General features: G+C 67.9%; 119 protein-coding genes and 7 tRNA genes (2 of these 126 cut by a window edge). 51 read left to right on the top strand and 75 right to left on the bottom strand.

What is annotated here, in order from left to right; genetic code table 11:
- Window positions 1-17 carry the 3' portion of a hypothetical protein gene (locus BM310_RS10700; protein WP_089807547.1) on the top strand. The gene continues 265 nt to the left of window position 1, outside the view, so 17 of the gene's 282 nt are visible here — the last part of the coding sequence; its start codon lies beyond the left edge, outside the window; its stop codon occupies window positions 15-17.
- 128 nt (window positions 18-145) lie between these two features.
- Here BM310_RS10700 and BM310_RS10695 read toward each other — a convergent pair whose 3' ends face one another.
- From BM310_RS10695 to BM310_RS10660, 8 genes are all read right to left on the bottom strand, one after another.
- A complete protein-coding gene (locus BM310_RS10695; RefSeq protein ID WP_089807545.1) occupies window positions 146-412 on the bottom strand; it encodes an elongation factor 1-beta in 267 nt (88 codons plus the stop codon).
- A 3-nt stretch (window positions 413-415) separates the two neighbouring features.
- On the bottom strand, window positions 416-595 hold the full coding sequence (locus BM310_RS10690; RefSeq protein ID WP_089807544.1) for an HVO_2753 family zinc finger protein: 180 nt from the start codon (window positions 593-595) through the stop codon (window positions 416-418).
- A gap of 45 nt (window positions 596-640) precedes the next feature.
- Window positions 641-1,900 carry a tripartite tricarboxylate transporter permease gene (locus tag BM310_RS10685; RefSeq protein WP_089807542.1) on the bottom strand — a complete coding sequence of 420 codons (1,260 nt, stop codon included), beginning with the start codon at window positions 1,898-1,900 and terminating at the stop codon, window positions 641-643.
- A 189-nt stretch (window positions 1,901-2,089) separates the two neighbouring features.
- On the bottom strand, window positions 2,090-2,431 hold the full coding sequence (rpl12p, locus tag BM310_RS10680) for a 50S ribosomal protein P1 (protein WP_089807540.1): 342 nt from the start codon (window positions 2,429-2,431) through the stop codon (window positions 2,090-2,092).
- Window positions 2,432-2,449: 18 nt separating this feature from the next.
- Window positions 2,450-3,493 carry a 50S ribosomal protein L10 gene (locus BM310_RS10675; RefSeq protein ID WP_089807538.1) on the bottom strand — a complete coding sequence of 348 codons (1,044 nt, stop codon included), beginning with the start codon at window positions 3,491-3,493 and terminating at the stop codon, window positions 2,450-2,452.
- Window positions 3,490-4,128 carry a 50S ribosomal protein L1 gene (locus BM310_RS10670; protein WP_089807536.1) on the bottom strand — a complete coding sequence of 213 codons (639 nt, stop codon included), beginning with the start codon at window positions 4,126-4,128 and terminating at the stop codon, window positions 3,490-3,492. The genes BM310_RS10675 and BM310_RS10670 overlap by 4 nt, the downstream gene beginning before the upstream one ends.
- A gap of 352 nt (window positions 4,129-4,480) precedes the next feature.
- Window positions 4,481-4,957, bottom strand: a complete 477-nt coding sequence (locus BM310_RS10665) for a 50S ribosomal protein L11 (RefSeq protein ID WP_089807534.1) — start codon at window positions 4,955-4,957, stop codon at window positions 4,481-4,483.
- Between the two features lie 132 nt (window positions 4,958-5,089).
- Window positions 5,090-6,154 (bottom strand): M20/M25/M40 family metallo-hydrolase, encoded by a 1,065-nt coding sequence (locus tag BM310_RS10660; RefSeq protein WP_089807531.1) that lies wholly within the window; start codon window positions 6,152-6,154, stop codon window positions 5,090-5,092.
- 120 nt (window positions 6,155-6,274) lie between these two features.
- On the opposite strand from BM310_RS10660, the gene BM310_RS10655 reads away from it, so the two are divergent.
- The 3 genes from BM310_RS10655 to BM310_RS10645 all read left to right on the top strand — a co-directional run bounded on the left by BM310_RS10655 (window position 6,275) and on the right by BM310_RS10645 (window position 8,562).
- Complete coding sequence (locus tag BM310_RS10655) at window positions 6,275-6,667, top strand: hypothetical protein (protein ID WP_089807528.1); 393 nt, start codon at window positions 6,275-6,277, stop codon at window positions 6,665-6,667.
- A 102-nt stretch (window positions 6,668-6,769) separates the two neighbouring features.
- Window positions 6,770-7,786: a mevalonate kinase gene (gene mvk, locus BM310_RS10650; protein ID WP_089807526.1), complete on the top strand. Its 1,017-nt coding sequence runs from the start codon at window positions 6,770-6,772 to the stop codon at window positions 7,784-7,786.
- On the top strand, window positions 7,783-8,562 hold the full coding sequence (locus BM310_RS10645; RefSeq protein ID WP_089807524.1) for an isopentenyl phosphate kinase: 780 nt from the start codon (window positions 7,783-7,785) through the stop codon (window positions 8,560-8,562). Before mvk ends, BM310_RS10645 begins: the two co-directional genes overlap by 4 nt.
- A 9-nt stretch (window positions 8,563-8,571) precedes the next feature.
- On the opposite strand, the gene BM310_RS10640 is transcribed toward BM310_RS10645, so the two are convergent.
- Both BM310_RS10640 and BM310_RS10635 read right to left on the bottom strand, forming a co-directional pair.
- Window positions 8,572-9,156, bottom strand: coding sequence for a hypothetical protein (locus BM310_RS10640; protein ID WP_089807522.1), 585 nt, complete (start codon window positions 9,154-9,156; stop codon window positions 8,572-8,574).
- Between the two features lie 86 nt (window positions 9,157-9,242).
- Complete coding sequence (locus tag BM310_RS10635; RefSeq protein WP_089807520.1) at window positions 9,243-10,052, bottom strand: MBL fold metallo-hydrolase; 810 nt, start codon at window positions 10,050-10,052, stop codon at window positions 9,243-9,245.
- A gap of 169 nt (window positions 10,053-10,221) precedes the next feature.
- On the opposite strand from BM310_RS10635, the gene BM310_RS10630 reads away from it, so the two are divergent.
- Window positions 10,222-10,479: a HalOD1 output domain-containing protein gene (locus BM310_RS10630; protein ID WP_218156431.1), complete on the top strand. Its 258-nt coding sequence runs from the start codon at window positions 10,222-10,224 to the stop codon at window positions 10,477-10,479.
- A 98-nt stretch (window positions 10,480-10,577) separates the two neighbouring features.
- Window positions 10,578-13,343 carry an ATP-dependent helicase gene (locus BM310_RS10625; RefSeq protein ID WP_089807518.1) on the top strand — a complete coding sequence of 922 codons (2,766 nt, stop codon included), beginning with the start codon at window positions 10,578-10,580 and terminating at the stop codon, window positions 13,341-13,343.
- A 105-nt stretch (window positions 13,344-13,448) separates the two neighbouring features.
- On the opposite strand, the gene BM310_RS10620 is transcribed toward BM310_RS10625, so the two are convergent.
- The 3 genes from BM310_RS10620 to BM310_RS10610 all read right to left on the bottom strand — a co-directional run bounded on the left by BM310_RS10620 (window position 13,449) and on the right by BM310_RS10610 (window position 17,078).
- Window positions 13,449-13,634 carry a hypothetical protein gene (locus tag BM310_RS10620; protein ID WP_089807516.1) on the bottom strand — a complete coding sequence of 62 codons (186 nt, stop codon included), beginning with the start codon at window positions 13,632-13,634 and terminating at the stop codon, window positions 13,449-13,451.
- A gap of 157 nt (window positions 13,635-13,791) precedes the next feature.
- Complete coding sequence (locus tag BM310_RS10615) at window positions 13,792-14,340, bottom strand: DUF6789 family protein (protein WP_089807514.1); 549 nt, start codon at window positions 14,338-14,340, stop codon at window positions 13,792-13,794.
- Window positions 14,341-14,414: 74 nt separating this feature from the next.
- Complete coding sequence (locus BM310_RS10610; protein ID WP_089807512.1) at window positions 14,415-17,078, bottom strand: AAA domain-containing protein; 2,664 nt, start codon at window positions 17,076-17,078, stop codon at window positions 14,415-14,417.
- Between the two features lie 153 nt (window positions 17,079-17,231).
- Here BM310_RS10610 and BM310_RS10605 point away from each other — a divergent pair, with 153 nt between their 5' ends.
- Window positions 17,232-17,786 (top strand): hypothetical protein, encoded by a 555-nt coding sequence (locus tag BM310_RS10605; protein ID WP_089807510.1) that lies wholly within the window; start codon window positions 17,232-17,234, stop codon window positions 17,784-17,786.
- A gap of 66 nt (window positions 17,787-17,852) precedes the next feature.
- On the opposite strand, the gene BM310_RS10600 is transcribed toward BM310_RS10605, so the two are convergent.
- Window positions 17,853-18,248, bottom strand: coding sequence for a DoxX family protein (locus tag BM310_RS10600; RefSeq protein ID WP_089807508.1), 396 nt, complete (start codon window positions 18,246-18,248; stop codon window positions 17,853-17,855).
- Window positions 18,249-18,381: 133 nt separating this feature from the next.
- On the opposite strand from BM310_RS10600, the gene BM310_RS10595 reads away from it, so the two are divergent.
- Together BM310_RS10595 and BM310_RS10590 are read left to right on the top strand one after the other, a co-directional pair.
- On the top strand, window positions 18,382-18,798 hold the full coding sequence (locus BM310_RS10595) for a nuclear transport factor 2 family protein (protein WP_089807506.1): 417 nt from the start codon (window positions 18,382-18,384) through the stop codon (window positions 18,796-18,798).
- Complete coding sequence (locus BM310_RS10590; protein ID WP_089807504.1) at window positions 18,798-19,034, top strand: hypothetical protein; 237 nt, start codon at window positions 18,798-18,800, stop codon at window positions 19,032-19,034. The genes BM310_RS10595 and BM310_RS10590 overlap by 1 nt, the downstream gene beginning before the upstream one ends.
- 37 nt (window positions 19,035-19,071) lie before the next feature.
- Here the strand turns inward: BM310_RS10590 and BM310_RS10585 are convergent, their stop codons facing one another.
- Together BM310_RS10585 and BM310_RS10580 are read right to left on the bottom strand one after the other, a co-directional pair.
- Window positions 19,072-20,694 carry a sensor histidine kinase gene (locus BM310_RS10585; protein ID WP_089807503.1) on the bottom strand — a complete coding sequence of 541 codons (1,623 nt, stop codon included), beginning with the start codon at window positions 20,692-20,694 and terminating at the stop codon, window positions 19,072-19,074.
- A 142-nt stretch (window positions 20,695-20,836) separates the two neighbouring features.
- On the bottom strand, window positions 20,837-21,817 hold the full coding sequence (locus BM310_RS10580; RefSeq protein WP_089807501.1) for a zinc-dependent metalloprotease: 981 nt from the start codon (window positions 21,815-21,817) through the stop codon (window positions 20,837-20,839).
- A gap of 234 nt (window positions 21,818-22,051) precedes the next feature.
- Here BM310_RS10580 and BM310_RS10575 point away from each other — a divergent pair, with 234 nt between their 5' ends.
- Window positions 22,052-22,906: a VOC family protein gene (locus BM310_RS10575; protein WP_089807499.1), complete on the top strand. Its 855-nt coding sequence runs from the start codon at window positions 22,052-22,054 to the stop codon at window positions 22,904-22,906.
- 86 nt (window positions 22,907-22,992) lie between these two features.
- Here BM310_RS10575 and rpsB read toward each other — a convergent pair whose 3' ends face one another.
- The 13 genes from rpsB to BM310_RS10510 form a co-directional block, all read right to left on the bottom strand.
- Window positions 22,993-23,793, bottom strand: a complete 801-nt coding sequence (rpsB, locus tag BM310_RS10570; protein ID WP_089807497.1) for a 30S ribosomal protein S2 — start codon at window positions 23,791-23,793, stop codon at window positions 22,993-22,995.
- Window positions 23,790-24,995 carry a phosphopyruvate hydratase gene (gene eno / locus BM310_RS10565; protein WP_089807494.1) on the bottom strand — a complete coding sequence of 402 codons (1,206 nt, stop codon included), beginning with the start codon at window positions 24,993-24,995 and terminating at the stop codon, window positions 23,790-23,792. Before eno ends, rpsB begins: the two co-directional genes overlap by 4 nt.
- Window positions 24,992-25,174: a DNA-directed RNA polymerase subunit K gene (locus BM310_RS10560; RefSeq protein WP_177232646.1), complete on the bottom strand. Its 183-nt coding sequence runs from the start codon at window positions 25,172-25,174 to the stop codon at window positions 24,992-24,994. Before BM310_RS10560 ends, eno begins: the two co-directional genes overlap by 4 nt.
- The gene (locus BM310_RS10555) at window positions 25,171-25,365 is read right to left on the bottom strand and encodes a DNA-directed RNA polymerase subunit N (protein WP_089807490.1); all 195 of its coding nucleotides are present in this window, start codon (window positions 25,363-25,365) and stop codon (window positions 25,171-25,173) included. Before BM310_RS10555 ends, BM310_RS10560 begins: the two co-directional genes overlap by 4 nt.
- Window positions 25,366-25,377: 12 nt before the next feature.
- A complete protein-coding gene (locus BM310_RS10550; RefSeq protein ID WP_089807488.1) occupies window positions 25,378-25,776 on the bottom strand; it encodes a 30S ribosomal protein S9 in 399 nt (132 codons plus the stop codon).
- On the bottom strand, window positions 25,770-26,207 hold the full coding sequence (locus BM310_RS10545; RefSeq protein ID WP_089807486.1) for a 50S ribosomal protein L13: 438 nt from the start codon (window positions 26,205-26,207) through the stop codon (window positions 25,770-25,772). Before BM310_RS10545 ends, BM310_RS10550 begins: the two co-directional genes overlap by 7 nt.
- Entirely contained in the window at window positions 26,204-26,554 is a 351-nt protein-coding gene (locus BM310_RS10540) for a 50S ribosomal protein L18e (protein WP_089807485.1), read from the bottom strand. The genes BM310_RS10545 and BM310_RS10540 overlap by 4 nt, the downstream gene beginning before the upstream one ends.
- A 27-nt stretch (window positions 26,555-26,581) precedes the next feature.
- Window positions 26,582-26,666, bottom strand: a tRNA-Leu gene (locus tag BM310_RS10535).
- Window positions 26,667-26,890: 224 nt separating this feature from the next.
- Window positions 26,891-27,673 (bottom strand): DNA-directed RNA polymerase subunit D, encoded by a 783-nt coding sequence (locus BM310_RS10530; protein ID WP_089807483.1) that lies wholly within the window; start codon window positions 27,671-27,673, stop codon window positions 26,891-26,893.
- A 9-nt stretch (window positions 27,674-27,682) separates the two neighbouring features.
- Window positions 27,683-28,078 carry a 30S ribosomal protein S11 gene (locus BM310_RS10525; RefSeq protein ID WP_089807481.1) on the bottom strand — a complete coding sequence of 132 codons (396 nt, stop codon included), beginning with the start codon at window positions 28,076-28,078 and terminating at the stop codon, window positions 27,683-27,685.
- 3 nt (window positions 28,079-28,081) lie between these two features.
- A complete protein-coding gene (locus BM310_RS10520; RefSeq protein ID WP_089807479.1) occupies window positions 28,082-28,609 on the bottom strand; it encodes a 30S ribosomal protein S4 in 528 nt (175 codons plus the stop codon).
- Window positions 28,609-29,130 (bottom strand): 30S ribosomal protein S13, encoded by a 522-nt coding sequence (locus tag BM310_RS10515; RefSeq protein ID WP_089807477.1) that lies wholly within the window; start codon window positions 29,128-29,130, stop codon window positions 28,609-28,611. Before BM310_RS10515 ends, BM310_RS10520 begins: the two co-directional genes overlap by 1 nt.
- 19 nt (window positions 29,131-29,149) lie before the next feature.
- Window positions 29,150-29,234, bottom strand: a tRNA-Ser gene (locus tag BM310_RS10510).
- A gap of 331 nt (window positions 29,235-29,565) precedes the next feature.
- Here BM310_RS10510 and BM310_RS10505 point away from each other — a divergent pair.
- Entirely contained in the window at window positions 29,566-29,931 is a 366-nt protein-coding gene (locus tag BM310_RS10505) for a thioredoxin family protein (protein WP_089807475.1), read from the top strand.
- Window positions 29,932-29,993: 62 nt separating this feature from the next.
- Here BM310_RS10505 and BM310_RS10500 read toward each other — a convergent pair whose 3' ends face one another.
- Together BM310_RS10500 and moaA are read right to left on the bottom strand one after the other, a co-directional pair.
- Window positions 29,994-30,947, bottom strand: coding sequence for a universal stress protein (locus BM310_RS10500; RefSeq protein WP_089807473.1), 954 nt, complete (start codon window positions 30,945-30,947; stop codon window positions 29,994-29,996).
- Window positions 30,948-30,987: 40 nt separating this feature from the next.
- The gene (gene moaA, locus BM310_RS10495) at window positions 30,988-31,947 is read right to left on the bottom strand and encodes a GTP 3',8-cyclase MoaA (RefSeq protein ID WP_089807471.1); all 960 of its coding nucleotides are present in this window, start codon (window positions 31,945-31,947) and stop codon (window positions 30,988-30,990) included.
- 221 nt (window positions 31,948-32,168) lie between these two features.
- Between moaA and BM310_RS10490 the strand changes: the two genes are divergently transcribed.
- The 6 genes from BM310_RS10490 to BM310_RS10465 all read left to right on the top strand — a co-directional run bounded on the left by BM310_RS10490 (window position 32,169) and on the right by BM310_RS10465 (window position 37,620).
- Window positions 32,169-33,215, top strand: a complete 1,047-nt coding sequence (locus tag BM310_RS10490) for an Mrp/NBP35 family ATP-binding protein (protein ID WP_089807469.1) — start codon at window positions 32,169-32,171, stop codon at window positions 33,213-33,215.
- Window positions 33,212-33,532 carry a hypothetical protein gene (locus tag BM310_RS10485; RefSeq protein ID WP_089807467.1) on the top strand — a complete coding sequence of 107 codons (321 nt, stop codon included), beginning with the start codon at window positions 33,212-33,214 and terminating at the stop codon, window positions 33,530-33,532. The genes BM310_RS10490 and BM310_RS10485 overlap by 4 nt, the downstream gene beginning before the upstream one ends.
- 201 nt (window positions 33,533-33,733) lie before the next feature.
- Window positions 33,734-34,423, top strand: a complete 690-nt coding sequence (locus BM310_RS21390; RefSeq protein WP_089807465.1) for a P-loop NTPase family protein — start codon at window positions 33,734-33,736, stop codon at window positions 34,421-34,423.
- Window positions 34,423-34,737, top strand: a complete 315-nt coding sequence (locus tag BM310_RS10475) for a hypothetical protein (RefSeq protein ID WP_089807463.1) — start codon at window positions 34,423-34,425, stop codon at window positions 34,735-34,737. The genes BM310_RS21390 and BM310_RS10475 overlap by 1 nt, the downstream gene beginning before the upstream one ends.
- 6 nt (window positions 34,738-34,743) lie before the next feature.
- Window positions 34,744-36,906: a type B DNA-directed DNA polymerase gene (locus BM310_RS10470; RefSeq protein ID WP_089807461.1), complete on the top strand. Its 2,163-nt coding sequence runs from the start codon at window positions 34,744-34,746 to the stop codon at window positions 36,904-36,906.
- A gap of 78 nt (window positions 36,907-36,984) precedes the next feature.
- The gene (locus tag BM310_RS10465) at window positions 36,985-37,620 is read left to right on the top strand and encodes a uracil-DNA glycosylase (protein ID WP_394328058.1); all 636 of its coding nucleotides are present in this window, start codon (window positions 36,985-36,987) and stop codon (window positions 37,618-37,620) included.
- A gap of 5 nt (window positions 37,621-37,625) precedes the next feature.
- Here the strand turns inward: BM310_RS10465 and BM310_RS10460 are convergent, their stop codons facing one another.
- Window positions 37,626-37,859: a hypothetical protein gene (locus BM310_RS10460; protein ID WP_089807459.1), complete on the bottom strand. Its 234-nt coding sequence runs from the start codon at window positions 37,857-37,859 to the stop codon at window positions 37,626-37,628.
- Window positions 37,860-37,931: 72 nt separating this feature from the next.
- Here BM310_RS10460 and BM310_RS10455 point away from each other — a divergent pair, with 72 nt between their 5' ends.
- The 3 genes from BM310_RS10455 to BM310_RS10445 all read left to right on the top strand — a co-directional run bounded on the left by BM310_RS10455 (window position 37,932) and on the right by BM310_RS10445 (window position 39,382).
- Window positions 37,932-38,693, top strand: coding sequence for a DUF2064 domain-containing protein (locus BM310_RS10455; RefSeq protein ID WP_089807457.1), 762 nt, complete (start codon window positions 37,932-37,934; stop codon window positions 38,691-38,693).
- A 41-nt stretch (window positions 38,694-38,734) separates the two neighbouring features.
- Window positions 38,735-38,817: transfer RNA gene (locus tag BM310_RS10450), tRNA-Ser, on the top strand.
- 241 nt (window positions 38,818-39,058) lie between these two features.
- Window positions 39,059-39,382: a DUF5785 family protein gene (locus BM310_RS10445; protein ID WP_089807454.1), complete on the top strand. Its 324-nt coding sequence runs from the start codon at window positions 39,059-39,061 to the stop codon at window positions 39,380-39,382.
- A gap of 51 nt (window positions 39,383-39,433) precedes the next feature.
- Here the strand turns inward: BM310_RS10445 and udk are convergent, their stop codons facing one another.
- Entirely contained in the window at window positions 39,434-40,087 is a 654-nt protein-coding gene (gene udk / locus BM310_RS10440) for a uridine kinase (protein ID WP_089807452.1), read from the bottom strand.
- 219 nt (window positions 40,088-40,306) lie between these two features.
- Here udk and BM310_RS10435 point away from each other — a divergent pair, with 219 nt between their 5' ends.
- Both BM310_RS10435 and BM310_RS10430 read left to right on the top strand, forming a co-directional pair.
- Window positions 40,307-41,629, top strand: a complete 1,323-nt coding sequence (locus BM310_RS10435) for an ABC transporter substrate-binding protein (protein WP_089807450.1) — start codon at window positions 40,307-40,309, stop codon at window positions 41,627-41,629.
- A 117-nt stretch (window positions 41,630-41,746) separates the two neighbouring features.
- Window positions 41,747-42,616 carry a hypothetical protein gene (locus BM310_RS10430; RefSeq protein WP_245778474.1) on the top strand — a complete coding sequence of 290 codons (870 nt, stop codon included), beginning with the start codon at window positions 41,747-41,749 and terminating at the stop codon, window positions 42,614-42,616.
- A gap of 87 nt (window positions 42,617-42,703) precedes the next feature.
- Here BM310_RS10430 and BM310_RS10425 read toward each other — a convergent pair whose 3' ends face one another.
- The 4 genes from BM310_RS10425 to BM310_RS10410 are packed head-to-tail and all read right to left on the bottom strand — an operon-like array spanning window position 42,704 to window position 46,773.
- Window positions 42,704-43,459 carry an ABC transporter ATP-binding protein gene (locus BM310_RS10425; protein WP_089807445.1) on the bottom strand — a complete coding sequence of 252 codons (756 nt, stop codon included), beginning with the start codon at window positions 43,457-43,459 and terminating at the stop codon, window positions 42,704-42,706.
- The gene (locus BM310_RS10420) at window positions 43,456-44,310 is read right to left on the bottom strand and encodes an ABC transporter ATP-binding protein (RefSeq protein ID WP_089809155.1); all 855 of its coding nucleotides are present in this window, start codon (window positions 44,308-44,310) and stop codon (window positions 43,456-43,458) included. The genes BM310_RS10425 and BM310_RS10420 overlap by 4 nt, the downstream gene beginning before the upstream one ends.
- Entirely contained in the window at window positions 44,303-45,670 is a 1,368-nt protein-coding gene (locus BM310_RS10415) for a branched-chain amino acid ABC transporter permease (RefSeq protein WP_089807443.1), read from the bottom strand. The genes BM310_RS10420 and BM310_RS10415 overlap by 8 nt, the downstream gene beginning before the upstream one ends.
- Window positions 45,667-46,773 carry a branched-chain amino acid ABC transporter permease gene (locus BM310_RS10410; RefSeq protein WP_089807441.1) on the bottom strand — a complete coding sequence of 369 codons (1,107 nt, stop codon included), beginning with the start codon at window positions 46,771-46,773 and terminating at the stop codon, window positions 45,667-45,669. The genes BM310_RS10415 and BM310_RS10410 overlap by 4 nt, the downstream gene beginning before the upstream one ends.
- A gap of 192 nt (window positions 46,774-46,965) precedes the next feature.
- Between BM310_RS10410 and BM310_RS10405 the strand changes: the two genes are divergently transcribed.
- The 3 genes from BM310_RS10405 to BM310_RS10395 all read left to right on the top strand — a co-directional run bounded on the left by BM310_RS10405 (window position 46,966) and on the right by BM310_RS10395 (window position 47,927).
- Complete coding sequence (locus tag BM310_RS10405) at window positions 46,966-47,469, top strand: GNAT family N-acetyltransferase (RefSeq protein WP_089807439.1); 504 nt, start codon at window positions 46,966-46,968, stop codon at window positions 47,467-47,469.
- A 14-nt stretch (window positions 47,470-47,483) separates the two neighbouring features.
- Window positions 47,484-47,557: transfer RNA gene (locus tag BM310_RS10400), tRNA-Thr, on the top strand.
- Window positions 47,558-47,702: 145 nt separating this feature from the next.
- Entirely contained in the window at window positions 47,703-47,927 is a 225-nt protein-coding gene (locus BM310_RS10395) for a HalOD1 output domain-containing protein (RefSeq protein WP_089807437.1), read from the top strand.
- Between the two features lie 32 nt (window positions 47,928-47,959).
- Here BM310_RS10395 and BM310_RS10390 read toward each other — a convergent pair whose 3' ends face one another.
- Window positions 47,960-48,256, bottom strand: a complete 297-nt coding sequence (locus tag BM310_RS10390; RefSeq protein WP_089807435.1) for a helix-turn-helix domain-containing protein — start codon at window positions 48,254-48,256, stop codon at window positions 47,960-47,962.
- Window positions 48,257-48,441: 185 nt separating this feature from the next.
- Between BM310_RS10390 and BM310_RS10385 the strand changes: the two genes are divergently transcribed.
- Window positions 48,442-48,996, top strand: coding sequence for an AAA family ATPase (locus BM310_RS10385; RefSeq protein ID WP_089807433.1), 555 nt, complete (start codon window positions 48,442-48,444; stop codon window positions 48,994-48,996).
- Between the two features lie 267 nt (window positions 48,997-49,263).
- Here BM310_RS10385 and BM310_RS10380 read toward each other — a convergent pair whose 3' ends face one another.
- The 3 genes from BM310_RS10380 to BM310_RS10370 form a co-directional block, all read right to left on the bottom strand.
- On the bottom strand, window positions 49,264-49,686 hold the full coding sequence (locus tag BM310_RS10380; RefSeq protein ID WP_089807431.1) for a hypothetical protein: 423 nt from the start codon (window positions 49,684-49,686) through the stop codon (window positions 49,264-49,266).
- 91 nt (window positions 49,687-49,777) lie between these two features.
- Entirely contained in the window at window positions 49,778-51,124 is a 1,347-nt protein-coding gene (locus tag BM310_RS10375; protein ID WP_177232595.1) for a DUF7096 domain-containing protein, read from the bottom strand.
- Between the two features lie 146 nt (window positions 51,125-51,270).
- The gene (locus tag BM310_RS10370) at window positions 51,271-52,578 is read right to left on the bottom strand and encodes a helix-turn-helix transcriptional regulator (RefSeq protein ID WP_089807429.1); all 1,308 of its coding nucleotides are present in this window, start codon (window positions 52,576-52,578) and stop codon (window positions 51,271-51,273) included.
- 267 nt (window positions 52,579-52,845) lie between these two features.
- Between BM310_RS10370 and BM310_RS21985 the strand changes: the two genes are divergently transcribed.
- Entirely contained in the window at window positions 52,846-53,004 is a 159-nt protein-coding gene (locus tag BM310_RS21985; protein ID WP_013440542.1) for a DUF7563 family protein, read from the top strand.
- A gap of 18 nt (window positions 53,005-53,022) precedes the next feature.
- Here BM310_RS21985 and BM310_RS10365 read toward each other — a convergent pair whose 3' ends face one another.
- The 7 genes from BM310_RS10365 to BM310_RS10335 all read right to left on the bottom strand — a co-directional run bounded on the left by BM310_RS10365 (window position 53,023) and on the right by BM310_RS10335 (window position 58,486).
- Window positions 53,023-53,262 (bottom strand): TrmB family transcriptional regulator, encoded by a 240-nt coding sequence (locus BM310_RS10365; protein ID WP_089807427.1) that lies wholly within the window; start codon window positions 53,260-53,262, stop codon window positions 53,023-53,025.
- A gap of 198 nt (window positions 53,263-53,460) precedes the next feature.
- Window positions 53,461-53,561 (bottom strand) — tRNA-Thr (locus tag BM310_RS10360).
- Between the two features lie 165 nt (window positions 53,562-53,726).
- Window positions 53,727-55,568 carry an FAD-binding protein gene (locus tag BM310_RS10355; protein ID WP_089807425.1) on the bottom strand — a complete coding sequence of 614 codons (1,842 nt, stop codon included), beginning with the start codon at window positions 55,566-55,568 and terminating at the stop codon, window positions 53,727-53,729.
- 52 nt (window positions 55,569-55,620) lie between these two features.
- On the bottom strand, window positions 55,621-56,508 hold the full coding sequence (locus tag BM310_RS10350; protein WP_089807423.1) for a succinate dehydrogenase/fumarate reductase iron-sulfur subunit: 888 nt from the start codon (window positions 56,506-56,508) through the stop codon (window positions 55,621-55,623).
- Window position 56,509: 1 nt separating this feature from the next.
- Window positions 56,510-56,887: a succinate dehydrogenase gene (locus tag BM310_RS10345; RefSeq protein ID WP_089807421.1), complete on the bottom strand. Its 378-nt coding sequence runs from the start codon at window positions 56,885-56,887 to the stop codon at window positions 56,510-56,512.
- Window positions 56,888-56,889: 2 nt separating this feature from the next.
- On the bottom strand, window positions 56,890-57,282 hold the full coding sequence (gene sdhC / locus BM310_RS10340) for a succinate dehydrogenase, cytochrome b556 subunit (protein WP_089807419.1): 393 nt from the start codon (window positions 57,280-57,282) through the stop codon (window positions 56,890-56,892).
- Window positions 57,283-57,457: 175 nt separating this feature from the next.
- The gene (locus tag BM310_RS10335) at window positions 57,458-58,486 is read right to left on the bottom strand and encodes a succinylglutamate desuccinylase/aspartoacylase family protein (RefSeq protein ID WP_089807417.1); all 1,029 of its coding nucleotides are present in this window, start codon (window positions 58,484-58,486) and stop codon (window positions 57,458-57,460) included.
- Between the two features lie 120 nt (window positions 58,487-58,606).
- Here BM310_RS10335 and BM310_RS10330 point away from each other — a divergent pair, with 120 nt between their 5' ends.
- Entirely contained in the window at window positions 58,607-59,965 is a 1,359-nt protein-coding gene (locus tag BM310_RS10330; RefSeq protein ID WP_089807415.1) for a putative ATP-dependent zinc protease, read from the top strand.
- A gap of 62 nt (window positions 59,966-60,027) precedes the next feature.
- Complete coding sequence (locus tag BM310_RS10325; protein WP_089807413.1) at window positions 60,028-60,591, top strand: DNA-3-methyladenine glycosylase family protein; 564 nt, start codon at window positions 60,028-60,030, stop codon at window positions 60,589-60,591.
- Between the two features lie 29 nt (window positions 60,592-60,620).
- Here the strand turns inward: BM310_RS10325 and BM310_RS10320 are convergent, their stop codons facing one another.
- Window positions 60,621-61,175 carry a DNA-3-methyladenine glycosylase family protein gene (locus tag BM310_RS10320; protein WP_394328063.1) on the bottom strand — a complete coding sequence of 185 codons (555 nt, stop codon included), beginning with the start codon at window positions 61,173-61,175 and terminating at the stop codon, window positions 60,621-60,623.
- 190 nt (window positions 61,176-61,365) lie between these two features.
- Between BM310_RS10320 and BM310_RS10315 the strand changes: the two genes are divergently transcribed.
- The 4 genes from BM310_RS10315 (at window position 61,366) to BM310_RS10300 (ending at window position 64,854) form a co-directional block, all read left to right on the top strand.
- Complete coding sequence (locus BM310_RS10315) at window positions 61,366-63,345, top strand: 3-hydroxyacyl-CoA dehydrogenase/enoyl-CoA hydratase family protein (protein WP_089807409.1); 1,980 nt, start codon at window positions 61,366-61,368, stop codon at window positions 63,343-63,345.
- Window positions 63,346-63,414: 69 nt separating this feature from the next.
- Window positions 63,415-63,489, top strand: a tRNA-Glu gene (locus BM310_RS10310).
- Between the two features lie 332 nt (window positions 63,490-63,821).
- Window positions 63,822-64,355 (top strand): DUF7344 domain-containing protein, encoded by a 534-nt coding sequence (locus BM310_RS10305; protein WP_449271706.1) that lies wholly within the window; start codon window positions 63,822-63,824, stop codon window positions 64,353-64,355.
- 64 nt (window positions 64,356-64,419) lie between these two features.
- Window positions 64,420-64,854: a disulfide bond formation protein B gene (locus tag BM310_RS10300; RefSeq protein WP_089807404.1), complete on the top strand. Its 435-nt coding sequence runs from the start codon at window positions 64,420-64,422 to the stop codon at window positions 64,852-64,854.
- 10 nt (window positions 64,855-64,864) lie between these two features.
- Here the strand turns inward: BM310_RS10300 and BM310_RS10295 are convergent, their stop codons facing one another.
- The 6 genes from BM310_RS10295 to BM310_RS10270 all read right to left on the bottom strand — a co-directional run bounded on the left by BM310_RS10295 (window position 64,865) and on the right by BM310_RS10270 (window position 74,742).
- Window positions 64,865-66,316, bottom strand: a complete 1,452-nt coding sequence (locus BM310_RS10295) for a DASH family cryptochrome (protein WP_089807402.1) — start codon at window positions 66,314-66,316, stop codon at window positions 64,865-64,867.
- Window positions 66,317-66,367: 51 nt separating this feature from the next.
- Entirely contained in the window at window positions 66,368-66,973 is a 606-nt protein-coding gene (locus BM310_RS10290; RefSeq protein ID WP_177232594.1) for a DUF7344 domain-containing protein, read from the bottom strand.
- A gap of 89 nt (window positions 66,974-67,062) precedes the next feature.
- On the bottom strand, window positions 67,063-69,087 hold the full coding sequence (locus tag BM310_RS10285) for a SpoVR family protein (protein WP_089807398.1): 2,025 nt from the start codon (window positions 69,085-69,087) through the stop codon (window positions 67,063-67,065).
- Window positions 69,084-70,403, bottom strand: coding sequence for a YeaH/YhbH family protein (locus tag BM310_RS10280; protein WP_089807396.1), 1,320 nt, complete (start codon window positions 70,401-70,403; stop codon window positions 69,084-69,086). Before BM310_RS10280 ends, BM310_RS10285 begins: the two co-directional genes overlap by 4 nt.
- On the bottom strand, window positions 70,394-72,673 hold the full coding sequence (locus BM310_RS10275) for a PrkA family serine protein kinase (RefSeq protein ID WP_089807394.1): 2,280 nt from the start codon (window positions 72,671-72,673) through the stop codon (window positions 70,394-70,396). Before BM310_RS10275 ends, BM310_RS10280 begins: the two co-directional genes overlap by 10 nt.
- Window positions 72,670-74,742, bottom strand: coding sequence for a PrkA family serine protein kinase (locus BM310_RS10270; protein ID WP_089807392.1), 2,073 nt, complete (start codon window positions 74,740-74,742; stop codon window positions 72,670-72,672). Before BM310_RS10270 ends, BM310_RS10275 begins: the two co-directional genes overlap by 4 nt.
- Before the next feature lie 592 nt (window positions 74,743-75,334).
- Here BM310_RS10270 and BM310_RS10265 point away from each other — a divergent pair.
- Complete coding sequence (locus BM310_RS10265) at window positions 75,335-75,739, top strand: DUF5820 family protein (protein ID WP_089807390.1); 405 nt, start codon at window positions 75,335-75,337, stop codon at window positions 75,737-75,739.
- A gap of 33 nt (window positions 75,740-75,772) precedes the next feature.
- Window positions 75,773-76,222, top strand: coding sequence for a UPF0179 family protein (locus tag BM310_RS10260; RefSeq protein ID WP_089807387.1), 450 nt, complete (start codon window positions 75,773-75,775; stop codon window positions 76,220-76,222).
- A 32-nt stretch (window positions 76,223-76,254) separates the two neighbouring features.
- On the opposite strand, the gene BM310_RS10255 is transcribed toward BM310_RS10260, so the two are convergent.
- Window positions 76,255-77,070 (bottom strand): M14 family metallopeptidase, encoded by an 816-nt coding sequence (locus BM310_RS10255; protein ID WP_089807385.1) that lies wholly within the window; start codon window positions 77,068-77,070, stop codon window positions 76,255-76,257.
- A 54-nt stretch (window positions 77,071-77,124) separates the two neighbouring features.
- A complete protein-coding gene (locus BM310_RS10250; RefSeq protein ID WP_089807383.1) occupies window positions 77,125-77,610 on the bottom strand; it encodes a DUF309 domain-containing protein in 486 nt (161 codons plus the stop codon).
- 81 nt (window positions 77,611-77,691) lie between these two features.
- Between BM310_RS10250 and BM310_RS10245 the strand changes: the two genes are divergently transcribed.
- Entirely contained in the window at window positions 77,692-77,934 is a 243-nt protein-coding gene (locus BM310_RS10245; RefSeq protein ID WP_089807380.1) for a hypothetical protein, read from the top strand.
- 65 nt (window positions 77,935-77,999) lie between these two features.
- Here BM310_RS10245 and BM310_RS10240 read toward each other — a convergent pair whose 3' ends face one another.
- The 3 genes from BM310_RS10240 to BM310_RS10230 all read right to left on the bottom strand — a co-directional run bounded on the left by BM310_RS10240 (window position 78,000) and on the right by BM310_RS10230 (window position 79,508).
- Window positions 78,000-78,425 carry a response regulator gene (locus BM310_RS10240; protein WP_089807378.1) on the bottom strand — a complete coding sequence of 142 codons (426 nt, stop codon included), beginning with the start codon at window positions 78,423-78,425 and terminating at the stop codon, window positions 78,000-78,002.
- Complete coding sequence (locus BM310_RS10235) at window positions 78,422-78,787, bottom strand: HalOD1 output domain-containing protein (protein WP_089807376.1); 366 nt, start codon at window positions 78,785-78,787, stop codon at window positions 78,422-78,424. The genes BM310_RS10240 and BM310_RS10235 overlap by 4 nt, the downstream gene beginning before the upstream one ends.
- A gap of 64 nt (window positions 78,788-78,851) precedes the next feature.
- The gene (locus BM310_RS10230; RefSeq protein ID WP_089807374.1) at window positions 78,852-79,508 is read right to left on the bottom strand and encodes a helix-turn-helix domain-containing protein; all 657 of its coding nucleotides are present in this window, start codon (window positions 79,506-79,508) and stop codon (window positions 78,852-78,854) included.
- Between the two features lie 214 nt (window positions 79,509-79,722).
- Here BM310_RS10230 and BM310_RS10225 point away from each other — a divergent pair.
- Window positions 79,723-79,806: transfer RNA gene (locus BM310_RS10225), tRNA-Leu, on the top strand.
- Window positions 79,807-80,224: 418 nt separating this feature from the next.
- On the opposite strand, the gene BM310_RS10220 is transcribed toward BM310_RS10225, so the two are convergent.
- The 3 genes from BM310_RS10220 to BM310_RS10210 form a co-directional block, all read right to left on the bottom strand.
- Window positions 80,225-80,515: a hypothetical protein gene (locus BM310_RS10220; RefSeq protein ID WP_089807372.1), complete on the bottom strand. Its 291-nt coding sequence runs from the start codon at window positions 80,513-80,515 to the stop codon at window positions 80,225-80,227.
- 52 nt (window positions 80,516-80,567) lie between these two features.
- On the bottom strand, window positions 80,568-81,203 hold the full coding sequence (locus BM310_RS10215) for an RNA ligase partner protein (protein ID WP_089807370.1): 636 nt from the start codon (window positions 81,201-81,203) through the stop codon (window positions 80,568-80,570).
- 460 nt (window positions 81,204-81,663) lie between these two features.
- Window positions 81,664-81,927, bottom strand: a complete 264-nt coding sequence (locus BM310_RS10210; RefSeq protein WP_089807368.1) for a hypothetical protein — start codon at window positions 81,925-81,927, stop codon at window positions 81,664-81,666.
- Between the two features lie 125 nt (window positions 81,928-82,052).
- Between BM310_RS10210 and BM310_RS10205 the strand changes: the two genes are divergently transcribed.
- From BM310_RS10205 to BM310_RS21385, 4 genes are all read left to right on the top strand, one after another.
- The gene (locus BM310_RS10205; RefSeq protein WP_089807365.1) at window positions 82,053-82,850 is read left to right on the top strand and encodes an inositol monophosphatase family protein; all 798 of its coding nucleotides are present in this window, start codon (window positions 82,053-82,055) and stop codon (window positions 82,848-82,850) included.
- A 57-nt stretch (window positions 82,851-82,907) separates the two neighbouring features.
- Complete coding sequence (locus tag BM310_RS10200; RefSeq protein ID WP_089807363.1) at window positions 82,908-83,357, top strand: Lrp/AsnC family transcriptional regulator; 450 nt, start codon at window positions 82,908-82,910, stop codon at window positions 83,355-83,357.
- Window positions 83,358-83,521: 164 nt separating this feature from the next.
- Entirely contained in the window at window positions 83,522-84,661 is a 1,140-nt protein-coding gene (locus BM310_RS10195) for a DUF63 family protein (protein ID WP_089807361.1), read from the top strand.
- A gap of 245 nt (window positions 84,662-84,906) precedes the next feature.
- A complete protein-coding gene (locus tag BM310_RS21385) occupies window positions 84,907-85,056 on the top strand; it encodes a hypothetical protein (protein ID WP_177232593.1) in 150 nt (49 codons plus the stop codon).
- 155 nt (window positions 85,057-85,211) lie between these two features.
- Here the strand turns inward: BM310_RS21385 and BM310_RS10190 are convergent, their stop codons facing one another.
- The 3 genes from BM310_RS10190 to BM310_RS10180 all read right to left on the bottom strand — a co-directional run bounded on the left by BM310_RS10190 (window position 85,212) and on the right by BM310_RS10180 (window position 90,145).
- Entirely contained in the window at window positions 85,212-86,921 is a 1,710-nt protein-coding gene (locus tag BM310_RS10190; RefSeq protein ID WP_089807359.1) for a YcaO-like family protein, read from the bottom strand.
- 85 nt (window positions 86,922-87,006) lie between these two features.
- Window positions 87,007-87,831 carry a transcriptional regulator TbsP gene (tbsP, locus tag BM310_RS10185; protein ID WP_089807357.1) on the bottom strand — a complete coding sequence of 275 codons (825 nt, stop codon included), beginning with the start codon at window positions 87,829-87,831 and terminating at the stop codon, window positions 87,007-87,009.
- A gap of 202 nt (window positions 87,832-88,033) precedes the next feature.
- A complete protein-coding gene (locus tag BM310_RS10180) occupies window positions 88,034-90,145 on the bottom strand; it encodes a hypothetical protein (RefSeq protein WP_089807355.1) in 2,112 nt (703 codons plus the stop codon).
- Between the two features lie 196 nt (window positions 90,146-90,341).
- Between BM310_RS10180 and glyA the strand changes: the two genes are divergently transcribed.
- From glyA to BM310_RS10160, 4 genes are all read left to right on the top strand, one after another.
- Window positions 90,342-91,589 carry a serine hydroxymethyltransferase gene (gene glyA / locus BM310_RS10175; RefSeq protein WP_089807354.1) on the top strand — a complete coding sequence of 416 codons (1,248 nt, stop codon included), beginning with the start codon at window positions 90,342-90,344 and terminating at the stop codon, window positions 91,587-91,589.
- Between the two features lie 124 nt (window positions 91,590-91,713).
- Window positions 91,714-92,445, top strand: coding sequence for a hypothetical protein (locus BM310_RS10170; protein WP_089807352.1), 732 nt, complete (start codon window positions 91,714-91,716; stop codon window positions 92,443-92,445).
- A gap of 103 nt (window positions 92,446-92,548) precedes the next feature.
- Window positions 92,549-93,442, top strand: coding sequence for a bifunctional methylenetetrahydrofolate dehydrogenase/methenyltetrahydrofolate cyclohydrolase (locus BM310_RS10165; RefSeq protein ID WP_089807350.1), 894 nt, complete (start codon window positions 92,549-92,551; stop codon window positions 93,440-93,442).
- Between the two features lie 10 nt (window positions 93,443-93,452).
- Entirely contained in the window at window positions 93,453-93,944 is a 492-nt protein-coding gene (locus tag BM310_RS10160) for an NUDIX hydrolase (protein ID WP_245778472.1), read from the top strand.
- A gap of 43 nt (window positions 93,945-93,987) precedes the next feature.
- Here the strand turns inward: BM310_RS10160 and BM310_RS10155 are convergent, their stop codons facing one another.
- Together BM310_RS10155 and BM310_RS10150 are read right to left on the bottom strand one after the other, a co-directional pair.
- Window positions 93,988-94,221 carry a DUF7385 family protein gene (locus tag BM310_RS10155; RefSeq protein WP_089807348.1) on the bottom strand — a complete coding sequence of 78 codons (234 nt, stop codon included), beginning with the start codon at window positions 94,219-94,221 and terminating at the stop codon, window positions 93,988-93,990.
- Window positions 94,222-94,262: 41 nt separating this feature from the next.
- Window positions 94,263-94,973, bottom strand: coding sequence for a DUF7117 family protein (locus tag BM310_RS10150; RefSeq protein ID WP_089807346.1), 711 nt, complete (start codon window positions 94,971-94,973; stop codon window positions 94,263-94,265).
- Between the two features lie 91 nt (window positions 94,974-95,064).
- Here BM310_RS10150 and BM310_RS21380 point away from each other — a divergent pair, with 91 nt between their 5' ends.
- Window positions 95,065-95,211 (top strand): hypothetical protein, encoded by a 147-nt coding sequence (locus BM310_RS21380; RefSeq protein ID WP_177232592.1) that lies wholly within the window; start codon window positions 95,065-95,067, stop codon window positions 95,209-95,211.
- Between the two features lie 373 nt (window positions 95,212-95,584).
- Complete coding sequence (locus tag BM310_RS10145; RefSeq protein ID WP_089807344.1) at window positions 95,585-95,881, top strand: PadR family transcriptional regulator; 297 nt, start codon at window positions 95,585-95,587, stop codon at window positions 95,879-95,881.
- A gap of 33 nt (window positions 95,882-95,914) precedes the next feature.
- On the opposite strand, the gene BM310_RS10140 is transcribed toward BM310_RS10145, so the two are convergent.
- Window positions 95,915-97,156, bottom strand: coding sequence for an AI-2E family transporter (locus tag BM310_RS10140; protein ID WP_089807342.1), 1,242 nt, complete (start codon window positions 97,154-97,156; stop codon window positions 95,915-95,917).
- Window positions 97,157-97,260: 104 nt separating this feature from the next.
- On the opposite strand from BM310_RS10140, the gene BM310_RS10135 reads away from it, so the two are divergent.
- Window positions 97,261-98,565, top strand: coding sequence for an MgtC/SapB family protein (locus tag BM310_RS10135; RefSeq protein WP_089807340.1), 1,305 nt, complete (start codon window positions 97,261-97,263; stop codon window positions 98,563-98,565).
- Between the two features lie 159 nt (window positions 98,566-98,724).
- Window positions 98,725-100,077 (top strand): class-III pyridoxal-phosphate-dependent aminotransferase, encoded by a 1,353-nt coding sequence (locus BM310_RS10130; RefSeq protein ID WP_089807338.1) that lies wholly within the window; start codon window positions 98,725-98,727, stop codon window positions 100,075-100,077.
- 22 nt (window positions 100,078-100,099) lie between these two features.
- Here the strand turns inward: BM310_RS10130 and BM310_RS10125 are convergent, their stop codons facing one another.
- The 5 genes from BM310_RS10125 to BM310_RS10105 form a co-directional block, all read right to left on the bottom strand.
- Complete coding sequence (locus BM310_RS10125; RefSeq protein WP_089807336.1) at window positions 100,100-100,375, bottom strand: hypothetical protein; 276 nt, start codon at window positions 100,373-100,375, stop codon at window positions 100,100-100,102.
- Between the two features lie 52 nt (window positions 100,376-100,427).
- A complete protein-coding gene (locus BM310_RS10120) occupies window positions 100,428-101,759 on the bottom strand; it encodes a transcriptional initiation protein Tat (protein WP_089807334.1) in 1,332 nt (443 codons plus the stop codon).
- Between the two features lie 72 nt (window positions 101,760-101,831).
- A complete protein-coding gene (gene fen, locus BM310_RS10115; protein WP_089807332.1) occupies window positions 101,832-102,812 on the bottom strand; it encodes a flap endonuclease-1 in 981 nt (326 codons plus the stop codon).
- Window positions 102,813-102,929: 117 nt separating this feature from the next.
- Complete coding sequence (locus BM310_RS10110; RefSeq protein WP_089807330.1) at window positions 102,930-103,793, bottom strand: SDR family oxidoreductase; 864 nt, start codon at window positions 103,791-103,793, stop codon at window positions 102,930-102,932.
- Window positions 103,794-103,875: 82 nt separating this feature from the next.
- Complete coding sequence (locus BM310_RS10105) at window positions 103,876-104,535, bottom strand: NAD(P)-dependent oxidoreductase (protein ID WP_089807328.1); 660 nt, start codon at window positions 104,533-104,535, stop codon at window positions 103,876-103,878.
- A gap of 117 nt (window positions 104,536-104,652) precedes the next feature.
- On the opposite strand from BM310_RS10105, the gene BM310_RS10100 reads away from it, so the two are divergent.
- Window positions 104,653-105,060 carry a winged helix-turn-helix transcriptional regulator gene (locus tag BM310_RS10100; protein ID WP_089807326.1) on the top strand — a complete coding sequence of 136 codons (408 nt, stop codon included), beginning with the start codon at window positions 104,653-104,655 and terminating at the stop codon, window positions 105,058-105,060.
- Window positions 105,061-105,106: 46 nt separating this feature from the next.
- Here BM310_RS10100 and BM310_RS10095 read toward each other — a convergent pair whose 3' ends face one another.
- Entirely contained in the window at window positions 105,107-105,733 is a 627-nt protein-coding gene (locus tag BM310_RS10095; protein WP_089807324.1) for a GNAT family N-acetyltransferase, read from the bottom strand.
- A gap of 66 nt (window positions 105,734-105,799) precedes the next feature.
- Here BM310_RS10095 and BM310_RS10090 point away from each other — a divergent pair, with 66 nt between their 5' ends.
- On the top strand, window positions 105,800-106,282 hold the 5' portion of the coding sequence (locus BM310_RS10090) for a class I SAM-dependent methyltransferase (RefSeq protein ID WP_089807322.1). The gene runs 126 nt beyond the window's last position; only the first 483 of its 609 coding nucleotides appear in the window; its start codon is at window positions 105,800-105,802; its stop codon lies off the right edge, out of view.

Below are 106,282 nucleotides of genomic sequence, written 5' to 3'. Positions count from 1 at the left end.
TGGAACGCAGCGACTGACCGTCTCGTCTTCTCCACGCGGAACTGTCGGTCCGAACGGCGTCGTCACTCGCGGGTTTCGATAGCACGGCAGCGTCTGCGACGGCGGCAGACGCCGCGAGCGAGAACTGACTGCTACCGTCGTCCGCTCAGATGCGGCCGACGTTCTCGACGGCGACGCTCTCGACGCCCTCGACGTCCGAGAACGCTTCCTCGACGGCTTCCGTCCCGCCGGCGTCGTCGGGGACGATGACCGTCGGCAGGAGTGCGACGAGTCCGAACGCCACGTCGTCACGCTCGAACCCGTTTATCTTCGCACCCTCGGGCAGGGAGTCCTCCAGTCGTTCCTGGAGTTCGTCGAGGTCGATTTCGGGGCTGTTCGGCATGACTTTCATCTTGGCAGCTACTTTCCCCATTGTTTACGGACCCATGAAGCCGCAGTCGGGACACTCGTAGAGGTTGCTCTGCTTTCGGCACTTCGCACAGCGCGAAATCTCGGTGCCACACTCCGGGCAGTCGAACGTCGCCGCGCTCATGCCGGAGATGTTGATGCCGCAGGACACGCACTGTCTGGCGTGTCGCTGCTCGGACTGGCTCATACGGCTATCAACCCGTCCGCGACTTTTAACGGTTGTCTTTCCGGCTCACCCGAGCGCGACGGGGCCGATGAGCACGCCCATCAGGTGGACGCGCCGGACGCCCAGACGCGGCGGGACGAGGCCGACGAGTGCGGCGAGCGCGAAGACGCACAGCCCCGGCACGCCCGCGAAGACGCCCGCGAGTACCCACAGCAGGGCGAGAACCGCCACGGAGAGCGCGCGGTGCGGGAGTCGGCGCACGACGGCGAGGTAGCGGTCGCCGACAGTCGGCACCAGTACGCACCCGACGCCCGCGGCGAAGACGACGGTGGCCAGCGCCGTCACCGAGCCGAACGGGGACCCGCCGCCGCCGACGGCCGAGAGGGCGACGGCCACCCCGCTCCGTTCGTCGCCGACCACGACGAGCGCCGCGGCGGCGAAGACGGCCGTCGCCGTGTCGGCTCCGCTGGTCGCGACGACGTACAGGCGGTCTGTTCGGCCGCCGTCTCCGCTCGACCCGTCGGCGAGGCGGCTCTCGCCCCCCGCGCCGCCGAGTGCCAACACCGTCGCCACGCCCGCGGAGACGCCCGGGAGGTAGCCGACGAGCGCACCGCCGCCGACGCCCGACGCGGCCGCGCGGAGCGTCGCCACCGGCGAGAGCGCCGTCCGCGCCCCCTCCTGCGGCGGTATCGCTCCCCGCCCGCCGAGCGCATCGACGAGGACCGGCGCGCCGAACAGGCCGGCGAACAGCGGTGCCAGCATCGACGTCGCGGCCGACGGCGCGAGCGACCCGTCGGTGGGGACGCCGAGCGTCAGCAGTCCGAGTCCCGCCGCGAGTCCGAAGCAGACGACGCCGCCGAGTCGCCGCCGCCGGGTCGGCTCGGCGGCCACGAGGAGGACGACGACGAGGGCGAGAACGGCCGGGAGCGCGGCGTACAGTTCCGCGCGGCCGGCGGCGACGAGGTGCGAGAGCGGGAGCGCCAGCGGCACCGCGCCCGCGACGGCGACGCCGCTCCCGACGGCGGAGAGCCGGAGTGCCTCGCGGCCGCGCCCGGCGAGGACGAGTCGGTGGCCGGGCAGCGACCCCACCGCCGTCGCCGCGTCCGGGACGCCGAGGACGAGTGCGGGCACCACGTCGAGGAACGTGTGGACGACGCCCGCCGCGAGGACGGCGGCGCCGACTGCGGCGGGCGGGGCGGGCAGCGTCGGCGCGGCGGCGGCCAACAGGAGCGCGAGGGCGTTGACGTGCAGGCCGGGGACGAGTCCGCTCACCGTCCCGAGGCAGACGCCGGCGAGAGCGAACGTGAGTGTGGTCGTCGCGGCCATCGCGGCGGAGTGGTCCCGTCATCGCACTTGAACGCTCGGCTCGCGCGGTGGTCGAAGGCGCGGTAGTCGGACCAGCGGTGGCCGGGGGTGACGACGCGGAGCGGTCGCTCTCGGGACGGGGTCAGAAAAATGCGAGGTGTACTGACGATTCGAAGGGACGTCCGGATGGACGTGCGAACTGCGTCGGGCTCAGCCGAAGAGTTCGCCGAGGCCCTCGCCGGAGGACTCCTCTTCTTCGTCGTCGTCCTCTTCTTCGGCTGCGGCCTCTTCCTCGCCACCCTCGTCGTCGTCGTCGTCGCCGTCCGCGGCTTCGACGTCGCCGCCTGCGCTACCGCCCGCGGCGGGCGCGGGAGCGGCGGCGGCCGTCTCGACGGCCTCCTCGATGTCGACGTCCTCCAGCGCGGCGACGAGCGCCTTGACGCGGGATTCCTCGACGTCCACACCGGCGGCTTCGAGCACGTCGGTGACGTTGTCTTCGTTGATCTCTTCGCCCGACTCGTTCAGGATGAGAGCTGCGTAAACGTATTCCATTGTTGAGTTCCTCGTTGATTATCCGAACATCGCGCCGAGCCCGTCGGCACCGTCTCCGTCGTCTTCGTCGTCGTCGTCGGTGTCGTCGGCTTCGGCTTCAGTGTCTTCTTCGTCAGTCGATTCGTCTTCGTCCGCCTCGTCGGCGGGCTCGGCTGCGGGCGCCTCGACGCCGCGGAGTTCCTCCGGCAGGGCCTCCTCGTCGTCGATCTGCGCCGCCAGCGAGCGAAGCTGCGCGTCGGCCTTGGCGACGAGGTCCGGCATGAGCTCGGGGTCCTCGATGGCGGCGAACAGGCCGAGGGCCTTCGCCTCGCCGGCGGCCTTCGCGAGTATCGTGGGCGCGGTCTGCGCCGTGGGGTAGCCCGCGTTGATCGAGAGGTTGCGGGCGCCGGCCGCGGCGGACTGGATGTCCGCGCGGTACTCGTCCACGTCGATGGCGAGTTCCTCGGGCTCGAACAGGACGCCTTCGGAGTAGACGCCGCGGAGGTCGAGACCGACCTCCTTGGGTTCGATGCCGAGCTCGTTCAGGACGTTGGCGAGTTCCTCGGAGACGACTTCACCCTCGTCGAGGACTTGCGAGTCCTCGGTGACCTTGATGGAGCCCTCCATGATGCGGGCGGCCGCACCGACCTGCTGGAGTTCACCGACGAAGGGACCCGGGTCGACACCGGTGTCACCCTCGGGGATGACGATGTCGTTCGGGGCGACTTCGCCCGCGTTGATGGGTGCAGGCGTCTTCGACGCTTCGAGCTGTTTGTAGAGGCCGAACGGGTTGTCGTTCGTGCCCACGAGAGCGACCTGTCCGTAGACGAACTCGGTCAGCTGTTCGAGGCCGTCGTTCACGTCCTCCAGCGCGCGGGTGACGAGCGTGTTACGGCTCATCCGAAGTTCCGCGCTGCCGTGGAGGTCCCGCCGCATGCTCTGCAGCTGGCGGCTCGGGATTCCGGTGACGCTCACGACGCCGACGGACTGGTACTCTTCGAGGAAGTCGGTGAGTTCACCGACTTCGATGCGTTTCCACTCGGGGATGGTCTCTGTCTTGCGGACGGACTCGCTCTCGCTCATGCGCGTACCTCCACCGACGGACCCATCGTCGTCTTCACGTAGATCCCGTCGATGTTGAGGGGACCCTTCTCGAGAGTGGCCTCGAGACGACGAACGATGACGTCGATGTTCTCCGCGATTTCGTCGGCCGGCATGTCCTCTGCACCCACGCGGGTGTGGAACGTGCGGCGGTCACGACTGCGGAGTTGGACCGTGTTCTTCATCCGATTCACAACTTCGACCACGTCGTCGTCCGGTTGGAGCGGCGTCGGCATCTTCCCTCGGGGACCGAGAACGGTCCCGAGGTAACGGCCGATATCTTGCATCATATCGGCATCTGCCACGAAGAAGTCCGTCTCGTCCGCGAGGTCTTTGGCGGCGTCCGTATCGTCTCCAAGGTCTTCGAGGTCGTTACCGTCCATCACCTGGTCGGCAACCTCCTCGGCTTGGAGTGCGGTTTCGCCGGTCGCGAAGACGACGATCTTCGTCTCCTGTCCGGTGCCTTCGGGGAGCACGATGCTCTCGTCGACACGCTTCGACGGGTCGTTTAGGTCGAGGTCGCGCAGGTTGATAGCGAGGTCTACCGTTTCGCGGAAGTTCCGCTCGGGAGCCTCGTCAAGTGCGCGAGAGACTGCGTCAACTATCGTATCTGCCATTATTCACCTCCGTAGTACGCAGGATTGCTCCTACGGGTCAGTGAAACAGGCGTCTGCCTGCCTCGTCGGAGCAAATGGGAATGGCGGCCTTAAGTCCGTCGAAGCAATCGCCCGAGCGCCCGGGATACGGCGGCGTTACGCCTCGTCTCCGTGTGAAGCGAGGGCACACGCGGGGGGCGACGACGCCGCGGCGGCGGTGCCGCGGCCGGCGGCGTGGTCGCCACTCGCGCGTCGGTCCGCTGAAAAGGGTGTGCCGTCCCGCGGGAGCGGTCGAAGGCGGGTACCGTCGACTGCGACTGCGGACGGGGTCGGGACCCCGAACGCCGTCACGTGACGACGGCCGAGCGTCCGACTACGCGGCGAGCTGGTCGTCGTACTCGCCGTCGTCGATGCGCTTCTTGAACTCGCGGGGGTTGTTCCCCTCGATGGTGACGCCGAGAGAGGTGCAGGTTCCGACGACCTCCTTCGCGGCGTTCTTCGTGTCGTACGAGAGGAGGTCCGAGGACTTCTGCTCGGCGATCTTCTTCACCTGGTCGACGCTCAGGTCGGCGACGAAGTTCTCCTGCGGTTCGCCGGACCCGGTCTCGAACCCGGCCTCGTCCTTGATGAGTTCGGCCGTCGGCGGGACGCCGACCTCGATGGTGAACGAGCCGTCGTCGTCGTACTCGACCGTCACGGGCACTTCCATGCCGTCGAACGCGGCGGTCTGCTCGTTTATCTCCTGCACGACGTCCTGCACGTTCACGGGCGTCGGGCCGAGTTCCGGTCCGAGCGGCGGACCGGGGTTGGCCTCCCCGCCGGGAACGAGCACTTCGATAGTTCCAGCCATACCTCAAAGCACCCTTTGGCGACTTTTAACGGTTTTCTTTCGCGCTAACCGGCGTGCGTGAGAGGCGCACGCAGCGCGCCGTCACCGGTGGTTCCGGGCGACGAGGCAGGACTCGTGCCGCGCCCCCGCGTCTCAGAGGTCGACGCCGAACGGCGCGGCGTCGGCGGCGCGTTCGGCCATCGCCCCGAGGAGCGTCGCCACCCCGTCGAGGTCCCCGGTGTCGACCACTTCGACCGGCGTGTGCATGTACCGGTTCGGGATGCCGACGTTCAGCGACGGAACGCCGTTCCGGGAGGTGTAGAACGCGTCGGCGTCGGTGCCGGTGCGAATCCCCGCGGCCTGCAACTGCACGTCCAGGTCCGCGGCGTCGGCGGCGTCGCGCGCGAGTGCGACCACGTCCGGGTGGTTCGCGCTCCCGCGGGTGACGACGGGCCCCGCGCCGAGTTCGACCGGGCCCGTCCGCTTGCCCGCCACGTCGGGGTTGTCCGTCGCGTGCGTCACGTCGATGGCGACGGCGGCGTCCGGGTGGAGGTCGTAGCCGACCATCTTCGCGCCCTGTACGCCGAGTTCCTCCTGCACCGTGCTCACGGCGTACACCGTCGCGTCCGCGTCCGCCTCGACGGCGCGTCTGAGGGCTTCGGCGGCGGCCCACGTGCCGACGCGGTTGTCCATCCCGCGGGCGGCCATCCGCGACCCGTGCAGGTCCCGGACGCGCGTCTCGACGGTGATGGGGTCGCCGATCTCCACGAGTTCCGACGCCTCCGCGGCGCTCTCGGCGCCCACGTCCACGAACTGCTCCTCCAGGTCGTCGTACTCCTCCTCGCCCACGTCGCGCAGGTGGATGGCCGTCTGCCCGACGACGCCCGGCACGTCGCCGCCGTCGCCGTGAACCGTGACGTGTTGGCCCTTCGAGACGGTGCGGTCGGCGCCGCCGATGGGCGCGATGCGGAGGAAGCCGTCCTCGGTCACGTCGCGGACGATGTATCCTATCTCGTCTGCGTGGCCCGCGAAGGCGATTTCGGGGCCGTCGGCGCTCCCCTCGTGGACCGCCACGGCGTTGCCGTACGAGTCCACGCGCACGTCGTCGGCGAACGTCTCGACGTACGAGACCCACACCCGTTGGCCGTCGGCCTCGAACCCGGCGGGACTGGGCGTCGTCAACAGGTCGGTCAGGAACGTCAGTCGGTCGTCGTCCATGCTCTCGAACTGGAAGAATCGGCACCTCAAGGCACCGATACGCGTCGCCGCGAGCCGACCCGTGCGTCGACGACGAGACGGGCACAACGGTTATGCCATCTGTCGGCGTACTGACGGAGTATGGGAGAGAAATCGTTCACGTTCTTCGAGATTCATCTGCACGACGCCAAGTTCAACGCCCCCGAGAGCGGCCCTCGCTTCTTCCAGCGAGGCCCCGATGAGGACGAAGAATCGGAGGACGACGAGGGGTACAGCTCCATCGACGTCGACGACGAGGAGACGGACGAGTCCGTCGAGAGCGGCACCGACGCCGCGGCCGAGGACGCCGACGAGTCGAGTCGCGGCGTCGGCGGCGCGGCGGTCGTCGGCCTCCTCCTCCTCGTCGCCCTCGCCGTCGCGGTGAAGGTGTTGACCGGCGAGGACGACTTAGACGAACTCGACGACCTGTCGGACATCGCCGTCGAGTCCGACGAGGGCGACGAGGGCGAGTCGGCGGCCCTCTCCGAGGAGTAAGCCGCGCGCATCGCGGTCCGGTGTCGCTCTTTTTCGACCGTCGTCCGCCCGCGAGCGACCGCAGTCGGATACGCTTAAGCGGCGTCCGCGGAATCGTCGGATATGACCGTCTCCAGCGCTCCCGGGAAGGTCTACCTGTTCGGGGAGCACGCAGTCGTCTACGGCGAACCGGCGGTGCCCTGCGCCATCGAACGCCGGGCGACAGTCTCCGTCGAAGTGCGCGACGACTCGCGGGTCCGCGTCACCGCGCCCGACCTGAGCCTCGACGGCTTCACCGTCGAGTACGGCGGCGACGGCGACGGACGACCGGACGTGAACGTGGCGAAGGGACTCGTCGAGGCCGGCATCGCCTACGTCGACGCGGCCGTCGAACAGGCCCGCGACGCGGCCGACGCCCCGGACGCCGGGTTCGACGTCACCGTCGAGAGCGCCATCCCCCTCGGCGCCGGCCTCGGGTCGTCGGCGGCCGTCGTCGTCGCCGGCATCGACGCCGCGACGCGCGAACTCGGCCACCCGCTCTCCCCCGAGGAACTCGCCGAACGCGCCTACCGCGCGGAGTACGACGTGCAGGACGGACAGGCCTCCCGCGCGGACACGTTCTGCTGTGCGGTCGGCGGCGCGGTCCGCGTCGAGGGCGACGACTGTCGCCGCATCGACGCGCCGAACCTCCCGTTCGTCGTCGGCTTCGACGGCGGCGCTGGCGACACGGGAAAACTCGTCGCGGGCGTCCGCGAACTCCGCGAGGAGTACGGCTTCGCCGCCGACACCGTCGAGAGCATCGGCGACCTGGTCCGCCACGGCGAGTCCGTCCTCGCGGACGCCGACCCCGCGGCGGAACCGACCGACGAACTGCTCGCGGAACTCGGCCGCCTGATGGACTTCGACCACGGCCTCCTCGAAGCGCTCGGCGTCTCCTCGCGCACGCTGGACAACATGGTGTGGGCCGCCCGCGAGGCCGGCGCGCACGGCGCGAAACTCACCGGCGCGGGCGGCGGCGGTTGTATCGTCGCCCTGGACGAGACGCCGGAGACGGAGACGGCTCTGCGCTACACCGCCGAATGTCAGGACGTGTTCCGCGCGGAACTCGCCCCGGACGGCGTCCGGGTGGAGGAGGAATGACGACCGTCCTCAAACTGGGCGGCAGCGTCGTGACGGACAAGTCCACGCCGGAGACGGTGGACGAGGACCGACTCGACGCCGCCGTCGCGGCGATTGCGAACGCCGCCGCGGAGGGACGCGCCGCGGCCGGCGGGGCGCGGGCCGGCGGTGGCCCCAGTCTCGTCGTCGTCCACGGCGGCGGCAGTTTCGGCCACCACAACGCCGAGAAGCACGGCGTCAGCGACACCGCCGGCACGCGCGACGCCGGCGCAGTCTTCGAGATTCACGACGCGATGCGTCGCCTGAACGACGCCGTCGTGACCCGACTGCAGGACGCCGGCGTCCCCGCTCTCCCGGTCCATCCCCTCTCTGCGGCCGCCAGAGACGCCGACGACGGGCTCTCGTTGCCCCTCGACTCGACGGCGACGATGCTGTCGGAGGGGTTCGTCCCGGTCCTCCACGGCGACGTCGTCGTCCACGCCGACGCCGGCGCGACCATCGTCAGCGGCGACGAACTCGTCACGACGCTGGCGCGCGGACTCGACGCCGACCGGGTCGGCCTCTGTTCGACCGTCCCCGGCGTCCTCGACGCCGACGACGAGGTGATTCCGGAGATTACCGCGTTCGAGGACGTGGCCGCGGTGCTGGGCGGGAGCGAGACGACGGACGTGACCGGCGGGATGGCCGCGAAGGTGCGCGCCCTCCTCGAACTCGGCGCGCCCGCGCACGTGTTCGGTCCCGACGCTCTCGACGCCTTCCTCGCCGGCGACGACGCCGGCACCGTGATTCGGGGCTGAGCCGACCCCTCACTCGGCGTCGACCACGCGGAGTTTGAGAAACCACGCCGCTTCCCGCTCGTCCTCGCCCGTCCCGACGCGCACGGGGAGACGCCACCGATACCAGCCCGGTTCGTAGTACCCGTCCGTCCGTTCGTCGTCCCACACGCCGTACTCGTACGTCCGCGTCTCGCCGGCGGCCCACTCGCGCATCGCACACCCGTACGCCGGGTGGGTCCGGACGCCGTCGCCGCCGCGAGTCCACCGGTTTCGAGGCCGCTCGCCGGGTTCCGCTCCCGCTCGATACAGCCACAGCCCCCCGCCGTCGCTCCGGCCCCGAGAGCGATTGAACGGACTGCACTTGCCCGTCGCGACGCTCACCGGTCGCGCGTCCCCTCCGTTCGTCGCCGTGAGGACGAGCGTCGCGGGGTGGTCGTCGGTCACCGTCTCGGTGCGCACTTCGGCGTCGATTCGGAACTCGAACTCCTCCGGGAGGGGGTCCACCTGCGCGACGAAGACACGCTTCGGATGTGGGTTCGGAGCGAACGGCGACGCGCCGAGACAGCCCGTAGCGAAGCCGAGTGGGAGGGCGGCGAGGAACCGGCGGCGGTTCATAGGCGAGCGTCTTCGTCTTCGGACAAGTACGTTCCCTTCGACGACACGGTATCGAGAATTAGATGCCGAGAGTCAGATGCCGAGAGTCAGATGTCGACGCGGAGGCCGTCGCGGGCGAACCGCACGTCGCCGTCGTACCGGTTGCCCACCGACGCCAGCATCTCCTCGTGTTTCCCCTCGGTGTGCGGGTACAGGTGCGTGAGGTAGACGCGGCCCACGTCGTGTCCGGCGAGTGCCGCGCCCAACTGCGACGGAGTCGGGTGGTTCGACACGTCCACCTCGTCGGGGAACGAGCAGTCGTGCGCGAGGACGGCCGCGCCGTCGGCGAAGTTCGCGAGGCCCTCGAACGCCTCCGTGTCGCCCGAGAAGACGAAGTCGCGTCGCTCGGCGGCCGCGCGTTCCTCGCCGTCGGTGCCACCGTCGTCGTCTCCCGTCCCGTCGTCGCTCCCACCGTCGCCCGCGAACCGATAAGCGAGGCAGTCCGTGGAGTGTCTCGTCTCCCGCGCCTCGACTTCGAAGCCGGCGACTTCGAAGGACCCGGCGGTGACTTCGCGGACCTGCAGGTCCACGCGTCCCTGCAGGTAGTCGTGCACGTCGAGGAGGCCGTCGAGGAGTCGCTTGGTCCCGGTCGGACCGACGACTTCGAGGTGCGTCTCGCCGGCCAACCACCGCGCCTTCAGGAGGGCGAGGAGGTCGGAGACGTGGTCGAGGTGGTGGTGGGTGAGGAGGACGGTACCGACGCCTTCGTAGCCGACGTCGGTGTTCGCGAGGCGGTTGAGGACGCCGCTTCCGCAGTCGACGAGGAGTGACCGGTCGTCGGACTCGACGAGGAGTCCCGTCTGCATCCGGTCGGGAAGCGGCATCGCGCTTCCGGTGCCGAGAAACGTGACGCGCATGACGGCGAGTACGCCGACGGCGGTGGTATAAGTTGGTGGCTCGGGGTCGACTCCGTCGGCGGGCGGTGGTTCGAACCGGGAAGGAACGCCGATAATCACCCGTTAATGAACGTATCTAGACGAATGTCTGACGAGCATTGATATCCGGGGCTGGTGACCGACAGCCCGTATGGCAATGAGTGCGAGCACGTCGCAGTCTGCGGTCGAACCCGACGATTCGGTGAGTATGGCCGTCGTCCGAGCAGTCAGTTCCGCCGCCGACAGGCCGGTGCTGGAGTTACCGCCGTTGTACGAGGCGATAGACCCCGACGCCCTCGACGCACTGTTCGACGGCCACCGAACGGCCGGCCGCATCGAGTTCCGGTACGCGGGCTTCCGCGTGACCGTCCGCGCCGACCGGACGGTATCCGTCTCGCCCGTCGAGTGAGAGTCGCCGACTCGTTCTGCTGGACCGACGCCGTGAGCGACTGCACCGGCCGCCGTGCGGGCGCAACCGACTTACAGACGCAGTCCTGACTGCGGGTAATGAGTAGCCGTGGCAGGCGACTTCTCTGCGAGGCGGCCGAGCGGACGGACGACCCGTTCGACTTCGACCCCGAGACCGTTCCGCTCGCGGACGAGGACGTGCTCTCGCGACTCGAACCCTCCGTCCGAGAGTGGTGGGTCGGTCAGTTCGGGCGCTACGTCGGCGGCAACGGCGGGTTCTTCACGCCGCCGCAACGCGAGGCGGTCCCCCTCATCGACGACTCGGAGAACGCCCTCATCTGTGCCCCCACCGGGTCCGGGAAGACGCTGGCATCCTTCACCGCCATCATCAACGACCTCTTCCGCCGCGACAGGGAACTCGCGGACGGTCTGGACAACTCCGTCTACTGCCTGTACGTCTCGCCGCTGAAGTCGCTGGCAAACGACATCCACCGCAACCTCACCCAACCGCTGGAGGGAATCGCCGACCGGATGGACGAACGCGGCGAGGAGGTGACCATCCGTCACGCCATCCGCCACGGCGACACCTCCAGCGCCGACCGGCAGAAGATGCTGGAGACGACGCCGCACATCCTCAACACGACGCCCGAGACGCTGGCCATCCTGCTGAACTCCCCGAAGTTCAAGGAGAAGCTCCGGACCGTCGAGTACGTCGTCGTGGACGAGATTCACAGCCTCGCGGACAACAAGCGCGGCACGCACCTCTCGGTGTCGCTCGAACGACTGGAGAACCTCTGCGACGCCTCACCGACCCGAATCGGCTGTTCGGCGACGGTCGAACCGCTCACGACGATGGCGGAGTTCCTCGTCGGCAGGAACCCCGACGGCACCGCCCGCGATTACGAACTCGTGGACACGCGGTTCGTCCGCGACTTCGACCTGCAGTTGGAGTGTCCGACCGACGACCTCATCGACACACCGCGCGGCGTCGTGCAGGAACGGTTCTACGACAGACTGGACGAGTTGATTCGCTCGCACACGAACACCCTCGTCTTCACGAACACCCGGTCGGGGGCCGAACGCGTCCTGCACAACCTCAGAGAGAACTACGACGGCTACGACGAGACCAACTCGGGCTGTCACCACGGCAGTCTGTCGAAGGACCGCAGACAGGAGATAGAGCGGGAGTTGAAGGAGGGGAACCTCGACGTGGTGACCACCTCCACCAGCCTCGAACTCGGCATCGACATGCCGCACATCGACCTCGTGGTGCAGGTGGGGTCGCCGAAGTCCGTCGCCTCGTTGCTCCAGCGAGTCGGCCGCGCGGGCCACCGACTCGGACAGACCGTCGAGGGGCGGGTCGTCGCCCTCGACAGGGACGAGTTGGTCGAGTGCGCGGTGATGCTGAAGAAGGCCGAAGAGGGGTTCGTCGACCGGGTGTTCGTCCCCGAGAACGCTCAGGACGTCGCGGCCCAACACGTCTACGGCATGGCCATCAACGGCGTGCGGCGCGAGGCGGAGGTGCGGCAGACGCTCCGGCGCGCGTACCCCTACCGCGACTTCTCCGACGCCGAGTGGGAGCGACTGATGGCCTACCTCACGGCCGACTACGAGGGGCTAGAGGAGAAGAACGTCTACGCGAAGGTGTGGCGCGACACCAACGACCCACCGGACGGCGAACACCACTACGAGGAGTTCGACGTGGGCGAACGCCTCGTCGGCAAGCGCGGGCGGATGGCGCGCGTCATCTACATGACGAACATCGGCACCATCCCCGACTCGTTCACCTGCGACGTGGTCACCCGGTCGGGCGACGAGTGGGTCGGCCAGTTGGACGAGAACTACCTCGACACGCTGGACGCCGGCGACGTGTTCGTCCTCGGCGGCGACCACTTCGAGTACCGCTACCGGCGCGGGTCGAAGGTGTACGTCGACCGGACCAGCAAGCGCCCGACGGTGCCGTCGTGGTTCTCCGAGCGCCTCCCGCTGTCGTACGACCTCGGCCGCGAGATAACGGCGTTTCAGGGGGAACTGCTCGACAGACTGGCCGACGGCGGCCCGCCGGGCGTGCGGACGTGGCTCCGCGAGTTCCCCTTAGACGAGAACAGCGTCCGCGCCGTCACGCGGATGTTCGACGAGCAGGTGCGCTACGCCGGCCCCGAGAGCGTCGCCACGGATTCCCGCCTCGTGATAGAGGAGCAACTGGACAGAGAGGAGTACCAGCGCCGCTTCTACGTCCACTCGAACTACGGGCGGCAGTTCAACGACGGCCTCTCGCGCCTCCTCGCCCACCACTGCGCGCAACGGTCGAACGCGAACGTGCAGGTGGCCGTCGCCGACAACGGCTTCTCCATCTCGATGCCGCTGAACCGGAAGGTGGACCTCGAAGCTGTCCTGCGCGACGTCGACCCCGCGGCGGTGGGCGCGGACCTGCGCGCCGCCCTCGACGGGACCGACCTGCTGAAGCGGTACTTCCGCATCAACGCGACGCGTTCGCTGATGATTCTGAAGCGCTACAAGGGGTACGAGAAGTCCGCGGCCCAGCAGCAAGTCTCCTCGGAGATGCTCCTGTCGTTCGCGCAGGACCTCGACTCCTTCGCCGTGATGGCCGAGACGTACCGCGAGATTCTGGAGGACAAACTGAACGTCGCGGCCATCGCGGACGTGCTTCGCGCCGTCGAGTCGGGCGACGTCGACGTGGTGACGCACGACGTGGAGACGCCGACGCCGCGGGCGTTCGGGCTGGCGACGCTGATGGCCAGCGACGTGGTCCTCGCCGAGGACGAGAGCCGCGTCCTGCAGGAGTTCCACGCCCGCGTGATGGACGAAATCGGCGACGAGGAGACGGTGCCCGTGGACGACTGACGGCGCGCCCCGTCCGTCGCCGCGGACTCGCGCGGTACCCGTCGCGTCGCGTGGGGCGGGTCGAATTGGGTCGGTTCGGGTTGAGTCAGGTCGGGTCGGTTCGACTCACCCCGTCAACAGCCAGAGGGCGACGAACGTGACGATGCCGACGAAGATGGCGACGAGGAAGTCGCCGGCGGAAGTGCCCCCGAGGAGCGTGAGCATCACGCCGGCGAGTGCGCCCGAGATGGCGCCGAGGACGCCCCGCCGGAACGAGTCTGACTGTTCGAACCGGTTGCGAAGCGAGGTCATGAATCGGTGGGGATAGGTCGGCGTCCGTGAAGAACGCTCCGACGGTGGGCGGTCCGAGTCGGACGCGTCGGTATGCGTATGGATTTTTGTGCCCACACTCGTGACAGTCGGTCGATGGCCGCACCGTCGTCCGTCGATGTCCCCCGCGCCCGTCACCTCACACGTCGTACACCGGGATGCGCGCGTAGCGGGCGTAGACGGTGCCGAGTACGGCGCCGTAGGCGACGTGGGCCACCAGCGTGAGGACGAGGAACAGCGCCAGCGAAGTGCCGGCCTGCCCCGTCCAGAAGGCGACGGCGAACCCCGTCCAGACGATGGCACCGAAGACGGCACCCTTGACTATCACCGCGTCTCCGGGGAGGAAGAGGGCCAACGAGACGAACAGCAGGGGGAGCGTCGTCATCCCGCCGCCGACGAAGATTATCGTCCCGTAGAGGAAGCTCGGTCCGAGGGCGACGATGTCCGAGAGGCCGGCGACGGCCGACAGTTCGAACGCGCCGAGCACCCACGCGAGGGCGAGGAACGGCGCCATCGAGGCCATCCCCGCCAGTCCCGCGGCGGCGCCGAGGACCGCCTGCCGCACGCCGAGCAGTTGCGCGTCGCTCGCGTCCGCCTTCGGCCGAGACATCTGCGACCGCTGCGACGCCTGCGACTGTTGAGACACCTGTGAACCCTGGGACACCGGCGACTGTTCGTCGTTCGACATAGTGAACCACTAGCACGCCGCGAGCAAAAGCGTTCTCGCCCACTCGCGGTCGTCTCGGGGGGGTCGACCGACTGTCAGCGACGCGCCCAGTCGAGCATCCGGGCGTAGAACGGGTCCGAGGCGAGGGCGTCGGCGTCGCCGACGAGGACCAGCGACTTCTTCGCCCGCGTCAGCGCGACGTTGATGCGGCGGTAGTCCTCGAACAGGGGGCCGTCGAGCGTCCCGGTGGCGACGAACGAGACGAGGACGACTTCCTTCGAGGAGCCCTGGAACCGGTCCACCGTGTCCACGGTCACGTCCGTTCGCTTGCTTATCTCGGCCACCTGCGCGCGGAACGGCGCGATGACGCCGACGTCGTCGGGGTCGACGCCCGCCGCGACGAACGCCTCGACGAGTTCGGCCACGCGGTCGGCCTCGACGGGGTTGGTGTTGCCCACGCGCGACCCGTCGGGGTCCACGAAGGCCACCGGGTCCCGGAGGGCCGCGGGGAGGGCCGACTCGTCCACGCCGAGGTCCGAGAGTCGCTGTGCCGCGACGTCGCCGGTGGCGGGTCGGAGCGCGCCGTCGTAGAACTCCGTCGACGAGAACGCCTGAATCCGCTGGCTCATCCGGTACTGGCGGTCCAGCATCACGGACGCCTCGGGCGCGGCGTCGATGAGCCGTTCGAACAGCGACCGCTGGAGGTCGTTCTCGGCTCTGACCACGGGCGGCAACTGCTCGTGGTCGCCGACGAGGACGAAGCGGTCCGCGCGGTTGACGGCGGCGAGCGTCCCGGGTTCGGTCAACTGCGACGCCTCGTCCACGAGGGCCACGTCGAACGACTGCTCGCGCATCACGCGCGACCCGCAGGAGGAGGTGGTGGCGGCGACGACGGGCGCGTTCGTCAACTCCGCGGCGCGGCCGTTCGGGTCGCCCGTCGTCTTCAGGTGCAGGTCCAGCATGTCCTCGCGGATGCCGTTCTCCGTGCCGACGCGAATCGCCTCCTCGAAGCCCTGGTCCCGGAGCGCTTCGAGGGCGTTGTCCACCGCGCGGTTGGTGAACGCCGACAGGAGGACGCGGTTGCCGTCGGCGACGAGGGCCCGGACGATGCGGGCGATGGTGTACGTCTTGCCCGTCCCCGGCGGGCCGTGGACGAGGGCGAAGTCGTCGGCGTCCACCGCGAGTCGCACCGCCTCGTTCTGCGCCTCGTTGTTGTCGATGTACGTCTCGGCGCTCCGGTCGGCGAAAGCGGGCGCGCGACGGCCGAACAGCACGTCCTTTCTGTTCTCCCCGCCCTTCAGCAGTGCGTCGTGGACGGCGGTCAGCATCCGCGACACCGAAATCTCGGAGGGGTAGACGTCGAGTCGACGGAGTTCGACGGGTTCGTCCGCCGTGACGACGACGTCGTCGCCGAGTTCGCGGATGCGACAGAGTTCGGCGTGGCCGCCCACCGGGTCGCCGTCGCTGGCGAGGCAGACGTCGCCCTCGCGAAGTTTCGACACCGCGCCGTCGGGCTTCCGCGCGCGCAGTTCCCAGCGCTGCCCCTCGATTTCGCGGCGGTCGACGGGTTCGAGGTCTATCAGGGCCCGGTCGTCGGCCGCGCGTTCCGCCGCGGACTGCTCCCAGAGTTTGCGGTACTCCGCGTGCGTCTCCCGCCGTTCCTCCTCGATGGCGCGGTAGAGCCGGTCGAAGTACTCGCGTTCGTCGTCGGGGAGCGGGGTGCCTATCTGGCCGGCCTTCGACTCTTGGTCGAGGCGGCCGGAGACGACCATGCAGGTGTCCTGCTCGAAGCAGTACTCGCACTTGGCGTCCGCCTCGAACCCCGTCGGCACCGAGATGTCGAACTCCATCGCGGCTATCTCGTTGCGTTTGCGGACGACGAACTCCAGGAGGCCCTTGCCGATGGAGAACTCCTTGGCCGGCGAGAGGTCGCCCGTCTCCTCGTTTCGCTCCAGCGCCGTGTTCTTCGTGTAGAGGAGCGTCCCCGTGTCGGCGGGGACGCCGCGTTCGTCGAGGACGAGGGCGTAGGCGGCGGCCTGAATCTTGTCCTGGAACCGGGGGTCGCGCTTGAGATTCTTGCCCGTCTTCAGTTCGACGGGCATCCCTCGTCGGAGGGCGTCCGCGCGGCCCTTGATGCCGAACGTCGGCGAGATGAGCGTGTACTCCGAGCGCCAGCCGTCCTCTTCGGTCAGGGTGCCCTGCGCCAACCAGCCCTCGATGGCGGCGGCGTTCCTGCGCACCTCGTCCTCGACTTCGGTGGCGTCGCGGCCCAGCAAGCCGAGTTGCAGGCCCGCCTCGGCGACGCGTTCCGCGATGGACTCCTCTAACTCACGGCCGCGCAACAGGTCGCCGAACACCTCGTGGACGATAGTCCCCTTCACCACGGGGTAGTTCAGCGGGATGCCCGACAGTTTGTTCAGGTAGTACATCCGGGGGCACTGCACCCACGAGCGAACGTCGGTCACGTCGACGAGGAAGTCGGGTTCGAGGACGACGTACGACCCCTTGGCCGTCGAGTACGTCGTCTCGCCGCGGTACTCCGACTCCTCGGCTTCGGTGACGAGGAGGTCCATGCCGGGTTCGGCCAGGTCGGCGGTGTGGGTCCACTTCCCCCACAGCGTCACCCGGACGAGGGCGTCGCCCGCGTCGGCGTCCGTCCCGTCCGGTCGAATCGACACCTCGGCGAGCGACCGGGTCCCGTACTGCGTCTCCACTTCGCGTTCGTCGCCCACCTCGACGATGCGGCCGCGGAGGTTCACACCGACAGGTCCGCGCCGGGGCGAAAAACGCTGTCGGTCACGGCGGCCGGCGGGGCGGCGACGGCGAGACGCGGTCCGACGGGACGACAGCGTGCGACGACTCGGACCGCCGGAACCGCCACGCTCATTCGGGATGCCGCACTACGGGCGGGTATGCGCGCCAGGGATTGGAAAGACATTCTCGCGGACGTGACCGACTCCGGCGTGGACCCCGACGGCTGGCGCGCCGTCGCCGGCCACCGCGAGGACGGACTCGGCGAGGAACTGTTCTTGGGCCACCCCGACGCCGGCGTCTACGAACTGAAGACGTACGCGAAGAACCCCCTCGAAGTGCGCGGCGTCGGCTCCAGAGTCGCCCGGCGCATCGACGACGACATCGAACCCCTCCTGCCGCGTCGCGACGCCGACGGCGGCCGGTTCGCCGTCCAGTCGCCGCCGGAGGACGAGGACCACGCGGAGTCGATGGCCCGCCGTCTGGAGGAGACGGTGAAGGTCCACGCGGAGGCGCCGACGACGCCCGAGGACCTGTTCACCGACGTGATGGACGCCATCGACAGCCCCGCCTTCGGCCCGATGGAGTACGAGTTCGACGGCCGACCCGACCGGTTGGACGACCTGACCGCGGAGTTCGCCGACGCCGACGACCTGTTGACCGACGACTTGGAGGACCTCATCGACGAGGACGCGGTCGGCCGCGGCTTTCAGTGACGGGTCGACTCGCGGCGGTGAGCGTCCGTCCGGCGGGCGGAACGACGCGTCGCCGGGGGCGGCGCCTCAGCGGTACGCCTCGCGGAGGAACGCCAGCGCGGCGCCGAACATCGCGAGGTTACCGAAGAAGGCCAGACGCTCGCCGCTGGCGTCGCCCTCCTCGTTCCAGAAGTCGTGCATCGTCGGCGTCACCACCGCGAGGAACGTGACGACGGCACCCGTGGCGACTCGGGGGAACCGCCACAGGGCGACGCCGAGTCCCCCCGCGGCCATCATCCCGGAGCCGAACGGCACCGCCAAGTCGGGAAGCGGCACACCCGCGGACTCGGCGTACGATATCTGTCCGTCCATGTCGCGGAAGTCCTCGGACGCCTGGAGTGCGAGTCCGAGTCCGAACAACGAGCGACCGAGCCTCGACGGGGTCGTCGACGCACCGGTCGTCTCGTCGGTGTCGTTCGCCATACCGCAGCACCGTCCGGCGACCACATAAGCGTACGTGACGAGTAGACCGGGGGGCGACCGGCCGAGTCGCGCCGCGCGCGACTGCCCCCGCACAAACCGTGTTTTCAAATCCCTCCGCGCCGACGAGACAGCTATGAGCGCACGGGCGACCGTCGAGGACTACTACGAGGCGCTTCGCCGGGGAGAACCGCTTTACCCGTACTTCGCCGAGGAAGCCGACGTCGTGAAGTTCGGCGTCGGGGAGACGCTCGTCGGCTACGACGACGTGGCCGAGGGACTCCGCGAACAGACGCGGACGACGACGGACTGGACCGTCGAGAGCGACGCGCTACGCGTCGTCGAACGCGAGAAGCACGCCGCCTTCTCCGACGACGTGCGGATGGCGTGGACCGACACCGAGAGCGACGCCGACCACGACTTCGATACGCGGTGGAGCGGGACGCTCGAACGCCGGCCGACCGACGACGACCCGGACGCCGACCCCGAGACCGACGAGTGGGTGTTCCTCGGGATGCACGTCAGCGTCGCCCACGACGGGGAGCGGGACTGATGGTCGGACCGAGCATGTCCGACGAGGAGCGAACGGCCGCGAGCACGCGACTCAAAGTCGGGTTCGTCCTCCTCGTCGCCGCCTCGGGCGCACTCGTCGCCCTGCAGGCGGGCGGGACGCCGCTCTACATCGGGGCCGGGTTCGTCGGCGGACTCGTCCTCGGGGGCGCCCTCCTCTACTTCCTCGACCGCTGGTGGTCGGAGTTCCTGGCGACGACGAACCGCGGCCGTCGCTGAGTCGGGACCTCTCCGGCGCAGACCCGGCCGAGCGCCGTCAGTCGGCGGGCTCGACGCCCGACACCTCGAACCGGGCACCGCCGTCGGTGCCCGCCGTCGCGCGGACGTCCCAGCCGTGCGCGTCGGCTATCTCCTTCACGATTGCCAGCCCGAACCCGGTGCCGTCTCGGGCGGTCGAGTAGCCCGACTCGAACACCGCCTCGCAGTCGTCCGCCGGGATGCCGGGGCCGTCGTCCGCGACGTAGAACCCGATTCCCTCCTCGAGCGACCCCACGCGAATCGTCACGTCGGGGCCTGCGTGTTCGATGGCGTTGCGAAACAGGTTCTCCAGCAGTTGCTGGAGTCGGTCGGCGTCCGCCGCGAGCGAGCGGTCGCTCTCGACGTGCACCGCCGCCTCGCCCGTGTCGACGACCTCCCAGCAGTCGTCGACGACGGCCGAGAGCGCCACCGTCTCCGTCTCCGAAATCGCCCGCCCCTGCCGCGAGAGCGTCAGTATCTCCTCGATGAGCCGCTCCATCCGGTCGAGCGCGTTGCTCGCCGTGGCGAGGTGCTCGTCGTCGTGGGCTTCCCGGTGTAGCGCCAGCCGACCCTGCGCGACGTTGAGCGGGTTCCGCAGGTCGTGCGAGACGGTGCTGGCGAACCGTTCGAGACGCTCGTTCGTCCGCTCCAGTTCTCGCTCGTGCCGCCGTTTCTCGGTCACGTCGGTCAGCGTTATCGAACGGCCGATTCGCGACCGGTCGGCCGAGAACGGGTTCTCGGAGACGCTGTAGTACTCGGTTCGCCCGTTCCGCCCGACGGAGACGACGGCGTCCGGGGACGCGACGGCGGCGGCGACGTCGGGGAGGAGCGTCTCGAACGCCTCCCCGACCGACCCCGACAGCGCGGGGAACAGGTCCCGCGCGCTCTGGTTGAAGTCGTGGACGCGGTCCTCGTCGTCGAGGACGACGATGGGGTCGTCGACTTCGCCGGCCAACTGGACGGTCTGGAACTGGTCGAAGTGGAGGTAGAAGACGCCGAGGGCGAAGGCGGCGACGCCCAGCGCGGAGTAAGTGACGTCCGGTAGCGTCGTCCGCAACGGGGTGACGATGTCGAAGACGACGGGCAGGCCGGTGAGTGCGACGATGCCGAACAGCGGCTTCGTGTCGAAGTCCACCTGCGCGAACAGTTCGAAGAGCACGAACACGCCGACGAACGAGAGCGCGTACGCGAACGCCATCACGACCCAGTGGAGCGGTTCGTGGTGAATCGCCAGGTGAGAGAACGGTTCCGACACCACCTCCGCCGTGAAGTACCAGTTGTGGAGCGGGTTCGTCAGTTTCACCGCGACGACGACCAGGAAGGTGGCGACGGAGACGCGCCGTATCGTCGTGTTCCGGTGGTGCCTTCGACCCGTGTACGCAGAGCAGAAGTAGAGCCACGGGCCGACGGCCGCCAACCCGGCCACCAGCCCCGCCGTGAAGAAGGCGTACTGGAGTGTCGGGGACGGTGCCACGAGGTATCCCACGTGGACGGCCGCCCACGCACCGCTCAGCGCCAATAGGGCCGTCAGCCCCCGTCGCGTGTCCGGGTCCTCGATGCGCCTTCGGTGCCGCAGGCTGCCGAAGCAGATGACGGACACGGCGGCAAAGACCCCGACGTATCCCCAGAGTGAGAGGTTCATTCAGTTATCGCGTGGCGTTAGTTTATCGGGTCGGGAGATTAAACATTCCGTGTCAGTTCAATCGGTTGATGTCTCCTGGCCGCGCTCGTCGAACCCGACGGGACGAGTGCGGTCGGTTCGGCGCGACGGTCTGGTGACCGGATTACAGCCGTGACTCGGGATTCACGCGCGCGATCCACTTCCAGGGGTTCTGTATCTCCTCGTCGGTCGGGAGGTTCTCCGGTCGCTCCCACACCACGGACGCGGCGGCGACGCCGCGTTCGTCGGCGACCGTCTCGAAGAACTCCGCGCCGCGTTCGTACTGTCGGCGCTTGACGCCGAGGCCGAGGAGACGCCGGACGAGGCGGGCGACGGGGCCGCCACCGCTCCGACGGGCGTCCAGTTTCGCGCGGAGGTCGGCGTACTCCTCGTCGAACGCGCGGTCCATGAGCAGTTCCGCGTAGCCCTCGACGGCCGTCATCGCGGTGTCGAGGTCGGAGAACGCCTCGCGGTCGAACTCGCCGTCGGCGAGGGCGTCCAGTCCGTCCTGCATCCGGTGTTCGAGGTGTCCCGAGAGCCACGGCGCGGCGCCGAACTCGGCGGCGTGGGCGACTTCGTGGAAGGCGATCCACCGACGGAAGCGTGGGAAGTCCACGTCGAGGGAGTCGGCGGCCTCGACGATGTTCGGGTGGACGAAGTAGAGGCCGTGGTCGTCGTCGCTCTCGGCGAGGAGGAGGGGGTCGTACTGGCCGAGGACGTTCTTCCCGAGGAACGACAGCATGAACGCCATGGTGCCGGTGTTGACGACGCGCGTGACGCCCGGGAGTGGGACGCGCCCGCGCTTCTCGATGGGGCGCATGACACGTTCGAACGTCCGGATGTTCGCGTCGATCCAGTGGTGACGGTTCTGTACCTCGACGGCCTCGGGGAGGTCGAACTCCACGTCGCCTACCGACTTGAGGCGACGGCGGGCGTCGCGCACGTCCGTCGCGTACCCCTCGCGGTCCTCGGCGGAGAGGGTGAGGTCGCCGGGGTCGGTCACGTTCTTCGCGGCGTCGGCGACGGCGTCCCAGTCGATGGCGCCGGTGCCCTGACCGTCGCCCGAAGCGGTCGCGACCGCGTGGACGCTACGGAAGATATCCATACGTCGTGGTGGAGGCGCGCGGACAAAACCCTTGTTCCGGGATGCCGACCGGCCCCCGTTCCGGGATGTCGACCAGTCCCGCGGCGCGCGTCCGGTCGGCCGCAGTCGCTCGATTACGCCCGCGGCGGCGGCGCGAAGGGGAAGCCGACGTGACGGACGAGACGACGGGGACGACGACCGCACGCCGTCGAAAGGGCGGCGGTCGTTTATGTCGATCCGCGCCGACGTGTACGCATGCTCACCCTCGACCACGTCGCGTTCGGCGGCACCGACCTCGACCACCTGCGCGCGGCGGCGGCGGACGTCGGTCTCGCCTCCGAGTACGGCGGCCCCCACGGCACCGGGACGACGCACATGGCCGTCCTCGGTCTCCCGGACGGGTCCTACCTGGAGTTCGTCGCCCCGACGGCCGACGCCGACCCCGAAGACGCCGGGTTCTGGCCCGCGCACCTCGCCGCCGACGCCGGCCCGGCCGGGTGGTGCGTGGAGGTTCCGTCCGTCGCCGCGGCGGCGAAGACGGCCATCGACCGCGGGATTCGCGTCGACGGGCCGCACGAGGCGTCGCGGACCCGCCCCGACGGCACGCGCGTGGAGTGGGACATGTGCTTCGAGGGGCCCGCGGGCGACGAACGCCTCCCCTTCACCATCGCCGATCGGACGCCCCGGTCGTACCGGACGACGCCGAACGCCGACCTCGCGGACTCGCCGCTCGCCGGGACGGCGGCCGTCGTCCTCGCCGTCGCGGACGCCGACGAGTCCGCGTCGCTCCTGACCGACCGCCACCGCCTCCCGACGCCCGTCGACGCGACGGGACCGTTCGACCGGTTCGGCGTCTGCCCCGGCGCGCCCGTCGCCCTCGCGGAGGTGACCGAAGACGCCGACGGCGGACTGGCCGACAGAATCGAAACCGTCGGGGAGGGGCCGTGCGCGTTCCTCCTCGGCGTGGACGACTTCGAGGCGGCCGCGGGGCGGTTCGAACTCGCGGCGACCGAACCGTTCGGTCCCGACGGCGACCGGCGGACGGCGTGGTTCGACCACGACGCGTTCGACGGCCGCCTCGGCGTCGTCGAACTGCCGGCGACGACGTGACCGTCGCCGCCGGCGACCCCGTCGCTATCCGGACGCGCGGCTAGATGCGGAGAGAACGCAGAAAGGAAGTGAGCCCGGTCGAAACGTTAGACTTCGGCCTCGAAGTCTTCGAGTGCGTACACCTGGTCGGTGCCGCGGCGGTCGAGCGTCTCGTTGGCGAGGAGCCAGTAGACGACCGACAGTGCGCGACGACCCTTGTTGTTCGTCGGCACGACGAGGTCCACGTTCGAGAGCTGGTTGTTCGAGTCGCACATCGCGATAACCGGGATGCCGACCGTGATGGCCTCCTTGACGGCCTGGGAGTCGCCGATGGGGTCGGTGACGACCACGACGTCGGGTTCGATGTAGCCCGCGTAGTCGGGGTTCGTCAGCGTCCCGGGGATGAAGCGACCGGTCCGGGCGCGCGCGCCGACGGCGTCGGCGAACTTCTTCGCCGGGAACCGGCCGTACTGGCGCGAACTCGTGACCAGAATCTGTTCGGGGTCGTACCCCGACAGGAAGTCCGCGGCCGTGCGGATGCGCGAGTCCGTCTGGCTCACGTCGAGGACGTACAGACCGTCGTCACGGACGCGGTGGATGAACCGCTCCATGTCCTTGGTCTTCTGCTGGGTCCCGATGTGGACGCCAGCGGAGAGGTAGTCCTCGACCGGGATGAGGAGGTCGGCCTCCTCGTCCGGCATGACGTCCTCGTCGAACGTCGGTTCTGCGTCCTCTTCTTCGGCGTCGGCCTCGTCCGCGGCCGCCTCGTCGGCGGCGTCGGCGGTGGCCTCGGCGACTTCTTCTTCCGTCGTCTCGGCCGCCGTCGTCTCGGAGTCGTCGCCGGCCGCTTCGGCCTCTGCGACGTCGTCTTCGACGACTTCGACCGCTTCGTTATCGTTGTCTGTCATACTGCGTCGTCCGCGATGCGGATGAGTTCGTTGAGCTTGGCGGTTCGCTCGCCCTGGACCGTCCCCGTCTTGATGAAGGCGGCGTCGGTCGCGACGGCGAGGTGTGCGATGGTGGTGTCCTCCGTCTCGCCCGACCGGTGGGAGATGACGGCGTCGTACCCGTTCCGGACGGCGAGTTCGACCGCGTCGAACGCGTCCGAGAGCGAGCCGATCTGGTTCGGCTTGATGAGGATGGAGTTGCCGGCGCCGGCGTCGATGCCCTCCTGCAGGCGTTCGACGTTCGTGACGAACAGGTCGTCGCCGCAGATGAGCGTCTGCTCACCCACGCGGTCGGTCAACTCGGCGAAGCCCTCGTAGTCGTCCTCGTCGAGGGGGTCCTCGACGTAGACGAGGTCGTACTCCGCGACCATGTCGGCGACGTAGTCCACCTGTTCGGCGGTGGACTTCACGTCGTCGCCGTAGACGTAGCCGCCCTCGTCCTCGTCGTACAGTTCGGCGGCCGCCATGTCGAGGCCGAACCCGATTTCGAAGCCGAGTTCGTCGGACACGTCGGAGACGGCCTGGTCGACGACGTCGAACGCCTCGGCGTCCGAGATGGGCGGTGCCCACGCACCCTCGTCGCCCTTCGCGGCGGGGGTGCCGTTCTCGTCGAGAATCTCCGACACGCGCGCGTGGACCGCGGCGTTGGCGAAGACGGCCTCGGAGACGCTCGGCGCGCCGACGGGCGCGGCGAGGAACTCCTGGATGTGAGTGGCCTCCTTGGCGTGTTCGCCGCCGCCGACGACGTTGCCGAGCGGAACCGGGAAGTTCTCGCCGCGGAACGCGCCGCCGAGATGCTGGTACAGGGGTGCGCCGAGCACGTCTGCGCCGGCCTTGGCGGCCGCCATCGAGATGGCGACTGCGCTGTTGGCACCGATTTCGGAGAAGTTGTCCGTGCCGTCCGCGGCGCGGAGCGCCCCGTCCACTTCGCGCTGGTTCCCGGCGTGTACCTCGTCGACGAGGCGCGGGATGGCGTGGCGCCGGGCGGCCGCGATGGCCTCCGACGGCGGCAGTTCGATGGCTTCGTACTCGCCCGTGCTCGCCCCGCTGGGGGCGGCCGCGCGGCCGAACCCGCCGGACTGAGTGAGCACGTCCGCCTCGACGGTCGGGTTGCCCCGGGAGTCGAGGACGCGTCGAAGTCTAACGTCGGTGATGAGCGTCATTTTTTACCCTCTCGTTTGACCGTGAACGGCAGCACACCTGCGTCGTACTCCTCGGCCGCGATGAGGATGGGCTCGCTCTGGTCCGTGTCGAGCAGGACCGGCGCGCCGTACGACACCTGCAGCGCTCGCGCGCCGAGGATGCGTGCCTTCTCGTATCGGTTGTAGCGCTGGTGCATTATTGGTAGGGGGCGACGACGTCCACGAGGTCCTTGTGCGAGACCATCATGCGCCGGCAGCAGTGACGCTCGACGCCGAGCTCGTCGAGGACCTTCGCCGGGTCCTCGTCACCGTCGCGGGCGCGCGCTTTGAACTCGTCCCAGTGTTCACCGACGACGTTGCCGCACGTGAAACACCGGACGGGAATCATCATAGCTGAATCACCTCAGCGGTAGGACTTCTGGTAGCGTGCTCGGGCGCCCGGTCCGCCCCACTTCTTGGCCTCGGACTGACGAACGTCGTTGACGAGCAACGAGCGGTCGAAGTCCATGTAGGCGTCGCGGAGTTCGGCGTCGTTGAGATGCTGCACCAGCCCGCGCGCGATGGCGGTTCGCGTCGCGTCTGCCTGGCCGGCGAAGCCGCCACCGGAGACGCTGACGTCGATGTCGACCTGCGAACGGAGGTCCTCGCCGGCGATGCGGAACGGCTCCAGCATCTTCAGGCGGGCCATCTCCGGTTCGGTCAGTTCGACTGGCCGGGAGTTGATACGGACGCGACCCTCACCGTCGCGCACGGTGGCGCGAGCGATGGCGGTCTTCTTCTTCCCTGAGGTGTTCGTTACCATGTGACGTTAGCACCGAGGTTCTCGGAGACCTCTCCGAGCGAGATGAACTTGATGTTCGACAGGCGGTCCAGCGAGGTGTCGTCGAGGACGTCGCCGTCCTCGTCGAACGGGTTGCCGACGTAGACGCGGACGTTCGAGAGCGCCTCACGACCCTTGTCGGTCTTGTACGGGACCATCCCGCGCACGGCGCGCTTGAAGATGCGGTCCGGACGCTTGGGGTAGTACGGTCCCTGGTCCGAACCCACCTCGACGCGCTTGCGGTAGACGCTCATCACGTCGTCTTCGGAGCCGGTGACGACGGTGTCTTCTGCGTTGACGATGGCCACCTTCTCGCCGGCGAGCGCCTTCTGGGCGACTTCGCTGGCGACGCGGCCGAGGATGCAGTTCCGGGCGTCGACGACGACGTCCGCGTCGAACTCGGCGAGACTCATCGAATCACCCGTACGTTGGACCCGTCGGGGTTCTGTTCCGCTATCTGTTCGAGAGTCACTGTGTCTCCCACCTGTTCTATCTTCTTGCGAGCGGACGACGAGAAGTCGACCGCTGCGACGGTAACGTTCTTCTCCAGCACACCGCTGCCCAGCACCTTGCCGGGGACGATTACGGTTTCGTCTTCCTGGGCGTATCGTTCGATACGGCCGAGGTTGACTTCTGCGTGGGTGCGCCGGGGCTTTTCGAGACGGTCCGCGACGTCCTGCCACACGTTGGCGCCAGACTCACGAGAAACCGCCTTCAGCTCGGCGATGAGACTGTTGAGTCTCGGGTTAGTCTTACTCATTGTCTACCTCCTTCTGAGAAAACGGAGTGCAGGGAGCAGGATTTGAACCTGCGGACCCCTATGGGACAGCGCCCTGAACGCTGCGCCGTTGGCCAGACTTGGCTATCCCTGCTCGCACTCCGACGTACTGCACGCCCCTTCAAACCAGTTTCGATTCGGCACCCGACACGGTCGCCGTCGCTCGAACGCGAGACGCGCGCGGACGCGGCCGTCAGGGCGGCCGCGGGCGGCGTCGCCGTCGCCGGACGGAATCCGGCGGGGTGACGAGCGTTGCCCGTCACTGTCGCTTCGCGGACGGCGAACGGTCGTCGGGTGTGGGAAGGGGCAGTCATTCTGTTATATCGCTACTTTCTGTTCGAGTTCGGCCGCGCGGTCCGAGATGCTCTCGACGGCGCGGCGAACCAGTTCCTCGACGGTGAACGACCCGTCCGTCTCCACGTGGAAGACGAACGCGCCGGGCACGTCGTGTACCTCGACGTCCTTGCCGGGGTACCGCTTCGTGAGGTCGTTGTCGAACTCCGAAGTGGGGACGAGGTCGCCGTCTTCGGCGCTCTCGTCGGCGGCGTGTTCGGCCGCCTGCTCTTCGATGACCCCGCGGAGGACGTTCGGTTCCTGCTCTTCGAACTCGCCGGCGTCGCCGACGACCTCCACGCGGTGGAGGTGTCGGTAGCCGACGGCCACGCCGCCCTGGTGTTTGGCGTGGGCCTTCCCGCTCCCGAGGACGGCGTCGGCCTCCAGCTGAAGCCGCTGGCCCTCCTTCAGTTCGATGACGGGAACGTTCTGCTCGGCCGGCTTGACGAGTTCGTCGGACGTCTCGATGTCTCCGGAGTAGGCCGTCGCCGGACCCTCCACGTCGAGCGAGAGCGTCACGGTGTCGCCCTGCTCGAAGTCGTCGAGAGGCGTCGTGAGCGGAACGAGGCCGAGGCGGAGACCGATCATCTCGTCGAACATCACCGACGAGTTCTCGACGAACCGGACGGTGTCGATACTGAACGTCGGCACGTCCGCTATCATCGCGCGCCGGATGCCGTTGGCGACTGCCGGGGTCATCCCGCGGACGAGGAAGCGAGCCTTTCGGTCGTCACGTTCGATGAACTCGACCTCGAAATCTTCTGCCATGGGTCTGTGTTAGAGTCGGCTGTTTTTCGGCGCGCGAGTGCCGTCGTGCGGAATCGGCGTGACGTCCTCGATGCGACCGATTTCGAGACCGGCGCGGGCCAGCGCGCGAATCGTCGCCTGCGCGCCGGGGCCGGGGCTCTTGTTGAGGTTACCGCCGGGGCCGCGCACGCGAACGTGCAGGCCCTCGATGCCGGCCGCTTTGACTTCCTCTGCGACCTTCTCGGCCATCTGCATGGCCGCGTACGGCGACGCCTCGTCGCGGTTCTGCTTCACCACGGCACCACCGGACGACTTGGCGATGGTTTCGGCGCCAGTCTGGTCGGTGACGGTGATGAGCGTGTTGTTGAACGATGCGTGGACGTGGGCGATGCCCCACTTCGCGCCGGTGTTCTCGGATTCGCTCATTGGTTACTCCTGTCCCTCTGCTCGCTCGGGGTGCAGTTCGTCCGAGAGCGGACTCCCTTCGTCGAACTCGACGAGGCCCTCCTCGGAGACTTCGACCGTCTTCGACGGACGCGTGACGCGGGCACCGTCGACGACCACGTGGCCGTGGACGATGAACTGACGCGACTGGTCCGGCGTGTGGCCGAGCCCTTTGCGGTAGGCGACCGTCTGCAGACGACGCTCGAGGATGTCGGTCACGTCGAGACCGAGCACCTGACTGATGTCGTCGTCCTCGGAGAGGATGCCGTAGCGGCGGAGACGGTCGAGGAACTCCGCGCCGAACTGCTCGGCGAGTTCCATGTCGCCCTGCGCTTCGCCGATGAGGCGTCGGGCCTCGCGGCGGTAGCTGCGCAGTTCGGACTGGGCACGCCAGAGTTCCTCTTTGTTCTTCAGGCCGTAGCGCCCGAGGAGGTCGGCCTCCTGCGCGATGCGCTCGCCCTGGAACGGGTGGTTCGGCGTCTCGTAGAACTTGGTGTTCTTACCAGTCGCCATTACTCCTCACCACCCTCTTCTTCGGCTGCCTGTTCTTCTTTGATGGCCTCGACGTTCACGCCGATGGTCCCCTCGGTACGTCCGGTGGACTTCGTGCGCTGTCCGCGCACCTTCTGTCCGCGCTTGTGTCGGACGCCCTTGTAGGAGCTTATCATCTTCATGCGGTTGATGTCGTGGCGGCGCTTCTCTTCGAGGTCCGAGCCGGTCTTGTGGCTGGTCTCGCCGCTGTAGAAGTCGTCGCGGCGGTTGATCATCCACTCGGGGGCGTGGTCGTCGAAGTTCTCGACGACGTCGACGATGGCGTCGATCTCGTCTTCGTCGAGAAGCCCGAACGTCGCCGTTCGGTCCACACCCGCGGCGTCGGTAACGATGCGCGCCGTGCGCTTGCCGATACCTTTCATGTCGGAGAGACTCCGCTCTACCGACTTCGTGCCGTCCAGGTCGGTCTGACCGATTCGGACGAAGTATCGGAGGTTTTCCTCCTCCTCGGGAGCGTCGTCTTGTGGTTCTTCTGCACTCATGACTGGAAAGTCGGGTGAGCGTTGCGGCGGGGATTCGAACCCCGGAGGCGGTGTGCCACTGAGTTAGCAACCCAGCGCCTTGGGCCAGGCTTGGCTACCGCAACACACGATCTGGTTGGGTACTGTCGCCCTTCCGGACTCGGGGCCGACGCCCCTACAGCGTATTGCAGTCGAAACAAAACGGGGTGCCCACTTAAGCATCACGATAGGCCGTTCGGGTGAGAGCGCGCCACACGCCCGCGTTCTCCTGCGTTCTCGCCGCGCCACCTCCTCGCGGACCGGACGAGTCACCGCCGCGCGTCGGCGTCGACGGCGGAGAGCGACGCCGCGCGCCTCTTTCGCCACCGCGTCCGTGCGACGTGCCAGCACGCCGGACGTGCGCCGGTCGAGACACTGCGCCGAAACGATATATCCCGCGGGGACGCACGGGAGAGTATGAGTGCCGACACGCCCTCGGACGCCGCGCCCAACAGACCGGTCTCCGTCGAGACGGAGGCGGAACTGGACGAACTCGTCCGCGAGAACGACCTCGTCCTGGTCGAGTTCTACACGGAGGGCTGCGGTATCTGCCGGAGCATCGAACCCGTCCTCGGTAACGTCGCCCGCGCGCACGAGGACCTGACCGTCGTCCTCGTCAACCCGCGCGACGACCCGCCGCTGATAGACCGGTTCAACGTCCGCAGCGTCCCGATGCTCGTCCTCTTCGAGGACGGGGAACGCGTCGGAACGCTCGCCGAGGGGTTCCAGGGCGGGTCCGCGATAGACGACTTCGTCGCCGAGACGCGGTCGGACGCGCCGTAACCCGACCGTTCTCTTCTCGCCTCCCCTCTCGCATCCCCGTCGACGCCGATTCGTCGCCCCGCTTATTCGTCGCCGCGCTTCGCCGCCGCGCCGTCGGTCTCGCCCCGCACGACCAGCACCGGCACCGGACTCCCGCGGACGACGCGCCGCGAGACGCTCCCGAGGGGGCGCGTCTCGGCGTCGGTCGGTCGCCGCGCACCCACCACGACGAGGTCGGTGCCCGCGTCCGCGACGTCGAGAATGCGGGCCGCCGGGACGCCCGTCTCGACGCGGGGGGCGACCGAGAGGCCGACGCTCGCTCCCTCCATCGCCACCCGCTCGACGGTCTCGCGCGCCGACGCGTCCAGCGAGGCGCGCGCGTCTGGCGTCCGCCCGACGCGTTCGTCCACGACCGACAGGGCGTCCACGTCGGCGCCGTAGGCGGCCGCCAGCGACAGGGCCGCCGCCGTCGCTCGCCGCGTCGTCGCCTCGCCGTCCGTCGCGAGGAGGAGTCGGCGGTACGACGGCGTGACGGCACCGGCGTCGTCGTCGTCGATGGGGACGGCGAGGACGGCCGACGCGACGCGGTCGAGCAGTTCCTCGGCGACGCTCCCGAGAGCGAATCGCTCGTCCCCCGTCCGCCCCCGCGTCCCGACGACGACCACCTCGGCGTCCACGTCGGCCGCGAAGGCGGCGACGACGGCGGCGGGGTCGCCCTCCTCGACGGCGGTGAGTGCGTGGACGCCGGCCGCCGTCGCCCGGCGCGCCGCCGTGGCGGCCGCCTCCTCGCCCTCCACCGCCGCGCGGGTCCGCACCTGTCGGCGCATCCCCTCGCTGGCGAACGACGCGACGCGTTCGCCCTCGACGACGGCGAGGACGTGAAGCACCGCGCCCGTCCGGTCGGCGAGTTCGACGGCGTGCGCGGCGGCCGCCTCGGCGCCCGGACTGCCGTCCGTGGCGAAGAGGATTCGGGAGACGGAGAACCGGTCGGATACGTGGTCGGCGTCGGTCGCCGAGGGGTCGCGGGAGGCGGTCATGCCACCGGTAGGGCGCGCCCGGAGATAAGTTCGCGTCGGGTCAGGCGCCGATGTACTTCTCGTTGATGACCCACTCGTCGTCCTCGTCCTGCACGAGGTACTCGCCGTAGTAGGGGACGCGTTCTTCCACCGTCTCGCGGTACGCCTCGCGAATCTCCTCGCGGGTCATCTCGCCCATCGGCCGCAGGTCGTCGTTGCGGTTGAGACAGCCCTTGAGGAAGCCCTCGTGCGTGACGCGGACGCGGTGGCAGTTCGCGCAGAAGTCCTCGTTCTCCACCGGGTCGACGATTTCGACCATCCCCTCGCCGACGAAGTAGCGGCGGCGGTGGTGCATCTCGCGCATCTCCACCCGGTCGGCCTTCTCCGCCAGCCAGTCGTGGACGCGTTGGATGTCGATGTTCCACTCGGGGCGGCCGGTCAACTCGGGCATGTACTCGATGAGTTGGAGTTGCAGGCCGGGGTTCTCCGCGACGTGGTCGACCATCTCCTCGACGTACCCCGCCGTGTGTTCGAAGACGACCATGTTCAGTTTCACCGGGTCGAGTCCGGCGTCGAGGGCGGCTTCGACGCCCTCCATCACCTTGTCGTACGCGCCGGACTTCGTAATCTCAGCGAACGCTTCGGGGTCTAAGGCGTCCTGCGAAACGTTCACCCGAGAGAGACCCGCCGCCTTCAGGTCCTCGGCGCGCCCCGGGAGGAACGTCCCGTTCGTCGTCAGCGACGTCTCCATCGAGTCCGGCGTGCGTTCGATTATCTCCTCTAAGTCCTGTCGAAGCATCGGTTCCCCGCCGGTGAACTTCACCTTCTCGACGCCGAACTCCTCGACGACTTCGAGGAAGCGAACGACGTCGTCGGTGGACATCTCGTCGTCCGACGGTTCCATCGGGCCGCGCGTGTCGCCGAGTCCCTCGTTGTGGCAGTAGACGCAGTCGAAGTTACACCGGTCGGTGAGAGAGATGCGGACGCCGCTCACTTCGCGTCCGAAGTCGTCCACGAGCATGTATCGACTCTCGTATTCGATGTTGATAAATTCGCGGTCGTCGCTCGCCAGTTCGTAACTAGTGGCGGTTACGCCGCGCCCGATAACGGGAGTAGATGCGGTTACAATTGCCGCGACGTGTCCGACGCAGAGACGGTCGGCCGTCGGAGACGGTACGAGTCGGGATTCCGACCCGTCACCCGTTCAAAACCCTTATCGGCGGCTCTCACGCACTTCGTGTCATGGACGACGAAGCGGTACGCGACCGACTCCGGGCGGTCGACGACCCGGACCTCGGCGACGACATCGTCTCGCTCGGACTCGTCAACGCCGTCGAGGTGGACGACGAGGCGGGCGTCGTTCGCATCTCACTCGCACTCGGCGCGCCGTACTCGCCGCACGAGACGGACGTCGCCGCGGCAGTCCGCGAACAGTTCGCCGACACCGACTACGAGGTGGACCTCACGGCGAAGATTCCGCGCGACCTCTCGGCCGAGGAGGACGTGCTCCCGGGCGTGAAGAACGTCATCGCCGTCGCCTCCGGCAAGGGCGGCGTCGGCAAGTCCACCGTCGCGGTGAACCTCGCCGCCGGCCTCTCGAAACTCGGCGCGCGCGTCGGCCTGTTCGACGCCGACGTGTACGGGCCGAACGTCCCGCGGATGGTCGCGGCCGACGAGGCGCCGCAGGCGACGGGCGAACAGCGCATCGTCCCGCCGGAGCGGTACGGCATGAAACTCATGTCGATGGCCTTCCTCGTCGGCGAGGACGACCCGGTCATCTGGCGCGGCCCGATGGTCCACAAACTCCTGACCCAGTTGGTCGAAGACGTCGAGTGGGGCGAACTCGACTACATGATTCTGGACCTGCCGCCGGGGACGGGCGACACGCAGTTGACCGTCCTCCAGACGCTGCCTCTCACGGGTGCCGTCATCGTGACGACGCCCCAGGACGTGGCCATCGACGACGCGCGCAAGGGCCTGCAGATGTTCGGCAAGCACGACACGAACGTCCTCGGCATCGTCGAGAACATGTCGTCGTTCCGGTGTCCCGACTGCGGGTCGGCGCACGACATCTTCGGCGCGGGCGGCGGCGAGGCGTTCGCCGCGGAGAACGGGATGCCGTTCCTCGGCGCGATTCCGCTGGACCCCGCGGTGCGCACCGGCGGCGACGGCGGCCGACCCGTCGTCCTCGACGACGACGACGAGACGGGCGCGGCGTTCCGCCGGATGACGGAGAACGTCGCGGACATGACGGGCGTCGTCCGACGGCGCGACGCCGCCGACCGATGACCGGGGAGGACCGGCGCTCCGGCGTGGACGCGACGCCCGGCGAAGCGTCGTCGTCCGAGTCGGACGCCGTCGGGGCCGCCGACGCGGACGGCGACGCCGACGCCGAGTTCACCCCAGACGCGGAACGGCGGGAACTGCTCCGTACGGTGGCCGAGGACGTGTACGGCGACTCCTCGGAGAGCCGACAGCTCTCGGCCGTCCTCTACCGGGTGAGCGACCTGTACGACCCCGAGGAGGACACCTCACCCGAGGAGATATACCGCAACGTCCGGCACATCATGGACATCAAGGCGAAGGGCGGCCTGCGCACCGACTGACCGGGCGGCCTGCGCACCCACCAGCCGCACGGTTCGAGTCTCCGCGGGCCCGTTTCACTTTCGCCGGCATTACGATTCAGAATCTCTTGGTAGAGGAACCCTCGGCCGCGATTCGGGCGGTTTGGCCGCCCTCTCCCGAGTTCACTTTCACTCCGCACCCATGGCTCGCTTTTACCGATATCTCTCGCGAACGTGACCGACATGACGTACGACTCGACGCAGGAACTCCCGACGCTCGACCCGGGCGTGACGTTGCTCCGTCGCCCCGACCCGCGAGACGCCGTGTTGCACCGCCTCGTCGTCGCCGCCCTGCGCCGCCGCGACGGGGGCGCGCTCTGGGTGGACGCCCGCAACGAGGCGTCGACGGCGGCGCTGTACGCCGCCGACCCCGCGGGGCGAACGCTCGACGGCCTCCGCGTCGCGCGGGCGTTCACGGCGTACCAGCACCACGAACTCGTGCGGTCGCTCCCCGGCCGGGCGACGCCGCGGACGGCGCTCGTCGTCGTTCCGCGCCTGCCGTCGCTGTACCGCGACCCGGACCTGCCCGAGGCGGCGGCGGACCGTCTGTTCGACGCCAGTCTCGCCGTCCTCCGCGAGTTGGCGGACGCGCTGGACGTGCGCGTCCTCGTCACCGCCGACGGGGCGGACGACGGTCTGACCGACCGGGTTCGGGAGGCGGCCGACGACGAGGTGGTCGTCCGCCGCACCGGGATGGGCCTCGCCTTCGAGGGCGACTCCGTCCGGAGCGACGTCTACTGGCACGACGACTGGTGGCAGACGACGATTCCGTACTGGGTCGAACTGTGCGGCGTCGCGCCCGACGACGCGGACGCGATGGCGGCCGACGGGCCGCGCGACCCCCTGCAGTCGTGGCTCGGCGGGGCCGTCTGATGGGCCGAACGAACCCCACCTACCGCGACGCCCTCGACCGCTACGAGGCGTCGTGGTCGGCGTACCGGCGGACGCTCAGGGCGGCGCACCGGCCGGACTTCGACCGCCTGTTCGACCGGGCCGCCGAGTTCGCCGCCGCCTCGGGCCAGCAGAACCCGACGGACCCGCACCGGACCGTCGTCGTCTCCGTCCTCCTCTCGCAGGAGCGCGAACTGCGACGGCTCAGAGAGCGCGTGTTGGCCCTCGAAGCGGCCGACGGAGACCCCGACGACGGGGGGCCACAGGCGGCGGACGGACCGAGGGGAGCGGAGTGACGACCCGTGCCGTTCGCCTTCGACTTCGAGGACGGCGACGTGGTCGAGTGGTCTCGCACCGCCGACGGCGTCGCGTCCGCGCGCGTCACCGACTACGCGCCGACGCTCCGCTTCGCCGGGCCCGAGGCGGCACTCGACGAACTCGAAGCGCGCGTGCGCACGAGAGACAGCGTGGCGTCCGTCGGTCGGGAACGGAAGTACCTGCGTCTGGACGCCGACGAGCGAGCGGAGGTGCTCCGGGTGGAGGCGACGGACCCCCGGGACGTCCCCGGCCTCGCGGCCCGGATTCGGGAGTCGTCGCTCGCGGACCTCGCTCCGGGCGCGGTCCGCGCGTACGACGTGGACCTCGACCCGGGGTTCCGGTACTGCGTCGAGACGGGCACCTCGCCCGTTCCGAACGAGGGGTTGCGGACGCTCCGACTCGAACTCCCCGACCGAGCGCTCGCGGACGGCGACCTGTCGGAACTCGTCGTCGGGGGCGGTGACGGCGCGCAGACGGACGCCGACTGCGACGCCACCGAGCGAGAACCGCCGACCGTCGCGTCCGACCGCGACGCCGTGGACGCGGCGGCCGCCCGCCTCGACGCCGTCGACCCGGACGTCCTCGTCGTCAGCGACGCGCGTCTCCTCCCCCTCGTCGCCGAGCGAGCGGTGGCGCTCGGTGCGGACCTCCCACTCGGGCGTCGCCCCGGACTCGAACGACTCGCGGGCGAGAACACCGTCGAGAGTTACGGCCGCGTCCGCCACTCGCCCGCCCGCTACGACGTGCCGGGACGGGCCGTCGTCGACGCCGGGGGCAGTTTCCTCTGGAACCAGTCGCGCCTCGACGGCCTGCTGTACCTGGTCGAACGGTCGTGGCGACCCCTGCAGGAGACGGCGCGGGCGAGCATCGGGAGGGTGCTCACGTCGATACAGACCCGCGAGGCGCACGCCCGCGACGTTCTCGTCCCGTGGAACAAGTGGCGGCCGGAGGCGTGGAAGTCCGTCGACGACCTGCACGCGGCGGACCGCGGCGGCCTGACGTTCGACCCCGAGGTGGGCCTCCACGAGGACGTGGTCGCGTTCGACTTCGCCTCGCTGTACCCGCGCATCATCTGCGACCGCAACGTCAGTCCCGACACCGTCCTGTGCGACTGCCACGCCGGGCGCGACGACGTGCCCGAACTCGGGTACGCCGTCTGCGACGAACGCGGCTTCCTCCCCGACGTGCTCTCGCCCCTCCTCGCCGACCGGCGGCGACTGAAGCGAACGGCGCGCGCGGCGGACCGCGCGGGCGACGAGGCGACGGCGACGGCCGCCCGACGGCGCGCGGGCGCGATAAAGTGGGTCCTCGTCTCCTGCTTCGGCTATCAGGGCTACCGGAACGCCAAGTTCGGCCGTATCGAGTGCCACGAGGCCATCAACGCCTACGCGCGCGACGTCCTCCTGCGCGCGAAGTCGATGGCCGAAGCGCGGGGCTGGCGCGTCGTCCACGGCATCGTCGACAGTCTGTGGCTCACCCGCGACGGCGACGCGTGCACGCCGGAGGCGCTCTCTGCGGCCGTCACGGACGCCGTCGGCATCCCGCTCGACGTGGAGGACCGGTACGACTGGGCGTGTTTCGTCCCCAAGCGAGGCTCCTCGCGTGGGGCGCTCACGCGGTACTTCGGCCGCGTCGCCGACCGCGAGGAGTACACGGTTCGCGGCATCGAGTGCCGCCAACGCCGCACGTCCGCGTTCGTCGCCGACGCGCAACGCGACCTGATTCGGACGCTGGACCGCCACCGGACGCCCGAGGCGGTCTGCGACAGACTCGGTCGGCACCTCTCGTCGCTCCGCCGCGGCGACGTGGACCCCGCGGACCTCGTCCGCACGACGCGTCTCTCTCGGCGTGCCGACGAGTACGACCGGGACTCCCTGCCCGCCGCCGCCGCGCGCCGGTCGGCCGACTGCGGCGTCCCGCGGGCGCCGGGCGAACGGGTCGGGTACGTCGTCACCGACGACGACGCGTCCGGCGCCGCCCGCCTCGCTCTGGACTTCGAGGACCCCGCCGACTACGACGCCGACCACTACGCGGCGCGCCTCGTCCGCGCCGCCGAGAGCGTCGTCTCCCCGTTCGGGTGGTCCCGCGGCCGGGTTCGACGCCACCTCCGGCCCGGCCGCGACACGACGCTGTCGGCGTTCGACTGACGGCGAGGAGTCCCGGCTCGCGCGTGTCACCGCGTCTCGAAGGGGGCGACTTTTCACCGTCGCGCCCGACGAACGGACGTGGACGCCGAACAAGACACACTAGAGAACCCGTTCAACATGGATTCCGACTGCGAGAACTGTCCGGGTCTCTGCGACGTTCGGTCGAACGTCGCGCACGGCTACGGCGACGTGGGCGGGGAGTTCCTGTTCGTCGGCGAACGGCCCAGCGACGGCGCGGACGACGTCGGGATTCCGTTCACGGGCGGCGAGGCGGACGAACGCCTCCAGCGAATCCTCGGCGACCTCGGGTTCGCGCGGTCGCCCCCCGACAGCGACCGGCCGGACCTCCAGAACGTCTTTCTCACCTACCTCACGCGGTGTCGACATCCCGACCGACGCCCGACCGACGAGGAGATACGCACCTGCGAACCGTACCTCAACGCGGAGATACGGATGATAAACCCCGAGATACTCGTCCCAATCGGCCAGCGGACGCTCGAATCGCTGGCAATCGACTACACGACGCGCGCGCCGGACAGTTTCGACGTCCGCGAGGAGCACGCGACGACGATTCGGGGACGGGGGTTCGAACTCGTCCCGATGCTGGACCTGGACGAACAGACCGAGGCGGACACCGAGGCGTTCGTCGACCACATGCTGGAGTCGGTGTTCGCGCGGGACTACCGGCAGACCAAGGGCCGCCGCGGTCGCTGACCGCGCTACGTCCGCCAGTACGGCGTCGCCGTCTTTCTCGCCGCGCGCGCGCCGTAGAGCACCATCCCGCCGACGGCGACGAGGAGCAACGCGCCGACGAGGAGCGCCCACGCCGCGGCGGCGAGGAGGAAGTATGCCGCGGCGACGACGCCGACGAGGACGACGACGACGGCGCCGAGACGGGAGAGCAGTCGGGTGAGACCGGAGCGTGCGAGTCCGCCCGCGGAGTCGGAAGCCATGGTTCGCTTTCGGACGGGAGGCACTTGAAGTGAAACGGCGAGTTGAAGGGTCACCCCGCCCGAGGGGGAGACATGACCGTCGTCGCTCTCATGGCCGACCCGCCGCGTCCCGGACTCGTCCTCTCGGAACTCGCCGCGACGAGTCCGCTGTCGGAGGCGGAGGCCGCAGACCTCTACGCCGCGATGCTGAAAGACACCATGGTCGCCGTCTCCCGGTCCGGCGGCGACCTGCTGGTGAACTACCGCTCGGAGGAACTGCTCCCCGAGGCGTACCGCGACGAGGAGGGAACGGCCGAGGCGGAGGTTCGGACGCTGGCCGTCGACGCGTTGGACGACCCCGACGAGGCGCGGTTCGAGGTGCAGGTGGGGTCGAGTTTCGACGCCCGCGCGGGCAATACGGTGATGCACCTGCTCCGCGACGAGGAGGTCCAGTCCGCGGCCGTCGTCCGCGGCGACGCCCCGTTCTTCACGCGCGCGAAACTGGACACGCTGTCGATGCAACTGCGCACGAACGAAGTCGTCCTCGGGCCGTCCACCGAGGGCCGAGCGTACGTCGCGGGCTTCACCGCCTCCATCGACTTCACCGACGCGTTCGCCACGCCCGAACTGGAGACGCTCACCGCCCGCGCGAACGACGCCGACAACGACGTCGCCTTCTTGGAGATGCAATCGACGGTCCGGACGGGCGCGGACCTCCTGACGCTCGTGCCCGCCGTTCGGGCGCGCTGGCAGGCCGAGCGTCTCGTCCCCGGCCACACCGCCGAGTTCGTCGTCGAGACGGGCCTACGCGTGGTCGACGACGACGGGGAACCGACGCTGGTCCGCGAGGAGTGACCGACAAGCCTTAGAACGACCGCCGAGAACGTCGATTCGCTGGTGGGATGGCAGAGTGGACTATTGCGCCTGCCTTGAAAGCAGGTGGCCTTCGGCCTCCTGGGTTCGAATCCCAGTCCCACCGCGTTCTGCGAGTGGCCCACCCGGCGAGCACCTCGTGTGCTCGCCACGCACGAACGAGCGAACCAGAAGACGACTGGAATTCGAGCAGCGAGTGGAGCGAGCACACGCGAGCGAAACGAGTGAGTTCGAATCCCAGTCCCACCGCGTTCTGCGAGTGACCCACGCGCCACGGCCACGTCGCCGGCGGCCGCCGCGCTCCGAAGATGCGTAACGGCTATGGGTTGGCCTTCCAACACAGGGATATGGACTGGCCACACGACCCCGACGGCGAGGACGGGAGTGAGGGGAAGCGCAAGTACGGGCAGGCGATCATCGCCAAGAAGATAGACGAAGAGGAGGACTTCCCCCTCTCCGTGGAGGAGTTCGTCGCCGAACACGGCGACGACCCGATTCGCATCGACTACGAGACGGTCGTCTCGCTCCGAGACATCTTCGAGGGCGTCGAGGAGGAGTCGTTCGACGCCTTCGTGCCGTTCCACAAGGCCGTCGGCAAGGCGATGCGCGAGAACGGCTACTGGTTCTACGAGGGCGCCGACCAGTTCGTCGACACGAAGAAGCGCGCCTGAGTCTCGGTTCGTACCCTTCTGCGAATCTCGGTTCCGGTCGGCCGCGCGCCGCTACTCCGCCGACGGCCGTTCCCAGTCGCGCGTCGCGTCGCCCTCGACTTCCGCCATCACCTTCTCCTCGAGGAGGTTCACGGCGACGCTGTTGGCTCCCTCCGGGATGATGAGGTCCGCGTGTTTCTTCGTCGGTTCGATGAACTGCTCGTGCATCGGCTTGACCGTCGAGAGATACTGGTCGATGACGCCTTCGAGGTCGCGGCCGCGTTCGATGACGTCGCGCTGGATGCGCCGGAGGATGCGAACGTCGGCGTCCGTCTCGACGTAGAGTCGGAGGTCGAACATCTCGTTGACGTCCTCGTCGTACAGCGCGAGGATGCCCTCGACGATGATGACGTCGGTCGGCACCACCGTCTCCGGTTCGTCCTTCCGGTTGTGTATCTCGAAGTCGTACACCGGCATCTCGATGGGTTGTCCCTCGAGTAGCGTGGCGAGTTGGTCGTGCAGGAGGTCCCACTCGAACGCCGAGGGGTGGTCGTAGTTGACCGCCTCCCGTTCGTCCAGTTCGAGGTGGCTCAGGTCCTCGTAGTAGTTGTCGATGGGGATGCGCGTGACGGACTCGCCGACGTTCTCCGTGATGAGGCGTGCGACGGTGGTCTTGCCCGCGCCGGTCCCGCCCGCGATACCGATGACGAACGACGGGATGGTCATCGGTGGAGAAGGCGTCCGAGGCGATTTGAGCGTGGCGATTCGCCGCCGCCGGGGACGGGGCGTCCGCGAGCGAGCGTACCGCGCACCGATGAACCGGGCGTGTGTGAGAACGTCCTGCACTCGCTCAGCATCGGACAGCGGGGTTCATACCGTCGAAATCGCCCGGCCGCGGTCAGGCGAAAGGTAGATTTATAAACGGGTACTGCCTTTGCGTGTCACATGGCACGTGATATCGCACGCCGTGAATTTCTGAAGCGAGCGGGCGCAGCGAGTGCTGTGGGTGCAGCGGGACTGTCAGGGTGCATCGGAAGCCCCGGTGGGGGCGGCGGCAGCGGTCCGGACGGCTTGGTCGTCATCGGCTACCCCGAGAGTGGGATTCAGCTGTTCCGCGACTACTACAGCCAGTCGGACGGCTCCGAGCAGATTCTCGTCCCGGACGGGCTCCGCGACGGCGCGATGCCCGGACAGGTGGGCAACGACATGGCGAACGTCACCGGGACGGCCCCGGCGGCGGGGGGTCCGAACCAGGAGGCGTTCAACACGCTCTTCCAGGACGAGTACGGTGCGGCACCGGGTGTGTTCACCTCGCAGTCGTACGACTCCGTGGCACTCCTCATCCTCGCGAACGCCGCGGCGGGTGAGAACAGCGGTGCAGCGCTGAAAGAGCAGATGCGCCGCATCGCCAACCCCGGCGGCGACGAGTACGGCCCGGAGAACTTCGTCGAAGCGGTCGAAGCGGCCGCCAACGGCGACGACATCAACTTCCAAGGCGCTTCGTCCGCGACGAACTTCGACCAGAACGGCGACCCGGCCTCGGCCGCGTACGCCATCTGGGAGTTCGCGGGCACCGACTCCAGTTCGACCAACACGTTGGAGACGCAGAGCTTCGAGGGTTCGAACCCCGACGGTGCGGGCCCGTCGGCCGACAGCGGTCCGGGCGGGTCCGACCGCGAGATTTCGGTGGGGATTCTCCTCCCGGAGACGGGCGACCTCGCCTCGACGGGCGCGCCGATGATTCAGGCCGCGCAGTTACCGGCCATGCAGGTGAACGACGCAAACCCGGCCGGACTCACGGTCAACGCGCAGATAGAGGACACGCAGACGTCGCCCGACGCCGGCGTCGCGGCGGCCCAGTCGCTCGTCAGCGCGGGCGTCCCCGGCGTCTGCGGGACCGCCTCTTCCGGCGTGAACGTCCCCGTCTCCCAGCAGGCGTTCATCCCGAACGAAGTCGTCGGCTGCTCGCCGTCCTCGACGGCGCTGTCGGTGACGAACCTCGACGACAACGACTACATCTTCCGGACGGCACCGTCGGACCGCCTGCAGGGCCGCGTCATGGCGCAGGTCATGTCCGAGCGTCTGGAGGCGTCGAGCGTCGCGACGCTGTACGTCAACAACGACTACGGTCAGCAGCTGTCCGAGCGGTTCACGCAGGTGTTCCAGGACAGCTTCGACGGCGAAGTGTACAGCCAGACGGCGTTCAACATTGGCGAGTCCTCGTACTCGTCCGTCATCGAGACGGCGCTGTCCGGTCCGGACAACTGACGCAACTCCGACTTTTCTTTCGACGCCGGCCGGCGAGCGACGGCGCCGACGCGACGCGCTGCCACCGTACCGCGTCGAGGCGGTCCGTGCGCGCGGAGTCACCACCGCGACGTGTCCGTGCGAGCAGAAGATACTCGGGAGTCGGGCGAGACGACCGACTCGATGCACCGACGCGCCCTCCTCGCGGCCCTCGGGTCGTCGCTCCTCGGTGCCGCCGGTTGCCTGTCCGACGACGGAAGCGGCGGTCCGGCGGCGACGGCGACGCCCACCGACCCGTCCCCGACGCGGACGACGCACGAGCGGACCCGGACGACGGACCGGCAGACGGGGACGACCCGAGAGACCCCCTCGACCGGAACGCCGACCGGCGACGCGTACGTCGTCCCCGGCGCGAAGCGCATCCTCGGCCCCGCGGGTGCCGACGTTCGCAACGCGACGGGCGAGGCGGCGACGGTGACCGTCGCCGTCGCGTACGAGGGCGACCGGTTCTACGAGCGGACGTTCGACGTGGGGGCCGGGGCGGAGGCCGCCTCCGAGACGATAGTCGCCTCGCACGCCACCTACGACGTGGTCGTCGAGACGGGCGACGGCCGGCGAACGACGTACGAGTGGTCGATACCCGAGAACTGGCACTGGCCGCGTCTGACCGTCCTCGTCGCCGAGGACGGATCGGTCCGCGCCGGGTGCGCGTGGCCGAGCGAGCAGTCGGTCGCCGTCGAGAACGCCGACGGCTCGGCGCGCGACCTGACGCTGACGCTGTCCGGCGACGACGGGACTGTCGTCGAGACGACCGAGACGGTACCCGCCGGGGAGGGGAGCGTCGCGTTCGACGTCCCCATCGGCGACGAGTACGACTTGCGCGTCGAGGCGACCGACGGAGCCGACACCGCGTCGTACGCCGCCTGTTACTGCCGAACGACGCGCGCGACCGTAGAGATTCGCGAGGGCGTCCCCCACATCGACACCGTGCTGCCGGTGTGCGAGTGACGCGCGTAGCGGTGCAAGTGACGCGCGACGCGTTCGGTCGGTGAGGCGCCGTCGGGCGGCGCGTCGAAGAAGAGCCGCGTGCCGCGATTATCCGCCGAGGAAGTCCCGGCGAACCTGTTCGTCGTTCAGGAGCGCCGTCCCCGTGTCCACGTAGCGGTTCTCGCCGTTGGCGAGCACGTAGCCGCGGTCACAGCGCCGGAGCGCCTCCTTCGCGTTCTGTTCGACCATCAGCACCGCCGTCCCCGCCTCGTTTATCTCGTCTATCTTGTCGAACATCTCCTCGACGAGGTCCGGCGCCAGCCCCGCGGAGGGTTCGTCCAGGAGGAGCAGCGAAGGGTCCAGCATCAGCGCGCGACCCATCGCCAGCATCTGCTGTTGGCCGCCGGACATCGTGCCCGCCTTCTGTTGCTTCCGCTCTTCGAGGATGGGGAAGCGCTCGAACACCACGTCGAGGGCGTCCTGCGGCACCTCGTCGAGGATGTACGCGCCCATCTCCAGGTTCTCCTGCACCGTGAGCGTCGCGAAGATGTTGTCGTTCTGCGGGACGTAGCCGACGCCCTCGTGGATGATGTCCTCGGGACGCAGGCCGGTGATGTCCTCGCCCTCGAACGTGACGGTCCCGCCCATGTGGTTGGTGAGTCCGAAGACGGACTTCATCAGCGTGGACTTGCCCGCGCCGTTCGGACCGACGATGGTGACGTACTCGCCGTCGTAGACGTCCATGTCCACGTCGGTGAGTATCTGCAGGTCGCCGTAGCCCGCGTCGAGGCCGCGGACGCGGAGGAGTTCCGCTCCCTCGACGTCGGGGGTGGACTCCGTCGCGGCGGTGGCGTCGGAACTCATACGTTCCCCCCGAGGTAGGCCTCGATGACCTCCTCGTTGGACTTGATGTCTTCGGGCGTCCCCTCGGTGAGGACGCGCCCCTGATGCAGGACGATGACGTGTTCGCAGTTCTCCATGATGAGGTCCATGTCGTGTTCGACCAGAAGGAAGGTGTAGCCCTGCTCCCGCAGTTCGTGGATGTGGGTGAGCAGACGCTTCTCCAGCGACGGGTTGACGCCGGCGAACGGTTCGTCGAGCAGGAGCATGTCCGGGTCCGTCAGCAGCGCCCGGGCCATCTCCAGCAGTTTCCGCTGGCCGCCCGAGAGGTTGCCCGCGTACTCCTCTGCGATGTGGTCTATCTCGAAGAACTCCAGCACCTCCCACACCCGGTCGAGCAACTCCTCCTCCTGTTCGATGACGCCGTTGCGGACGCCGGGCGTGACCGACCGCCAGAGCTTCTCGCCCCGCTGGTTCTTCGGCGCGAGCATCATGTTCTCGAGGACGGTCATGTCTTCGAGTTCGCGGGCTATCTGGAACGTCCGGACGAGACCCTGATTGGCGATGGCGTGCGGTTCCATCCCGGTGATGTCGTCGCCGTTGAACGTGACCGTCCCCGCGTCGGGCTTTATCATCCCGGTGATGAGGTTGAACGTCGTCGACTTCCCGGCCCCGTTCGGCCCGATGAGTCCCGTCAGCGTCCCGTTCTCGACCTGGAACGTCGCGTCGTCCACCGCGGTGATACCGCCGAACGTCTTCCTGAGGCCGTCGACCTGCAGCGGATACTCGACCGACACGTCGGGCGAGGACGTGGCGTCTATCTCCGCCTCGGAGTCGAACTCGTCGGCCTCCGGTCCGCTCTCGGTCTCACTCATCGTCGTCACCTCCTTCGGTCGCGGCGTCCGTCGCGGGCGCCGCGTCGTCGACTTCGCCGCCGTCGGCGGCGGTGCGTCGGGCGTGTGCCGCCGTGAGCGGGATGCCCGCGGCCGTCTCCTTGCGGTAGCCGAGCATCCCCTCCGGGCGGTTGTGCATCAGCCAGATGAGCACGAGCCCCATGATGACGAGTTGGAGCTGTCGGATGCTGTCGATGGTGTAGAAGAACATCGGTGCCGGGTTGAGGTTCGAGATGAGCGGTGCGATGGCCGGGCCGAACCCGGACGGCGCGCTCGTCGACGGGAGCACCGTGTCGACGAGGTTCTTGAAGTACCGCGGCCCCTGGTAGAGCACCGCCGCGAAGACGGCGCCGCCGAGGACGCTCCCGGTGTTCGAACCCGCGCCGCCGATGATGAGCGCTATCCAGACGAAGAACGTGATGCGCGGCCGGAAGAAGTTCGGCGTCACCGCGCCCTGCGTCATCAGCCAGAGGATGCCGGCCAGACCCATCAGCGCACAGCCGAGCATGAACGACTTGATCTTGAACTGGTTCGTGTCCTTACCCAGCGAGTTCGCCACGTCCTCGTCCTCGCGGATGGCCTTGAGGACGCGGCCGAACGGCGACTCGCCCGTGCGCTTCAGGAGCCAGAAGTACCCGGCGACGAAGCACAGGAGGACGAAGCCGTAGACCAGTCCGTCGACGACCGGTTTCGGGTTGTTCGGCACGACGACGGTGAACGCGTCGACGACGCCGAGGTAAGCGTTCCACAGCCCGAACGCCTGGAAGAACGCCTGTAGGGGGTCGGTGAAGTCGAGGATGAGCCCCGAGCCACCGCCGAAGCCGACGCGGTTGCCGAACAGTTGGAACCGCTGGAGGTCGTTCGACAGCAGACTGAAGCGGATTATCTCCGACATCGCGATGGTGACGATGGCGAGGTAGTCCGCCCGCAACCGAAGCGCCGGCAAGGCGACCACCAGTCCGAGCAGTGCCGCGGCGGCCATCCCGGCGACGATGCCGACGATGAGGGGGAGGCCGAGGCCGCCCACCTGCGCCGCGCCGCCCGCCTCGTACAGCGGTTTCGACACCAGCGCCATCACGTAGATGCCGATGGCCATGAAGCCGACGATGCCGATGTTGAACAGCCCGGTGTACCCCCAGTGGAGGTTCAGCGCCAGCGCCAGCATGGCGAAGACGCCGATGTAGAACGTCAGCACCGCGATGGTGTTGAGTTGGCCGCGGAGCGAGTAGCCGAGGCCGACACCGACGAGGACGTACGCCGCGTACGTCACCAACAAGACGGCGACGATGAGGCCCGCGTCGCCGCCGGGCATCCGGTCGGCGAGGTTCTCGCGAACGCTCATGCGGTGGACCTCCCGCTGAAGAGCCCGGACGGTTTCACGAGCAGGATGACGATCATGACGAGGAACGCCGCCGCGCGGGCGAACGCCGAGGGAATCCACAGCACCGACAGCGACGCCGTCAGACCGATGACGAGTCCGCCGGTGATGGCGCCGTAGATGGAGCCGATACCGCCGAGGATGACGGCGGCGAAGATGAGCAAGAGCAACAGCCAGCCGTCGTTGAAGCCGAGCGTCCCCTTCCAGAGGACGAACATGTAGCCCGCGACGCCGGTGAGGCCGCCGCCGATGATCCACACCGACCGGACGACGCGCTCGGTCGGAATCCCCGTGACGCGCGCGAGGTCCTCGTTGTCCGCCATCGCACGCATCGCCTTCCCCAGTTTCGTCCGCTGGAGGAGGAGGTGGACGCCGAGCATCAGTCCACCGGCGACGACGGCCAGCGTCAGGTCGTGCATGTTGATTCGGATGGCACCGTCGACGAAGTACACCGACAGCGCCGGCGGTTGCGCCGTGGTCCCCCGGACGCCCGACCCGAACACGAACTGCATCATGTACCGAAGCGCGAACGCAACGCCGATGCTCGTGATGAGGAGCGTGATACCGTCCTCGTCGCGAATCGGCCGGAAGACGAACCGGTCGACGCCCAACGAGAGCACGATAGCGAACGCACCCGCGACGACCAGGCCGCCGAGTACGGCCACCGGTGTCCCCGTGACGCCGATGCCGAGTGTCCCACCGAACACCGACCCACCGGCGCCGACGAGCATCAGCGCACCGATGTCGGCGCGTCCGAGTCCGGCGATGACGTACGTCGTCGCCCACCCGGAGAACGCGCCAGCGGTGATGTAATCGCCGTGCGCGAAGTTCGCGAAGTTCAAGATACTGTACGTCATCGACAGTCCGATACCCGCCAGACCGATCACCAGCCCACGCATCAGGCCGTCCCAGACCAGCGACCCCACGCCGCTGAACGTCGTCTGTCCGGTGGCGAGACCGACCAGAAGGTCTCCGAGAAGCAGCACCCCGACGACGGCCAACAGAAGCGCCCCCGGTCGGTCAACTGCGAGTCGGCGACCGCGCGAGTAGGTCTCAGCGATACCCATTGATAACTATCCTCACGGTATTTGCGGACGTGAAACGATGATAAGTCTTTCTTCATCTGGCGAATGAACGGCGGGGTCGCCCGGAGTCGGAGGACAGAGATGTGCACGATTGTGCACAGAAGTTCGTCCGGCGCACGGAATCGGACGGCGGCGGGGAGTAGTTCTTTCGCGTCGGAGGGCGAACGGCAGGTGATGGACGACAGCGACGAGCGTGCGGTTCGGGTCGGCCGGGCGGACACGGCCGAAGTCGAGACGCTCGCGGACCTCTGGGTCGAACTCGCCGCCGACCAGCGGTCGTACCGGTCGCATCTCCGAGCCGACGAGAACCGCGAACAGATTCGAGAGGCGATGGCGCGCCACGTCGTCACCGACGGCATCCGCGTCGCCCGCCTCGACGACGGTGTCGTCGGCTTCGTCATGTTCGGTCTGGAACGCGGCGACTACGAACAGGACGAGACGCGCGGCGTCGTCCGCAATCTCTACGTCGTCCCCGCTCACCGAGGGCGCGGCATCGGTTCCCGCCTCCTCGCCGCCGCCGAGTCGGTGCTGACGGACGCCGGCGCGACGCGCCTCTGCCTCGAAGCCATGGCGCGGAACGAACGCGCTCGGCAGTTCTACGAGCGACACGGCTACGACGTCCACCGGGTAGAGTTGGAGAAGGCGGTCGAAAGCGATACACACTCAAAGGAGGGCTGATTACTCGCACTCGCGCCAGGGGAGCATGGGCGGTTCATGCACTCGACTTGTAATCGAGACTTCGTGGGTTCGAATCCCACCCCTGGCTCTTCTGTCCGAGCGACAGCGAGGACGAAGCGACCACGAGCGAGTATCGTGACGCCGTCCCGCCACCCGGCGGCACGTGTCATCGGAAAGTCAAATCGCGCAACCGGGAGCTTCTTTTGCTTCGCTCTCGCCAAGAGAGACGAGCGATGGACACGCAGGCACCACTCAGTATTCAGCTCGTGACCGAAATCTCACGGCGAGAGGGTGTCGAACCGTTCGAACTCCCACCGCTCGAAGACTGCGTCGACACGGAGTCTCTCGACAAGTTGTTCGGACGCGCCGACGGACCGTTCGTCGACGGCTGGGTTCGATTTCAGTACGCTGGATACGAGGTCACGATCTCTCACACGGGCGAGTTCGAGGTAGCGTGAGTGTGGCGTCGGACGGGGGGCGAACTCTCCTCTCACTCCTCGGCCGCTTCCACGGTCGGCTCGACGTTCCGGGTGGTCGTTAGCTTCTCGTCCAACAGCGACTCGAAGTCCACCGAGTCGTCCTTGTAGCGGTTCTGGTAGGTGACGGCGAGGTCACCCTTCTCGGTGAGTTCGTACAGCCCGCCGTTCTCGCTCGGTCCGACGCGGCGAACGAGTTCGAGCGACGCGAGTTTCGACAGCTGATTGTTGACGTAGCCGCGGTTTCGGTCGAGTTCGAGCGCGAGGTTCGCACCGACGTTCCGACCCTCACGGAGCCGGTCGAGTATCATGAAGTCTGTCGGGCGAAGTTCCACTGTGAGTCACTCGCGTTGCCCTTCTGACTCCAGCGGGAAGTATCTTTTCCAGACATTGTGGATATGAAATTTACATTGGAGGGCAGGCGACCCCGCTCGGGTTCGACCGCCGCGGTTTCCACACGTTGATATGCTGGTGCCGCAAGCACCCGTGTGAGACGATGGACGAAGGACGCGGCGCGGAGTCCGCCGGCGAACGGGGCGGCGCCACGGGACGGTCGGTGACCGAGGGAGCGACGGGGCGTCTCGTCGTCGTCTGTGGCCTGCCGGGCGTCGGCAAGACGCTGGTGTCCGAGCGGATAGCCGACCGACTGGACGCGACGTTGCTCCGAACCGACGTGGTGCGCAAGGAACTGTACGCGGATCCCGCGTACACGCCCGAGGAACGCGAGGCAGTGTACGAGGAACTCTTCTCGCGTGCGCGCCGGCGCGTGGAGGACGGGACCGACGCCGTCCTCGACGCGACGTTCAGAACGCGCGCGGACCGGGAACGCGCCGCCGCCGTCGGCGCGCCGTTGGAGGTGGTTCGAGTCGTGTGCGACGCGGCGGTCGTTCGGGAGCGTATCGCCGCCCGCGAAGACGACGAGAGCGACGCCGACTTCGACGTCTACCTGCAGTTTCGCGACCGGTTCGAACCGCTCGAACGCCGACACCGGACCGTCGACAACTCCGGGAGCGTCGACTCGACTCGACGGCAAGTGGACGAACTGTTCTGACTCTTCGGAACGACTGCAGGAGAGGTGGCCGCACCGGGCGGCGCGCGAAGTGGTCGAAACACGTCTTGGAGGGGCGAGACGCGTCTCGGAACCGGGGGAGGGCCGAACGTCAGCGGGGGAGGGGGCCGGCGGCCGAACGCGTCGGCCGCCGCGTTGGCACCACGGGCGGCGCATTTCCTGCTACGACTGCCGGTGACATAACCACGGCGAATACTCAAACAACCGTTTTACCGACGGCGCCCCGCGCCTGACACGCACGCCGTGTTGTCAGCGCGTCGTGTCGCTGTCGCGCGGGGCGAGGAGGATGAGTGCCCCCGGGATGGAGAGAGCGACGAGTTTCATCGGGTTCTGCCGGATGTCGACGCTCGGGTCCAGCGGTTCGCTCTGCACGTCGGTGATGCGGAGGCACGAGTAGTAGACGGTGATGTGCGTGACGACGTAGCCGAACAGAAACGGAACGACGAGCGGATACGTCAGCCCGAGTTGCGTCGCCAACAGGTCGAACAGGATGGCCGTCGCGGACGACACGGCGACGAAGTCGCCGAGTTGGAGAGTGATACCGGTGAACGCGGTGACGGCGGAGTCGATTCGAGAGGACGTGTACGGCGTGTAGACGAAGGCGGTGAACACACTCACGGCGACCAGACTCGCGCCGAGAAAGAGTCCGCCCACCGGATACACGTACTCCATGCTCGTTCGCGCCGAGTACCCGCGGAAGTATAGTTCTATCTCCCTGACTATCAAAATTGAGCACACGTCGGTCCGGTGCGGGAGAGGCGCTCTACACGACGTTTACCGCTACGAACGTCGAGAAAGTGCCGTCCGTCGCCGTCCGGGTCGTGTCGGTCACGGTCTCGGCACTCGTCGCCGGTTTCGTGTCGGTCACCGTCTCGTCGTCCGCCTCGACGGTCGTCGCCGTCGGAGAATCGACGGTCGGTTCCGCGTCTCCCGTCGTATCCGTCTCTGTCGCGGTCTCGGAGTCGGCGGTCGCGTCCGTCTCCGTCGTCGTCTCGGTTCCCGTCGTCGTCTCTGTGTCTGCCGCCGTATCCGTGGAGTTGCCGTCGCTACGGTTCGCCGCGTCGGAGCGACCGGGGGCGTCCGCAGACCTGCCGGGGGCGTCTCCGGACTCGTCCGGCGCGCCGGGTCCGCTCTCACCCGGTCGGCTCACGTCGGTCTGCACGTCGTCGTCTCGGCCGGGTGCGTCTCCGCTGTTTCCGGGGGCGGCCGACTCGTTGCCGTCGTCCCGGCCGGGCGCGTCTCCGCTGTTTCCGGGGAGTTCAGACTCGTTGCCGTCGTCCCGGCCGGGCGCGTTCTCGGACCTGCCGGGGGCGGCCGACTCGTTGCCGTCGCCCCGCGCAGTCGCGTTTCCAGCGTTCCCGGGCGACTCCGATTCGCCCTCGGCGCGGTCCGGCGGGCCGCGTTCACCGCGTCGGTCCTCGTCGACGCCGCGGGCGAGTCCGTTGCCGACGTTCGACCCGGCCACCTCCCGGGCGATTTCGGACACCTCGGACCCCGAGAGGTTCTGCGTATCGTTTCTGAGTCGCTCGAACCGCGCCTCGTCGATACCGCTCGACTGGCGCGCCTCGGGCGAGAGTTCGACTGCCACGTCTCGCGTCTGGTCGACGAGGCGCTGGAGCGAGCGAATCTCGGCGGCGAGGTGGGCTGCCTGCGCACGGTAGCGTCCCTGCGAGAGGTTCCCATCGCGCCGCGCGGACTTCAACTCCGCCAACCGCGAGCGAAGGTCGTCGAGTCGAGTCTGCGTCTGGTTCACGTGATTCGACACGACTCGCGCCTTCGAGCGGTTGGTCTTCGCCGACGTGACCTGCGCCTCGAACGACCGGCTGTCGAGTTCGCTGTCTATCTCCGCCCGTTGGACGGCGAGGACGCCGGCGAGTTGCGCCCCCGGTGCGATTCCGCCCGACGAGGCGTCTTCGCCCTCGGCGGCGTCGCCGTCGCCGTCGGCGTCGGACTCGGTCGAGTTGGCAGTCGCCGTCTCGGTCGTCTCCTGGGCGGCGGCCACGCCGGCACCGTCGGCCGGTCCGGTCGGTGTCGCCGCGGCGGCCATCCCCGCCGGAACCGACGCCACGAGGAGGACCAACACCATAGCGAACGTAACGGCCCGTCTCATTCTACCTCTCTCTCCGTCCGCCACGCACCTATATACTGCACACGCTCGCGTCGAATTGAGCCGAGTCAACGACGTTTTACGGTCGCCGCCGTCTATCGATTCACTCCCTCGGTGCCGAATCGATACCGTGAACGGTCGAAGCATATTTATACCAATTCACCCTCGCCGTCTTCGTCGGGGAGGACGAGCACGTTCTCGCGGCCGAGACGGAACGCGTCGAGTTGGTCCTCGTCGCGCATCTTCCGCACCACCTGACTCGTCTTCGCGTCGGTCCAATCGAGCGTGCCCGCGACCTCCTGTTGCTTCAGACGTCCTCCCTCGTGTTCGATGAGTGCCAGCACGCGTTCCTCGTTGCTGAGGAGTTCGTCCTCCCACGGCGGCGTGTCGTCGGCCGCCGCGTCGTCGGCACCGGCGTCGTCGGCCGCCGCCTCGGCCGTTCCGGTCGTCTCGCCCTCGGTCGGCGTCGTCTCCGACCCGCCTCCGGCCTCCGCGTCCGCGGTGGCCTCGTCGGTACTCTCCTCGCCTTCGTCGGCGGCCCCGGTGAGTTCGGACCGACCGGCGGCCGAACCGGTCGACGAAGCCGCCGTCGTCGCGGTTCCGCCGTCGCCGTCGTCCGAGCGCGGGCGGTCGAACGGCGGGTCCCCGCGGCGGTAGAACAGCCACCCGCCGCCGACGACGGCGACGACGAGCAACAGGCTCACGCCGACGAACCAGGGGTTCGAGCCCCCCGAGTCGGCCGGCCCCGCGGTGTCGCCGCCGCCACCGGTCGTCGCCGCCGAGTCGTCCGTCGCCTCGGTCGTCGCCCCGGCGTCCGTCCGGGGGGTGAGCGTCACCGACGGTTCGCCCGACCCGAAGTCGAACGGACCGTTCCAGACGACGGTCCGCGTCCGCCTGTCGTCGGGGTCCGGGCGCACGTCTTCGGCGGTGTACCCCTCGGGCCACGTCACGAGTAGCGACGTCTGCTCGTCGAGGAACAGGCCTTCGAGGGCGTCGCCGGCCCGCATCCCGTCGCCGTCGACGACGGCGAAGTTGGTCCAGACGAACCGGTAGGTCACGACGCCGTACTCCTGCGGGAGTTGCTGGCGCGAGACGGTGACCGACACGTTCCGTACGTCCATCTCGCGGCCGGTTGCGTTCGCCGCCGTCCGAGCCGTGGCGTCCATCCGGTCGTGGAACTCGGAGGTGAACTGGGTCTCGTTGTTCTGCGCGTCCTCCTTGACGGACTCGAACGCCGACGTCGCGTTCTCGTCGTCGAGGAGGATACGGTACTCCACCTCCCAGACGGCCGAGGTGTTCTCACGGATGTCGATGCGGAGGGACACGTCGTCGGGAGCGAGTTGCGTCCCGGCGACGGTCTGTGTCGATTGAGCGGCTCCGGGGGCCGCAGCGCCGAGAACGGTGGCGAGGAGGACCACCGCGACGACACAGAGCGTTCGGGGTGCGAGACGACTCATTCGGCACCACCCATGGGGTCCTGAGACAAACAACTTCCGAGTGCCCGCGATTCGTGTCGATTCAGATACTCGTTCGCAGCAGCCGCGAGTTCCCGATAGCGGTAAGCCGCCGCTCCGCGTACGTCCGCCCATGGACGGGTCAGACAGGTTCTTCGCCGCCGTGCTGGCGATACTGTTCGCTCTCCTCGCGCTTGGATTGATACTCAGTCTCCTTTGAGGCGAGACGGCAGAAAGTTTATCACAAAAAACTATCGTCACTCAAACGCCATGCCCGAATGTCAGAACTGTGGTTCCTTCGTCACGACGGCGTACGCCCGGGTTTTCGCCCCGGACGGCATGGACCACCCGCGCGTCTGTCCGAGCTGTGAGGATATGGTTCGAGACGGCGCCGAGGTGAGACAAGCACGCTCGCCGCGGAACACCTGAGAGCCGCGAACCTGCCGCTCAGGCGATACGGTACCGCTCGGCGTCCTGGTGAACGAGTCCCCGCTTACACAGGGTCCCCAGGATGCTGTACAGGGAGATTTTCTTCATCTCCAATCCCTTCTGCAGTTCGCTCACGGACGATTCTCCCCGCGTCGAGAGGAAGAGGTAGACGAGTTTCGCGCGCGGCGATTCGAGTTCCGCGGGAACGGCGACGGCGTCCGTCCCTGCGGCGGGCGACGATTGAACAGTCCCTTGCATAGTCGTTGTCTGTGCGATGGGTTCGACGATAATAAAATCACTCCACGTCGATCGTCGAAACTCGTCGGGAACAGTTCCGGGGAGAGCGCGCCTCAGAGCCTCGAACCGCCGAACCCTCAGGAACGTTCGTCGGCGACGAGCGGCGGTTTCGGACGACTGTTTTCGACTTCTGACGAGATTTACGTTCGACCGCTGGAGTGGAAGGGGCGGGAGTCGAACCACGCGAAGCCGTAAACCCGGGGCGACCGTACGAGGGCCGCTGCCGGAAATTTATTGCTCTACCACTGAGCCACCCTTCCGCTCGAACGTACGTCGGGGTCGAATAAATAGCCGTTGGGAGCCCGCGGCGGAGACGACGGGTGCCGCCGGCATCCGGTCGGTCCGCCGTCGTGCGACACACGGTGTCGCGCCCTCGGAGTCGGTACCGCGGGAAAACGCGTGAACGAGTCAGTCGGCGACCCGAGTCAGTAGCTTCGGACTTTCGGTTCGTACGTCTTGTTCTCGCCTTCGAGGACGACCGGTCGGTACCACAGTTCCGGCTTGCCGTCGTTCCACGACAGCATCGTGTGCTTCAGCCACGTCTCGTCGCGACGCTCCTGATGTTCCTTGCGCCAGTGGGCGCCGCGGAACTCGTCGCGGGCCAACGCGCCGAGCGTGATGGCCTCCGCGGTGTCGAGGATGTTCCGCGTCTCGATGGTCTGGATGAGGTCCGTGTTGAACGTGCGCGACTTGTCGGCGACGTAGACGTCCTCGTACTTCTCGCGCGCGCGCCGGATGTCGCGGAGCGCCTGCTTCAGTCCCTCCTCCTCGCGGAACACGTTCACGTGCCGCGTCATCGACTTCTGCACCTCGGCGCGAATCTCGGCGTGCTGGACGCCGTCGTCCTTCTCGAGGAGCGACTCGACGCGTTCGCGTTCGGCGTCGAGGGCGCGCTGGACGTACTCGTCGCCCGAGAGCGACCCCGCCGCCGCCCCGCCGTCCGCGACGACGTCCTCGCCGGGTGCGGAGACGTCGCCGGGTTCGACGGGCGTGTCCACTTCGCCGACTTCCCAGTCGCCGCGCTGGCCGGTCTCTATCTTCGCCTCGCCGAGGTCACGGCCCGCCGCGTGGTGGCCGGCGCGCTTGCCGAACACGATGAGTTCGGGAAGCGCGTTCCCGCCGAGTCGGTTCGAACCGTGCACGGACGCGCACGCGCACTCGCCCGCGGCGTACAGCCCCGTGATACACGTCTCGCCGTTCTCGTCCGTCTCGATGCCGCCCATGGCGTAGTGCTGGCCGGGCTTGACGGGCATCGGCTCCTCGAGGGGGTCGACGCCCTCGAAGTCCTCCGAGAGGTGGACGATGTTCTCCAGTCGGTCGATGATGCGCTCCTCGCCCAGGTGGCGCATGTCGAGGTGGACGTACTCGTCCTCGATACCGCGGCCCTCGTTCACCTCGGTGAGTTCCGCGCGCGACACCACGTCGCGGGAGGCGAGTTCGCCGTCGTTGTTCGCGTAGCCGTACTCGAACATGAAGCGCTCGCCCTCCTCGTTGTAGAGGATACCGCCCTCCCCGCGGACGCCCTCGGTGATGAGCACGCCCGTCGAGGGGAGCGTCGTCGGGTGGAACTGGATGAACTCCATGTCTTCCATCGGGACGCCCGCGCGGTAGGCCATCGCCGGGCCGTCGCCGGTGTTGGCGACGGCGTTCGTGGTGTGGTCGAACACCTGTCCGGGGCCGCCGGTGGCGAGGATGACGCCGTTCCGCGCGTGGAACGCCGACAGTTCGCCGGACTGGATGTCGTAGGCGACGACGCCGTGGCAGGTCCGCTCTTCGGGGTCGTCCTCGTCGGAGACGGCCAGGCGCGTGACGTACCACTCGTCGTACACCTCGATGCCGCGCTTGACCAACTGTTCGTACATCGTGTGCAGGAGCTGATGCCCCGTCTCCGCGCCGGCGTACGTCGTCCGCGGGAACGACATCCCGCCGAACGGTCGCTGACTGACCCGGCCGTCGTCGTCGCGGGAGAACGCGAGCCCCCAGTGTTCGAGCTGGATGACCTCGTCGGGGCTGTCCTGACAGAGCGTCTCGATTGCGGGGGCGTCGCCGAGGTAGTCCGACCCCTTCATCGTGTCGTAAGCGTGCTGTTCCCAGGAGTCGCCCTCGCGGAGGGCGGCGTTGATGCCGCCCTCGGCCGCGCCCGTGTGACTCCGGACGGGGTGGAGCTTCGAGACGATAGCCACGTCGGCTCCTTCCTCTTGTGCCGCGATGGCCGCGCGGAGACCCGCGCCGCCCGCGCCGACAACGATAACGTCGTGTTCGTGCATAGTGTGAATGATTATCGTGGGTTAGGACTGGCTGAACTTGAGGGTTGCCCGTTCACCAGAACTTCAGGTTGTTCTTGACCGCTTCGCGCTTCAGTTCCTGGATGTGTTCCGTCAGGGGGATGTCCTTCGGACACACCTCGGTGCAGGAGAACTGCGTCTGACAGCGCCAGACGCCGTGCTCCTGTTCGAGAATCTCCATCCGGTGCTGCTGCATGTCCTCGCCCTCGCGTTCGTCCATCGTGAAGCGGTAGGCCTTGTTGATGGCCGCCGGGCCGAGGTACTTGTTGTCGCCCGCGGCGATGTTACACGAAGACATGCAGGCGCCGCACCAGATGCATCGCGTGGACATCTTGATCTTCTCGCGGTTCTCCCGAGACTGGCGCTGTTCTTCGAGTTCGCCGTCCGGCAGGTCGTTCGTCTGGAAGTACGGCTCGACGGCCTCCATCTGGTCGTAGAAGTGCTCCATGTCCACGACGAGGTCCTTCACGACCTCCTGGTGGGGGAGCGGTTCGATGCGGACGGGTTCCTCGAGGTCAGACAACTGCGTCTTGCAGCCGAGTCGCTGCGACCCGTTGACGAACAGCGCGTCCGACCCGCAGATGGCCTGCCGGCAGGAGTGTCTGAACGTCAGACTGGAGTCGTAGTTGTCCCGCGCGTACATCAACGCGTCGAGGACGGTCATCCCCTTGTGGTAAGGGACGTGGAAGTCGTCGAAGCGAGGTTCCTGTTTGCCCGCTATCTCGGGGTCGTACCGGAACACCTTCAGGAGGTACGTGTCCTCGTCGCTCAGCGCCTTCTCGGCCTCCTCGGCCTGCCGCTGGCGTTCGCGCTCGGCCGCCTTCTCCCGCTTCTTCTCCATGCGGCGCTGCTGGGGGACGGACTGCGACTCGGTGTCCGCGGACGATTCGTCTTCGACTTGTTCGGGAACTTGCGTACTCATGTTAGAAGGGGAGGAGAGCGATTCCCGCCCACTCGTTTGCCGTTCGGATGCCCTGCACGACGAGGAGGACGCTCGCGGCGACCAACGTCCACTTGACGGCGGTCTTCCGCGTGCCCTCGATACCCTGGTTCACCAGCGCGTTGTAGACGCCGTTGACGCCGTGGAACGTCGCGGTGACGAGGAACAGTATCATCAGCGAGTAGTACGTCCACTGCTCCATCCGCGCCGACGACATGGCGAACGTCACCTCGTCCGCGTGGTGGACGAAGTGAAGCAGGAAGAAGTGGAACGCGAGGACGGCCACGAGGAACGCGGCCGTCAGTCGCTGCCAGAGCCACCGGCGGCCGCCGCGCTCGAACGAGGAGTAGTGTTCCGCCATCGTCAGAACACCCCCGCCACGAACGTCGGTACGCTGGCGACGACGATGACGCCGGTCAGCACTAACGACGCGTAGAAGCTCTTGTCCTGTGCGTGCAGCCCCACGCCGAGGTCGACGAGGAGCAGTCTGAGACCGTTGAGGATGTGGAAGACGGCCACCGCCAGCAGGCCCACTTCGAGGATGCGGACCACGAGCAGACTTTCGAGCGTCTGTATCGTCTCGGTGTACGCCGTCGCGCCCGTCAGCGCCGTCGAGAGGACGGCGATGTGGGTGAAGAGATATCCCACCAGCACCCAGCCGGTGAACTTGTGGAAAATCCAGGCCCACATCCCCGCGGAGAACTCCTTCCATCGGCCGAAGTCCTCGATGAGGCCTCGATTGTAAGACTGACTCATGCTCTCGTGAACCTCGGGAGCGCGGTAGTATAGAACTTACGTGTACGGCCGACGGGGGATGCAACGAATCGGCAGACTGTGCCGCGAAGTGGGACGCGTCGGTGGGAGATTTACCCGGTCGACAGTACGTATTTCGGCTCGCGGGCGGCCGATCGGCGTCGCCGCCGCAGGGGCGTCAGGCCCTGAGCGTGTGTCCGTCGGGCGACTGTTCGCGTTCGACGACGCGGCGGACGTGTTCCTCGAGTTCCACGAGGTGACACAGCGGGTTCCCCGGGTAGACGACCGGGTTCTCCAAGACGCCGACGAGGAGGCCGGTGAACGGTGCCTCGATGGTCACGTTGTCGTCTTTGAACGGGTTGGTGATGGTGCAGATGCGGTCGCCCTCGTGGACGAGTGCGCCGCGGTCGTGGTGCATGTCCACGATGCCGCCCGCCTCCGCGCGAATCCACGTCTTCTCGCTCGCGTCGTCGATGACGGTCCGCCACCCGGGCCACCGGACGGCGGTGGCGTCGTACATCCCGTACTCCGCGAAGACGCTCTCGACGCCCGCCAGGGCCTCGTCGATGAGTTCTCGCTGGAACCGGTGGGCCTCGCCCATCTCGACGGTGATGGCCGGGACGCCGACGGCCGTCGCCTCCGTCCGGAGCATCCCGGAGGACCCCTCGCCCGCGATGATGACGTGCGACCCGAACGCCTGCGCGAGTCGCGCGCTCCCCTTGTGTTCCATGTTGGCGCGGACGTGAATCATGTTCGTCCGGCCCCGCGTCGAGGTGTGGAAGTCGATGCCGAAGTCGCAGGGCGCGATGAAGTTGTCGAAGATGCGTGCGGCCATCCGCTTCGCGCTCGTGGAGTCCTCGCGGCCGGGGAACGAGCGGTTCAGGTCCCGGTCGTAGATGGGGAGGTAGCGTTGCTGGGCCAGGAAGGCCGGCACGTTGAGGACGGGCATACAGACGAGCGTTCCCGAGAGGTCCGAGAGGTCCCACTCGTGGGCCACCTCGCGCACCACCTCGATGCCGTTGAGTTCGTCGCCGTGTGCGGCCGCAGAGAGGAACGCCGTCGGCCCGTCCCGTTCGCCGTTGATGATGGTGACGGGGATGCGAACCGGGTCGCCGAGATACGTCTCACTGATGCCGTAGCGAATGTTCTGCGTCTCACCTTGTGCGACCTTCCCGCCGTTGTACGTGAAGGCCCCATCGTCACCCATACCGGTCCTCGTACACCGGAGTATATAAACGTCCGCAACGCTCCCTGACGCCGTCGACCGACCGTCGCCGACGGCGAGACACCGGCATTACTTTGAAACCCGCCCCTGTTACGTTCGGATATGTCTGGCGATGGCGATTCTGTTCGTGTCGGCGTGCTGTCTCTGCACAACAGCAAGGAGACGAAGGCTATCTTGAACGCGGTCGACGACCTGGGTCACGAGGGCGTCTGGCTTCGGCGGGAGAACACGGCGATCAGTATCGAGGACGGCGACGTGACGGTCGAACCCGAAGTGGACATCATCGCGAACCGCCTCCTCCTGTCGAACACGGAGGAACCGGCCGAACTGCTCGGACTGGCGACGACGTTCGAGCGCATCCGCCCGATGCTGAACCAGCCGTCGGCGGTGCTGACGGCCATCCACAAGTTCGCGACCGCAGCGACGCTGGCGAACTGGAACATCAAGGTGCCGGACGCTCTCCTCGCTCTCTCCAACGACCGGCTGAACCAGGGCCGCGAACGCTTCGGCGACGTCGGCGTCTACAAGTCCGCCATCGGAACGCACGGCGGCGGCACGTGGAAGGTGGACCTCACGGAGGCGGTCAACCCCAAGGTCGGCAACCGGCAGGCGTTCCTGCAGGACCTCATCGAACGCGACGACGAACACCACCGCGACCTGCGCGTCTACATCGTCGACGGCGAGATAATCGGCGCGATGTACCGGTACGCGCCGGAGGGCGACTGGCGGACGAACGTCGCCCTCGGCGGCGACGTGCTGAACGCGACGGACGAGATGCCCGAGGAGGCCCGCGAGACGGCTCTGTACGCCGCCGAAGTGATGGAACTGGACTACGTCGGCGTGGACCTCATCGAGGGCGACGACGGCTGGTTCGTCCTCGAGGTGAACCCGACGGCCGGGTTCAAGGGGCTCTACAAGGCGACCAACCGGTCGCCGGCGCCGTTCATCGCCAAAGTCGCCATCGAACAGGCGGGCGGCAGCGTCGAACAGTCCCGCGTCGAGGACCTCGCGGCCACCCTCGACGACTCCGAACCGCGGAGCATGCCGCGCGTCGACCCCGGTCCCGACGGCGAGATGCCCCTCATCGGCTACATCGAGGAAGTCGTCGTCTCGGGGACCAGCGGGTCCACGCAGGCGTACGCCAAGTCCGACACCGGCGCGACGCGAACGAGCATCGACACCTCGCTGGCCGCCGAAATCGGTGCCGGCCCCATCAAGAGCATGACGCGCGTGAAGTCGGGGTCGATGAAGGGCGGGAAGGCCCGCCCCGTCGTGGACCTCGTCATCGGCATCGCGGGGACGCAACACACCGTCACCGCGAGCGTCGAGGACCGGTCGCACATGGACTACCCCCTCCTCCTCGGGCGCGACATCCTCCAGCACTACCGGGTGGACGTGCGCCGCCGCGTCGACGAGGGCGGAAGCGGCGGCGACGACGACGAGCAACTCCTCGAAGAGTAACCGACCCGCGCGGCGTTCCGGGAGCGACGACCCTTTCTCTCCCCGGGACGCAGCACTCCCCGATGGACCCGATACGGAACGACGAGCGACTCGCCGAACTCGTCGCCGAACACGGCGAACTCGCCGTCGAACCCGCCGAGGACGAGTTCGAGCGGTTCGTCGTCTCTATCGTCAACCAGCAGCTATCGACGCAGTCGGCCGCCGCCATCCGGGAGCGCCTGTTCGACCGCTTCGAGGTTACGCCGGCGGCGATGCTGGCCGCCGACGAGGACGCACTCCGCGACGTCGGCCTCTCCTCGCAGAAGGTCTCGTACGTTCGCAACGTCGCCGAGGCGTTCGAGGCGGACGACCTGACCCGTGACGGGATGGCGCACCTGAGCGACGCGGACGTCGTCGCCCGCCTCACCGAGATTCGCGGCGTCGGCGACTGGACGGCGAAGATGTACCTCATCTTCGTCCTCGGCCGCGAGGACGTGTTCCCCGTCGAGGACCTAGGAATCAGGAAGGCGATGGCCGAACTGTACGGGATAGACGCGGACGACCGGTCGGCGATGGTCGAACGCGCCGAGGCGTGGCGACCGTACCGGAGCATCGCCTCGCGGTATCTGTGGCGGGCCGTGGACTGACCGTCCGCCGACCGAGTCCTCGCGTCGCCTCAGCGCGCCGCCTCGTACGCGGCCCAGACGTACCGCGTCGCCAGCGACCGGTACGGCCGCCACGCGTCGGCCACCTCGCGCATCTCCGCCCGCGTCAGGTCGTCGCCGTCGGCGTACAGTCGTTCGATGCCGCGCCGGACCGCGAGGTCACCGAGTGGGAGGACGTCCGGCCGGTCGAGGACGAAGATGAGGAACGTGTCGGCCGTCCAGTCGCCCACGCCCGGTATCTCCGTGAGACGCGCCCTGACCGCCTCGTTCGACAGGTCGGCCAACCCCTCTCTCGTGAGGTCGTCCGCCTCGAACGCCTCGGCGACGTTCCGCAGGTAGCCCACCTTCGACGCCGGGAGGCCGGCGTCCCGCAGAGCGTCCTCGTCGGCGTTCAGTACCGACTCGGGCGTCACGTCGCCGTCCAGCACGTCGTCGAACACGCGCGCTCGAACCGCCGCCGCACTCGCCGTCGAGATTCGCTGGTTGACGACGGCGACGCAGAGTCGTTCGAACGCCGACCAGTCCGGTTCGGTGTAGGGGTCGTGGCTGTCTACCACCCTGCGCATCACGGGGTCCGTTCGGAGGACGGCCACTGCGTCGTCGGTCACGGTGTACTCGGGTCGAACGGAGGTCTCCAGCGAGAATAGTCTCTCGGCCGCGCCGCCGTCCGAGACGAAAAACCATGAATAAACGCAATAAGAGTTTCCACTATTCACGAGGGAAACGTTGAAACGCCTCGCATCCGAGAATCGGTGTATGGAGTTAGACGATATCAACACTATCACGGTTCTCGGTGCGGGGAACATGGGCCACGGCATCGCCGAGGTGGCCGCCCTCGCCGGCTATCAGGTTCATCTGCGCGACATCAACGAGGAGTTCGTCCAGAACGGCTACGACCAGATAGAGTGGTCGCTCGGCAAACTCGCCGAGAAGGACCAGATATCGGACGACGAGGCCGACGCCGCCCTCGAACGCGTGACGACGTACGTGGACGTGGCCGACTCCGTCGCCGACGCGGACGTCGTGATAGAGGCCGTCCCCGAGAAGATGGACATCAAGAAGGACGTCTACACGGAGTTGGAGGCGGCCGCCCCCGACCACACCGTCTTCGCGACGAACACCTCCAGTCTCTCTATCACCGAACTGTCGGAGGTGACGGAGCGACCGGAGAGCTTCTGCGGGATGCACTTCTTCAACCCCCCGGTCCGGATGGAACTCGTCGAGGTCATCGCCGGCGAACACACCGCCGACGAGACGTTGGCCGTCGTCGAGGACCTCGCCGAAGCGATGGGGAAGACCCCCGTCCGCGTCCGCAAGGACAGTCCCGGCTTCATCGTCAACCGCGTGCTGGTCCCCCTGATGAACGAGGCGGCCTGGATCGTCGAGTCCGGCGACGCGACGATGGCGGAGGTCGACTCGACGACGAAGTACGACATGGGCATCCCGATGGGGAGCTTCGAACTCGCGGACTACGTCGGCATCGACGTCGGCTACCACGTGCTGGAGTACATGCACGACGTACTGGGCGACGCCTACGAGCCGTGTCCGCTCCTCGAACAGAAGGTCGAAGCGGGCGACCTCGGGCAGAAGACCGGGAAGGGCTTCTACGACTACGAGGACGGCGACGGCGCGCAGGTCCCGCACGACGAGGGCAGCGAGGCCGTCGAGAACCGCTTACTCGCCGTGATGGCGAACGAGGTGGCCGGTCTGGTCGGGAACGACGTCGCCCACCCCGAGGCCATCGACCGCGCCGTCAAGCTCGGCGGGCGCTTCTCCGACGGCCCGGCGAAGATGGCCGACGGCGCCGGTATTGAGACGCTCGTGGAGACGCTGGACGACCTCCACGAGGAGACCGGCGAAGCGCGCTACGAGGCCGTGGACTACCTCCGCGAACTCGCCGCGTCGGGGTCCGGCTTCTACGGTGACGGCGGCGAGGAGACCGACGAGGCATTCGACTTCAACGACATCGAGGTCGAAGTTCGAGACGCCGTCGGCCACGTCACGCTCGACCGACCGCACCGGATGAACACCATCAGCGGCGAACTGATGGACGAACTGTCCGAGGCTATCGACGCCCTCGAATCGGACGACGACGTGCGGGCCGTCCTCATCACGGGGGCGGGCGACCGGGCGTTCTCCGCCGGTGCGGACATCCAGAGCATGGCCGGCGGCGCGGGCGACCCCAACGTCGGGACGGAACTCTCGCGGAAGGGCCAGCAGACGTTCGGTAAACTCGAAGAGTGCGACAAGCCGGTCGTCGCCGGCATCGACGGCTACTGCCTCGGCGGCGGGATGGAACTGTCGATGTGCGCCGACCTCCGCATCGCCACGAAGCGCTCTGAGTTCGGCCAGCCCGAACACAACCTCGGCCTCCTCCCCGGATGGGGCGGCACCGTCCGCCTCCAGCGCATCGTCGGCACCGGCCGCGCCAAGGAGATAATCTTCACCGCCGACCGCTACGAGGCGGAGACGATGGCCGACTACGGCTTCGTCAACGAAGTCGTCGACAACGACGACTTCGAAGCGCGCGCCTTCGAGTACGCGAAGCAGTTCGCACAGGGACCGCCCATCGCCCAGCGCTACACCAAGCGCGCCATGCACAACGGCTGGGAGGACACCGACGCCGGACTGGAGGTCGAAGCGCAGGCGTTCGGCCTCCTGTTCGCCACGGACGACCTGATGGAGGGGATGACCGCGTTCATGGGTGACCGGGACCCCGAGTTCGAGGGCGAGTAAGAGACACACTCCCGAACCCGACCCGTAACGGAATCTTTAAACGAATCAGCCCACCACGATAGCATGCAGGCTCGGTTGGTGTAGTCCGGCCAATCATCTTGGCCTTTCGAGCCGAGGACAGGGGTTCAAATCCCCTACCGAGCATGCTTCTGACGAACCAATCCCTCCGAGAGGCTTCCGTGTCTCTCGGTTCAGTGAGACGGAACGCGACCAGGAGACTCGAATCAGCGAGCACAACTCTCCGATTCGCGACCGAGCAACGTCCGGACCAGTAGTGTTTTACTCGTACAAGCGGAGCGTCAGCTATGAGCCGTCCACGGTGGTCCGGGTGAGCAGTCCTCTCACGAGAGGGGATTGTTTATATCATCAGACAGAATATGTGGACGTAGCTGGCGGGGAGGGTCAATGAGGTGAGCGTACGACGTGTGTTAGCGGACGAAAAAGCCAGGACACTCTCGAAGGACGACATCTACTCGATGTTGAGTAACCGTCGTCGTCGATTGGTTCTCGACTACCTTCGAGAGACCGAAGAGACGGTGTCCGTTCGAGACCTGTCCAGAGCGGTCGCCGCAATGGAGAACGGCATCGACCGCGAGGAGTTGACGTACAAACAGCGAAAGCGAGTCTACACGTCGCTCCATCAGACGCACCTGCCGAAACTCGACGACGTGGGCGTCGTCGTCTACGACCGGGACAGAGGGACCATCTCGCTGACGCCGTTGGCCGACGAACTCGACTCGTTTCTCGACGGGACGACCGACCGGCGGGTGAGTTCGTGGTCGGTGTACTACCTGGGCCTATCCGGCCTGTCGATGCTCGTCGTGGCCCTCGCGTGGTCCGGGCTGTTCCCCTTCTCGCTCGTCCCCGACATCGGCTACGCGTTCCTCGTCGCAGTCGGGTTCGCCGCCTCCTCGTCGCTGCAGGTCTACGCCGAACGCGCCGCGAGCGAAGACGGCGAGCGGTCGCTCTCGACGTTCCTCCCCGACGTCGGCTTGCGCGACGACGACTGAGCGACGCCGACACGAGACGACCGGCGCCGACACGTTCAAGCCACCGGCACGCGGCCGTGCGAACATGGCGTCCTCGACACGCGGCGTTCTCGCACTCTCGACGCTCGTGGCTGCCGTCGCCACCGTCGGGAGCCTCTTTTTCAGCCTCGGACTCGGGCTCGTCCCGTGCGAACTCTGCTGGTACCAGCGCATCCTGATGTACCCGCTCGTCGTCGTCCTCGGCGTCGCCGCGATAGAGGACCGCGCGGGCGTCTACCGGACCGCGCTCCCCCTCTCGCTGTTCGGCCTCGTCGTCTCCTCGTACCACGTGTACCTCCAGGTGTTCCCGTCCGTCGGGGGGACGTGTTCGCTCGGCGGCGGGTGTGCGGCGATTCAGTACCCGATGCTCGGCGGCCTGTTGACCATCCCGCGACTGGCACTCGTCGCGTTCCTCCTCGTCACCGTCCTCGTCGCGGGCGTCGCGTTGACCGCCGACGAGGACGAGTGGAGTAGCCCGTAACCGCGCGCCGCTACGAGTCGAGTCGGACCATCGGTTCGGGGTAGTCGACGCCGAGTTCGACGCCGAACGAATCCTGCTCGGCGGCGTCCATCCGCCAGGGTTCGTGCGCGTACGCCGGCGGCACCGCCGCCAGTTCGGGGATCCACCGCTCGACGTACCTCGCGTCGGGGTCGTACGTTCGCGCCTGTTCGAGTACGTCGAACGCCCGGTCGCGCGAGTCGTTGCCGACGCCGGCGACGTACGCCCAGTTGCCGTAGTTCGAACACGGGTCGTAGTCCACGAGGTGCGTCTCGAAGAACGCCGCGCCCACCCGCCAGTCGAGTCGCAGGTCGTTGGCGACGAAGGAGGCGACGTTCTGCCGGCCGCGGTTCGGCATGTAGCCGGTCGCCAGCAGTTCGCGCACGTTCGCGTCCACGAACGGGATGCCCGTCTCGCCCGCGCGGACCCGCCGCAGTCGCTCGTCGTCCGTCCGCCAGTCGACGTCCGTCCGGTCCCGGATGCCGCCGGGACGGAAGAACGCCGCGCCGTGTTTGCGGAACTGGAACTGGAAGAAGTCCCGCCAGAGCAACTCGAACAGCAGCCAGTACGTCGAGTCGTTCGCGACGCGTTCGTCCTCGTACCGCCGCACCTCCCGTTCGACGGACCGCGGCGAGAGACAGCCCTCGTTCAGCCACGGCGAGAGCTTCGAGGAGTAGTCGGCGCCGACCATCCCGTTGCGCGTCTCCCTGTACTCGCGGAGGTGGTCGCCCGCCCAGACGTAGGCGTTCAGCCTGTCGAGTGCGGCGTCCTCGCCGCCGGGGAAGTCGTGGACCGCCCTGTCCTCGGGCGCGGGCGCGGTCAGGTCGTCGTCGAGTTCGCGAAGCGACGGAATCGCTCCCGGCGCGACGCCGCGCGAGTCGAGTTCGGCGGGCGGCGGCGGGAGGTCGGGGACGGCGACGGGGTCGCGGACGGTCGACTTCGCCTCGACGGCCTCTCGGAACGGGGTGTACGTGTCGTCGATGGCCGTGTACGGCGTCGGCAGGTCGGCGGGGTGGTAAAGCGTGTGCGTCCAGCGACGGTGGACCGCCACGCCGTCGTCGCGCAACGCGGTCGTCACGCGGTTCTCGACGGCGACTTCCTCGGGCGCGGGCAGCGTCTGGAACCACACCCGGTCGACGTCGGCCGCCGCCGCGAGGTCCGCGAGGGCCGTCTCGGGCCGGTCGTGGCGGACGAGGAGCGTCGAACCGCGCCCGGAGAGCGACTCGCGCAACGCCTCGACCGACTCGCGGCGGAAGCGGGCGCGGTGGCTCCCCGTCTTCTCGAACCGGAAGGAGTGCGCGCCGCCGAACGCCCGCGTGCCGTACTCCCGCGGGTCGAAGCAGTACACCGGGAGGAGGTGGTCGGCGTCGGCCGCCGCCGCGAGCACCGGGTTGTCGCGAACCCGGAGGTCACGGCGGAACCAGACGAGTGCCGTCTCGGTCATCGCTCCGAGTACGGACGGCGCGCTATTGAACGAACGGGACGCTCCGACCGGTCAGTCGTCGCCGGTGGCGTCGACGTTCGGTCCGTCGGCCCCCCGCGAGCGGAGGCGGTGGAGGAGCGAACTCCGCTGGTCGACTATCTGATACGTCGCGGAGGCGACGACGAGAAGCAGGAACGCGACGCCGAGGAGCGTCGGGTCGACCACCGACAGCGTGGGCACGCCGATGCCGGATCCGACGAGCGAGAGCAGTCCCAGCAGTCCGAGTCCGAGGTAGTACTCGGCCCACGAAATGCCGTACTTCGGGACGACTTCCATGTAGACGGCCACCTCGTGGGCGGCGTCCGCGAGGGCGACGGTCTTCGCGTCGCTGTCGTAGGTGACGATGCCGAGTTCGTCGAGTTTCGGCAGGTGCGTCTGGTGAAGCGAGACGTAGACGCTCTGGCGGACGTTCCGCGGCGGCGGCGTCTCGCCGGACTCGACGCTCCCGATGTACTCGGCCAGGTCGCTGACGGCTTCGCTCCCCTCGGACGACCGCAGTCGTTCGAGGACGAGACGGCGTCTGTCGTTTCTGAGGACGTCGTGAATCTCCGACTCCTCGAGTCTGTCTTCGCTCCTGTTTCGGGTCACTCCCACCGACCCGGCCCCTCCCCTGGACATACCTCTGGCTTACCGCCGGAGATACATCAATGTGTCTGTATTCTATAGTATCTGAAAAGTGTGAAGTTACGCGGAGCGAGAACGCGGCGTCACGACAACCACTCCTCCGGCTTGGTGTCGTAGTCCACGTCCGTCGCGCGGATGCGGTCGGCTATTTCCTCGTCCAACTCGTACGTCTCGAACGCCTCGCCGTCGTAGCGGATGCGCTTGCCCGTCTCCGTCGGCGTCGGTTCGCGGTTGCGCCGACGCGCGACTTCGACGTCGTGTTCGTCGTACTCCTTGACGATCGTCGCGAGGTTCACCGGCCGGCCCCACAGGTCGTACAGGCGTTCGAGGACGCCGCGCGCCTGCGCGATGTCGAGCATGATGCCGTTGTACTGGTGACCGAGGAGCAACTCGCCGCGGTTGGCGTAGTTGCCGTCGAAGACGACGATGGTGGGTTTGCCGAAGTTCGTGAACTGCAGCAGGAGTTTCTTCTTCACGTCCTCGTAGTCGACGGAGGCGACGCGGTACTCGCCCGTCGCCTGCGTGAACTCGTACGTGAAGTAGTGGTTGCTCTCGACGAACTCCTGCGTGAGGAACGCGTCGATGAACGTCACGTCGTTGTGGCTCTCCCGAATCTCGCGCATCCGGTCCCACCCGGCCGTCCGGTCCACGTCGGCGACGGCCTGTTCGACGGTGTCGTACACCTCGTCGTCGAACATGTACCGCGAGAGGCGTTCGAGTTCCGACCGGCGGATGCGGCCGAGGAAGCCGCGGTTCTGCGGCTTCACCAGCGAGAAGTGTCGCTCGGCGAGTCCCTCGTAGGTGAGCAGTTTCCACGGGTAGGCGTCGACGTCCACGTCCGCGTCCGCGTCTCCCTCGTCGTCGCCGGACAGCGCTCTGTCGAGCATTTCCCAGTCGACGCGCGGGTCGTCGGCCGGTAGCGAAGCGAGTTCGTCCACCGTGTCCGACCGAATCCGGTCTATCGCCGGGTCGGGCTTCAGGAGTTGCTGCACCGTCTCGAAGTCGACGACGTCGTGGAAGTTGCGCCACGAGACGCCCTTCACGCGGAGCAGTTTGTCCGCGACTTCCCGTCGGTTGGTCGTGTTCTCGATGTACTCCCACAGTTCCTTGCCGAGTTTGTAGGGGTTCAGGCCGGGCGACCCGAGGACGCGTGACTGGTGGTCTGCGTAGGTGACGAACTCGTCGGTGCCCGCGAACCGTTCCTCGCCCATCATGAGCGACTCCCAGTAGGCGGCCCACCCCTCGTTCATCACCTTCGTCATCTTCTGGGCGGCGAAGTAGTACGACTCGGTCCGGAGGATGTCGAGGACGTCCCGTTGCCAGGACTCCATCTCGACGGCCTTACCCTTCTCCTCGTCGTAGCGCATGCCGTGCGCCTGGACGAACGCCAGCACGTCGCGGCGGGGGGCGTCCAGTTTCGCCGCCTCGGCCTCGGCCTCGGCGAGTTCGTCCAACCACTCCTCGTCGAACACCTGATTGCGGACGTCGTCGGAGATGTTCATGTCGTCCAGTCGCTTCCGCAGGTCCTCGGGTTGGACGCGTTCGCGACCGGTCGCCGCGTCGGTGATGGTGCGGTGCTGGTCGATGTTGTCCTCGATGCAGAGGACGGCGTCGATGAAGCGTTCGACCTCCTCGCGGTCGATGTCCGGGTCGTCCATGTACTTCTGGATGGACTCGCCGTGCCGTTCGAGCATCGCCGCGGCGTCTAAGTCCGTGTCGCCGGCGAACATACCGAACCACTCGTTGTTGCTGAAGAAGTCGGCGTGCGCCTCGACGTGGGTGATGACCGCCTTCTGGTCGGCCAACGAGTTCGACTCCTGCAGGAAGGCGTGCGAGGGGTTGTCGTTGTTGACGATCTCGAACGCCTTGCCCATGCCGAACTGGTCCTGCTTCTGCTGGCGGTCGTACGTCATCCCCCACCGCCAGTGCGGGTACCGTCGCTGGAACCCGCCGTAGGCGATGAGCTGGTTCATCTCGTCGTAGTCGACCACCCAGTAGTTCACCGGGTACGGTTCCAACCCGAGTTTGCGGGCGAGGTTGCCCGCCTCGCGGACGGGTTCCTCCAGTTCTCCGGCGACTTTCTGTGCGGTGTGTCTGAAGCGTCTCATTCTCCTGCCTCCGTGCTGAGGATGTCGTAGATGGCGTCTATCACGTCTTCCGGCGAGGAGACGTACGCGACGACGACGTTGCCCTGGTCTTCGAGCGACCGTTCGACTTCCTCTGCGTGCGTCGCGTTGATGGCCGTCCCGCCGGGTTGCGTCTCCACGTACGCGTGGAGGTTCGCCGGAATCTCGCGCATCAGGGGGACGACGTTCTCCGTCGTGTCGTTCGAGGAGTTCTCCGAGTCGCCGGCGGCGAACACGTATCGATTCCACTCGGACCAGGGGTACTGCTCTTCGAGTACCTCCTTCGCGAGTTCGTACGCGCTGGAGATACGGGTGCCACCGCCCGAACGGATGCCGAAGAACTCGTCGCGTTCGACCTGCCAGGCGTCGGCGTCGTGGGCGATGTAGACGAACTCGGCGTTGTCGTACTTGCCCGTGAGGTACCAGTCCAGCGGCGTGAACGTCCGCTCGACCAGTTCCCGCTTCTTCTCGCGCATCGACCCCGACACGTCGCGGATGTTCACCACGACGACGTTCTTCTCCTTCTCCTCGATTATCTCGGGGTGACGGTAGCGCTCGTCGTCGCGGCGGAACGGGATGTCGCGCAGGCCGTCGCGCTGGATGCGCTGGAGCGTCGTCGAGCGCTCGACGTTCTCCTCCATCTCCTCGAAGGAGGACCACGTCCCGCGTTCCTCCTCGGGGATGTCCGTCCACTCGTCCTCTATCCACGCCAGCGAGACGAGGATGTTCTTGTCGCGGCACCACTGGTAGACGGACTGCTCGTCCTCGCCGGCGACTTTCATCGCCTCGCGGACGAAGTCGTCGTCGAAGTCCATCGCCAGTTTGCGCTTCAACCCCTCCTTGAACAGGTGTTCGAAGTCGAGGGTGCTGTGCGGCCCGGTCCGCGTGATGTCGGTGAAGTCGCCCTCTATCTCCTCGATCACCTCCTTCCCTTTCGGTTCGAGGTCCAGGCCGAGTTCCTCGTCGAGTTCCTGCGCGAACTCCTCGGGGTCCATCTCGTAGTACTCGTGGTCGGCTCCATCCTCGCCCGGGTCGCCGTCCTCGTCGCCGTCGCCGTCGGCGGGTTGGGGCTGGCCGACGGGTTGGCCCACGTCGGGCGTCCCGCCCTGTCCCTGTCCGACACCGCCCTTGTCGAGTTGGTCGTACTCGAACTTCGGCAGGTCGACGACTTTGATGGGTATCTTGATGCTGTTCGGCCCGGACCCCCCGAGGTCACCGTAGCTGATGAACTCCTTGAGGTCCTCGCGCCGGTCTTCGCCGATTTCGCGGAACCGTTCGACGTCCTCTCTCAGTCCCATCGGTGGCGCACCTCGTTCATGACCGCTCGACTGGTGAGTTCGGCGGACGCGGGGGTGTACCCGTTTGCTACCATGTGTGCTATCGTTCGTTCTTTCACGCGTTCTGTCTCGGTGTTCGCCGGCGGGTCGTCCCACTGGTCGGGGTCGAAGTCCTCGAACAGGCGGCGGACGTCGTCCCACTCGTGCGTCTCCAGCACCGTCCGGATGACGGGAATCTCGGAGAGTTCCACGTCCTCGACGGTGAACCCCTCGTCGCGGTTCTCCCACGCGTAGCGGTTCAGCGCGGTGATGACCTTCTCGCGGCGGAAGCGTTCGACCGCCTCGGAGGGGTCGTTGCCCGTGTAGTCGCTCTCGGCGAACCGGCCGAGGTGTTCCGTCTCGAACAGTTTCATCAGGAGTGCGTCGGGGTCGACCGGACCGCGTTCGGTCTCGACCTGCCCCTCCGACTCCCAGGCGTACACGTGCTCGACGTACTCCTCGACCGTCTCCTGTTCGACGTGTTTGTCGGCGAGGACGGCCGCGAGGACGTCCGACTCCTGTCGGTCGAAGACGTACTCCTTCACGACGGCGACCCGGCTCTCGTACTCGGCGCGTTCGGCGCGCGAGAACACCGGGGCGTCGTGGAGGCTCTCGGCCATCGCGTCGAGCAAGTCGTCCGGCATGACGACGGTGCCGACGTCCAGCGAGGGGTGGTGTCTGTCGCGGTCCTCGTGCAGGAGGTCCGCGATGACGTCGCGGGTGAACGTGACCGGAATCCCGTGCGTCCCCTCGTTGTCGCTGTCGAAACTGAACTCGTCTATCTCCTCGCGCGTGTCGCCGACCTGCAGGTAGCCCCGGTCGAACAGCAACGCCTTGTCGACCAGACTGTAGCCGTCGGGCACGTCGTCGCCGTCGAGGCGGGAGACGACGGAGTACATCGCCGCCGCCTCGACGGCGTGCGGCGACAGTTCCCTGCGCGTGACCGCGCCCGGACCGCTCCGCACGTCCACGAACAGGCTGTCGGTGATGCGGTCTTCGAGTTCTTCCCTGTCCTCGACGTCCCACACGTCCGTCTCGTTCGTCAGTTCGCGCCGGATGAGTTCGGTCTCCAGGGAGACGTTCGTCAGGTAGCGGAACTCGTGTTTGTCCAGCCGACGTTTCAGCGCCTTCAGCGGGTCGCGTCCGTTGCGGTCGGAGTACTTGTCGAGTTCGGCGTCGAGGTCCGGGTTCGAGATGATGAGCAACTGGGTGTCGATGTCCATCCCGATGCCCTTGTCCAGTTTGACGTGGCCCTCGTCGGGGACGTTCAGCAGTTTCTGCAGCAGGTCGGCGTGCTGCGTGGCGTCCTCGACGATGGTGAGCAGTCCGTTGCCCTGCGAGAGGACGCCGTCGTAGCTGAACGCCTGCGGGTTCTTGCGCCCGCGGGAGTCGAGTTCGCGGAGCATGCTCGGCATCCACGACCCGACCAGTCGCTCCTTCGGGGAGCCGTCGTCCTCGGAGTGGAGGACGCCGATACCCTGCCCCACGTCCACGACGTAGTTCTTCACGCGGAGGTGTTTCGGGTCGGTGACGGCGGTGAACAGGTCGCGCTTGCCCGCGCGGCGGTACTTCTCCTCGAGGTAGTCGTACGCCTCGCGGCAGAACGGGTCCAGTTCCTCGCCGAGCGAGATGGGGATGTGACCGGTCTCGGTCTCGTTCAGGTCCTCGAGGAGGCTCCGTCGAACCTCCGTCGGGAACACCGAGAGCGGGTGCGACTGCACCGGGCTCTCGTACCAGTCGGACTCGTCTTCGGTGCCGCTCGTCTCGCCGCCGTACGAGAGGCCGCGACTGTCGTCGGCGGTGGAGACGTTCCACTCGACGGTGTAGCGCCGGCCCTCCCGCGTCTTCGAGAACGCCCGAAGCCCGTTGACGAGGCAGCGTTTCAGTTCGGACTTGCCCGTCGCCGTCGGCCCGTCGAACCAGATTATCTTCTCTCCCTTGCCGCGTTCGGCGGCGATGGTCCGCAAGTCGTCGACGAACCGGTTCAGCACCTCGGTGTTGCCGAGGACGGCGTGTTCGCCGCCGTTGGCCGGGTCGTCGAAGAAGCGGTAGCGCTCCTTCTCCTCGCCCTCCTCGACGACCGTTCGGGTGCCGGACGCCTCGATGGCCGACAGGAGGTACTTCGAGGCGTGCGAGGCGATGGTCGGCGACTCGAACGCGGCGTCGACGTACTCCGCGAGGCTCATCGGCTCCTCGTAGGTGCCCCGGAGTCGCTCGTCCGCCTCGCGGATGTAGTCTCTCGTTGGCGTCATGCTTCGAGTTCGCTCTTTGCCACCTCCGCACCGGCGAACTCTAACACCTCTCTGGCACCTTCGCGCGAGTAGCCCTGTTCGACGAGGGCGTCGATCCACGCGTTCCGCTCGTCGTCGTCCAGTTCGTTGGCGCTGACGAGTGCCGAGAAGTTGATGTTGTGCTTCTTGTCCTCCCAGAGTTTGCGCTCGAGGGCGCGGCGGAGCCTGTCGTTGTCCTGCGGGTCGAACGCCTGCCCCTCGCGGGCGCGCCGCGAGACCCAGTTGGAGACCTCCTGTCTGAAGTCGTCCTTGCGGTCCTCGGGGATGTCGAGTTTCTCCTCGACGGAGCGCAGGAACTTCTCGTCGGGCTCCTGCTCGCGGCCGGTGAGTTCGTCCTGCACGGTGGCGTCGTCGATGTACGCCATGACGTGGTCCATGTACTTCTCGCCCTGCCGCTGAATCTCGTCCAAGTCGTACGCCAGCGCGTGGCGGACGTCCTCGATGGCGCGCTCTTTGTACTCCTCGCGCACCATCTCGAGGTAGCGGTGGTAGCGTTCGAGGTTCTCTTCGGGGATGGAGCCGTGGTTCTCCAGGTTCTCCTCGAAGTGCGTGAACATCGACAGCGGCGAGAGGTAGTTGCGGTCGCGGTGCGTCGAGTCCATGATGGCCTCGGCTATCTCGTCGCCGATGAAGCGCGCGGAGACGCCCTCCATCCCCTCGCCGATGTCGGCCTTCGCTTCTGCCTCCTCGCGGAGTTTCTTCACGTCGGTGTCGTCGCCCTCGTCTATCTCGCCGTTGTACGCCTTCGCCTTCTGGACGAGGCTGATGTTCCCGCCGTCGGGTTCGACGATGCGGGTGAGGACGCCGAACAACCCGGCCATCTCCATCGTGTGCGGTTCGATGTGCATGTCCGGCACGTCGGCGTTCCGGAGCATCTTCCGGTATATCTCGGACTCCTCGGAGTACTCGAGGACGTACGGGAAGTCGATGCGCTTCGTCCGGTCGTTGAACGCCTCCATCTTCTCGTCGCCCTTCTTGTCCCGGTACTCGGGCATGTTCGTCCGGCCGACGATGACCTGGTCGATGTCGATGCGCGGGTTGTTCTTCGGCTTGATCGTCTGTTCCTGACTCGCGTGCAGGAAGTCGTACAGGAACTCCCGCTGGAGCTTCAGCAGTTCCTCGCCGGAGAACAGCCCCCGGTTGGCGTTACAGAACGCGCCGGAGTAGTCGAACGCCCGCGGGTCGGACTCGCCGTAGACGGCCAGTTTCGAGTAGTTGACGTCGCCCGTCAACTCCGTCTCGTCCTGGTTCTTCTTGTCCTTCGGCTCGAACGTCTCGACGCACTGGCGCTTGTTCTCGCTGGCGACGAGGCGGATTATCTCGATGTGGTTGGAGACGACTTCCTCCAGGTCGTCGTCGTAGTACGCCAGCAGTTTGTCCATGTAGAACTCCGAGGCGGGGTCTAACGCCTGGTCGTTCCGGATGGTGTACGGCGCGTCGAGCGACTCGTTGAGCTGCTGGATTATCATGTCCCGTTGCTCCTGCGGGACGAGCACGATGGGGTCTTGGTTCATCGGCGACTGGACCACGTCGTCGGCGGGGTCCTGGTCGCGGATGACGTCCGTGAGGTTGGTCCACCGGAACGTGTACATCCGGCCGTCGTCGCGCATCGTGTAGTCCTCGAAGTAGCGCCGCACCATCCAGTCGAAGTGCGACTTCCCGGACCCGACGGGCCCGAGGAGGAGTTTGATGCGCTTCTCGGGGCCGAGACCGCGGGCACCCGACTTTACCTTGTTGACGAATTCGTGGATGGACTCGTGGACCTCACGGCCGTAGAACGTGTTCTCCCCGTCGTGGATGGGGTCTTCGGAGGCCATCAGGTACTCGACCACGCCGGCCTCCTCGTCGTACTCGGTGCCGTAGTGGTCGAACATGTCGGCAACGCGCTGGTGGGCGTTGCGGGCGATTCTCGGGTCGCTGTAGACTTCTTCTAAGTACCACTCGAAACTCTTTGCCTCGCGGAGGTCCGCGGGAACGGAGTCTTTGTAGTGCTTACTCAGCCCTTCGAGGGTGTCGATGTCACCATTCATTGTTCGTTGACGGATGTCGATAGCGCGACCACGCGCCTCCCGAGGTGCCTCTGAGTACCGGGCGAGAGGCGAGTGCCCGTCCGCGGGGACGGGTCGTGGTCGCTCCTATCGGCCGCCCTCGCACAACGAGTCAGACGAACGGTGGCGGCGGAATCAGCGGCGAGCGACGAGTCGTCGGTGTTCGGCGGACGGTGCGCGGAGGGACGGTTGCTCGGTCCGGTCAACCGAGGCTAACAATGTGTGAGAGACACACACATATAAGTCTTCCTCGCGCTCTGATGCGATTTCGCACTCGGAGAAGATGTGTCGATAATGGACTGTTAATCGGACGGTAGGGAGTTCGATACCGCCGAACTGGGAAGTTCATTGCTACCACGTCCCACATTCTCAGATTCGTATAGGTACGGGATTCGAAACCGCGTACACGGGCTGTCGGCGGGTCGGCGACGGACTTCGAGGCGCGGGGCGCTACGAGCGACCCGGCGCGACGGCCGTCGCGGGCGACCGGAGCGAGAACGTCCGGCGGGAGTGCCCGCGGTGGGGGACGGGGAGGGACCGAAGGAGATTCGACCGTCGCGTGACTATCGGGCGTATGAGCGACGAGACGGACGGGTCGGCGGCGACGCCGCCCGAGGGGTGGACGCTGTGGAACGACGAACCGAGCGGCCGGCGCATCCTCGCGTACCGGCCCGACGTGTTCAACGAGAGCGAGTTCCCCGCCGAACAGATGCCGACCATCTTCGTCTGGAACGGGTCGCGCGCCAACCGACCGGGGGCCTCGCGGATTCGAACGGAGACGTGGCGGGCCATCCTCCGACTGGAACCCGACGTCGAGGCCACCGTCGAGGAGTACGACTCCCGGGAGGCCGCAGTGGAGGGGGCGAACGCCCTCGCCCGGCGGTTCGCCGACGGCGAGGTGGCCTACCGGGAGACGTATCAGGCGCCTCCCGAGCGGTATCTGGACCGATTGGACGAACTCACCGGTCGCGACGCGTAAGATTATCCCTCGGGCGCGACTACGACTCGAACCATGACGAAGGTCACGCTCATCGGCGACAGACTCGCGGAACCCGGGACGCAGTTCGTCTACCGCGGTCCGTCCTCGGCCTGCGAGGGCTGTCCGTACCGCAAGCAGTGTCTGAATCTGGACGAGGGCGTCCGCTACGAGGTGAGGGGCGTCCGCGAGAACGCCCAGTTGCTCGACTGCGCGGTCCACGACGCCGGGGTCCGCGCGGTGGAGGTCGAACCCGCGCCCGTCGTCGCCAACGTCCCCTCGAAGGGCGCCTACGCCGGGAGCAAGGCCAGTCTCGCCGGGCCCTGTCCCCACACGGAGTGTCCGAGCCACGAGTACTGCGTCCCGGAGGGTGCCGAGTTCGACCGAGAGTACCGCATCGCCGAGGTGCGCGGCGACCCGCCCCACGACTTCTGCTATCTGGACCGCGACCTGACGCTGGTCGAGTTCGCGCCGCAGGAGGAGTAGTCACTCCGCTCTGGCGGCCACCGCCGCGGACCTCACCCGAGCGTGCCGACGTGGTCGGCGGCGTAGCCGAACTGGTCCTCGTAGCCGTACGCCGAGAGCAGGACGGGGTAGAACGCCCGGTCGGCGGTGAACACGTCGCTGCCGGCGGCGGCGAACCGGTCGCCCGCCTCGACGCGTTCGAAGTTGTTCACGAACACCTCGTACGTCTCCGCGGGTTCCTTCGGGATGCGTTCGAGCATCCGGTAGACGGTCACGTCGTCCTCCTCGCGGCGGTCCAGAGAGAGGGGGGACTCGTCGGCCTCGACGGGCGCGGAGACGACACCCGTCGCGGCGAGGAACGCGCGAATCAGCCAGTAGGCGTTCTCTTCCGCGTCCTCGGTTCCCTGCAGTCCGCATTCGACTTCGACGGTGTGCGCGTGGTCGATGAGGCGGCCGCCGGCGAACTTCCCCGTCTCGACGAGTTCGTCCACGGGGAGGTACGGACAGATGGACCGCGCGACGGCGCCGACGGAGTCGACGAGGGCGAACGGTTTGGCGTACGACTGCGTCGAGTGCAGCGAGAACGTCGTGCAACCGCGGACTTCGCGGGCCAGGTCGGCGGCGAGTCGGGCTTCGTGCGTGTCGGCGTTCGGGTCGCCGGGGAACGCGCGGTTCAGGTCCTCTTCGAGGTAGCGGACGTCCGCCTCCAACGCTTCCTCGTTGGCGACGACGAGTTTCACCGGCCGGTCCACGTCGGGCTTCCCAGCGACGAATCGTTCGATAGCGCGGGCACCGCAGGGTTCGTCGCCGTGGATGGAACCGACGACGGCGACCTCGGGCGTACCCTCACCGAGTTCGTAGATGCGCATTGGCGTCCCCAAACGGTGAGCGTTCTAATCGGTTCGGGTTTTCGGCCGCGCCTGTCAGTGTTCTAACTCTTCGGCGTACTCGTAGTCCGCGGGGTACGCCGTCGGCCGCGAACCGTCGAGTGCTATCTGCCACCCGTGGAGCACCGTCGGGTCCTCCGACGCCGTCCGCAGTCGCTCGCGGACCTCCTCGACGTCCACGCCGTAGAAGTCCGCGGGCGTCCCTTCGAGGTACTGGAGCGCCGTCCCGAACAGCGACCGCATCCCGGCGTCGTCCTCGAAGTCGAAGTGCTTGTACGCGCCGGCGGCCACCTGCACCATCCCGTGGAGGAACGCCGACTCGACGGTGCCGCGGCCGTAGTTGTACCACTCGTCCTCGAAGCAGTCGTGCGACTCGTGGAACTCGCCGGCGTTGAACAGGCGGACGCCGTGTTCGGTGGCCCGGCGGAGCGTCGCGTGTTCCCACTGGCGTCGGTCCGTCAGCCACCCGGTGGGGTCGCCGAGTGGCGGCGCGACGCTCGGGTCGCGGGTGTGGTCGTCCATGGGAGTCTAATCACGACGGAGCGACCTAACGGCATCGCCGCGAGGGGTACGACTAAATCCGTTCCCGTCGTCGCCTCCCGCATGAGCAACGGACTCAGCGAGGTGCCGAGCGCGATAGCCGCCTACGCGGCGGGCGTCGGCGCCGCCGTCGGACGGGGCGGGTTCTACACGCTCGTCTTCCTCCTCGTCCTCCTCGTCGTCGGTCTCGCACCGGTCGGACTGGGCGTCGTCCTCCTCGTCCTCGCCGTCGTCCTCCCGGCAATCGGGGTAGCCGTCGCCCTCGAACTGCCGCGCGTCGTCCGGGAGCGGTTCGGTGGCGACTGAGGGCCCGGCTCACGTCGACGCCCCCGGCCCGTCCGCGAGTTCACTCGGAGCGAGTCCGCCGGCTCTCACCGGTCGTCTCGGTCGCTGGACCGGCCGACGACGCGTCTGATTCGTCTCCCGAGAACCCTGTACTGGTCGGTCCCCGTCCCCTTGCGGAGATACGCGGCGGCGTCGGCGGTGACCCGTCGCTCTAGTGCGTCGTTTCCCTCGCCGGTGAACAGAACGAACGGCATCTCCGGTTGGTCCGCGCGCACGGCGTGTAGGAACTCCTCCCCGTTCATGCCCGGCATCCGGAAGTCGCTGACGACGCAGTCGTAGTCCGCCGTCGGGTCGAGGAGTCGCCGCAGGCCCTCCTCAGCGAGCGTCGCGGTGTCGACGACGAGTCCGTCGTCCAACCGTTCGAGGAACTGCGCGACCAGTTCGGTCAAAGCGGCGTCGTCGTCGACGTAGAGGACGCGCGTCGGGTCCGTCGCCGCCTCCTCGGTGGTCATCTCTCGGGCGACGGGTCCAACGCCGCGTTCGACGAGACGACGACCGTCCCCGCTCCGTCGATTTCGACGGCGAACCCGGCGTACGCGAACGAGACGGCGACCCCCTCGGTCGGGCGCGACCGGTCGCGCGCACCCAGCAACGCGTTCAGTGCGTCGGGGTCGACGGCCCCGTAGAGAGGAGGCAGGTCCAGCGGTTCGGCCGAGGCGGCCTCCGCGACGGTCGTCAGTACCGCCTCGCTCACCAACTGGGAACTCGGGTCGAAGACCGTCCGATAGGCCCCGCTGGATTCGTGGTACCTCACGTCGTCGGACGTGACGGCGACCGGTGCCGCGCGTGCGGCAGTCTTGCGTGACGTGCTCATACAGCAATGTCGAGAATGTTTCGATTGAGCGTTCGTATTTCACACGAACGGTCTTTAAATACCGTCAGTCGGTCGGGGCGAGCGTACTCCCGACGAGACGGTCGATACCCCGGCGGAGTCGCGACCCGAACGCCTGCCCGGAGATACCGACTTCCGAGGCGAGGTCCTCGAGAGTCACCTCGCGGGGGGAGTGGTAGTACCCGCGTCGGTGGGCGAGTAGCAGCGCCTCCCGTTGGGGGTCCGTGAGGTCGTAGGCCGCACCGCTCCTCGTCGAGGTGAGCGTGTTGAGTGCCCGCAGGGAGACGGTCTGCTCGTGTTCGGCGCAGTAGCGCTGGAAGGCGGCTATCTGCTTCCGGTTGTCCCCCCGCACCTCGAACGTCCACGAGTCGGCCGACCCGACGCCCGAGACGAGCGAGACGTCCGTCTCGGTGATGGCTCGCAGAATTCCCTCGTAGTTCGCGTCCCAGTTCAGACGGAGGAGGAAGGCACCGTCCACCTCGTCGACGAGTCGGACAGTGGTCAGTTCCGGGACTCGTTCGCCGGCCCGGACGACGGCTTCGACCTCCGACCGGGTCACCGACTGCACCCACACGTACGGGATGAGTCCCGGTTTCGTCGGGACCACCCGTTCGAGTTCGACGACGACGTCTTCGAGTTCCTCGAACAGTCGACCCAGCGGAAAGGCGTCGGCGGGAATCGTGAACTCGGCGATAGTCGACATACCTCACGTAGGCGACAGATAGCGATAAATGTGGCTCGGGGGTCCTCGACACGGGACGCGTTCGACTCCGCGGCACCGAACGGGGGCGCGGGCGGACGGTCGCACGGGGACCGACGCGGGGCCGTCGGTCGCTACGAGGGCTTTCCGTACGAACTTTATAGCAGCGAGTACTGAAATCCAAGTACGACTCGTCCAGAGTCGCACTCTGAACTGCGCGAGGGTGGCCGAGTCTGGAAAAGGCGGCGGACTCAAGATCCGCTCTCGTAGGAGTCCGTGGGTTCAAATCCCTCCCCTCGCACTTCTCGTCTCCGAGCGACAGCGAGGAGCGAGTGCTTACGAGTGATTTGAATCAGGGAGCAAATCTCCGATTTGCGACCGAGGTTCAAATCCCTCCCCTCGCACTTCTCGTCTCCGAGCGACAGCGAGGAGCGACGCCCATCGAGGAGCCGAACCGTCGGACCGGGTCGCCGAGTTCGCGGACGCACCGCTCTGGGTGACGGAAGGCGGGGTGCGGGCGGCGAACGCGCGATTCGACAGATGCCATCCGACGACGCGCGTCGACGCTCCCGTGGGTATCGGTACCGACCACCAACGGAAGCGTCTGAAGGAACGGGACGTCCGAGTAATAGCGTTTTCGACCGAACAGACTCGGCAGTCGCCGAGAGCTGGTTCGCGAAACGAGAGAGAGAGCGTCGGAGACGCCGGCAACGACGTCGTTACGCCTCGTCGGCCCGTTCGCCGCCGTCGGTGAGGGGGCGGCCGTCGGCCGTGAGGACGTCGTCGGCGACGGTTCGGGCGCGGGCGACGGAGGGACGGGACTCCTCGGAGAACTCGTCGCCGAGCGTCTCGACGACGGTCATCACGTCGTCGAGTTCGCCCCGTTCGATGACGTCGGCGAAGACGTCCTCGTAGGCGTGTGCTTCCCAGTGGCTGACCTCGTAGTCGTAGGTGTTCGTCTGCGAAGCGACGGCGTACTGTAGTTGTCGTGCGGCGTCGGCGGGGCGCATATCCATCGAAACGAACGGGACGGATAAAAGTTTACTCCGACTCGGAATCGAGTTAATCACTCAGCGGTTCGTCCTGTCCGGTGCCGGTGAGGTAGGCGTCCAGAAGCGAGGGGAAGTCCCGGCCGCGGAGGAACCGGAGCCCGAACTCCTCGGCCCAGTCGACGATGCCGGTGTCCTCGGTGACGACGCCGGCGTCGAGTTCTCGCGCGAGAATGAGGAGGTCGAAGTCCTCGCGGGAGTCGAGGATGCCCTGCCTGAGTTCGGTCCGGTACTCGGCCCGAAGGTCGGAGATTACCTGTTCGGGGTCCCCCTCGGCCGCGCGTCGCACCGCGTCCTCGGAGACGCGGAGGCCGCGGTTGACGCGGTCCGACATCTCGTGGACGAAGTCGTGGACGACGGCGGCGGGGACCATCACCTCGTAGCGCGCGGGGTTCTTCTTTATTATCCACGTGTTGAGTTGCGTCTCTATCTCCCCGTCGATGCCGCGTTCGTGCAGGATGCCGACGAGTTCGGCGTGGACCGACGGCGCCATGTAACAGGAGATGTCGAGTCGGAGTTTCGCCCGCGCGATGACGTCGAGCAGTCGGTACAACGCCGCTTCGAGGGTCTCCCCCTCGTGCCGAATCTCCTCGGAGAGAAACAGCGAGGTGTCGAGGACGAATCGCTGCTTGAGCGAGTACTCGGGCATTGTGACCGCGTACGACGCCGCGGTATATGAGGAGTTGGTCGGACCCGGGCGTCGGACGTGTCGTTCTCCGCCATCTCCTGACAAACATCGTATAGGTACACCGATACGTTTATGTGGTTTGGTACCATACAACAGTATTGCTGGTACGCGAGGGCGCACCGGACGACCGAACCGAGCCTTCGGAAGAAGGCGAGGAACGGGATCGACGCAAACACCAAACGGACCGTAACAGGAACGCGAGGTCAACGCGTCGAAGGAAGACCACGACGACCCAGTGCTGTTCCGACAGGAACAGGGCGAAGTCCAAGTACCGGACCACGTGAAAACGGAGTTCGGGAAGTTGGAAGACTCCGTAATAGGGGAGCCCCAAAAGGGACGCGCGGGTCGTGGAAAACGCATCCCGTCCGGGTCCTAATCGTGTCCCAGTTTCTCCGATATTTTCCGTCGAGCGACGCCGCCGTCAGTCGTCGACGAGTCGCGCCATCGCTTCGAGGTACTCCGCCGCGACGAGGGGTTCCGACCGCATCGTCTGCGTCGCGCGGCGACACCCGTGCAACAGCACTGCGCGCGTCTCCTCGTCCGACACCTCGTGGTGCGCGAGGGTCTCGACGGAGTCGACGACGCCCTCGACCGTCCCGTCGTCCCGCCTCCGCGCCGCCGCCGCGCCCCTGTCGAGCAACTCCGACAGACTCGCGCGAACGTCGGCGGGCAGTTCTCCCGACACGTCACGAACCGACGGGCCGGGGCGGATAAAGCGTGTCGGGCGGGGAAGACGCGACGTCCACGCGAACGTGAGCGACGACGCACCGACACGGGAGATTTACCACGGCGGCGGCCGCCACCGACGACATGGACGACGACAGAGTCGCGGTGGCCAGACGGGCGGCCCGCGCCGGCGCCGCAGTCGCGGCCGACCGGTTCCGAACCGACATCGACGTCGAACTGAAGGACGGCAAGACCGACGTCGTGACGCAGGCGGACCGGGACGCGCAGGCCCGCGTCATCGACGTGATTCGGGAGTCCCACGCGGCCGACGCCGTCGTCGGCGAGGAGGAGGACGAACTCAAGCGGGTCCCCCCGGAGGGGCCCGCGTGGGTCATCGACCCCATCGACGGGACGAACAACTTCGTCCGGGACCTCCGGGTGTGGGGGACGGCGGTCGCCGCCGTGCGGGACGGCGAACCGGTCGCCGCCGCCACCTGTCTGCCCGCACTCGACGACACCTACTGGACCGACGGGGAGGCGACGTACCGGAACGGCGAGGCGGTGACGGTCAGCGACCGGGACGACCCCCAGACGTGCACCGTCTGCCCCACCATCTGGTGGGGCTTCGACGAACGCGACCAGTACGGGCGGGCGACGAACGCCATCGTGGACCGGTTCGCAGACATGCGCCGGTTCGGGTGCGCGCAGGCGGTGTTGGCGATGGTGGCCGACGGTCAACTCGACGGCGTGCTGACGAACGTCCGCGCGAACCCGTGGGACTCCGTCGCCGGCGTCCAGATGGTCCGCGCGGCCGGCGGAAGGGTCACGGACCTCGCCGGTGACCCGTGGCGACACGACTCGCGGGGCCTCGTCGCCTCCAACGGCGCGGTCCACGACGCGGTGCTCGAAGCCGCCCGCGAAATCGACGGATTGAACGGCTGAATCACATGTTCGGCGGCTATCCGTAAGCGAAAAGAGAGCGCTCGCCAACGTTACCCCATGGAACTCGACGAGACGGACCGCGCCATCCTTCGAATACTCCAGACCGACGCGCGGACGCCGTTCAGCGAAATCGCGAGACAGATAGACATGTCGAGCGCGACGGTCCACGACCGGGTCGGCCGGATGGAGGACGCGGGGGTCATCGAGGGCTACCACGCGAAGGTCGACCCCCGAGAGGTCGGCTACGGCACCTCCGCACTCGTCGGCCTCCGCGTCGAACAGGGCAGAGAGGAGGACGCACTCGAACAACTCCGGGAGATAGACGGCGTGAAAGAGGTCCACCTCACGACTGGCGAGTGGGACGTGATGCTCCGCGTGTACGCCGAGGACACCGACGCGCTCCGCGAACTCATGTTCGACAACATCGCCGAGATGGAGGGGTTCTCGCGGTCGCAGACGATGGTCATCCTCGGCACCGACTTCGAGGACCCCTCGCTGTCGCTGTAGCGCGCGCCGAATCGCCGCGCGGCCCGTCTCTCCGTCACTCGTTCCCGTTCTCGTTCTCTCGCCCCCTCGGCGGCCGTTCACGGCGTCGACCGCTCAGACGGCACCGTGCGCGACGCGTGCGAGAGACCGGAATCCTCAACACCCACGCCGCCGGGGTTTCGGGTATGGCTACGGTTGCAGAGCGGGTCGGCGTCGACCCCGAACGACTGTGGGGCGGCGCGTTCGTCGTCGCACTCGTCGCCCTCGTCGGCGGTTCGCTCGCCTTCCCGAGACTCGTCTACGACCGGTTCATCTGGCACTACTTCTGGGGGCCCGTCCAGGCCGACGCGAACTCCGCCGTCTGCGCCACGCGCGCCGGCGGCGCCACGCAGTATCTCGACAGCGCGAGCGCGTGTGCGGCGGCCGCCGAACCCGTCGCGTATCCCGGCTACACGCTCGTCTCCGAAGTCGGCTACATGGTGACGCTGCTGTTCGCCCTCATCGGCGTCGTGTTCCTCATGCGCCGCCTCGACGTCGGCACCGACCGGAGCTTCTTCTACGCGCTGCTCCCGTACATGTTCTTCGGGGGGGCGCTCCGCGTCGTCGAGGACGCCAACGACACGCCCGGCGCCACGGAGGCCCTCATCAGCTACCCGTGGAACGCGCTCGTCATCAGCCCCATCATCTACTTCACCGTCTTCCTCATCACGCTCGGCGCCGTCGTCGTCGCCGTCAGCCTCGAACAGTTCGAGGTGACCCGGTCGTACGAACGACCGCTGTTCGGCATCGGCGTCGTCGTCCTCGTCGTCACCGTCGGCTACCTGTTCTGGCTCGCGTTCACCGGTGCCGACGGCGTGGAGTTCTACCCGCAGGTGCTCCTCGTGATGCTCGTCGGCGCGACGCTGGCCGCGGCGGCGACGTGGTGGCTCATCGAGCGGTTCGCGCCCGAGATAAACTCCGGTACCGAGACCATCGGGTTCGTCATCCTCTGGGGCCACGCCGTCGACGGCGTGGCGAACGTCGTCGGCCTCGACTGGATGACCGCCCTCGGCGCGGGGCCGAACCTCGTCCCGAAACACCCGGTCAACCAGTTCGTCGTGGACTTCACGGCGAACACGCTCCCGCCGTCCGTCCTCGCCGTGACCGGTGACGCCTGGCCGTTCCTCCTCGTCAAACTCGTCGCCGCGACGTTCGTCGTCTGGGTGTTCGAGGAGGGCATCTTCGAGGAGAGTCCGCGCTACACGATGCTGCTCCTGGTCGCCGTCTTAGCCGTCGGCCTCGGCCCGGGGACGCGCGACATGCTCCGAGCGACGTTCGGCGTCTGAGACGCCCGGACGCCGTCCGTCCCCGAACTCGGGCAATCTAGATTAAATTAAACAACTTAGCCCGTTCGCATATTAGTGTGCAGGCCGTCCCTCTGAACGGAGGGGCGTCGCATCCCTCAACCATGTCTTCTCGCTCCCCCTCCAGTCTTCGCGTCCGTCGTCCCGAACGCGCGCCTCTGTAGGCGGTGGCACGTTCTCGGCGGTCGGCGAGTAGTTTCTTCCACCGGGCCTTCGACGGCGTTCGTATGAGTTATCGCACGACCCTCGGTTGGTCGCTCATCACGTCCGGCCTCGTCACGTTCCTCCTCGCGTACCTCCCGTACCCCTCCGTCTACTGGGGGGCCGGACTGCTGGTGCTCGGCGTCCTGATATTCCTGACGCGCCGAATCGTCTGAACGGCCGTTCCGGACTCACCTTTTTATCCGAAGACGGAACCAGCGTCACCATCCCCCGAACGTCACCGCACGACGAGACGCGGGAGTCCGACACGGCGTCGTGCGGGCGGGCATCGTCGCGGACGGCGGCGCGGCGCGAGTGTCGGCTGTTCGCCCTACGGGAACGGGTGGTACGGCCGTTCCAACTCCGCCTCGAACCCGAGCGCCTCGGGCACCGACCGCGCGCGTTCCCCGAAGAACGGGTCGCCCTGAAACAGCGGTTGCGCCTCGGGAATCAGCACGCGGACGGCCTCGAATCCGAGCGAGGCGACGTCTTCGGTCGTCGTCCGAACGGCGTACGCGTCCAGTCCGGCGTCGGCGGCGCGTTCGACGGCGGCGTCGAGTTCGGCCTCGCCGGTCGGCACCGAGTCGGGACCGACGCTCTCGGCCGGCACCGACGGGCCGGCGTCAACGAGTCGACGCGCCGGGGCCGGGAAGTCGGCGTACTCGCCGATGGCACCCTCCTCGGCGTCGGCCCGTTCCGGCCCCATCGACCGGAGTTCCATCCAGTTCTGTAACGCCTCGGCGAGTGCCGACCGGGCCGCGTCCACGGGGTCCAGCGACGCGCCCGACCCCATCGCGAACTTCGGCCAGTCGTCGTCCCGGTGGACGGCGACGGCGACGACGGGCACGTCCACGTCCTGCGTGACGAGCAGTGGCGTCGCCGTCAGACCTTCCGCTCGGGCGCGCTTCGTCAGCGCCCGATACCCGTCGTCGGTCACGTCGAGTCCCAACGGGTCGAACGACGAGTACCACGCGAGCATCGTCGCGTCCCGCTCTATCACCTCGTACAGCCCCGATAGCAGCGCCTCAGAGCCGGAGTTACCCAGGCCGAGTCCGGTCGTGATGGGGGGCTTGTACCGCGTGTTCGGCGGCGGATAGTGGACGAACTCCGCCGGCACGGACACCGACTCACCGGACGAGAGGTGCTCGCCCTCGACCCACGGAATCGGCTCCTCGGCGTCGGGCGCGCGGTAGGAGTCCGGTCGGACGAACCGCGCCGGCGAGACGGACCGGGCGCGCGTCCGTTCTGGCGCGACGGTGAACTCCGCGGCGCGGTAGACGCCGGCGCAGTAGCGTTCGAGCGCCTCCCCGAGCGCTTTCATGAACGCCGCGTCCCAGTCGAGGTCGACCCCGGCGGCGAACTCGGCGGCGCGGGCGTCGCTGAAGCCCCGCGTGTCGGTCGTCTGCGCGAGGTAGTACGGGACGGGGAACGACTCGCGCTCGCCCACCTGCGCGACGAGACCCGTCCGCTCGTCCAGCGCGCGTTCCGCACGGGCGAGCGCGTCGTCCACGGTGGTCTCGCGGGAGTCGCGGCGTACCGTCCGGTCGCGCGTCTCGGCGTCCGGGACGGGCAACACCGTCCGCTCGGTGGCGACGCCCGTTCCCGTCACCTCGGCGACGGTTCCCGCCACCGAGTCGTCGCCGGTCAGGAGGGCGACGGCCCGTCGACCCGCGAGTGCGCCGGCGAATCGGACCGCGCTCCGGTCGCCGGACGGCGACCCCTCGCCGTCCGTCGTCGCGGCGACGCGAGTGCAGAGGTCGGCGTAGCGACTCCCGCCGGCGAACACCGAGACGGCGGCGTCCAACGCCGGCACGGAGACGCCGCCGACGCCGCCGAGTTCGACGACAACGAGGCGGTCGGCGGCCGTATCGACCGTGTGGGGCGCCGTGGCCCCCGCCGGCGCGACGACGACGGCGAGCGTCGCGTCGCCCGCGTCTTCGGGTGCGGCGTCGGTCACGGAGGCGTCGCAGTCCGCGGCGGCGGCGCGGACGGCTTCGGCGGCCGGACCGCTCCCGACGAGTGCGATGTCGTGCGTAGTCACGGCTGCAACGACGGCGGAACGAGAGAAAAAACCGAGGGGGTTCGGCCGACTCTCCGGCGACGGCGGCGAGTGACCGGCCCCGTCTTCAGGCGAGGAGGCTCTGCGCGACGCCCGCGAGTTGGTCGGGGTCGGAGGTGACGAGTCGGTCGTCGCCCAGTTTGAGGCGGAGGCGCGGCCGACCGACGTCGATGGGGACCTTCTCGGTGTCGATGAGCCCCATCTCCTCCAGTTTCGTCTTCGTCCGCGAGAACGTGGCCTTGCTGGCGATGCCGACGTCCTCGCCCCACTTCGAGATGTCGTAGAGGAGCACCTCGTTCTTCGCGGCGACGAGGAGACTGATGGTCACCTCGTCGAGTCCGTCGCCGTCGCCGCGGGCGGTCTGGAGCGACGAGAGCACCGAGTCGAAGTCGGTGCGCGCGTCGGGACTGATTTCGTCTTCGAGGCTGGTCCGGACCCGCGTGATGGGCGGGGTGCGGAGTTTGTACTCCGACGCTTCCTCCCACTGCGTGGTGTAGGTGTCGCGGGCGGCGGCCACGAACTCCTCGTCGGTCGTCACGAGACCCGCCACTCGGTCGCCCGCCGTGACGAGGGAGACGACGGCGTCTTCGGTGACGAGAAGCGCGTTCTCCGCGCTCTCGTCGGCCGTCCGCATCGAGAACGCGCCGGCGTCGACGAGGTCAGCCGCGTTACTGGCGACGATGAAGTCGTCCATGACGTCCTTCAGCAGCGATTCGTCGGCGACCATCTTCATCGCCGGCAGGTCGCCCTCGTGACTCGACGCGACGGTGACGAGTGTGTGGATGACGTCCCGCGTCGGCCCCACGATCAACACCTCGTCCGTATCCCCACCCAGAACTGCGTCGAGGATGTCTCCCACGCCCTCCGTCAGCATGTTCGATTCGATGGTCATGCCGTTAGATAGGTAAACGAGAATATTTAATATTAACGCAAGCCGACCCTCAGAATCAAAGGGTTGAGAGCGTGTATGAAGATCACCGGGCGGGGCGACCCGAGGTTCTCTCGGAAAAGATACCAGTTGCATCTCACGTGCGAACCGAGTGCATACCGTCGGCAGTCGTGACGCGGTTCGGGGGCGGCGCGGTGCGTTCCGACTACGTCAACTCTCGGTAGAGGTCGCTCGACCAGTGGATGTCGCCGTCGTAGATGATGGGCATATCCGTCCGGTCGAGGAAGTCCGACAGATCCGCGGCGGAGAGGTCGGTGCGCTGAGTGGTCCCCAGCAGGTGGGAACGCTGGTCGTCGGAGAAGGGGGGCGCGTAGGTGCCGCCGGCGACGCGGGGGGAGTTCGTGTCGTAGTCGAGATGGTACGTCCCGTCGTCGTTCTCGTCGACGGTTCCAACCGCGGGTACCGGGATGCCGGGTTCCGTGAGGAGGTGCGTACCGTCGCCGACGACGGTGTAGTCTTTGCCCATGATGATGCGACGGCGGGCGAGTGCGAGGGCGCGTTCGAGGCTGAAGCCGTTGATGAGGAGTCGGACGAACGTCGTCCCGACGCGGGCGGCGTGCCCGTCGAGCACCTTGTCGAACGTCACCGCTCCCGCGACGCTCCCCTTCTCGACCAGTTCGAGTCCCTCGTAGTAGGAGCCGCACGCGTTGAGGAAGAACGTCTCGACGTTCGACTCCTCGATGTCGTCGATGTCGAGGTTGCCGTCGACGCACCGGAGCCCCGACTCGTCGCAGTGGCCGATGTAGTGGACCAAATCGTGGTGTGACTCGAACACGTCCGCGAGTTCCGCGCGGGTCGTCCGCTTTTCGACGGTCACGTCGATGTCGAGGCCGGCCGGTCCCGACTCGTATATCTGGGCGGCGTCGTTGTACTCGTCCACCATCCGCTTGTCGTTGAGGACGGCGACCACCGACAGCGACTGCGGGTCCTCGGGGTAGCGAGCCCGGTGTTCGAACGCCCGGTGCGTGGACTTGAACACGTCGATGGGGACGCCGTCGGCCAGCCAGCCGTGGACGCGCCCCGCTCCCAGAACGGGTTTCACGGGGGTCACCTCGGGAACGTCACCCGTCTCTGCGCGGGACGCCTCGGCCTCGCGGGCGTGGTCGTCGGCCGACCCGTCAGCCGAGTCGTCCGCGGCGGCGTCGGCGCGGTAGAAGTCGTCTAGCGACCGCGAGAGGCGTTCGTCCGTGCCGAGCGGTTTCGCCTCGGGCAGGAACACGTTCGGGACGTTCTGCAGGAGGTGCGGGAGCGAACGCACCTGGTCGTAGGTCGCCGAGACGTACATCGACAGGTGCCAGTCGGGCAGTCGGCCGGATATTTCCTCGAACGGCACGTCGAGATAGGCGTCCAGTCGGTCACCGGGGTCCGCCCGGTACAGCGACGTGGCGTCGAGGTCGACTTCGTCCAGCAACGCCGTCTCCGCGACGCCGCGGCAGTTCGGGCCGGCACCGCGAACGAGGCAGTCGAGGAGGAACGTCCGGCGGAGGAGGTGCGCCACCCCCGTCTGGTAGCCGGGGTTCGAGTCGAACTCGTGTTCGAGGCTCGCCGTCCGCAGCGCCGGCGACGCGTCTTCGTCGTCCGCGACCCGTACCTCCGCGCCGAGATAGTGCGCCAGCGAGGCGGCCGGGACGAGGTAGTCGAGACTCGGCGGCAGTTCGAGGGCGACGGACGGGTCGGGACGGCGGGCGACGACGCTGTCGGGGACGGACACCTCCTCGCCGAACTCGACGCGGGGGGGCTGCGCGCGCATCTCCGGGAGCGACCGGTCGGCCGTGGCCGTGAGGTGGCCGGCGGGCATCGCCGAGAGCGCGGTCGCGACGCCCTCTGGCGTCCGCGGGACGGTGACCGTCTCCGGACGGTCCGCCCGGTCGGCGACGGCGACGGTGACGCGCCGTCGCTCCGGGAACGAGATGGTGGGAGCGCCGCCCGCGTCGGTCAGCGTCGCGGTGCCGTCGAACCGGACGATGACGACGGCAGCGCCCTCGACGCGGAGCAGGTGGGGCGCGTCCGGGAGACGGACCGTGCCCTCCGCGGGCGCCGTCGGCTCCCGTTCGATCCCCGAGTCGAGTCGTCGGAGACGGAGGAGTCCCGGCGGGAGTCTGAGCGCCGTCGCCTCCCCCCCGACCGAGTCGACGGTCGCACGCGGTAGGTCGTGTACGGGGTCGCCCGCCGACCATCCGTCGGCGGCGACGACGGCAGAAGCGGTGCCGGGTCCCACGGCTCGGACCCCGGCGTCTGTCGCCTTCACCTTGACCATCAGGTACACTCAAAACCGGCTTTGTCGGGCATAGGTCTGTCGCCAAAGCAGTAAGGGACCGGCGCGGACCCGTTGTGCCACCCGTGTCGAACGCCGGTGTCGATGGCGTCGAAGATAGCCACGACCGTGCATAGAGTTCGGTGCATCGACTGCCAAAGTGAACACACTTATTGGCAAGACGCACGGGGTGTGAGACATGGACTACAGCCACGTCCGCGGCGTCGACCCCGCGGTGGCCGACGCCCTCGAAGGCGAGGAGGAACGACAGCGGAACACGCTGGCGATGATCGCCAGCGAGAACCACGTGAGCGAGGCGGTCTTGCAGGCGCAGGGGAGCGCGCTCACCAACAAGTACGCCGAGGGCTACCCCGGGTCGCGCTACTACGCTGGCTGTGAGTACGCCGACGAAGTCGAGGAACTGGCCGTCGAACGCGCGAAGGAACTCTGGGGCGCCGAACACGTCAACGTCCAGCCGCACTCGGGCACGCAGGCGAACATGGGCGTCTACCTCGCCATGCTCGACCCCGGCGACAAGATTCTCTCCCTGGAACTCAGCCACGGCGGCCACCTGAGTCACGGCCACCCGGCGAACTTCACGGGACAGACGTACGAGGTCGAACAGTACCACGTCGACCCCGACACGGGCTACATCGACTACGAGTCGCTCGCCGACCAGGCCGAGTCGTTCGACCCCGACATCATCGTCTCGGGCTACTCGGCGTACCCGCGCGTCGTCGAGTGGGAGCGCATCCAGAACGTGGCCGACGACGTGGACGCGTACCACCTCGCCGACATCGCCCACATCACCGGCCTCGTGGCCGCGGGCGTCCACCCCTCGCCCGTCGGCATCGCCGACTTCGTCACCGGGTCGACCCACAAGACCATCCGGGCGGGTCGCGGCGGCATCATCATGACCACCGAGGAACACGCCGACGCCGTGGACAAGGCCGTGTTCCCCGGCGCGCAGGGCGGCCCCCTCATGCACAACATCGCGGGGAAGGCCGTCGGCTTCAAGGAGGCGCTGGAACCCGAGTTCGAGACGTACGCCGAGCGAACCGTCGCCAACGCACGCGCGCTCGCCGAGACGTTCGAAGACGAGGGCGTCGAAGTCGTCTCCGGCGGCACCGACAACCACCTCGTCCTCGCGGACCTGCGGCCCTCCCACCCCGACACGACCGGAAAGGACGTCGAGGCGGCCCTCGAGGAGGCGGGTATCGTCCTCAACGCGAACACCGTCCCCGGCGAGACGCGGTCGGCGTTCAACCCGAGCGGTATCCGCGCGGGCACGGCCGCGTTGACCACGCGCGGGTTCGACGAGGAGGCGACCCGCGAAGTGGGTGAACTCATCGTCCGCGTCGTCGACGACTACGACGATCAGGAGACCGTCGACGCCGTCGCAGACCGGGTGCAGGAACTCTGCGACGAACACCCGCTGTACCCGTAGTCGGTCGGACGGACCGTATCGGCCGCGCTCACCGCACCGTACTGCATCGGCCGCGCTCACGCACGGAACAGTCGCGAATCCGACGCACGCCGGACTTTTGCTGGCGGGGGGAGACGTTAGCGATATGCGCACCCGTAGACGCGTCCTCGCCGCTCTCGGTCTCTCGCTCCTCGGTCTGTCGGGGTGTTCTGACACCCCGCCGCCCGGGACGGACGACGACGACCCGGGACAGGCCGGCGGGACGCCGAGTCCGGACTACCGGACGGCGCGCGCCGGAACCGCGACGGCCACCGAGACGCCGACGGCGACGGCCACGCGCGCCCCCACCGAGTCGGCGACGCCGGACGGGACGGGAACGCCCGGCGAGACGGCGAACGCGACGCGGACGGGGGAACCGACGGGTTCCGAGACGACCCCTCGGACGGCGACGGCGAACGCGACGGAGACGGGGACGCCCGGGACGACGACGCCCCGGACGGAACTCGACCTGCGCGAGGCGAACGTCGTGGACGTGGCGTTCGAGGCGAACGGCGGGACGTACCGCTTCGACGTGACGCTCATCCACGACGACGACGGCGAGGACGGCTACGCGAACTGGTGGCAGGTCGAGGACGTCGACGGGAACCGACTGGGCCGCCGGGAACTGCGCCACCCCCACGGGACGCGCGAGTTCACTCGCTCCGCGACGATGTCCGTCCCCGACGGCGTCACCTGCGTCGTCGTCCGCGGCCACGACCAGACGCACGGCTACGGCGGCAGCGTCGTCCTCGTGAACCTCGACACCGCCGAGACGGTGGTCGTCTACCAGGGGCGCGACCCGGTGGCGAACGCGGAGTTGGCGACGTCCTGTCCGTAGGACGACCTCTTCTGTGCAAGGGGATGGGTATCGGGAGGTGGAAGCGAGGACAAGTATGCACGAATCCGCGTGATTGAAGTGCGCCGACCGCGGCGTTCGACACATGACCGAGATAATCGACGGTAACGCCGTCGCCGCCGAGATTCGCGCCGGTCTCGCCGACGGGATAGCCACTCTCGCCGACGCGGGCGTGACGCCGTGTCTCGCCACCGTCCTGATGAGCGACGACCCCGCGAGTCAGACGTACGTCTCGATGAAGCACAGCGACTGCGAGGAAGTCGGCATCGAGGCGCGCGACTACGAGATAGACCCCGAGGCCCCCGCAGACGACCTGTACGCCACCATCGACGACCTGAACGCCGACCCGTCGGTCCACGGCATCCTCGTGCAGATGCCCCTCCCCGACCACGTGGACGAACGCGAGGTACTCCGCCGCATCGACCCCGCGAAGGACGTCGACGGCTTCCACCCGGAGAACGTCGGCCGCCTCGTCGCCGGCCACCCGCGGTTCAAGCCCTGCACGCCCCACGGCATCCAGAAACTCCTCGCCGCGGCCGACGTGGAGACGGAGGGCGCGGACGTCGTCGTCGTCGGCCGGTCGAACATCGTCGGCAAGCCGATGGCGAACCTCCTGATTCAGAAGTCGAAACTGGGCAACGCGACGGTGACGGTGTGTCACTCCCGGACGACGGACCTCGCCGCGAAGACGCGCGCCGCGGACGTCGTCGTCGCCGCCGCGGGCGTCCCCGAGATGATAGACGGCGAGATGCTGTCGGAGGGTTGCGTCGTCGTCGACGTGGGCATCAACCGCGTCGAGGCGGACACCGAGAAGGGGTACGAACTCGTCGGCGACGTGGACTTCGAGAGCGCGAAGGAGAAAGCGTCGGCCATCACGCCCGTCCCCGGCGGCGTCGGGCCGATGACGCGCGCGATGCTCCTCTGGAACACGGTGAAGGCCGCGGGCGACGCCGAAGCCGTCGACGTCGAACTCCCCTGACCGACCCGTCGTGAGCGACGATGCCGCGCGGTTCGAGACGGACTCGGCGGGCGTCGTCCGCCGCGAGAGCGAACGCGAACTCGACCGCGAGTCGTTCGAGTCGCTCGCCGCCCGCATCGACGCCGGGATGGACTGGGGCGTCGCCGCCCTCGTCGAACGGGACGGCGAAGTCCTCCTCGTCCACCAACGAGACCGGTGGGTGCTCCCCGGGGGCGGCGTCGAAGACGGCGAGAGCCGCGAAGAAGCGCTCGTCCGCGAGGTGCGCGAGGAGACGGGACTGGAGGCGACGGTCGGGTCGCTCCGGTCGGTGACGCGGCAGACGTTCGCGCACGGCGGCGAGACGACGGCGTTCCGGTTCGCCGTCTACGACGCCGCCGTGCGCGGGACGCTCACCGACGACCCCGGCCTCGCCGACGAGAACGTCGCCGACGTGGGATGGTTCCGGACGCTCCCCGCCGACACGCTGGACCGACCGTTCCTGCGCTTTCTCCTCGACCGCTGACGCCCGCCGTCCCCGCGGCGCGCCGGGTTCGCAGCGCGTTCCGTCACCGGTGCGTGCAGACGACCAGTCGGTCGTCCTCGTCTGTCACGCAGAACCGCGCGTTGTCGGCCACGTCGAACGAGTGCGACGCCCGTTCGGTCAGGAGGATGCGGTCGAACGGGTCGCCGCAGGCCGGACACGGCACCGCGTCGCGGTTCTCGTACAGGGTGACGTCGCCGTCGTCGGTGAGAAGCTTCATCCGGTGGCGGACGGCGTGTTGGTCGAATCGCTCGGCCATCGGCGGTGAAGGGACGCCGGCGGTGAAAGTCGTTTTCCTCCTCAGGCGAGTCGCGAGAGTCGGTCCCGCGCCGCCGCGAGGGCGGACTCGTCGTCGTCTCGGACGTACGCCGTGAGTTCGCGTGCGGCCCGCACGAGCGACTCGGACTGTCGGACGGACACGTCGCCCTGCAGGGCCTCGACGCGCTTGACGTGTTCTCCGAGCGTCGAGAGCGTCGTCCGCGCCTCGGGGTCGGGGTGGTCGTCGAGCCACGTCGACAGGTCGCGGCGGAACGCCGCGAGCGACTCCGCGTAGGCGAGGCCGCGCGCCTCGGTCATCGCGGGCGGCACCTCGTCGGGGGCGGGCCGTTCGCCGCGGTCCGCCCCCCGGAGGAGCGACAGGACGTACAACCGCGTCTCCTCGTCGGGGTCGCGCCGGCGCGCGAGGACGTCCACCGCGTGGAGCAGTTCGCGGGCGGCGAGGTAGGTGTCGTCCACGTCGCGGAGTTCGCCGCCGTCGATGAACCCGCGCGCCCGGAGGTACGTCCGCAGGTCGGTCTTCAACGCCTCCGCCGCGTCGGCGACCGACCCCGCCTCGGCCGCGTTCCGGTGTTCCGAGAGGTCCAACGGGTCCGCGCTGTCGGTGTGGCGCGCGCGGCCGCCGACGCCGACGCTCTGCATGCTCCCGCAGGCGGGACACGCGACTTCGCCGGTGTCGTAGTACGACCACTCCTGTCCGCACGACTTGCACCGCCGTCGACCCCGAATCTCCATGCGCGAACGTGGGCGGGCCCGGGACAAAAGCCCGACGCACGGCGGCGGACGCGGGCGTCAGTTCCTTGCGGCCGAAGCGCGTACGGCGACCATGCGCTCCGAAGAGGAGATACGAGAGCAGTACGAGTTCCTCGCCGAAGAACTGGAGTCCGAGGAGATGCGCCACGGCGGCGTCAGAGAACTGTTCACCCACTACAAGCGCGCGCTGGGGTGGGTCCTGGAAGAAGAGCACATGTGACTCGGCGACTCGTCCCAAGAGGCAATTCCCACGTCCGTCGATATCTTTAAGAGAAACCAGCCAAAAGTAGCAGGTGACGCTTCGCTTTGGAGGGCCGAAGCGTCAGCGGGGACCAATTCAGGGCGGCAAGCATCCACGCGATTTTCGCGTGGCTTGCTTCCTTTTCCGGAACTCACGTCTCGGAGATGCATCACTCTCGTCGGGTCCGTGGCCGTCGCGAACGACGCGACGGGTCGACGGCGACACGTATTCACGAATTTACAGCTTTCGACGGTCGGAATTCTCCGATTACGCCGTCGTTGGGTCGGGAAGACCCGTTCATCTCCGATATGTTTATTTCAATCAGACAATAAGGGACGAATTGAATTTACCAATGTACGACTTGACAGGATTCCAGCGTGATCTGCTGTACGTCATCGCTGGGCTAGACGAACCCCACGGACTGGCAATCAAAGAGGAACTCGAGGACTACTACGAGAAGGAGATTCACCACGGGCGCCTGTACCCCAACCTCGACACCCTCGTGGAGAAGGGACTCGTCGAGAAGGGGCAACGTGACAGACGGACGAACTACTACACGCTGACGCGCCGGGGTCGCAGGGAGATAAAGGCGCGAAAGGAGTGGGAAGGGAACTACATCGACATCGAGTACGGCGGCGTCCGCGTCTGAACGTCGACTGGTTCTCGGTATCCGCCGTTCCTGTCACGAGGTCGTCGACCCGTCGTCTAGCGGGTTCGACGTCTCGGACGCGTCCGTGGGCGCGTCCGGCGCATCGTCGTCCGGCGAGACGGCCGTCTCGTCGTCGTCCGCGGCGACGGACCGTTCTCCGAGTTCCGCCTCGTACTCCGCCCCTGGGTCGACGGCGTAGGGACGAATCGGCGCACCGCTGACCAGTTCGGGGAGGACGTACTTCGCGAAGTTGACGACGAGCACCAGAATCATCGGCATGAAGAAGATGCCGTACCACCCGAACAGGAGGGGGCCGAACGTGTACGCGATCATCACCGCGCCGACGTGGAGACTCCGGCCGGAGACGTACGGGCGGAGCACCAGGTCGGGGATGGTGTCGACGACGACGAACGAGAGCGCCACGAACGCGATGACGAACCAGAACGCCGCGGGGTTCGAGACGTACGAGACGGCCGCGAGGTAGAGCGCTACGGGGACGTAGACGAGTTTCATCCCGACGACGGGCACGAGACTGGCGACGCCGGCCAGCAGTCCGACGAGTGCGGCTGCGGGGATGGCCACGCCCGGGGGCGCGACCACGTTCAGGGCCGTGTAGGCGATGACGCCGATGGTCCCCGTCAGGACGGCGTTGAGGATGTTGCCGAAGAAGATGTTCTTGAAGTCGCGGTCGACGGCCGTCACGTACGCCTCCATCACGCCGCGGTCGTCGGAGAAGTTCGACCGGAACCACCGCGCGAACCGGTAGTCGTCGCGGAGGAGGTAGAACGCCAGCGCGATCATGACGAACAGGTGGACAGCGCCGATGCCGAAGAACGCGAGCGTATCGGCGGCCGACCCGATGGACGAGAGCACCTGCGACAACTGCGCGCCGGTGACGTCGGAGAGGTCGAGCGACAGCAGCGTGTTCGGGTCCGCGAGTCGGGAGAGTTGTTCGGTCGTGATGGGGTACTGCGAGAGGTCGAAGAAGCCGTTGCTCGTGAGTTTCACCAGTTCGTTCACGACGATGGTGAGCGCGTAGACGACGAGCGTCAGGGCGGGGAGCGCGAGTGCGAAGAGCGCGACGGCGGCGGCCAGACTGGGCGGACGGATGCGCCGCTTGAGGCGGCGGTAGATGGGGCGCGTGGCGTAGTAGATGAAGATGCCGAAGACGAACGTCCCCACGAACGAGTAGAAGACGTAGACGAGGGCGGCGACGAGGACGAGGCCCACGCTCCACCACCCCATCCGTGAGCGTTCCATCTGGAGGAGGGACATATCCGTGAACGGACCCCGTACCAGCAAAAGTCTGTCGTGAAATCCAACACGTTTCGCGGCGATGCCCAGTGAAGTAAAGTCGGCGGGCGGCGAACGGAGGAAGGATGTCGTCGCTCTCGGCCCTCCTCTTGCAGGGCACCGACGTGGTGTCTGCCCCTCTCTCCAGCAACGTCGTTCGGCTGATTCTCGCCGCTCTGCTCGGGATGTTCCTCGGGTTAGAGCGCGAGTGGTCCGAGAAGTCGGCCGGCATCCGGACGTTCAGCCTCACGAGTCTCGTCGCCGCGGTGTTCGCCCTCGTCGCAACCGAGTCGGCACTCGGCGTCGCCCTCCTCGCCGTCGGCGCGGTGCTGGTCGTGGTGCAGGGCATCCTCCTCGCGGTCAACGGCATGCTGGAGGAGGGAAGCGGCCTCTCGCTCACCACGTCGATGTCGCTGATGGCCGCCTACGGCGTGGGAACGCTCGTCGCCCTCGGTTACACCCTGCAGGGCGTCACTGTCGCCGTCGTGTCGTCGTTACTGCTCGTGCTGAAGCGCGAACTCCACGGGCTCGCCGGCCGACTGGACCGCGAGGAACTCCGCTCGACGGCCGAGTTCGCCATCCTCGCGTTCGTCGCCTATCCCCTCCTCCCGGCGGAGTCGTACACCATGTACGGCGTCACCATCGACAGCCCCCGCGTGGCGTGGCTCATGGTCGTCACCGTCGCCGGCATCGGCATCGTCAACTACGCCGTCGTCCAGCAGTACGGCGGCCGCGGCATCGCGGTGACGGGCTTCTTCGGCGGACTGGCCTCCTCGTCGGCCGTCGTCGGGACGATGCTGGACCACGTTCGTCAACATCCCGACGCCTACCGCTACGGCGTGGCCGCCGTCCTCCTCGCGGACGTGGCGATGGCCGTCCGGAACCTCGGCATCGCCATCGCCTTCACGGCGACGAACACCGCTCTCCTCGGCGTCGTCCTCCCCCTCGGCAGTCTCGCCGTCGGCGGCGTCGTCGCAGCGTGGTACGCCGCCGACTGGGGCGAACAGGTCGACATCCCGCTGGAGAGTCCGTTCTCGCTCCGCAACGCCCTCGCCTTCGGCTTCGTCTTCCTCCTCATCCTCGTCGTCGGCACGGTGGCGCAGAGTCGGTTGGGGACGCTCGGCCTCTACGCCAGTTCGTTCGTCTCGGGGTTCGTCTCCTCCGCCGGCGCGACGACGACGGCCGTCCTCCTCTTCCGAAGCGGGAGCATCGGTTCGACGGCCGCCACCGTCGCCATCCTCCTCGCCACCGCGTCGAGCGTCCTCGTGAAGGTGCTGCTCGGACTGGCCGGCCCGCGGCAGTTCACCCGCTCCGTGACGGCGTGGTCGCTGGGCCTCCTCGCCGTCGTCGGCGTCCTCACGGGCGTGTTCGTCGTCGTCGGCGTGGTGTAGCAGTCGGTCGTCGCGGATAGCGGGCGTCTCGCGGCGCAGGTCGCGCATCGCCTCGGCGTTCGCGTCCGACGGAACCCCGACGCCTCGACCGAATCACCGACTCGGTGGTCTATCACGAACAAACGAACTTCTTAACTCGGGAGAGACACACGGGGGTTCATGGACCGAGACACCGCCACCCCGCAGGTGGACTCCCTCCCCGGCGAGAAGGCGCGCGAGTGGGTGGACTACCACCGCTCGACGGCCGCTCCGAGCACGTACGTGTACGACTTCGTGTGGGACGTCAGCGCCGACGCCGAGGGCCCGTTCTGCACCGACGTGGACGGCAACGTCCTGCTGGACTTCACGAGTCACGTCGCCGCCGCCCCGTTGGGCTACAACAACCCGAAGATACTGGACCGCCTCCGCGAGTTCGACCTGGTGGACCCGCTCAAAATCGCCGGACAGGACTTCTACATCTCGCACGGGTCGCCCCCCGGCGAGAGCGAGTTCCCCGGGCCGGCAGGCCTGATGGAGCGTCTGGTGGACGCCACGTCGCACTACGGCATGGACACGGTGTTCCTGTCGAACTCCGGCGCTGAGGCGGTGGAGAACGCCATCAAAATCGCCTACGACGAGTCCGACGGCGCGAAGTACGGCGTCACGTTCGAGGGCGCGTTCCACGGGCGGACGCTCGGCGCCCTGTCGCTGAACCGCTCGAAGTCCGTCTACCGCCACGACTTCCCCGAGATATCGGGCGTCGTCGACATGCCCTTCTGCGACGACCGGACCTGTTCGGCGGCCTCCTGTTCGTGCGGCTTCTTCCCCGACGAGTCGTCGCCCGTCTCCCGCCTCCGGCAGAAACTGGACCCCGAGAAGGGGAACGTCGACCCCGAAGACGTGGCGTACGTCGTCCTCGAACCGATTCAGGGCGAGGGCGGCTACCGCATCCCCTCGGACGCGTTCATGGACGAACTGGCCGCGCTGGTCGACGAGTACGACATCACGCTCATCGCCGACGAGATTCAGTCGGGCGTCGGCCGCACGGGCGAGATGTGGGGGTCGGACCACTTCGCAATCGAACCCGACGTCATCACGTCGGCGAAGGCGCTCCGCGTCGGTGCGACCGTCTCCCGCCGGGACGTGTTCCCCGAGGAGAAGTCGCGCATCTCGTCGACGTGGGGTGCGGGCGACATCATCGCCTCCCTGCAGGGGTCGCTCACGCTCGACGCCATCCACGACTACGACCTCATGGCCAACGCCGTCGAACGCGGCCGGCAGTTCCAGGAACTCCTCGGCGACGCGGACCTCGCGCCAGTCACCGACGTGCGCGGGAAGGGCCTCATGCTCGCCGTCGAGTTCGACTCGAAGGAACGCCGTAACGAGGTGCAGGAGACCTGTCTCGCGAAGGGGCTGCTCACCCTCGCCTGCGGCTACGACGTGATTCGCATCCTGCCGCCGTTGGACGTGACCGAACGCGAGATAGCGCTCGGCGCGTCGCTGTTCTGCGAAGCGGTCGCCGAGTGTGCCTGACTCGCGCGCGGCGAGAGCCCGTTTACGTCGCCCGTGGCCGCCGGCGTCCGTACCGGTAGCCGAGTGCGAAGACGGCCGCCGGGACGAAGACGTACGTGACGGCGGAGACGGCGAGACTGTACGTGAGGACGGTCTGTCCGACGGTTCCGAACGCCGGCAACCACGTCGGGAACGCACCGCCGCCCGCTCGCGCGCCGGAGACGGCGGCGTCGAGCGCCGCTTCGAGGGCCATCGGTAGCGCCACGACGACTGCCACCCCGGCGAGGTGGCCGGCGAGCGACCGAGTGTCGTGTTCCACAGTTGTCAGACGGAGCGGCGACGGATAGCGTTGGGGGCGGCCCCGGGCCGACTCACCGTTCGTCGGCGACGACGGTACCGAACACGTCGCCGAGTTCGCGCAGCGACCCCCGTCCGACGAGGTAGTACGTCGTCGCTTCGACGCGCGGTTGCCACGCCGGCCGGTCGCCGTCGGCCATGCTGACGCCGACGTGGCCCGCGCGAATCCGACTGGCCGCCTCCGCGGCGAGGACGCTCGCGAACGGCGAGTCGTGCGTCTCCCGGACCGAGCGGAACGTCCGCATCGCCCGGCGTTTCGCGCGGAGGGCGCGCCCGGAGTCGTAACCGTCGTCGTTCGGCGAGACACCGAGGTTCGACAGGGCGAACTCGTGGGCGCGACGGGCGAGAAGCGCCCGCGCGGCCTCTGTCGTCCGCTGGACGAGGTGGCCCGAGCGGTAGCCGTCGGCGTCGTAGCCGAAACGGAAGTCGCCGTCGAAACACAGCGTGAACAGTTCCCACCGGGCCGCGCCGTACGGCGTGGACTGGTCGATATCGCGTTCTCTGAGCGCCTCTTGGAACTCGTGACGGCGCGGGTATTCGTCTATCTCGGCCACCAGCGAGTCGAGCGCCGTCGCCAGCGACTCCCGGTACGGCCGCGGGTCGTCGGCGAGATTCTCGCGGTACTGGTCGCGGTAGCGTCGCGCGTTCTCGATTCGCTGTTCGGCTTGGAGGTGCGACCCCACCGTCCCCGCCACGTCGCCCGCGTCGTACGATTCGGCGGGGGCGACGCCGCCGGTGAACGTCCCGTCGCGGTGCGAGTCGAGCCGTGCGAGCGAGAGTTCCCGCTCGACGTAGTAGAGGCGGCCGAGGTCACGGGCCGGGTCGGAGACGGGGTAGTCGCCGAGCGAGTCGCGGACGTCGTCCGCCGCCGTCCGCAGTCGGTCGCCGCGTTCGACGATGGCCGCTGCGTCCACCTCGCCGAGGGCCACCCTGGCCGCGCCGACGACTTCGCCGGCGAACTGCATCCCGTACGTCGCGTCGAACAGTCGCTCGTGCGGGTCCGACTCCGACTTCGCCGTCTCCAACCACCCGCCCGAGGGGTCGCCGCCGCGGAGGTAGAACGCAACGTCGTCGTCGACGTCGGCGGTGTCGACGCGCTCCCGCAACCGCCGCGCCTCCGTCACCGCCGCTTCGAGGCGGGCGACGGCGTCGTCGGCGTGCGCCTCGGTCACCGCGGGCCGCCAGAGGTGGTCCGGCGGGTCGGGAGTCAGTTCGAGGGCGGCGTCCGTCACCGGGTCGGGGAGCCACGTCGGCGCGAGCAGGCCGGTTCCGACGGCGGCCGCGCCGAGGAGTGCGCCCGCGCCGCCGAGGACGGTCCTGCGCGTGAGGGAGGGGTCGGGGACCATAGCCGAACTTCCGGGTCGGGCGTTACAAACGTGTCGCTCGGGCGGACGGTCGCGGGCGCGGACCGGACCCGGTCAGGTCCACTGGTCGAGGCCGGTCTGGACGAGGGACTCCTCGATGCGCTCGAAGCCGCGGGCCACCTCGTCGGCCGGCACCTCCCACTCCTCGGTGACGTAGGCGCGCGCGGCGTCCACGTCCGGCGAGAGGTCCGTGTCGAACTCGTAGTCGTCGGTGACCGGCGGGTCGACGAACAACTCGCGCACCCGGTCGGCGTTCTCGACGTAGGCGTCGCGCGCTTCGAGGACGCCCCACAGGTCGCCGTACTCTTTGACCTCCTTCAGCGCCGTCTTCGGCCCGACGCCGGAGATGCCCTCGTTGAAGTCCGTCCCGCAGAGGATGGCGATGTCTATCAACTGCTCCCGCGTCACGTCGAGGTCCGCGAGGGTGGCTTCGAGGTCCATCAGTTCGGGGTCGCCCTTCGAGGTGAGTTGCCGGAGCGTGTACGGCGCGCCGAACAGGAGCGTGTCGTAGTCCTCGCTGCCGACGTAGTCCACGTCGCCCCGCGCGGACATGTACGACGCCTGCGCCTCCCCTTCGGCGGGCGCCTCGACCACGGGCACGTCGAGTCGTTCGAGGAGGCCGCGACTCGTCTCCTGAATCACGTCGGTGAGCCGCTGGGTCTGCGCCTCCAGTCGCGCCGCCTCCATCGCGTCGCCGCGCTCTAATGCCTCCTCGCGCCGCTCTTCGGCCTTCTCTCGTCGCGCCCGTCGTTCGGACACCTCGGCGTCCTTCATCTCCGTCACGCCGCCGTCGAAGACGAATATCGGGACGAGGTCGTGTTCGAAGAACTTCGGGAGCCCCTGCACGATGCCGACGAGGTTCGCCACCTCCTCGCCCGCCGCCGTCGTGTACACCTCCTCGCGGGTGAACTTGACTGTCGTCGTGAGGTAGCGGTACAGCCAGTTGTGCGCGTCGACGGCGACGACGCTCCCCGCGACGTCGTCGAACGAGACGTCCGACAGCGCGGCGAGCGCGCGTAAATCTGCGTTACCCATTGCCCTCGCTTGGACCGCCAGTCGCATTAACGGTTGTCGTCCCGCCGACTCCGGACTCCGAATCGGCGGCCGCGCCGCGCGTTCCGAGGCGCTTCGCTGCGGTGGTCGCTCGGTCGGCTACGAGTCCCGCGCGAAGTCGTCCGCGTGGTCTTCGACGAACGCCCGCATCCGCCGCGGGCGTCGCCCGAGGAGCCGTCGGCAGTCGTCGGTCACGCGGTCGGCCAATCCGAGTCGTGCGGTGGTGTAGATGCCGCACGTGAGGACGACGAAACCGAGCGGCGTTCCGCGCCGGCGCATCCGCCTCGCGAACGCCAACAGGGAGGGGTTCGGATACGTGATGGGTCGACCCAGAACGTCGCTGAAGACGGCGGCGACCTGCTCGTAGTCCAGCGCTTCGGGCCCGGTGAGGTCGTACGCTCGGTCGGCGTGGCCGGACTCGGTCAGGACGACTGCCGCCGCCTCGCCGACGTCCCGTGCGTCCACAAAACTGGTCTCTCCCCGGCCGGCCGGCACGAATATCTCGTCGCGTTCGACGACGTCCGCCCGGTGGACTTCGAGGAGGTTCTGCACGAAGAAGGACGCTCGCAAGAACGTGTAGTCGACGCCCGTCGCCGCGATTCGCTTCTCGATTCTGTGGTGCGGGACGAGGACGTTCTTCTCGGCGCCGAGCGTCGAGAGGTAGGCGACGCGGTCGACGCCGACGCGTCCGACGGCGTCGACGAACGCCTTCAGGTCCGCTTCGTCCACCGCCGGTGGCCGCACGAGGAAGACGCCGTCGACGTCCGCCAGCGCAGCGCCCCACGTCTCGGGCTTCGCGAAGTCGAACTCGACCGCGGTCCCGGCGGCCGCGAGTTCGTCCGGGACCGCCTCGGGGTCACGAACCGCGCTCCTGACGGTGACCGCCCGGTCCGACAGCGCGGCGACCACGTGCGGTCCGACGGTCCCGGTCGCGCCGGTGACCAGTACGACCGGCGCCGTCACGGGTTCCTCCGGGAGCCGAGGACGACTGCGAGCCCGCTCCGAACCGGGACGGAGAAACGGTCGAGGTCGGTGCGCTGGCCGCTCATCGGTCGTCCGCGACCTTCGGCATCTCGTGGACGTACAGGTCCTCTTCGAGGCAGTCGAGGACGAAGTCGGCGACGTTCGCCCGCGCGGCGGCGGCGCGCACGCCGAGCGAGAGGTCCGTCCCGTGTCGGAACTGACCCGTGTGAGCGCCCTCGGTGAGTCGCGGCCCGCGAACGACCGTCCAGCGCGTGTCGCTCGCCCGCACCATCTCGACGTGCTCCTTTGCGTCGTCGAGGACCGACCTCGCCATCAGTTTCAGCAGCGCGCCCATCGTCCGCCCGCCGAGACTGACCGACTCGCCCTCCTCGCGGACGCCCGCCCCGACCAGCGTCACGAACCGGTCGACGCCGTGTTCTTCCATCGCGGCGACGACGTGTCGGCCGGCTTCCGTCAGGAGGTCGTCCGGCCCCGCGGACGTCTGTCCGAGGACGCTGACGACGGCGTCGACGGGGTCGCCGTCGCCGGCGAGAGCGTGGCCGACGCCCTCCCCGGTGTAGGCGTCGCCCGCGACGACGGTGACCCGGTCGTCGGTCCGGACCGCCGACGGCAGTTTCGCCTCGTCCCGGACGAAGGCGACCACCTCGTGGCCGCGTTCGAGTGCCTGTTCGACGAGGGGGACGCCGGTTCGACCGGTCGCGCCGATTACTGCGATACGCATACGTGAGACAGGGTCTCGGAAGAGAAATACTTGCAACTTCGAAGTTTCGAAGTATTGGCCTCTGTATCGGTCGAGAACCAAAGATACAAATCGGCAAGTGAGTAGGAGTAGCTATCTATGACTGGACCGAGCGACCCGCCGGACGTGCCCGATTTGAGCGCCGGACTGTCGCGTGAGGAGGCCACCGCGCTCCGCGAATCGTTCGCTCCCGACGAACAGGAGCGCATCCGGCGAACGGTCGCGGACCTCCTCGACCTCCTCGGCAAGACCCACACGATGGCGGTTCTGAGCGCGTTCGCGTTCGCCGAGGGGTCGCTCCGGTTCACCGACCTGGAGACCGAACTCGACATCGCGCCGAACACGCTCTCGACGCGATTGCGAGAACTGACGGACGCCGGATTGCTCGACCGCGAGGCCTACGACGAGGTCCCGCCCCGCGTGGAGTACACGCCGACGGCGAAGGCGGAGTCGCTGTTTCCCGTGTTCGCGCACCTCCACCACTGGGCCATCGAGCACGAACTCTGACGCCGATTCTCGCCGTCCCGTCCCGACGCCGAAGCGAGGGGTCGTCTCACGGCGTATCCGAGAGTGAACGGCCGTCACCGGCCGAGAGCGCGGCGGTCGGTCGCGCCGCCGCGACGAGGGTCGGCGGCGTCGCCCCCGCCCGCGAGTCGAGGAACGAGGACTCGGGGTCGCCGAGGTCGCGGTCGCGGTACCGGTCGAGTCCCGCCCGGTACGTCGCCGTGTGTCGCGTCGCCGGGGCGTCGGCCGGCCGTTCGAGGACGAGTTCGGCCAGCCCCGTCGTCTCACCGGTCCAGGCGAACCCGGCCTTGTGGAGGGCCTCGTAGGCGAACGGGTTGTTGACGGCTATCTTCAGCGTCTCGTAGCCCGCGCCGCGGGCCGCCCTCGCGAGGAACGCGCAGAGTCGCGGACCGAGCGTCTCGCCCTTCCGGTCGGCGCGGACGGTGACGTAGCGAATCCACAGCGTCGAGGCGTCGGTCCGGTCGGCGTTGAACGCGACGGCGGCGACGACGCCGGTGTCGTACTCCGTCGAGGGGACCGACCGCGTGTCCCACCGGTCCACGACGACGGCCTTGCCCGTGTTCGACATGACGAACTTCCCGGCGTAGGCGAACCGCCGGTAGTCCAGACGGAGCGTCGGCCCCTCGTCAGGCCAGCCGAGGAGGACGAACTGCATGGTCGAACGTCGACGGCTGGTGGGTTGAGTCCGTCGGTTCTTCACCCTCGGCGCCGTAGCCCGGGTATGTCGAGACTCCACGGTCCCGGTGACGTGCGCTTCTTCGACCGCATCGCCGGGCTCTACGACCTCGCGATGCCCTCGGCGGACGCCGAATCGCTCCGCGCGGGACTCGCGTTCGCCCACCGACCGGTCGAACGGGTGCTGGACGTGGCCGGGGGCACCGGACGCGCCGCGCGCGCACTCGCCGGCGAGGGCCTCGACCCGGTGGTCGTCGACTTCTCGCGGGGGATGCTCGAACGCGCGCGGGCCGACGGGTTCGGCGCCGTCCACGCCGACGCGCGGACCCTCCCCCTCCGCGACGACAGCGTGGACGCCGTCGTCGTCGTGGACGCCCTGCACCACCTCCCGGACCCCGCGGAGGCGGTGGGCGAGATGGCGCGCGTCGTCGCGCCCGGCGGCGTCGTCGTGATTCAGGAGTTCGGCCCGCGGACGCTCCGCGGGCGCGGCCTCGTCCTCGCCGAACGCGCCGTCGGGTTCGACTCGCAG

This window comes from Halogeometricum rufum, assembly GCF_900112175.1.
GTDB lineage: Archaea > Halobacteriota > Halobacteria > Halobacteriales > Haloferacaceae > Halogeometricum > Halogeometricum rufum.
This window is presented reverse-complemented; position numbering and strand designations above follow the sequence as displayed.

Excerpts from the sequence above, each read along its gene's own strand:
- BM310_RS10695 (WP_089807545.1), bottom strand. The coding sequence starts at position 412 with ATGGGGAAAGTAGCTGCCAAGATGAAAGTCATGCCGAACAGCCCCGAA.
- BM310_RS10690 (WP_089807544.1), bottom strand. The coding sequence starts at position 595 with ATGAGCCAGTCCGAGCAGCGACACGCCAGACAGTGCGTGTCCTGCGGC.
- BM310_RS10685 (WP_089807542.1), bottom strand. The coding sequence starts at position 1,900 with ATGGCCGCGACGACCACACTCACGTTCGCTCTCGCCGGCGTCTGCCTC.
- rpl12p (WP_089807540.1), bottom strand. The coding sequence starts at position 2,431 with ATGGAATACGTTTACGCAGCTCTCATCCTGAACGAGTCGGGCGAAGAG.
- BM310_RS10675 (WP_089807538.1), bottom strand. The coding sequence starts at position 3,493 with ATGAGCGAGAGCGAGTCCGTCCGCAAGACAGAGACCATCCCCGAGTGG.
- BM310_RS10670 (WP_089807536.1), bottom strand. The coding sequence starts at position 4,128 with ATGGCAGATACGATAGTTGACGCAGTCTCTCGCGCACTTGACGAGGCT.
- BM310_RS10665 (WP_089807534.1), bottom strand. The coding sequence starts at position 4,957 with ATGGCTGGAACTATCGAAGTGCTCGTTCCCGGCGGGGAGGCCAACCCC.
- BM310_RS10660 (WP_089807531.1), bottom strand. The coding sequence starts at position 6,154 with ATGGACGACGACCGACTGACGTTCCTGACCGACCTGTTGACGACGCCC.
- BM310_RS10655 (WP_089807528.1), top strand. The coding sequence starts at position 6,275 with ATGGGAGAGAAATCGTTCACGTTCTTCGAGATTCATCTGCACGACGCC.
- mvk (WP_089807526.1), top strand. The coding sequence starts at position 6,770 with ATGACCGTCTCCAGCGCTCCCGGGAAGGTCTACCTGTTCGGGGAGCAC.
- BM310_RS10645 (WP_089807524.1), top strand. The coding sequence starts at position 7,783 with ATGACGACCGTCCTCAAACTGGGCGGCAGCGTCGTGACGGACAAGTCC.
- BM310_RS10640 (WP_089807522.1), bottom strand. The coding sequence starts at position 9,156 with ATGAACCGCCGCCGGTTCCTCGCCGCCCTCCCACTCGGCTTCGCTACG.
- BM310_RS10635 (WP_089807520.1), bottom strand. The coding sequence starts at position 10,052 with ATGCGCGTCACGTTTCTCGGCACCGGAAGCGCGATGCCGCTTCCCGAC.
- BM310_RS10630 (WP_218156431.1), top strand. The coding sequence starts at position 10,222 with ATGGCAATGAGTGCGAGCACGTCGCAGTCTGCGGTCGAACCCGACGAT.
- BM310_RS10625 (WP_089807518.1), top strand. The coding sequence starts at position 10,578 with ATGAGTAGCCGTGGCAGGCGACTTCTCTGCGAGGCGGCCGAGCGGACG.
- BM310_RS10620 (WP_089807516.1), bottom strand. The coding sequence starts at position 13,634 with ATGACCTCGCTTCGCAACCGGTTCGAACAGTCAGACTCGTTCCGGCGG.
- BM310_RS10615 (WP_089807514.1), bottom strand. The coding sequence starts at position 14,340 with ATGTCGAACGACGAACAGTCGCCGGTGTCCCAGGGTTCACAGGTGTCT.
- BM310_RS10605 (WP_089807510.1), top strand. The coding sequence starts at position 17,232 with ATGCGCGCCAGGGATTGGAAAGACATTCTCGCGGACGTGACCGACTCC.
- BM310_RS10600 (WP_089807508.1), bottom strand. The coding sequence starts at position 18,248 with ATGGCGAACGACACCGACGAGACGACCGGTGCGTCGACGACCCCGTCG.
- BM310_RS10595 (WP_089807506.1), top strand. The coding sequence starts at position 18,382 with ATGAGCGCACGGGCGACCGTCGAGGACTACTACGAGGCGCTTCGCCGG.
- BM310_RS10590 (WP_089807504.1), top strand. The coding sequence starts at position 18,798 with ATGGTCGGACCGAGCATGTCCGACGAGGAGCGAACGGCCGCGAGCACG.
- BM310_RS10585 (WP_089807503.1), bottom strand. The coding sequence starts at position 20,694 with ATGAACCTCTCACTCTGGGGATACGTCGGGGTCTTTGCCGCCGTGTCC.
- BM310_RS10580 (WP_089807501.1), bottom strand. The coding sequence starts at position 21,817 with ATGGATATCTTCCGTAGCGTCCACGCGGTCGCGACCGCTTCGGGCGAC.
- BM310_RS10575 (WP_089807499.1), top strand. The coding sequence starts at position 22,052 with ATGCTCACCCTCGACCACGTCGCGTTCGGCGGCACCGACCTCGACCAC.
- rpsB (WP_089807497.1), bottom strand. The coding sequence starts at position 23,793 with ATGACAGACAACGATAACGAAGCGGTCGAAGTCGTCGAAGACGACGTC.
- eno (WP_089807494.1), bottom strand. The coding sequence starts at position 24,995 with ATGACGCTCATCACCGACGTTAGACTTCGACGCGTCCTCGACTCCCGG.
- BM310_RS10555 (WP_089807490.1), bottom strand. The coding sequence starts at position 25,365 with ATGATGATTCCCGTCCGGTGTTTCACGTGCGGCAACGTCGTCGGTGAA.
- BM310_RS10550 (WP_089807488.1), bottom strand. The coding sequence starts at position 25,776 with ATGGTAACGAACACCTCAGGGAAGAAGAAGACCGCCATCGCTCGCGCC.
- BM310_RS10545 (WP_089807486.1), bottom strand. The coding sequence starts at position 26,207 with ATGAGTCTCGCCGAGTTCGACGCGGACGTCGTCGTCGACGCCCGGAAC.
- BM310_RS10540 (WP_089807485.1), bottom strand. The coding sequence starts at position 26,554 with ATGAGTAAGACTAACCCGAGACTCAACAGTCTCATCGCCGAGCTGAAG.
- BM310_RS10530 (WP_089807483.1), bottom strand. The coding sequence starts at position 27,673 with ATGGCAGAAGATTTCGAGGTCGAGTTCATCGAACGTGACGACCGAAAG.
- BM310_RS10525 (WP_089807481.1), bottom strand. The coding sequence starts at position 28,078 with ATGAGCGAATCCGAGAACACCGGCGCGAAGTGGGGCATCGCCCACGTC.
- BM310_RS10520 (WP_089807479.1), bottom strand. The coding sequence starts at position 28,609 with ATGGCGACTGGTAAGAACACCAAGTTCTACGAGACGCCGAACCACCCG.
- BM310_RS10515 (WP_089807477.1), bottom strand. The coding sequence starts at position 29,130 with ATGAGTGCAGAAGAACCACAAGACGACGCTCCCGAGGAGGAGGAAAAC.
- BM310_RS10505 (WP_089807475.1), top strand. The coding sequence starts at position 29,566 with ATGAGTGCCGACACGCCCTCGGACGCCGCGCCCAACAGACCGGTCTCC.
- BM310_RS10500 (WP_089807473.1), bottom strand. The coding sequence starts at position 30,947 with ATGACCGCCTCCCGCGACCCCTCGGCGACCGACGCCGACCACGTATCC.
- moaA (WP_089807471.1), bottom strand. The coding sequence starts at position 31,947 with ATGCTCGTGGACGACTTCGGACGCGAAGTGAGCGGCGTCCGCATCTCT.
- BM310_RS10490 (WP_089807469.1), top strand. The coding sequence starts at position 32,169 with ATGGACGACGAAGCGGTACGCGACCGACTCCGGGCGGTCGACGACCCG.
- BM310_RS10485 (WP_089807467.1), top strand. The coding sequence starts at position 33,212 with ATGACCGGGGAGGACCGGCGCTCCGGCGTGGACGCGACGCCCGGCGAA.
- BM310_RS21390 (WP_089807465.1), top strand. The coding sequence starts at position 33,734 with ATGACGTACGACTCGACGCAGGAACTCCCGACGCTCGACCCGGGCGTG.
- BM310_RS10475 (WP_089807463.1), top strand. The coding sequence starts at position 34,423 with ATGGGCCGAACGAACCCCACCTACCGCGACGCCCTCGACCGCTACGAG.
- BM310_RS10460 (WP_089807459.1), bottom strand. The coding sequence starts at position 37,859 with ATGGCTTCCGACTCCGCGGGCGGACTCGCACGCTCCGGTCTCACCCGA.
- BM310_RS10455 (WP_089807457.1), top strand. The coding sequence starts at position 37,932 with ATGACCGTCGTCGCTCTCATGGCCGACCCGCCGCGTCCCGGACTCGTC.
- BM310_RS10445 (WP_089807454.1), top strand. The coding sequence starts at position 39,059 with ATGGACTGGCCACACGACCCCGACGGCGAGGACGGGAGTGAGGGGAAG.
- udk (WP_089807452.1), bottom strand. The coding sequence starts at position 40,087 with ATGACCATCCCGTCGTTCGTCATCGGTATCGCGGGCGGGACCGGCGCG.
- BM310_RS10435 (WP_089807450.1), top strand. The coding sequence starts at position 40,307 with ATGGCACGTGATATCGCACGCCGTGAATTTCTGAAGCGAGCGGGCGCA.
- BM310_RS10425 (WP_089807445.1), bottom strand. The coding sequence starts at position 43,459 with ATGAGTTCCGACGCCACCGCCGCGACGGAGTCCACCCCCGACGTCGAG.
- BM310_RS10420 (WP_089809155.1), bottom strand. The coding sequence starts at position 44,310 with ATGAGTGAGACCGAGAGCGGACCGGAGGCCGACGAGTTCGACTCCGAG.
- BM310_RS10415 (WP_089807443.1), bottom strand. The coding sequence starts at position 45,670 with ATGAGCGTTCGCGAGAACCTCGCCGACCGGATGCCCGGCGGCGACGCG.
- BM310_RS10410 (WP_089807441.1), bottom strand. The coding sequence starts at position 46,773 with ATGGGTATCGCTGAGACCTACTCGCGCGGTCGCCGACTCGCAGTTGAC.
- BM310_RS10405 (WP_089807439.1), top strand. The coding sequence starts at position 46,966 with ATGGACGACAGCGACGAGCGTGCGGTTCGGGTCGGCCGGGCGGACACG.
- BM310_RS10395 (WP_089807437.1), top strand. The coding sequence starts at position 47,703 with ATGGACACGCAGGCACCACTCAGTATTCAGCTCGTGACCGAAATCTCA.
- BM310_RS10390 (WP_089807435.1), bottom strand. The coding sequence starts at position 48,256 with ATGATACTCGACCGGCTCCGTGAGGGTCGGAACGTCGGTGCGAACCTC.
- BM310_RS10385 (WP_089807433.1), top strand. The coding sequence starts at position 48,442 with ATGGACGAAGGACGCGGCGCGGAGTCCGCCGGCGAACGGGGCGGCGCC.
- BM310_RS10380 (WP_089807431.1), bottom strand. The coding sequence starts at position 49,686 with ATGGAGTACGTGTATCCGGTGGGCGGACTCTTTCTCGGCGCGAGTCTG.
- BM310_RS10375 (WP_177232595.1), bottom strand. The coding sequence starts at position 51,124 with ATGAGACGGGCCGTTACGTTCGCTATGGTGTTGGTCCTCCTCGTGGCG.
- BM310_RS10370 (WP_089807429.1), bottom strand. The coding sequence starts at position 52,578 with ATGAGTCGTCTCGCACCCCGAACGCTCTGTGTCGTCGCGGTGGTCCTC.
- BM310_RS21985 (WP_013440542.1), top strand. The coding sequence starts at position 52,846 with ATGCCCGAATGTCAGAACTGTGGTTCCTTCGTCACGACGGCGTACGCC.
- BM310_RS10365 (WP_089807427.1), bottom strand. The coding sequence starts at position 53,262 with ATGCAAGGGACTGTTCAATCGTCGCCCGCCGCAGGGACGGACGCCGTC.
- BM310_RS10355 (WP_089807425.1), bottom strand. The coding sequence starts at position 55,568 with ATGCACGAACACGACGTTATCGTTGTCGGCGCGGGCGGCGCGGGTCTC.
- BM310_RS10350 (WP_089807423.1), bottom strand. The coding sequence starts at position 56,508 with ATGAGTACGCAAGTTCCCGAACAAGTCGAAGACGAATCGTCCGCGGAC.
- BM310_RS10345 (WP_089807421.1), bottom strand. The coding sequence starts at position 56,887 with ATGGCGGAACACTACTCCTCGTTCGAGCGCGGCGGCCGCCGGTGGCTC.
- sdhC (WP_089807419.1), bottom strand. The coding sequence starts at position 57,282 with ATGAGTCAGTCTTACAATCGAGGCCTCATCGAGGACTTCGGCCGATGG.
- BM310_RS10335 (WP_089807417.1), bottom strand. The coding sequence starts at position 58,486 with ATGGGTGACGATGGGGCCTTCACGTACAACGGCGGGAAGGTCGCACAA.
- BM310_RS10330 (WP_089807415.1), top strand. The coding sequence starts at position 58,607 with ATGTCTGGCGATGGCGATTCTGTTCGTGTCGGCGTGCTGTCTCTGCAC.
- BM310_RS10325 (WP_089807413.1), top strand. The coding sequence starts at position 60,028 with ATGGACCCGATACGGAACGACGAGCGACTCGCCGAACTCGTCGCCGAA.
- BM310_RS10320 (WP_394328063.1), bottom strand. The coding sequence starts at position 61,175 with ATGCGCAGGGTGGTAGACAGCCACGACCCCTACACCGAACCGGACTGG.
- BM310_RS10315 (WP_089807409.1), top strand. The coding sequence starts at position 61,366 with ATGGAGTTAGACGATATCAACACTATCACGGTTCTCGGTGCGGGGAAC.
- BM310_RS10305 (WP_449271706.1), top strand. The coding sequence starts at position 63,822 with ATGTTGAGTAACCGTCGTCGTCGATTGGTTCTCGACTACCTTCGAGAG.
- BM310_RS10300 (WP_089807404.1), top strand. The coding sequence starts at position 64,420 with ATGGCGTCCTCGACACGCGGCGTTCTCGCACTCTCGACGCTCGTGGCT.
- BM310_RS10295 (WP_089807402.1), bottom strand. The coding sequence starts at position 66,316 with ATGACCGAGACGGCACTCGTCTGGTTCCGCCGTGACCTCCGGGTTCGC.
- BM310_RS10290 (WP_177232594.1), bottom strand. The coding sequence starts at position 66,973 with ATGTCCAGGGGAGGGGCCGGGTCGGTGGGAGTGACCCGAAACAGGAGC.
- BM310_RS10285 (WP_089807398.1), bottom strand. The coding sequence starts at position 69,087 with ATGAGACGCTTCAGACACACCGCACAGAAAGTCGCCGGAGAACTGGAG.
- BM310_RS10280 (WP_089807396.1), bottom strand. The coding sequence starts at position 70,403 with ATGGGACTGAGAGAGGACGTCGAACGGTTCCGCGAAATCGGCGAAGAC.
- BM310_RS10275 (WP_089807394.1), bottom strand. The coding sequence starts at position 72,673 with ATGACGCCAACGAGAGACTACATCCGCGAGGCGGACGAGCGACTCCGG.
- BM310_RS10270 (WP_089807392.1), bottom strand. The coding sequence starts at position 74,742 with ATGAATGGTGACATCGACACCCTCGAAGGGCTGAGTAAGCACTACAAA.
- BM310_RS10265 (WP_089807390.1), top strand. The coding sequence starts at position 75,335 with ATGAGCGACGAGACGGACGGGTCGGCGGCGACGCCGCCCGAGGGGTGG.
- BM310_RS10260 (WP_089807387.1), top strand. The coding sequence starts at position 75,773 with ATGACGAAGGTCACGCTCATCGGCGACAGACTCGCGGAACCCGGGACG.
- BM310_RS10255 (WP_089807385.1), bottom strand. The coding sequence starts at position 77,070 with ATGCGCATCTACGAACTCGGTGAGGGTACGCCCGAGGTCGCCGTCGTC.
- BM310_RS10250 (WP_089807383.1), bottom strand. The coding sequence starts at position 77,610 with ATGGACGACCACACCCGCGACCCGAGCGTCGCGCCGCCACTCGGCGAC.
- BM310_RS10245 (WP_089807380.1), top strand. The coding sequence starts at position 77,692 with ATGAGCAACGGACTCAGCGAGGTGCCGAGCGCGATAGCCGCCTACGCG.
- BM310_RS10240 (WP_089807378.1), bottom strand. The coding sequence starts at position 78,425 with ATGACCACCGAGGAGGCGGCGACGGACCCGACGCGCGTCCTCTACGTC.
- BM310_RS10235 (WP_089807376.1), bottom strand. The coding sequence starts at position 78,787 with ATGAGCACGTCACGCAAGACTGCCGCACGCGCGGCACCGGTCGCCGTC.
- BM310_RS10230 (WP_089807374.1), bottom strand. The coding sequence starts at position 79,508 with ATGTCGACTATCGCCGAGTTCACGATTCCCGCCGACGCCTTTCCGCTG.
- BM310_RS10220 (WP_089807372.1), bottom strand. The coding sequence starts at position 80,515 with ATGCGCCCCGCCGACGCCGCACGACAACTACAGTACGCCGTCGCTTCG.
- BM310_RS10215 (WP_089807370.1), bottom strand. The coding sequence starts at position 81,203 with ATGCCCGAGTACTCGCTCAAGCAGCGATTCGTCCTCGACACCTCGCTG.
- BM310_RS10205 (WP_089807365.1), top strand. The coding sequence starts at position 82,053 with ATGGACGACGACAGAGTCGCGGTGGCCAGACGGGCGGCCCGCGCCGGC.
- BM310_RS10200 (WP_089807363.1), top strand. The coding sequence starts at position 82,908 with ATGGAACTCGACGAGACGGACCGCGCCATCCTTCGAATACTCCAGACC.
- BM310_RS10195 (WP_089807361.1), top strand. The coding sequence starts at position 83,522 with ATGGCTACGGTTGCAGAGCGGGTCGGCGTCGACCCCGAACGACTGTGG.
- BM310_RS21385 (WP_177232593.1), top strand. The coding sequence starts at position 84,907 with ATGAGTTATCGCACGACCCTCGGTTGGTCGCTCATCACGTCCGGCCTC.
- tbsP (WP_089807357.1), bottom strand. The coding sequence starts at position 87,831 with ATGACCATCGAATCGAACATGCTGACGGAGGGCGTGGGAGACATCCTC.
- BM310_RS10180 (WP_089807355.1), bottom strand. The coding sequence starts at position 90,145 with ATGGTCAAGGTGAAGGCGACAGACGCCGGGGTCCGAGCCGTGGGACCC.
- glyA (WP_089807354.1), top strand. The coding sequence starts at position 90,342 with ATGGACTACAGCCACGTCCGCGGCGTCGACCCCGCGGTGGCCGACGCC.
- BM310_RS10170 (WP_089807352.1), top strand. The coding sequence starts at position 91,714 with ATGCGCACCCGTAGACGCGTCCTCGCCGCTCTCGGTCTCTCGCTCCTC.
- BM310_RS10165 (WP_089807350.1), top strand. The coding sequence starts at position 92,549 with ATGACCGAGATAATCGACGGTAACGCCGTCGCCGCCGAGATTCGCGCC.
- BM310_RS10155 (WP_089807348.1), bottom strand. The coding sequence starts at position 94,221 with ATGGCCGAGCGATTCGACCAACACGCCGTCCGCCACCGGATGAAGCTT.
- BM310_RS10150 (WP_089807346.1), bottom strand. The coding sequence starts at position 94,973 with ATGGAGATTCGGGGTCGACGGCGGTGCAAGTCGTGCGGACAGGAGTGG.
- BM310_RS21380 (WP_177232592.1), top strand. The coding sequence starts at position 95,065 with ATGCGCTCCGAAGAGGAGATACGAGAGCAGTACGAGTTCCTCGCCGAA.
- BM310_RS10145 (WP_089807344.1), top strand. The coding sequence starts at position 95,585 with ATGTACGACTTGACAGGATTCCAGCGTGATCTGCTGTACGTCATCGCT.
- BM310_RS10140 (WP_089807342.1), bottom strand. The coding sequence starts at position 97,156 with ATGTCCCTCCTCCAGATGGAACGCTCACGGATGGGGTGGTGGAGCGTG.
- BM310_RS10135 (WP_089807340.1), top strand. The coding sequence starts at position 97,261 with ATGTCGTCGCTCTCGGCCCTCCTCTTGCAGGGCACCGACGTGGTGTCT.
- BM310_RS10130 (WP_089807338.1), top strand. The coding sequence starts at position 98,725 with ATGGACCGAGACACCGCCACCCCGCAGGTGGACTCCCTCCCCGGCGAG.
- BM310_RS10120 (WP_089807334.1), bottom strand. The coding sequence starts at position 101,759 with ATGGTCCCCGACCCCTCCCTCACGCGCAGGACCGTCCTCGGCGGCGCG.
- fen (WP_089807332.1), bottom strand. The coding sequence starts at position 102,812 with ATGGGTAACGCAGATTTACGCGCGCTCGCCGCGCTGTCGGACGTCTCG.
- BM310_RS10105 (WP_089807328.1), bottom strand. The coding sequence starts at position 104,535 with ATGCGTATCGCAGTAATCGGCGCGACCGGTCGAACCGGCGTCCCCCTC.
- BM310_RS10100 (WP_089807326.1), top strand. The coding sequence starts at position 104,653 with ATGACTGGACCGAGCGACCCGCCGGACGTGCCCGATTTGAGCGCCGGA.
- BM310_RS10095 (WP_089807324.1), bottom strand. The coding sequence starts at position 105,733 with ATGCAGTTCGTCCTCCTCGGCTGGCCTGACGAGGGGCCGACGCTCCGT.